Source organism: Massilia pseudoviolaceinigra, from assembly GCF_030846505.1.
GTDB lineage: Bacteria > Pseudomonadota > Gammaproteobacteria > Burkholderiales > Burkholderiaceae_D > Telluria_A > Telluria_A violaceinigra.
In genome coordinates, this window is record NZ_JAVCWL010000009.1 from 1 (window position 1) to 114,012 (window position 114,012).

The following is a 114,012-nucleotide window of genomic DNA, read 5'->3' on the forward strand; positions in this document are numbered from 1 at the left end:
CTTAAAGAGGCGCGCGTCATCGCTGGCACCTGCATTGGTTTAGCGGGAACGTTCGCTTTCCAGACGGAGAAATTCGATCTGTGTATTGTGGATGAAGCGTCAAAGGCGACAGCCACAGAAACCCTTGTCCCAATGTCCCGTAGTCGTTGTACGATCTTGGTCGGAGATCCTGAACAGCTACCGCCATTTATCGAAAGTGAAAGCGACGGCGCAGAAACGGCTTTCAGTGATGATTCTAAAAAAAGTCTGCTCTCTATTCTCTTAAATTCGCTCCCGAGGGAGAATGTAGAAGAACTTCTCGAGCAGCGACGAATGTGTGAATCCATCGGAAGCATGGTAAGCGAAATATTTTATGAGAGTAGGTTGAAAAACGTTCGTCCAGATTCTGAGAGGTTGAAAAATGTTGCCGCGCTGTACAAAATGCCGATAACTTGGATATCTACGGCAAACAGAAATTTTTCTGAACAAATAACGCCGGAAAAGTCATTTAAAAATGAGGGTGAAGCCGAAGCTATTGTGGACGAGCTGCGAAAAATTGCACGGCAAACTCGCGGGGCAAAGCATAAAACGCATGTGGCAGTAATTTCTGCGTACTCCGCTCAAGTGAGTTTGTTAAAACATTTGGTGGATCAGCATGTGGGTACACATGCGTCGTTCTCAATCGAGATAAATACCGTAGACGCGTTCCAAGGTAGAGAATCCGATATTTGCATATATAGTGTAACTAGGTCTAATGATAAACGTCAGATCGGCTTCCAAAAGGAGAAGCGGCGCCTGAATGTTGCCCTCTCAAGAGCGCGCGACGCTTTAGTGTTAGTAGGGGATGCCAAATTTTGCGGTGATCTTCAGAAACGTAGTTCTTTCGGTCGCGTTATCGAATATATTAAATCAAATCCGGATTTTTGCCAATTGGTGGAGCTATGAGCGCAATATACGAAATTGCACAACGTTTTGATAGTTATGAAAATCAGTCGCTTGTTGATTTTTTCGGCGTTCACATCCCGTGTCAAATTTTATTAGTAGATACTGTGGGTGTGGAACGTCGTCGCACCCCGGCAATGACGGAATTCATTTTAAAGTCGATTGACGCTGGGCTGACGAGTATCAAGGAAGTTTCTGGGCTATTGGGATTGCAGTTCGAATTTTGTGCGACCTTATTTCGTGAACTTCAGCTTGGTGAATATATCGGCATTGACGGGTTCGGTACCTATTTGGTCTGGAAGCGAGGAAAGGAAATTTTAGCGAACGGAAGTGAGGATTCGCCAATAGATCGCCGTCTCAACATTGTATGGGATCCGCTGTGCCGGAAATTTTTAGGGCGGGTGCCGATGTACACAAAGCGGCGTGCTGATTCGGATGGAGTCATTATTCCTCTGGCAGGTGCGTTCGCCCCCCCTGACTTAAACGAAGTCGGTGCGCCAGCATTAAAGGAGTCACAGTTGAGTGTAGCTGGAGAACGCGGCGGGCGGGCCTCATCATTTGAAGTCTTACGGGTAACAAAAATTGAAAAGTCAATCGCCCGATATCGTGAGGCTCTCGCGCTTGTATATAAAACCGACAAGGGCGATGTTTCACTGATGATGGTCACGAATGGAAATATCGATGCCGAGTTAACGACCGCATGCGCTCAAGCTTCTATCGCGAAATTAATCGGGGTTGATGGAGTATTTTCGTCACGCCACGGAGGAGCGGGTGTTCGTAAGCGGTTTAGTGAGATTGCTAAAATCCAAAAAAATAGCGTGAGTATTGAAAATTTGGTCCGTCGACGTAGCCTTCTTCGGTTTAAGGCCAATGCCTTGCGCATCAGATTGCTTGAGACCGAGCAGCCCGAGTTACTTGCGCGGAAACTGGCTGCAGAATCAGATCTTACAGTCGTTGAGGGCCAACTTAAAGATTTTTCGATTCTGCCCATCCGGTGTCACGAAGTGACGAACTATGTCATATCAGCTCTCCAGTCGGCACAAAAAAGTGTGCTCATCACCACTACGATGCCAACTGAGGCGAAGCTCGATTTTGCAATGTCGGGAGCGTTTGAGGAGTGCATAAACCGGGGGGTGCAAATCGATCTCTACATTGCCGATCGTCCCAATATTGACGGAGGAGCTGTGTTGATTCGGCTTGATAAGTTGAGCCGCTCGGGAAATTTCAATGTCTTTTTTCTGGCCTCCGAGGCTCGTTCGGTTTTTGAGATCGCCTTTGATGACGAAGATCTTTGTTTTTTTAATGAGCCTCCCCTTGGAGCGCGTCGCGGTCCGATCGTGCCGAGGGAGTTTAACGGTTATTCTGTCCGCGATCGCGATCTTGTTTCCAAATACAAAGCCGAGCACACGAATTTTGCGCCTGGCAATCTTATTTCACGTCTCAGAATTCCTCCCAAGAAGGTGTCGAAGTCGAAACCTAGCCAAAGCCAGAAAAATTCTCATGAACTGAGCAAAATCGACACTACAGGGTTGAAGCAAAGTTAGGTTTGCGGAATTGATCTCAGCGAGTTCGGGTATTTATTGAATCGCCGTCTTGCTCTCCGATTTGCGAGAGAGCTTTACTGTGGTGATGCGCAGTCAGCGCTTGAGCTTGTCGAGTAAAGGCCGCGAACTGCTTGACGCACTTGCAATCGCAAACCGGCGACTTTGCCCCGGATTCGGCTTCATTCCATCTCGTTATCAGGACGGCTTCACCAGCCATGCGGTCTAAGTAGTCGACCAATTTTTGCTGTCAAAGCCAAATAGGAAATCTACTTGGAATTGATATCATGAAATTGTTAGTGCTATCGAAGGAGGAGCGGCGGACGTTGCGGGAGATGGGCATTTTCCATAGTCACCCACGAACTCGAATGCGGGCGCAGGGAATTTTGCGGCTGAGTCAAGGATTGACGTTGCAGCAGACGGCAGATGAATTTATGGTGCATTTGAGCAGCGTTGAGCAGTGGAGACAGCGTTGGAACAGGTTGGGGCTAGCCGGGCTATATGAAGGCCGCCATACGGGACGCCCGCCGAAATGGACAGAGCAACAGAGACAGGCGCTACGCGAGTTGGCGCAGTCTGACGGTGGAACGGCAGCAGCCTTGCTGCGTCACATCGGGCAGCGCCAAGAGGCGGTAGCGATTAGCGAGAGCACCGTCAAACGCTATCTCAAGGAAATGAATTTCAGCTACAAACGTTATAGGTACGGTCTAAAATAATGCGCAGCGAGGACGCTTTCGAGCGTGCCCGACAGGTAATTGCATCGTTGGGCAAGCTGGACCAAAGCGGCCAGTGCGAACTGCTGTATTTGGACGAATCAGGCTTCAGCCCAAACCCGCCTGTGCAATACGGGTGGACACAGCTGGGCCAGTCGCGCGCCGTGGAACCTCAAGCACACCGACAGCGCGTCAATGTACTCGGAGCCTTGCGTCACGGGGGCAAACTGGTCTGGACCACTCAGCAGCGGCCAACTGTGCGCGACGATGTCATTGCCTGCTTTGACCAGATAACGGCCCAACCGCACTCGGTACCCCGCATTGTGGTACTGGATAATGCCGCGATTCACAAAGGCGATGTCATGGAAAGCAAACGCCGGAAGTGGGCAAGGCAAGGGCTTCACCTGTATTACCTGCCGCCCTACAGCCCGGAACTGAATCGCATCGAAATTCTGTGGAAACATGCCAAGTATTTTTGGCGCCGTTTCGTCAGCCTGAACGGAGCTGAGTTACTCGATGAAATTGAGTCACTGATGAAAGGTTTCAGAGCCGAATTTAGGATAAATTTTGCGTGACTACTTCGGTGTAGTAGCCCGTAGATTCCGCTCAGCTACCCTCAATCGAATAAATGATGCTCAATCGCAGAGTGGTAATTGCGTACTATTTCTCGCTTCCGTTGCCATGATACCGGTGCATGATCGAGGGCATGGATTGACAATCGAAGCGTACCGCCGAAGGGTTCGCGCATGAATGTCCGCGCTAAGCCCGCCACACATGCCACGATATTGCTATCTGCCCGATAAGCGCCACCCGAAGCCGCGTTCAAACCCACAGTCGATACATCCAGAACGATTCGTCCATGATGAACCTCAGCGCGAATTCGCCGGGAGAAAAACCGGTAATCCGCTTGGTCGCCCGGTTCATGTGCGCCTGGTCGGCAAAGCCCTGGGACTGCGCCAGGCCGGCCCAGTCCAGCGGCTGCCCGGCCTCGTAGCGATCGCGCGCGGCGAAGAACAGATCCTCGGTGCGGACCGGCGATTGCCACTCACGCAGGGAGCGCCCGCTAAATGACTTGATGCGCCGTTCCACATGACGCGTACTGTGCACGCCGCTCCATTGCTGGGCCTTCCACGCGAGGCGCTCGACCCAGTGCCTGCCCATCTGGCGCAGCGATGGCTGTGCGCCCGTCCTGCCCTGCAAAGCCTGCCACGGCACGGCAAGATGGTTCTCCAACACCGACAGCAGGGCGTCATCTTCGCTGGCCAGGAGTGCATCCCAGAGAGGAGCCCATTGCGCGCCCAGCAGCTCGGCTGCCGGAACAAAGCGATCCTGAATGGCGGCGAGGTCAAACCCGAACAGGGCTTGGGCCGCGTCCGCATTGAAGCAAGCCATGTAGCCCCGGCCCGTGCTCGGGGCCCAGCTCACTGTAGGGTGCGACTGGCTGCCCGAGATGACAACCGGCGACGCAAACGGGCGCCAGCATGGCCCGCTTGCGCTGTCCCCAATCAATCCCGCATCGAGGCCGCGATACCAGGAAATCGCTACCAAGGGTGACGCGGGAAAGTGGGACAGGCGCTGGGCACTCGTCAAGGCCAGCGAGCGAGTATCGCGGCCGACCAAGGCGACCAGCGCACCCTGCAATGCGGGAGGCGCCAGACGCAGACATGCATGCGGAGCGCCGTGGCCGTCGGCGCGCGGGCCGCGCTCCAGCGGCCCTGGCGGAAGCATTGACAGCGGTGGTTGAATGGAGCTCATCGCTTGCCAGTATAGCAAGCAGCTTCCCCAAGCGGTGATGTCGTTTCGGTTCAATACACAACGCCAGCCGAGGTCGACAATGCTGTCATGAATACTACCTCGCCTCCACAATGCCCATACGGGCACGGCAAAAACGCTGCCGCGCCTTCCCTCCATCCGCCGGGAGTGTGGCCCCCGGGACCACCGTCCGGACTGACCGGCTGGACCCTGCTACGCCGCATGTCCCGTGACCTGCTGGGCTCGGTAGCGGAATGGCGCCAGGCATACGGCGACGTGGTCCATTTGCGCATATGGCCTGAACACCAAATTGTGGTGACCGACCCGCAACTGGTGCGCGATCTGTTGGTCGGCCATCACCTGGAATTGCGCCGCTGGGAGCGAGGCATCAGCGTATTTTCGCAGCTGCACGGACACAGCGTTCTCACCGCCGAGGGAGAAGCGTGGCGCGCCAAGCGCTCCGCCTTACAGCCAAGTTTTTCGCCTAAGGCGGTGCAAGCCTTCGTTCCGGCTATAGCGGATGCCGCCGCGAAGACGTTTGCACTATGGCCCAGAGGCGAGGCAGACTGGCATATTGAAAGCGCTCTTACCTCCCTCACGATGGACGTCATCTTGCGCATGATGTTTTCCAGCGAGATTGACGAGGACGCGCGCGCCGCGGAAGGTGCGCTGAACGACACTGCCAAAGCCGCGAATGCCGAGATGTACTGGCCGGCAAGTTTGCCCGACTGGATGCCGTGGAAACGCGCCAAGCGGCGAGGCATCGCCTTGCTCAAGCGCCTGATCAGCGGACACGTCGAGAAAAGGCTGGCGCTAGCGCCTGATGCATGGCCGGAAGATCTGCTCAGCCGGCTGCTGGTTCTGCACCGCGACGATCCTGCGGCCTGGCCACTGAAGGCCGTGCACGACGAATGCATGACTGCTTTCCTGGCCGGCCACGAGACAACGGCGGCAACGCTGACCTGGTGGGCTTGGTGCATGGCGGCAAACCCGCAGGCGCAGGAGCTGGCGCGGCGTGAGGTGGAGACGGTATTGCAAGGCAGGCTGCCCACCGCGCAGGATCTTCCCTCGCTTGCCTACCTGGCCACTACGCTGCAAGAAACTCTGCGCCTGTATCCTGCCGCGCCGGTACTGTTGTCGCGCCGCTCCACGCTGGCGATTACGCTGGGCGGCTGGCAGCTTCCCGCTGGAACGATGTTCATGATGCCCCTACAGTTAATGCAGCACGATGCGCGCTGGTATCCGGACCCGAGTGCGTTTCGCCCCGAGCGCTTTGACTGTGGCGCGCCAGACTTGCCGCGTGGGTCCTTCATGCCATTTGGCACAGGTCCCCGAGTTTGCCTGGGCCAGCACCTGGCAACGACGGAGATGACGGTCATCGCGGCAATGCTGTTGCAGCGCTTCACGGTGAGCGTTCCCGAAGGGATGGCGGCGCCCCGGCCGGCCTTCAACATCACGCTGCGCCCGGAATGTCCGCTTCGTTTGCGCCTAAAGGAATACATACAAGGCGGATAACACGGAAGGCTCGCCCGACCAAAGCGCGCGGCCAAAAACAAGACTAACAAATCCGCTTAGCGTCGCCATTTTTGGGGGGGGCATGTTCATGGAATAGATCGGCTAAGTAAGCTACTCTCTGAACGACACCTCCACATTGAATGGTCTCAATTCCGAGCCCACCCGCTCAATCCCAAGTCAACGAAACATCACGAACGCTCGTGAAGACGACCTGGTTTGACGCTGAGCTCCGGTGTTTCACGCCGCCTATTCTGGGAATATATACGGCAATTGGCCCGCGCGGAATTTCTCAATGCATTTTTCAATCAGTGGCCAAGCAGTCATTGGCGTCATATATCCCGCCTGCGGCCATCTACCGTAATCTTCTTCAACGAGCCAACCGGACAGCACACCAACAAATGGCAGCTGCTCTGGATCAACGTCTTTATCATCGACTATTTCAAGCGACCAAGATGAATCACGCGCACGAAAATACCACGGAAAACCGTCAACCCGACCACTTCCTTGCAGCGGGCTCTGGCCTGCCAAATATCCACACCATCCCGCGCCTGTTCGTTCGTCCATTTTTACTCCATTTCCATCCCGAGGTACGGATTTCGTAAGTGTCGACGCAGCGCCGTCTTGAACCGGATGTCGAGTTGTCTGATGATAGCGATTTGCTGACATGCGCTGCGCTACTACCTACACTCGGCCCCCCGCGACTCATCGCAGACCAGTAGTTCGGCTTGCATGGACTCCATGGCTTCAGACTCAGGTAAATCAACGTCGGCGTTGTGGGTCAATCTGGCCCAGTCCCTAACAACGCCCAAGACGGCAAATGCGCACTGCCTGATTTACCTACGAAATTCGCCACATGCCATGTGACATGTGATCATGGAAACTCCAAGGTCGGAGCATAAAAAAAAGCCCATGTGGCCAAAAACTGGCATACATGGGCTGCTGCACCTGCCTATAGTCTGGGGGGCGCCTTGTGTCAGACTCTATGGTTTTGTGTCAGACTTTATTGTTCGTCCATATTTGATGTACACAAACAATAAAGTTTGACACAACCTCCTCAATAAAATCAATAGCTTACGAATTTCTCACTTTCCTTCCGCCAGAATAAAGTTTGACACAAACTGGGCAGTTTCGAGCGCCGTCGGCATTCTTGCAACAATAAAGTTTGACACAAGTTCGGCGTACGCTGTGCGCGCCCGCCACCGGAGCATGCAGCAGAAACGCATCATCCCTCCATGGCGCCAGCAAATTAACGATACAGCAAACATTCCGGATTGACTATGCTCAGACCGCACGGGCAGCTTATAATTCCCGGATTTTTCACTTTACATGTGGGCGCTTCTGCATGTCACCCACATGGCCGCCGTCCCTTTTTTCCCCCAGAGTTTGCCAGACGAGACATTCAGTTCCCGAGTAGCCAGGTACCAGCTCATGACAGGCAACGCGAGCACGACGGCGACGTTCAAGGAGCTGTTCGGGCAAGCCAACTTCGCGCTTGATCAGATCGTTCCGCCTCATATCGAAACGCTCGCCGCGCGCCTTCCGGGCGAGCCAGGCATCACGCTGCATAACTTCCTTAGAGAAAACACGCTGTTACCACTGTTCCAACCATTTTTGGGAAAACTGGAAAAAGGCGAGGAGCGCAATAACCTGATCAATCGCCTACCGCGCCGGGTCGTTGGCAAGCACGGCGATGCGCACCTGTGCATCCAGTGCGTGGTCGAAGCGGATGAGCGCTTCGGGTTTGGGTATTGGCACCGATCGCATCAGGCTCCAGGTGTCACTGCATGCTGGAAGCACGGTACTTTGCTGCTCAGCAGTTGCCCGGTGTGTAGTCTCCCGTTTCAACGGCGCCATCATCTGCTGGAAGTTCCGTGGCAGCCTTGTACGCACTGTGGGCATGAGCTTAATGGCGCCACCCCCGTCGTCCCAGCGTCTGCCATTGCTGTTAGCTATTCTGTCTTTGTACATGATCTCCTTCATGCAAATATGGCCCCGATCGTCCCCGATCTGCTCGCCCAGGTTTATCGTCAGCGCATTCAGCAAATCGGCTTTGTCTGGGGAAAACCGGTCAATGAAAAGCTAGCACCATCGGCGGCCAAGCCACCCAGGGCTACGTCGATGACTGCATTCACCGAAGCCTTCATCGAGTTCCTTGGAGCTGATTTCGTTGCACAGGTTGACCCAGCGTACGCAGCTGGTCGGACAACATTTTGGCTTCGTTTTTCAACCATTGACGGCGTCATGGATATGCCTGTACCCCGCCATCTTCTACTCGCCATGCGACTGTTCGGGACAGTCGCGCATTTCGTCGAGGCGATCAGGAGCGCTGGGCGTGAAGCACCGCCGAAGCGAGCCGCGAAGGGTCGCGTCGAGCCGCAAGCGAATGTCGAACTGCGCGATCAGTACCGCCAGCGCATCGCTCGTGAAATCAAAATCGAACCGGCGATCGTATTGGAAGGGCTCTGGCACAAGGCATACCGGCCGACAGCCTGGCTCGTCCAACACGACAAGCGCTGGCTTGACGCTGCTTTGTCCGGAACTCCCAGCGAAACGGCACCACGCGAGGTCACAGCCGATGAGCTGTTGCGCGACAAGCAATTCGCGGAGAAGGTCGAAGCGCAGGCAAGAGAATGGATCGCACAGAGCGGCAAGCCGCAACGCATCACGATCCAAAGATTGCTCGACTGCCTTCCGTTGAACTACAGCCTGTTGAAATCGCATCCTCAACGATTCCCCATGCTGTCCGAGAAAATCGGCCTCCTCAAGGAAACTTCCTGGTGCTTCAGTGCCAGACGCATTTTATGGGCGGTCGAAGAGGTTCAACGGCTCGGCCTCACGGTCGTGCCTGGGAACATATGCGCCAGGTCGTCAGTTTCCACCTATGCTATTCTGAAAATCTGTGAGTTTGCCCGATGGGATCTGGACGCGATGGCGCATCAACCGATCAATATACCCATTGAACTGGCGCGGGCCGGCATCGGTCTGACCTGGCAAGGTCCTCAAGCATCCGCATGGCGCGAGATCGGAGGACGAGCGTACGTCGCCATATCATCCCGGGCTGCCAATCAGCAAGCTAGCTTGCCCATCTACTCGGAGGGCATTCAGGCACGTCCAGAAGAATTGCCGGAGACGCCGGAAAATCTCACTCGATCGGAGAAGTCACATGCGCGCACGACGGTTTAAGACACAAGCCGATGTAGACCGGTACGTCGCTGACGGAAATGGGTTCGGAGAGGGCGACTCCTACAAGCCATGGCTGCGCGTGCAGGACGTTCCGTCGCGCGGCCGCTCGCGCAAGGTGCAAGGCATGAAGGTCAACCGTATTCATCAAGTCTTTTCGGACCTCGAATACCGCTACCTGACCGTGCTTGAGTTTTCCGAACGGGTCGTCGACATCCGCGAACAATATCCGCTGTTCCCGACGGAGGAGGCGCAGCAGATTGCGGCCCGGCTTGGCATCGCCTATCCGCGCTATCCAGCCACGACCGTCCCCTACGTGATGACAACCGATTTCCTTGTCACCTGCGTCGACGCGGCGGGCCAGAAGTACACGGCGGCGCGCACCTTGAAGTACAGCGATGAGCTGACAACCGACAAGAGCCTGCAACGCCGGCTGGAGAAGTTCGAGCTGGAACAGGCGCTATGGGCCAGCAAAGGCGTCACCGACTGGGGCATCGTCACGGAAGACATGCTCGGCCGGGCGCTGACGCGCAATCTCGAATGGCTTCGGCACGGCGGCATGCCGCAGCAAAGGCATCTGGCACAACCTGATGTCCAGCGGCTCTTCCTTGATCACCTGGCTTTCTTTGTCAGTGCCGACCGCACCTTGGCGTCGGTCATTCGAACGGTCGCCAACGCTATCCGTTTGCCCTACAGCGACGCGGTGATGCTGTTCAAGCATCTGGTATGGCAAAAAGCCATCGTATTCGACATCCAGGCTGTCGAGCTCCAGCTGTCCGGATCGTGCCTGTCCTTGACCTTCAGCGATCAATCCAGCAGCAGAAAGGCAGCGTGAAATGGACTTGAGCATTCGCATCAATAACGTCTTTCGACCGCATGAGGGAGCACCTTTTGATTCTCCCTGTAGGGTGATCTGGATCGACCCGGACACCGATGCAGTAGTGCTCATATCCATTGAAAAGACCCCTAAACAACCATGGATCTACGGACTGTCGTCATTGATCCAGCTGCTGCGCGAAGTACAGATTTCGCGCGTGGAGCTGACGGTGCCAGAATTCATGATGGCATTGGAAGAGGAAATTCCGCCGAAGTTCAAGGCGATGCGGGATGCAAGCTGGGAGCGTATCCGGCCTTTGCTGGAGCTGCGCCATGACGACAGCATCTTTCAGCCGCGCGCCATGGGTGCGCTGATTCAGGCGCACGCAGAGCGGATCAAGATCGAGCGCCGCACCATCTACAGGCTGCTTTACCGCTACTGGATGTTCGGCGCAATCCGCAACGCGCTCCTTCCGCAGTACAGCAACTCCGGCGCCAAGGGGAAGGACAGGACGTTTGACGGCCCCCACGGCAGGCCGCCGCGCGCCATCAGCACCGCTACAACGCACCGGGCAATAACGCTTTCCGAAGACGACAAGGCGCTCATTCGCATCGGCTACGCGCTTTACAGGGACAACAAGGTCAAAACGATCACGGACGCCTATACGCGCACCTTGCGGCGCTACTACTGCGAAGCGATCGCCACTCCTGACTTCCCTGAACCCGAACCCACGTTGAAGCCATTGCAAGAGCTGCCGACGCTGCGTCAGTTCGACTATTGGGGCAAGAAAGCGTTCGACGACATCACCGTCCTGCGCATGCGCAAGGGAGAGCGGAAATGGGCCAAGGACCACCGCGCGTTGCGCGGTCGTGCCGGCGATGGCATTTTTGGCCCCTGCCACCGGTTTGAAATCGATGCGACCATTGCCGATATCTACCTCGTAAGCCGATACAACCGCAATTGGATCATCGGACGGCCCGTTGTATATGTCGTGATCGATGTGTTCTCGCGCATGATTGCCGGCCTTTACGTCGGACTGGAAGGTCCCAGCTGGGAAGGCGCGCGCCAAGCCTTACTCAACGCATTCAGCGACAAGGCCGCTTTCTGTGCCGCCCATGGAATTTCGATAGAGCCTGACGATTGGCCTTGCGCACACCTACCGCAGGAGCTGTGTGCAGATCGGGGCGAAATGCTTGGCCTGGCCGCAGAGAGCATCGTCGCCGGTCTGGGCATTACCTTGGCGATCGCACCGCCTTACCGGCCAGACTGGAAGGCCATTGTGGAAAGCCGGTTCCGCCTGCTAAATCAGCTGTCCCAAGTTCATTGGACGCCAGGCGGCGTGGCCGAACGCATCAGGGAGCGCGGCGAACGCGACTACCGACTGGACGCCACCTTGGATTTGGGCGAGTTTACGCAAATTATGATCAAGAGCGTGCTTCATCACAATCACCACAGGGAACAACCTGAGCTGCTCAACCAGGACATGATCCGGACAGAAACTGCGCCAACGCCGCTGGCAATGTGGAACTGGGGCATCGACCATGGTTTCGGCACGCCGAACGAACAGGCGCGCGAGCTGGTCCACCTGCACCTGATGGCCAGATCGTCGGGGACGATTCAAGCTGGTGGCCTGTACTTCGAGGGCATGTACTACGTATGCGCAGCCGGCAGCGATGAAGCGCGATACAGCCGGGCCCGCGCCAAGGGCCGCGAAACAGTTGATGTCTGGTACCACCCCACAGACCCTGCGACAGTCTGGCTGCGTACTGCAGACAAAGCACTGACGCGCTATGTGTTGCGCGGTAGCGAAGAACGCTACATCGGCCATCGACTCGAAGAGATCCAGGACATGCTCGTCATGACAAAGCACACGCCGCCGGAACGCAAATACTCGGCCCTGGTGAGCAAGGTGCAGCTCGATGCGCACATACAAGCCACGATCGCCGGCGCCGCTGCGGATAAGCGGGACAGCGACATCCCGTCGACCAAGGCCGCCAAACTGGCTGACATACGGCTTAATCGAGCGGTGGAGCGTGTGAGCGAGCGCCTGCGGGCGGCCGGCGAGAGCACGCCTGACGATGCCTTGCCCTCATCGCCAGCGTCGACAAAACACATTGCCGAGAGCTTCGGTGAACGCAGCGGCGAGGTGATCAGCATCCTGAGCAGGCTCAGCAAAAAGAACAATGAATAATCTCGCCCACTACACGCAGTCTCCCATACCGGACTACGCCGGCAACCCCTTGATCGAAGCCTTGCCGCCAGTCCTGTCGGAAGCGGACGCCGCGCGCGCGATCGCCCACTTCCCGGCGGGCCCCGACAATGAGCGTTTCATTGGAAAGGAACTGCGCCTGCACTGCATCGACAGGCTCAAGACGCTGATACAGCCGCTACCGATCCATCTGGAACTGGAGAGCGCAGTATCATCCATTCTGCGCACCGGCTACGTCAGCAGGAATCCGGTCAATGCGACGACCTGGCGCCACTTGCATACGCTGTCGACCAATCGCCGCGATCTGGCGCTCTTCCACTCCTCGGCCTCCACCTTCAGCCTGGTGGGCCTGAGCGGCATCGGCAAGACGACGGCGCTCAACGCGGTGCTGAGCTTATACCCGCAGAAAATCGTCCATTGCCGCTATCACGGCAAGGAGTTCCTGCACACCCAGATCGTCTGGTTAAAGATCGAATGTCCTTTCGATGGCTCACTATCAGGCCTGTGCCATGCATTTTTCAAGGCGCTCGACAAGGCGCTGGATGATCCAGGCCGCCACTCGGCACGCTTCCGGAGCAAGGTTGGGATCATGGAAATGATTCACAGCATGGAACAGCTGGCCAGTACCTACTTCATTGGGGCACTGGTGATTGACGAGTTGCAGCACCTGAATGCCGCCAAGACCGGTGGCAAGGATAATATGCTCAATTTCTTCGTCAATCTGATCAACAGCATCGGCATACCCGTCGTGTTCGCCGGGACGAACTCCATGATTAATCTCTTTTCCGACGTGCTGCGCAATGCGCGGCGCGCCTGCGGGCAAGGGATGTATGACTTTCGCCAGCCAGCGCAATCGGATCCGGCTTGGAACATGCTGGTCGACGTCATCTGGGAATACCAGTGGGTCCAGAAGCCGGCGGCGCTGTCGCCAGCGCTGCGCGCGGTACTGTATGACCTCACTCAGGGCGTGACGGACTTCTTGGCGAAGTTGATGATCCTGGGCCAGCGCTATGCGATCCAGGCCAACATCGAAACATTGAACGAACAGGTATTCCGGCACATCGCCGATACGAAGCTGAAGCTGCTCAAGCCTGCGATCGCTGCGCTGCGAAGCGGTGACACGGCCGCGATGAAGAAATTCGAGGATCTTCTCCCGCCCGATGAGCAACTGGAGACGCTGATGAGGGACGAACCATCGATCTCGATCGGCCACCTCGCGGCGCTGCGCCTGAGCAAAACCACTCAAGTAGTTGCAGCTGTGCCGCCTGTGGTTCGCGCCGAAAAACAGACGCCGGCCGCCGCCAACCAGGTTTCCCGGCTTATCGCATCGAGCGACGATCCCGCCAAGGCTCTGGCTGAATATGGCTGGCTTGCCAGGGACATCTTCGAATTTTCGGATACCTACCGTACCGGCACCTAGCAAAGGCCGGGATATGGCTATTGCGAGGAGAAGCAATGTTCAGCGCGAAGCTTACACGCCGGCATGCGTTCTTTCCAGCGGCATTGCCTGATGAGACCTTGCACAGCCGGATATCCCGCTATCACAGGCTTTCAGGCAATCCGCAGGAGCGCCAGACCCTGGATGAGATATTCGGCACACATGTGCTGGTAGCGACCGCCAACCTTCCAAGTCACCTGAGCGCTCTTCTCGCAGCAATGCCCGAACATGCACAGCTGTCGATGGAGCAGCTGATTGATAGCGCGACTGTGCTCCCCTATTTCAGGCCATTTCTTCGCCCTGGGCAAGTGACACAATGCTGTCAAGCCATGGCCAGCCAGAACGCGTGCGGCATAAAAATTGGCATCGGCCTGGTTGCCAGCCGCATCGGGGCGCGTAACGCCTTTCGATACTGCCGCCGGTGTTGCGCCGAAGACGAGCAGCTGCATGGATCTGCGTACTGGCATCGCGCCCACAACCTTCCTGGGGTGCTGGTATGCCACCGGCACAAGGATTTGCTGATGGAACTCAGATCCAGCCTCGTTCATCTGCACAGGCATCGCCTGTTTCTACCGAACGACAGCTGGGTTGAGGAAGGAGCATCCGCAACCCGCGTGCCGGCGGCGTATCTGGAGGTGCTGTTTCGCCTGGCGGTGTCGAGCGCAAGCTTACTGGTGACGCCCATGCCGCCAATACCGGCGCCTTTGCTTCGATCCTTCTATCGCGAAAAGGCGGCCGGCCAAGGCTGGATCGATCACCGCGGCCGCATACAGAGCACTGCGGTCGTTCACGCTTCCGATCATTCCGCACTGGTCCGAGTCCCGGACGTCGATCTGAAATTCTGCGCACAACCTCATTGGATCTTCAAGCTGCTGCATAAGCATCGAACAGCCATGCACCCGCTGAAACACTTGGCCTTGCTGACGCTGCTCGGCATCGAAACGCGCGACCTTCACGCGTACTGGCAATCCAACAACGATCTTGCCGGCACCACTGCGGTAATGCCCAAGCGCTCGCCTGCAGGATACGTACCGACACCGTCGCAGCTCGATTGCAGGCGCGAGCGGTTTGTCGACCAGCTCAAGGAAATTGCACCGAGACGCACGCAGGATTACATGTGGCTCTACCGGCACGACTATCCATGGCTGAAGGGCGCGATCGCACAGCGCGCGCGCGCACCGAAACCAGCGATGCAAAAAGTGAAGTGGGGCGAGCGCGACCAGCTGCTTGCCGCCCAGATCCGCGATCATGCTGCTTTGCTTTATCAAACCGATGTCAGCACTCGGATCTCCGCAACGCTGTTGGCCAGGGCAACGGGCAAACAAGCGTTAATTGAGAAGTTTTTCGTGGAATTGCCACTCACGACCCGAACCATCCAGCTGTTGGAAGAAACCGTGGAGGCATTTCAGTGCCGTCGCATGGGTCGGATCGTGGACGAGAGCCACGCCAGAGGGGAAGTACTCCCCCGCTGGCGTATCCTGCGCATTGCCGGCTTGGCTCCGCCCCTGGCGCCTGCCGTGGAAGCGAAACTCACGGCACTTCTTAAATCTTCGCGATGTGGCGGTCGATCGCTCTAAGGGCCTGTTCGTTGCACTCGCTGTAGCGGTCGGTCAGATAGTCTGAACGCCCGCGCATCAACAGCGTCATCTTGAAAAGCTCCTCCATGACATCGACCACGCGGTCGTAGTAGCCCGATGGGCGCATGCGGCCTTCCTCATCGAATTCTTTGTAGGCCATCGGCACCAACGATTGATTCGGGATGGTGAACATGCACATCCAGCGCCCCAGCAAGCGCAGGGTGTTGACCACGTTGAACGACTGCGAGCCGCCGCACACTTGCATCACGGCCAAGGTGCGCCCCTGGCTCGGGCGCGTGGCGCCCTGTTCCAGGGGAATCCAGTCGATCTAGTTTTTCATCACTGCCGTCACCGTTCCATGACGCTCCGGGCTGCACCAGACCTGGCCCTCGGACCACAGCGACAGGGCGCGCAACTCGACCACCTTGGGATGGTCTTCGGGAAAATGATCGGGCGTGTGGATTCCCATTCAGCGCTATCGAGAAGGCCGGCGCGCGGATCGGCGTACCGCCAGCTTGGTGCCACGAAGACGTCTCGCCTGCGCAGCGCGAGACGCAATTTGGACAAAACGCAAAAGGTGTAAGCGTGAAAATCGATGGTATCGCTCTCGCGCAGCACATGACGCTGCTAAGGCTTGGTGATGATCTCACGCGGCGCGTCGTTGTCGGGCCTCTTCACCGTCATGTTGGCGCAAAGCCAGGCAAAGGCGGCGTTGAACGGCTCGCCAGCGGTATTCGCGCCAAAGTGAATGTGCTCGGCCAGCGCCGGCAGGAACCGGCGCACGGTCTTGTACTTAGCGTCCAGCTCCTGGTAGTCGAATCAGCTTGTTGACGTCGGCGAGGGCCAGCTCGAGCGCGTCCGGCGAAATCCGAGCGAACAACTGCTTGCGCAGCTCGGCATCCGGCACAGTGTCGTCCAGCAGCATTTGACACGCGCTGGCGAGGGTGGCCGCCGCCTCGACCAAGTCCTTGAGCGAGCGAAGGCGGGATTTCTTGTCCGCCTTCACGGCGTCACCGAAAAGCTCCCGAAGGATGACTTCGAGCACTTCCAAGGCGTCATCCTGTGCCGATGTTTCGAGGCAGAGCACAAACGCTACCAGGGTGGCCAGACGACGCAGCACCGGTAGGCGCAGGATCGCGCTGGCCTTGGTGGCGCCGGCAAACCGGGCAAGGGCCGCGACCCGCGTGGCTGGGATACGCGTGGTAGCCGGCAACCGGATGCCAAGCTCTCGAACGGCTTGAAGCCGCATCAGCGCCAAGCTCATTGATCGGCTGCTGGCCACCACCGGCCCGGTGCGCAGGCGGTCAAGCGAGAAATTGCGGCTGCAGCCAGAAGATACCAGGAGGCCTTCCAGGCACGTTTGCTGGTCGAAGTTGCCCCCCACTTCCAAGCGAGCGCCATAATCGCTCCTCGACCCGACTGCGTAGGCGCGCAACGTGCCGTTCGAGCGTCGTGCAGCCAGGCAGCAATACCTTGTGCGTCACGAGTCATGTTGTGGCGCGTTGGAAAAGCACACTCGGCTGGTCGGGACCGGTCCAGCACAAGGCATCGAGCCACCGCGTAAGACGGAAGGCGATCAGGGGTTCTGTGAACTCGACGTAACCATAGGACGCGCGAATTTCCGTTGCGTGCTGCCAGCGCTGCTCGCCGGCACTATAGGCACTTGCCTTGTCCGGCGCCTCGATGCCTAACTGCTTTGCCAGCGCCCACAGCACACGCTGGGGCACGTCAAGGGGTTTTTCCAGAAACGTGCCTAGGTAGCGCACCGTGCCGAGCTGAACGGCAAAACCAAACCGATTGTGCGCACCGCGCTTTTGTGCAATCAAAGCGTGGTCGGTGTCGTCCAAGTGAAAGTACCGGGCGAGATCATGAGGCGACGGTGGGCCGGCGTAGCGACCGTAGTTTTCGCACTGGTCGTTCGAAAGAAAGCTGACTGGCATAGGTCCGATCCACGCCCGTCTGGGGCAATGTTGAATTGCTAAATCTCCGCGACTTGTGCGTAAAAGATTCTCATCTGTCGCTGGTTAGGCTCGATGTCAGGGGAGCGGACTTGCAACATGCGGGCAGCTTACAACACTCCAATGGAGCTCGCAGATCACCCTTTGTCTGAGGTTTGCGTCAGATCGGAGGGACAAATGGAATCGTATATAATGGGGCCGGGTGCACACACTGCCGTGTGGAGCAGGAACAGCGTCGGTCGGGCCGCCACGCTGTCTGCTCATGCCCCTATGAAAACATCGAATACCGATCTGCTCATCGCTACTGCGCCCAATTGCTTGTTCCCCTTCGAAGATGGCCAAAGCCTTGTCGCGCCAGCGCATGCAGTCTGCCGGGCTACCAACCACACACATGTGTACTGTCGTCGAGACGGTGACCAAACCTCTGCGCAGCGACCAGTTACCCCTGTCCGGTAACCACTCTTCATCAGTTAATCGTTCAGATATGAAAGCAAAATGGCAGATATCAATCTAATCGCTGCAGTGCTGTTTGGACTAGCGCTCGCACACACCTTTGCAACCAAGACGTTTGAACGCCTGGCCGACCGTTTCCCGCAACATGCCGGACTGTTTCATTTTTTTGGTGAGGTAGAAGTCGTTTTCGGTCTGTGGGCACTCGTTCTGATCATTGCTATGGCATTCGTCGTCGGCGGTTCCGAAGCAATCAAGTACGCCGAATCGCGCACCTACACCGAACCGCTGTTCGTGTTCGTTATCATGGTCGTTGCCGCGTCCAAGCCAGTGCTAGAGACCATCAGAGCCCTCATATCGCTGCTGGCGCGACTGGTTCCGCTACGAACCGCAGTCGTTCGCGTTTGGCTTTGCCTGGCGCTAGTACCGCTCATCGGCTCCTTCATCACCGAACCTGCTGCAATGACACTGGCTGCGTTAATGCTGGGACCACTGATTTTCCGCCAGGACCAGGGCATGCCAGAGTGGCTAAAATATGGGGCCTTGGGCGTGTTGTTCGTTAACGTCTCGGTCGGCGGCACCCTTACCTCGTTTGCTGCCCCTCCCGTGCTCATGGTCGCGTCGACTTGGAACTGGGACAGCGCCTTCATGGCGACCAATTTCGGATGGAAGTCGGCCATTGCGGTCGTGATCAACGCGACGGTAGTGACCTTCATGCTTCGGCGGCACATCCGGGACGACAAGCCCGGTGCGCGGACCCCCGACCGAATTCCTTTTCTAGTGAGTGCCATACATCTCGCCTTTCTCGGGGCCGTCGTCGGCTTCGCCCATCATCCCGTTATTTTTATGGGACTGTTCATGTTCTTTATCGGCTTTACCAAGGCCTACGAGCAATACCAGAATCCCTTGATTCTGAAAGAGGGTTTGCTGGTTGGATTCTTCCTTGCTGGCCTTGTGGTCCTGGGCGGCATGCAACAGTGGTGGCTGCAACCGATCGTATCGAGCCTTGCGCCGACGGCCCTGTTCTTTGGTGCTACCGCACTTACTGCCATTACCGACAATGCCGCGCTCACCTATTTGGGATCGCTCATTTCTGGCATGAGCGATCAGGCCAAGTATATGCTGGTCGCCGGTGCCGTCGCCGGTGGTGGGCTTACAGTAATCGCCAATGCGCCAAATCCTGCCGGCGTATCCCTGTTGCGCGACGGTTTTAACGATGAGTCGATAGGTGTGGGTGGCCTGCTGCTGGGCGCTTTGGCTCCGACAGTGGTCGCCATGCTTGCGCTCTTTCTTCTTTAGGAGCGAGTTCGCGGCGGCCGTTACTTGGACCGGGCAGCGCTGTCCGTCTGCAGAAAAGTTTCAGCAGTGCCTTCATGGGCTTTTTGGGTTTCTCCATCACTGGGGAAACCAATTTTTTATCCGTTGGGGTAAATAGGGAAAAGGGGGAAATCGGTCGCTAAGCACATCGCTGCGATTGATATCACTCCAAATGTCAGATTGAGCTATACCCTAACCTGATGTCAGGTTGCGTTGGCTCTACAAGTCAGAATAGGGTCCGTAACGAAATATCTTGACACATGCACTGAACAGTCATAGAGTCTTTCCTGACACATTCTGTTAAGGAGACACGTTTTGCGAGGTCAGCGCATCGGTTATGTCCGGGTCAGCAGTTTCGACCAGAATTCAGAGCTTCAGCTCGATCAGGTCGAGGTGGATAAACTGTTTACTGACAAGGCATCTGGCAAAGACACACAGCGGCCAGCGCTGGATGCACTGTTATCATTCGCCCGCGAAGGCGATACCGTCGTAGTGCACAGCATGGACCGCCTGGCGCGCAACCTTGACGACCTGAGGCGACTAGTGCAAGCGCTGACCAAGCGTGGCATTCGTATTGAGTTTGTTAAAGAATCACTGAGCTTCACTGGTGACGATTCGCCGATGGCAAATCTACTGCTGTCGGTAATGGGAGCATTTGCAGAATTCGAGCGGGCGCTGATCCGAGAGCGGCAGAGAGAGGGGATCGCGCTGGCCAAGCAACGCGGCGCATATCGTGGCCGCAAAAAGGCGTTAGCTGACGACCAAGTTATCGAGCTGCGCCGCCGCGCTGGCTCCGGCGAACAAAAATCAACGCTCGCCCGTGAGTTCGGAATCAGCCGCGAGACCCTGTATCAATACCTCAGACTGTCGGCGCCGATCCTTGCTCCCGATTTTCGGGAAAGCGACAGTGATGGCTAAAATTATTCGCGGATTTATCAACCGGTTTAACTGTGCCCGTCAAGTTCACGCAGGCGCCAGTTTCTGCATGTATTGTGGCGTTGCACTACGGAAGAGCAGCTTCTTTCTTTACCGCTTAACCTCTAGTGATGAGACCCTGGATGTTTTGATCAGAGGACTAAACGATCATCATGTTAAGCAAGCGTATCTGCCTCGCTATCGACGGCAGGACTTGGTGGCCCAGCGGGTTCCTGACGATGCAGCATAACGATATTGCCACGAATCTTTTGCAGCGAATTTGTGCGCGACGCCGTCTCACCAAGAAAAAACGATGATACGACAAAGACTACTTCACCCAGCACGCATAGTCGCGCTCGCTTTTCTCACGGCGATCCTCATTGGAACTTTACTTCTGATGATGCCCTTTGCTCGACTCGCGCCTGGGTCAGCACCCTTCCTCACTGCACTCTTCACTTCAGTTTCAGCGGTATGTGTTACCGGACTTGCCGTCGTTGACACCGGTACATATTGGTCTTCTGCAGGTCAGGGCATCATTATGCTGCTCTTTCAAGTGGGCGGCTTTGGCATGATGACCGGCGCGACTCTGCTAGGTCTCATGGTGAATCGATCGCCTCGGCTGCGGCTGAAACTTATCACTCAAACAGAAACTCATTCGTTGGGACTAGGCGATGTGGCCAATGTCGCTAAGCTCGTGCTAACCGTGACAATTGCGTGTGAGCTGATTGTTGCGCTAGTTCTGACGTTACGGTTCCGTGTTGGTTACGGCCTCGAATGGCAACAGGCTGCATGGAGCGGACTGTTTCACTCAGTTTCGGCATTTAATAACGCCGGCTTCTCAATCCACGCCGACAGCGTCATGCGTTACGCCCCAGATGTGTTAGTACTCCTGCCGCTCATGTTGGCGATTTTTATCGGCGGCATAGGATTTCCAGTGCTGATGGACCTGCGCGACAAAACACGGTCGCCGCGCAGCTGGTCTCTGCATACAAAGCTGACGCTTGCAGTGACGGGCTTCCTCCTACTCGTGGGCTTCCTTGGCGTCCTATTTTTCGAATGGTCCAACGCAAGGACTCTTGGTTCAATGTCAGTACCTGATAAGGTTTTGTCGGCAGCGTTCACTTCGGTTGCGGCAAGGACTGCGGGATTCAATTCCATCGATTTCGCAGTGGCAAGTCGAGAAACATGGGCTCTACATTATCTGCTGATGTTCGTGGGAGCCGGCAGCGCCGGCACCGCCGGGGGCGTCAAGGTCGGCACGGTGGCGATTTTGTTTTTGCTGGTCATAGCAGAGATACGGGGTCAACCCGATAGCGAAGCGTTTGGTCGTCGAGTCGGCAGCCCAGCACAGCGTCAAGCGATTACTGTCCTGGTACTTGGTGGTGCAGTAGTAATCCTCGGAACTACTATATTGCTGTCTGTAAGCGATGCGTCGACCGACCGTATCATTTTTGAGGTGATTTCCGCTTTCGGTACGGTCGGCCTTTCGACAGGAATCACGGCCGATCTTCCTCCCGTGGGGCAATTTGTACTTGTTGTATTGATGTATTTAGGCCGCATAGGAACGATCACCTTAGCGACTTCACTCATACTTGGTGAACGGCGAATGCCGTATCGCTTTCCAGAGGAGCATCCAATTGTTGGGTAGAATTTTCACAGAGCAGTTTGCATTTTCCGCCAGCGACAGTGTTTTGGTTATAGGCTTAGGCCGGTTCGGCAGCGCTGTTGCCCAGTCGCTTGTCCGCCTAGGTCATGACGTCATGGGGGTCGACAACAATGGCGAGCGTGTACAAGTTTGGGCAGATAAGCTAACCCACGCAGTGCAGGCCGACTCAACCAAAGAAAGCGTCATGCTTCAGCTGGGCGCTGCTGACTTTTCACATGCTATCGTAGCAATTGGAGGCGACATTGCCGCTAGCCTCTTAACACTGATGGTACTGACTGAATTGGGGATCAAGGACATTTGGGTCAAGGCTCTCGACCACGACCACGGCCAGTTAGCAAAAAAGATGGGGGCCCACCATGTGGTGATGCCTGAGGCAGACATGGGCGAGCGAGTAGCCCATCTGGTTACAGGGCGGTTGATCGACTTTCTGGAATTCGATGACGGGTTTGCCATCGCGAAGATCCACGCCCCTGTCATGACTCACAACAAATCGCTCACCGAGTCACGAGTTCGTGAGCAGTTCGGGGTAACAATTGTCGGCGTTAAGCGAGCAAATACGGACTTTCAGCACGCTACCCCCGAGACATCCGTACAACCTGCTGATCTACTCATTGTTTCCGGTCCCACGCGCAAGATTGAGTTATTTGCTAGCGGCACCAAAGCAAAAAAATAGGCATGTAGTGATAAGCAGACCTGTTTCCTTGAGCGCAGTCTCATCTGGATGGACACTATCGAATGGTTAGCTCCCGTGGCGCAATCCAGTCGTTATAGGCTTAACCCGGTTTTCCGTTCCACTGCACCTTAAACCCCATTGCCGTCAGTGCGTCAGTGATGGTCATGGCAATGTCCAACGCATGCAAAGCTGGGGTGTCTTGCCCTCTGGTGCTCTGATCGAACTACAATCTTGTCCGTCTCTCACTCCGGCCAAGCTTGTTACTATGCTGAACTGCATACGCGAGAAGCACATCTTAGTCTGCATCGAATTCGATCCGATAGCGGCAGATCACGGCGGCATTGCGGGAATTTCCAGTTTGACTCGGTACTTATAGGAGAAGAAAGGCGTGGGAACAATTCGGCGGTTGGTACTCAAAAATTTCAAGCGTTTCAAGGCGCTGGAACTGGAATTCGATCCGGAGTTGAATATCCTAGTTGGCGGCAACGAAGCCGGAAAGAGTTCGGTGCTTCAGGCGATGGACATCGTGTTGAGCACCAGTCGCAGCAAGGTCGAGGTCATTGGGCTCGAAGCACTGTTCAACGCCGCCTGCATCGCCGAGTTCCTCGCTGGCGCCAGGAAAATCCTCGACCTGCCCGAACTGCTGATCGAGGTCTATTTCGATGACCTGCCGGGTCGCCACGACTTGGATGGCCGGAACAACAGCAAGGGCACCGACCACCTAGGCATCAAAATGGTTTGCAGGCCAGTCGACGAGTACACGAAGGAGATTCAGGCCATTCTGGCGGACCACAACGAGAACTTCCCTTTCGAGTACTACGGCGTACATTTCCTGACGTTCACGGACGAGGCTGTCTTTCCATACAAAAAGCCGCTGCGGCACCTGCTGATCGATAGCTCACTAATCAACAACGAGCACGCCACGCGCGAGTACACTCGCTCAATATATGCCGCGCATGCGAGCGTTGCCCAGCGCAACCTACACGGATTCGAGTACCGAAAAGCGAAGGCGAAGTTCAAAGACGACGTCTTCAAGACGATGAACGACGGGCTGGATGCCTACAAGTTCGGTGTCAGGACCAGCCCGAAGGCCAGCGTCGAGACCGACATTATCATCACCGAGGACGACATCCCAGTGGACAGCAAGGGCAAGGGCCGGCAGTGCTTTATCAAAACAGAGTTCGCTCTGCGCAACCGGGAACATGCGCTTCACGTGCTTCTGCTGGAGGAGCCGGAGAACCATCTCAGCCAGGTGCATATGCGCAAGCTGATTGAGCGAATCCGCGCCTCCGTCAAGAAGCAGCTCTTTGTTGCCACGCACAGCAGCTTCATTGCCACAAGGCTGAATCTCCGCAGAGTCCTGATTCTGAGCGAAGAGAACCCATCGCGACCGGCCAGCCTGAAGGATCTCAGTCCGGGAACCGCCGAGTTCTTCATGAAGGCACCGGACAACAACGTTCTGGAGCTAGCCTTGTGCAAAAAGGCGATCCTGGTCGAGGGCGACGCGGAATTCATCCTGATGGAGGCGCTCTACAAGATCAGCGCCCCTGGGTGCAGCCTGGATGCCGATGGTATTCATATGATCTCGGTCGATGGCACCAGCTTCAAGCGCTATCTCGAACTTGCCAAGCTGCTGGGCATCAAAGTAGCGGCGATCCGCGACAACGACAAGGACCATGCAACCATCTGCGTCGCGAACTACTCGGACCACGTGTCGGCATCCATCCAGGTCTTTGCTGACTCCGACAACGCCCGCCATACCTTCGAAGTCTGCATATACCAGGACAACCAAACCGCCTGCGAGGAGCTGTTCGCGGCGGGGCGCAAGACCCTGAGTGTTGAGGAATACATGCTGAAGAACAAGACCGACGCCGCGTTCGAGCTCCTGGAAAAGAAGGGCGCCGTGCTGGTAGCCCCTGGTTACATCCAGCAGGCGGTGGCATGGATAAGAACGTAATCTTTGCAGTCGCCGGGTCGGGCAAGACCACCCGCCTCGTCACTGCGATGGATGAGGCGCGGCGCTTCCTGCTGGTCACGTACACCGAAACCAACCACGACAACCTGCGCGCCAAGGTCATTGAGCGATTCGGCTACCTGCCGCCCAACATTTCGATCTACACCTACTTCAGGTTCCTGCACAGCTTCTGCTATCGGCCGTTCCTACGCTCTAAGAAGGACACACTCGGGATCACTTTTAGCGCTCCTGCCCGGTTTCCTGTCTACCCCTTGACCGATGACCGGCGCTACATGTCGCCCGGCCGCTGGCTCTATGCGAACCGTCTCGCCAAGTTCATCGAGCAGTCTGGCCTGATTGGTGCGGTGGTGGCCCGCATGGAAAAGTACTTCGACGTCTTCTTCGTCGACGAGGTACAGGATTTTGGCGGGCATGACTTCAACTTCCTGTTGGCCATCAGCGCGGCCCAGGTGAATATGAGCTTTGTCGGCGACTTTCACCAGCACACCTTCGACACGAGCCGTGACGGCAACGTCAATGTCAACCTGCATGAGAATTATTATGCCTACAAGAAGAAGTTCGAGCGGGCTCGGCTGAGGGTCGATACCGACAGCCTCAAGCGCAGCCGACGCTGCAGCAACAACGTCTGCGACTTCATCAGGGAGAAAATCGGCATCGACATTCAGGCGCATGACGAGCGGACCAGTATTGTGCGTTTCGAGGACGACCCGGCAGCAGTTGCGGCCCTCTACCGGGATCCGGGGACGGTCAAGCTGTTCTACAAGGAACACCAGAAGTACGGCTGCTTCTCCCAGAACTGGGGAGCGTCCAAGGGCATGGACAGCTATGATGACGTGTGCGTAGTGTTGAATCCTGGCAATGTGAAGGCTTGGAATGCCGGGAGCTTCCGGGACATCAACCCGGAGACGCGCAACAAACTATACGTCGCCTGTTCCCGCGCAAGAGGGAACTTGACATTCGTCCCCGAATCCCTGCTGAAGGGGTATAAGCAATACTGAGTACTGCCGCGCCGTAGATGAGGAGCCGACGTCTCGGGCGCAGCCGTCGTATTTATGGCATTGGCGCTCGCCGGCGAGGAATGTCCGACTACCCCGCCCGACTGGGCCTGCCGAATGGTGGATTTCAATGCACCTAGGACCGCCAGCGAGTAACGGCAGGTGGATAGGACCAGTTATTATTCGCAACATCGCCCCGGACGCCAGTTCATGGCCGAAAGCGGAAGTTCATTGCGGCGAGTGTAACTCAGCAAGAACTGGTGGGACGCGCTACTTCAGGCCCGGTAGTCGCAGTAATTTGCAAAACGTCGCATCTATTTACGAAACTCATAACATTGGTTCGAATTTGCATTTCATTAAGTGCCAGCGATACACCGCGTCTAGGCATAAAAAGCCCATGTGGCCAGGTCACGGCACACATGGACTTCGGCAAATGGCAAGCAGCCGAGGCCACTTGTGTCAAACTTTATTGTTTTGTGTCAGACTTTATTGTTTTGTGTCAGACTTTATTGTTTGTCCACATTTGAGTCAGCACGCCAGCTGCTTTTACTCCACCGTCACCGACTTAGCCAGATTACGCGGCTTGTCCACGTCCGTGCCTTTGGCCAGCGCGGTGTGATACGCCAGCAATTGCAGCGCCACAACGTGCAGGATCGGGGACAGCAGGCCGTAGTGTTCCGGCAAACGAATCACATGCAAGCCATCGCCCGAGGTGATGCGCGAATCGACGTCGGCGAACACATACAGCTGGCCGCCGCGGGCGCGCACTTCCTGCATGTTCGATTTCAGCTTTTCCAGCAGCGCATCGTTCGGTGCGATCGTGACGACCGGCATTTCATCGGTCACCAGCGCCAGCGGGCCGTGCTTGAGTTCGCCAGCTGGATACGCTTCGGCGTGGATGTATGAAATTTCCTTGAGCTTCAAGGCACCTTCCAGAGCGATCGGATAGTGCATGCCGCGGCCCAGGAACAGCGCATTGTCCTTGCGCGCAAAATCGTCGGCCCAGGCGATGATCTGCGGTTCCAGCGCCAGCACTGCGGAAATGGCGACCGGCAGGTGACGCATTTCTTTCAGGTAGGTCGCTTCTTCCTCGTCGCTCAAACGGCCATTGACTTGCGCCAGGGTCAGGGTCAACAGGAACAGCGCAGCCAGCTGGGTGGTGAAGGCCTTGGTCGATGCCACGCCCACTTCTACGCCGGCGCGGGTGATGTACGACAGGGCGCATTCACGCACCATGGCGCTGGTCGCCACGTTGCAGATGGTCAGGGTGTGCACCATGCCCAGGCTGCGCGCATGCTTGAGCGCGGCCAGGGTGTCGGCCGTTTCGCCGCTTTGCGAAATCGTCACCACCAGGGTGTTCGGATGCGGCACGCTGTCGCGGTAGCGGTATTCGCTGGCGATCTCGACCTGGACCGGGACCTTGGCCACCGATTCCATCCAGTACTTGGCGGTCAGGCCCGAGTAGTAGCTGGTGCCGCAGGCCAAAATCAGCACGCGGTCGATCTGCTTGAAGACCTTGAAGGCATTGTCGCCGAACAGTTCCGGCATGATGCCGGTGACGCCTTCGAGCGTGTCGCCGATGACGCGCGGCTGCTCGAAGATCTCTTTCTGCATGTAGTGGCGGTACGGGCCCAGCTCGGCTGCGCCGGTGTGCGCGTGCACGGTCTTGACTTCGCGCTCGACCGCTTTGCCGTCGACGTCGACGATCCAGACCTTGGACAGTTGCAGGTCGACCACGTCGCCTTCTTCCAGGTAGATGATCTGGTCGGTGGTACCGGCCAGCGCCATGGCGTCGGAGGCGACGAAGTTCTCGCCCTGGCCGATGCCGACGATCAGCGGCGAACCCTGGCGCGCGGCAACAACGCGGTGCGGTTCTTCGCGGCTGAACACGGCAATGGCGTAGGCGCCATGCAGGCGCTTGACGGCCAGCTGGACGGTCTCGAACAGGTCGCCGCTATACATGTGGTCGACCAGGTGGGCGATGACTTCGGTATCGGTCTGGCTCTGGAACACGTAGCCGAGCGCGGTCAGTTCGGCGCGCAGCTCGTCGTGGTTTTCGATGATGCCGTTGTGGACCAGCGCGATGCGGGCGTTCTCTTCGGTTGGCGAAAAGTGCGGGTGCGCATTGTGCGATGCCGGCGCGCCGTGCGTGGCCCAGCGGGTGTGGGCGATGCCGGTGAAGCCTTGCAGGCCGACGCCGGCGATCTGGGTTTCCAGATCGGCCACGCGCGAGGTGCTGCGCGAACGCACCAGCTTGCCGTCGACGTGCAGCGCGACGCCGCACGAGTCGTAGCCACGGTACTCAAGCCGCTTCAAGCCCTCGACCAGGATGGGGGTGATGTTGCGTTGTGCTACTGCTCCGACGATACCGCACATGATGACCTCGATCTGAAAATTAATGAATGCGCAGATCGTAGTTGAGCTACTATGAAATATGCTTTCTAATTTGATATTTTATCGCATGATTATTTCATCACTCACGCAGTATGAATTTATATTTCATTTATCGACAATATTCTTTTCTGATCGCTAAAACTCATGACCGCCAATGATCTAGACGACGTCGACCGTCGCATTTTGAATATCCTTCAGCTTGACGCATCGCATACCAATGCGGAGCTGGCCGAGCTGGTCCACGTGTCGCCGCCGACCTGCCTGCGCCGGGTGAAGTACATGACCGAGGGCGGCGTCATCGAGCGCCAGGTGGCGATCGTGGCGCCGGAAAAGGTGGGCGCACGCCTGACCGCCATCGTCGAGATCACGCTCGATGTGCAGGCCGCCGAGCGCATGGACGAGTTCGAGCAGCATGTGGCGGCCGAAGCGGCCGTGCTGCAATGCTACCGGGTCGCCCCGGGGCCCGATTTCGTGCTCATCGTCCAGGTGGCCGACATGCCCGCCTACCACGCGCTGGCGCACCGCCTGTTCGCCACGCGCACCAATGTGCGCAATGTGAAAGCCTATTTCTCTACCTTTCGCAGCAAGTTCGAGACCCGCATCGCCGTCTGATTATTGCATTTGAGCAATCTCAACGGCGGCCCGCCGGAAACAGGTTCTACTCGAAGCTGCTGCGCGTCCTGGTGGACGCCGGACGAGACGAGGCGGGAGGTGGAGCGATGAATGACATCCTGGAACATGCTGGGCCGGCGCCCCAGCCGCATGGCGACCTGGTGCGCCTGACGGGCGTGCACAAGTATTATGGCGGCGGGCTGGCCGCCGTGCATGCGCTCGATGGCGTCAACCTGCAGGTGGGCATGGCGGAAATGGTGGCCATTTGCGGTCCCGCGGGGAGCGGCAAGACTACCTTGCTGAACCTGATCGGCATGCTCGAATATGCCAACGAAGGCAGTGTCGTGATCGCCAACCTGCTGATCGCCCGCCTGCCGGAACAGGCGCGCGCCGACTTGCGCAACGAAATGATGGGCTTCGTGTTCCAGGCGTTCACGCTGATTCCGGTGCTGACCGCACGCGAAAACGTGCTCTTGCCGCTGATGTTGCGCGGCCGCCTGGAACACAAGGAATTGCAGGCAGCCCATGCCCGCGCGGACGAGCTTTTAGGCCAGCTTGGCCTGGCGACCCACGCCAACACCTACCCGCCGCGGCTCGACGCCAGCCAGAGCCAGCGCGTGGCGATTGCGCGGGCGCTGCTGGCCAAGCCGCGCCTGGTGCTGGCCGACGAGCCCACCTCGCGCCTGGACAGCGCCTGCATCCGCCTGGTGATGGATTTGTTCACCCAGCAGCAGCACGAATACGGCACCGCCTTCATCATCTCGACCCCCGACCAGCGCCAGTTCAGCCGCGTCACACGCACGCTGCAGCTGCACGACGGGCGGCTGCACGCCGTGCTGGCCGATGCCGGCCGCGAGCCTTTCCGGGTCAAGCTATGAGCCCGTACCGCCTGGCCCTGCGCACCCTGATGCTGGGACGCACCCGCAGCGTGCTGGCGATCGTGCTGATCGGGGCGAGCCTGTGCGTGCTCGACCTATTTGCGGGCAATATCGCAAGCACCCGCGCCGGCATCGAGTACCAGGCCGTGATCGGCGAACGGATGGGCCACCTGACCGTTATTCCGGCCCCTTCCGCGGGCGAGCCACGCCTGTTCGGTCCGGAGGAAGCGGAGCGCGCGCGAGCCGTGCTGGCGCGCGTGAAGGGCATCGCGCTGGTGGTGCCGGAAATCAGCGTGGCGGGGATTGCCGCCACGGCCGAGCGCTCGGCCACGTTTGGCGGGCAGGGCATGCGCGTGCCCGATGAATCGGTGGTGCCGGGCCTGCAAGGCTCGCCGGGCAAGCTGCAGCCCGGCGTGAGCAATGGCATTGCCATCAGCCAGGCCAAGGCCCGTGCGCTCGCCTTGCGCGTCGGCAGCCCGCTGACGCTGACCGCGGCAGTGGCTGACGCGGCGCCCAGGCACGTCATGGCCCAGGTGGTCGATGTGTACGCGCTGCCCGGCCGCGACGACAACGTCCGCTCGCTGCTGATGCCGCTGGAACTGGCGCAGGACTTGCTCAATACCGACCGCAGCGAGCGCTTCGTGGTGTTCCTGTCCGACCCGGACCAGCTGGAACAGCAGCGCACGGTGGTGATGGCGGCGCTGCGCAAGGCGGGGGTGGGCGCCGAGGTGCGCACCTGGCAGGAATTGTCGCAAGCCTACATGCGCGCGCGCAGTGCGTCCGACCTGGCGTTCGACAGCATTGCCGGCATGGTGTTCGCGGTCATTGCGGCGACCATTGCCGCCACCATGTCGATCAATGCGCTGGAGCGGCGCCGTGAAGTGGCGACCTTGCGCGCGCTGGGCATGCGCAGCCATTCGGTGTTCCTGATGCTGGTGACCGAAGCGCTGGGCATGGCGGTGGCGGGCGTGGCTGTCAGCCTGGTGGCGAGCGGGGTCATTGCGTGGATCATCAACAGGGTGACTGTCCAGGAGGATACGCAGCGCGCCTTTGCGCTGCCGATGCCGGTGGAGCTCGATGTGAACCGGATGATGATGGCGGTGGTGACGGTGCTGGCGGTGGCCCTGATGGCGGCGCTGGTGCCGGCGTTCAAGGCGGCACGCGGGAATATCGCGTCGGCGCTGGCGGCGTGAGCACGCAATGCCGCGCTCACACCGCATGACCGACATCATCGCCTGCCCCGATACCGCCTGCGCCGCGCCAGGGCGCCCGGCGCGGGGGTGACGTTGTTAAAGCCCAGGCCACAACCTTGCGTCATGCCTGAGCTGGTTCACCTTACTTCTTGACCTTCACCGGACGCGTCCAGTTCTCGATGGTCACCTGCCTGGTGCGCGAGATGGTCAGCTTGCCGGCTGGCGCATCCTTGGACAGCGTGGTACCGGCGCCCAGGGTCGCACCCTTGCCGACGGTAACCGGCGCGATCAGCTGGCTGTCGCTGCCGATAAATGCATCATCCTCGATCACGGTGCGGAACTTGTTGGCGCCGTCGTAATTGCAGGTGATCGTCCCCGCGCCGATATTGACGCGCGAACCGACCGTGGCATCGCCCACATAGGCCAGATGGTTGGCCTTGCTGTGCGCCGCGATCTGGCTGTTCTTGATTTCGACAAAGTTACCGATGTGGACATCTTCAGCCAGCTCGGTACCCGGACGCAAGCGCGCATACGGCCCAATGACCGACTTGGCACCCACCACCGCATCTTCAATATGACAGAACGGTTTGATATTGGTTCCCGCGGCGATGCGTGCGTTGACCAGCACATTGTGCGCGCCCACGCTCACGCCGTCGCCCAGTTCCACGCGGCCTTCGAACACGCAGCCGACGTCGATGGTCACATCGCGTCCGCAAATCAGTTCGCCACGCACATCGATGCGGGCCGGGTCGAGCAGGGTCACGCCTTTTTCCAGCAGCGCGTTGGCAATATTGAGCTGGTGACGGCGCTCCAGCTCCGCGAGCTGCACCTTGCTGTTGACACCGGCGACTTCCCATTCGGCCGACGGGTTGGCCGACACGACCGGCACGCCGTCCAGCACCGCCTGCGCCACGATATCGGTCAGGTAATACTCGCCCTGCGCGTTATTGTTCGACAGGGAACCTAACCACTTCTTCAGGTGACGGGTCGGCGCGACCATGATGCCGCTGTTAATTTCGCAGATGGCGCGTTCGGCTTCGCTGGCATCCTTTTCCTCGACGATGCGGGTAATCGTGCCGCCTTCGCGCACGATGCGGCCCAGGCCGAACGGATTGGCCTGCACCACGGTCAGGATACCGAGCTTGTCGGTGCCGGCGGCGTCGACCAGGCGCTTGAGCGAGGCCACGGCGGTGAGCGGCACGTCGCCGTACAGGATCAGGGTCGGGACATCTTCATCGAGCTGGGGCACGGCCTGGCTGACCGCATGACCGGTGCCGAGCTGCGGTTCTTGCAGGGCGGTATCGATGGCGGCATGGCCCGTGCTGTCCTGGCGTTTGAGCATCTCGGGCACCGCTGCGCCGCCGTGCCCGTAAATAACGCATAATTTGCTCGGTGCAAGTGCCCTTGCCGTATCGATCACATGCTGCAGGAGGGGTTTGCCCGCCAGCGGGTGCAGCACTTTCGGCAGCGCAGATTGCATACGCTTTCCCATTCCAGCGGCAAGTATCACTACGTTCATAAGCGTTCGTTCAAAAAGAGTTAATAAATGAAAAAGTTTAACACGCAGGAACCATTTTCCCAGCGCTTTCGCGTTCTTTGCCTCGTGGCCATGGTGGCCGTACTGACCGCCTGCAGCGGCATCAAACTGGCCTACAACCAGGGCGACACCTTGCTGTACTGGTGGCTGGACGCCTATGTCGACCTCGATTCGGAGCAGGCGCCGGAGGTCAAGCAGGATATCAAGGAGCTGTTCAAATGGCATCGCCAGACCCAGTTGAAGGACTATATTCACATCCTCACTAATGCCCAGCGCCAACTCGCAGGCAACCTGAGCAAGGCCGACCTGGATGCCGATTACCGCGACATCATTGCGCGCACCGAATTGCTGGCGCAAAAGGCCTTGCCGGAACTGACCGACCTGGCGCTGTCGATCAAGCCGGAGCAGCTCGCTCACATTGAAAAGAAGTTCGACAAGAACAACGAGACCTTCCGCAAAAAGTTCATCCGTGGCAGCGTCGAGGATATGCAGGAGAAGCGTTTCAAGAAATCGATGGAACAGTTCGACCTGTGGTTCGGCGACTTCAGCAGGGATCAGGAAGCCATTCTGCGCAAGGCATCGGACGCGCGTCCGCTGAACAACCAGATCTGGCTTGACGACCGTATCCGGCGCCAGCAAAGGATCCTGACGGTGCTGCGCAAGATCGACAAGGAAAATCTGGGCAAGGAAGCCGCGGCGCCGCTGGTGCAAGGCTTGATCAAGGATATGCTGGCGCGCGGGTCGGAGAACAAGCAATTTTTCGATACCTCCACCGACGGCACGATGCAGATGATCCTGACCGCGGTGAAAATTGCCACGCCGGAGCAGAAGGCCCATGCGCAGAAACGCATGCAGGGATGGATCAGCGACTTCAACACCCTGGCTGCCGAAACCAAGTAAGCCAACCCGCGTTACCCTGGCACCCGCCCAAGCCGACACGGCCCCCGGCGGGTGCCGGTTCCCCCGCCGCCGCCCTGCAACGCATCACACCCCCCGTGATATAGTGCGCCGGATCAGCAATTCCCCCTCGTCGCCATGCAAAAGAAACCCGCCAAAGTCCCGGTGCACCGTCCGCCGCCTCCGAAACAAGTCCGCATCATCGGCGGCGCCTGGAAGCGCTCGACGCTGCCCGTGCTCGACGCGCTCGGCCTGCGTCCCACCCCGGACCGGGTGCGCGAAACGGTGTTTAACTGGATTAACCACCTGTGGGATGCCAACTGGGCCGGGGCCGATGTGCTCGACCTGTTCGCCGGCAGCGGCGCCCTCGGTTTCGAGGCAGCCAGCCGCGGCGCCCGCTCGGTGACCATGATCGACAGCCACACGCCGGTGGTGCGCCAGCTCGGCGACGTGAAGATCAAGCTCAAGGCCGACAACGTCCAGGTTGCCCGCGGCGATGCCTTGGCCAGCGCGCAAAACATGGCGCTGCGCGGCCAGCGCTTCCAGCTGGTCTTCCTCGATCCGCCCTACCAGCAAAACCTGCTCGAGCGCAGCCTGCCGCTGACCGCGGGCCTGCTCGCCGGAGACGGCCTGGTGTATGCCGAATCCGGCGCGCCGCTGCCATTCGAACCGGAAGACGGCAGCGCCGTGCCCGACTGGCTCGCGCCATGGGAAGCGGTGCGTAACGACAAGGCCGGCATCGTGTTCTATTACCTGCTCAAGCTGCGCAAAACGGCTGTGTAAACACGATCGGCCAGCGGTTTGTTCGGTCGCGATCATCCCCGCCGTATGCCGCCGCGGGGACCGCGCATAAATTTCAGGCATAATGCGCGTTCTATATTGGTGCATCTCTAGGGAGCCGCAATGGTTGTAGCCGTTTATCCAGGAACCTTTGACCCGCTAACGCGTGGCCATGAGGATTTGGTGCGCCGTGCGTCCGGGCTGTTCGACAGCCTGATCGTGGGCGTAGCCGACAGCAAGAACAAACGCCCGTTTTTCTCGCTGGACGAACGCCTGGAAATTGCCAACGAGGTGCTGGGCCATTATCCGAACGTGCGGGTCGAGAGTTTTTCGGGCCTGCTCAAGGATTTCGTGCGCAAGCATGACGCCCGCGTCATCGTGCGCGGCTTGCGCGCCGTGTCGGACTTCGAATACGAGTTCCAGATGGCGGGCATGAACCGCTACCTGCTGCCGGACGTCGAAACGCTGTTCCTGACACCGTCCGACCAGTATCAGTTCATCTCGGGCACCATCGTGCGCGAAATCGCGATGCTGGGCGGCGATGTCTCCAAGTTCGTGTTTCCATCGGTCGACCGCTGGCTGCAGAAGAAGATCGCCACCATGGCGCCGCCTTCCGAATAAAAAGCTGAGCAATCATGGCCTTACTGATTACCGACGACTGCATCAACTGCGACGTGTGCGAGCCCGAGTGCCCGAACGACGCCATCTACATGGGCGCCGAGATCTACGAGATCGACCCCAACAAGTGCACGGAATGCGTCGGTCACTTCGATGAACCGCAATGCCAGCAGGTGTGCCCGGTCAGTTGCATTCCATTTAACCCGGCCTGGCGTGAAACGCCGGAACAGTTGCGCGCCAAGTACGAGCGCCTGACCGCAGGCAAGGATGCCCCGGCATCGCCACTCCCCTGAACAAAAGGGTCTGACGCAGCGGTGGGCAGCAGTCCCGCCAGGCTTACTGCAGTCATTTCAAGTTGTCTTATCAACTTATAAATTCATGTGCCTTTCGAGCCACAGATTTGTCTTGAAATCATCATAAAACCTGCATAAAATGCCTCTACGGCAATTTTTTTAAGAAATACAATGGTATATTTACCTAGTCCATTAGTTCGCCTACATTAAATTTTCCTCGCAGCGCACATTCCGGCAGCATCTCGACCGTACGTAAAGACTATAATACCCGCCGCGTAAATACGATGGCGCTATGGCCTTGTCCACCGTCGTGCCGGCTGCTGCGTTGAAGGAAGATGCTGGCGTGCCGGTCGACTTACTTGATGCCGGCAAGCCGCAGGCCGGCAGGAGCGTTTTTCATGCGGAACAAAAATAGATTAACCACTGGAGACACCATGATCGCAATGAACAGATTCACTTTCAAAGGCTTGCTGGCAGGTATTGTCCTCGCTTGCGCCTTCGGCCAGGGTGCCTCCGCGGCGGAGATCAGCGGCGTCAAGCTGGAAGACACCATCAAGATCGCCGGCAAGGATCTTAAGCTCAATGGCTACGGGATGCGCCAGAAATTCGTGGCCAAGGTGTATGTCACCGCGCTGTACCTGCCGGAAAAGAGCAAATCGTTCCCTGAGATCATGAAAATGGATGGCCCGCGCCGCGTCAGCCTCGTGCTGATGCGCGACTTGACGTCGGATGATTTCGGCGACGCGTTCATGAACGGCCTGAACAACAACCTCAATAACGATGAGAAATCCAAGATCGTTTCGCAGATCAGCAAATTCGGCGAAATGTTCGGCCTGCTGCAAGTATTGAAGAAGGGCGATGTCCTGCACCTGGACTGGATTCCCGGCACCGGTACCCAATGCGAGTTCAATGGCAAGAAGATCGGCGAAGTCGTACCCGACATGTTGTTCTACAACGCGATCTTGCGCATCTGGATGGGCGAGCGTCCGGTCGATGCCGGCTTGAAGACAGCCTTGCTCTCGGGGAAATAAAATCCCTGATCAATAAAAAGGCGGCGCCGGAATATTCCAGGCGCCGCTTTTTTTTTGTGCAGCCGCCTTCGCGACTGGCTGACGATCAGGAACGGGCGGCCATGGCGCGCAGTTCGGCGGTGAGGCTGGCGTTGCCGGAAGAAGAATTCGTCATCCGTTGCAGCAGTTTGGCGTTGCGCATGTTGCGGCGGGCGTCCACCTGGTCCTTGCTCAGGCGTGGATTCACCACCAGCACCAGCGCGCGGAAGATGCCAACCAGCAAAGGCTTGAAGAACAGGGCGACCGCGGCGATCGCCAGCACCAGGCCGACGCTGCGCAGCAGCGGCATCAGCGAGAAGGCGGTGTCGCCCGTGGTTTGCAGCAAAATAGACATGATGTTGAAATCGCAGTAGCAGTTGTTATGTATCAACTATAGTGCAACGCAACATATAAATCCAATTCCAAAATCCCATATCAATTATATTAATGGTGAATGGATTGCGGTATGATACCTAATCGCCAACTTTTCTGAATCGCCATGAGCTTTCTGACGCTGGACCTGAACCTGCTGCGTGTGTTCGACGCGGTGATGACCGAGCAAAACCTGACGCGCGCGGCCGGCCATCTGGCCATGACGCAACCGGCGGTATCGAACGCGATCAAGCGCTTGCGCGAGAGTCTGGGCGACGAATTGCTCATCCGCACAGCCTACGGCGTCAAGCCGACCCCGCGCGCCGAGTCGCTGTGGCCGGCCGTGCGCCAGGCCCTGGCCGGGCTGGAAGCGGCTGTTACCCCGGAAACCTTCGACGTATCCAAGGCGCACGCGACCTTCCGCATGGCGATGGCGGACGCCACGGCGGCGTTCTGGCTGCCTTCGCTGATGCGTTCGATCGAGAGCGAGGCCCCGGGCGTGAATGTGCGCATGGTGCCGCTGACGACGCGCGAACCGCGGCCGATGCTGCTGCGCGGCGACATCGACCTGGCGGTGGGTTTTTTCCCTGGCGTGGCCGCGCAGTTGTCGAGCGACACCAGTTCACCGATCCGCCATGAGCGGCTGTATTCGGGGCATTACGTGTGCGTGATGCGCAAGAATCACCCGCTGGCCAAGGTGGAACTGGGGATGGAAAATTACTGCGCGGCGAATCACCTGCTGGTCAGCTTTTCCGGGCGCGCGCATGGATTGGTCGACGAAGCGCTGGCGCAGCTGGGACGCGAGCGGCGCATTTTGCTGACGGTGAACCAGTTCTTCACGGCGGGGCGGGTGGTGGCCAATTCGGATTTGATAACCGTGCTGCCGAAGCACCTGATCGCCTCGACCGGGATGACCGATGCGCTGGTGTGGCGCGAGCTGCCGTTCAGTTTGCCGGCCGTACACCTCGATATGCTCTGGCACGAACGCGACGCCCGCAGCCCCGCGCATAAATGGCTGCGCAAGCATTTGGAGGGGATGAATACGACGAACTTGAGAGGGGTGGCGAATAGCGATTGAGTCGAGTCGGCGCGGGAACGACGGTAGCAGGTGTCAGGATCGATACCTACTTGGCCGCCGACCGATAACCAACCCGGAACCCGCCCCAGTGCTTCCCATCCACATAAATCGGCACCGACAAGTCGTGCATGACTTCCCCCGTATCGCGCTTGTACGTCTGCAGCAAAAACGGCTTGGTATTCGATCCGCAGCGCGATCCGGTGCGGTCGTCGAAAATCCGCTTGGTGCGGTTGTTCACGATATCCACATCGTAATCGCCCGTGAGCGGCTGCGAGAACTTCTTGTTGTGGGTCGGGAAGTAGCCATTATTATCCACCGCACCCGCATAGGCCAGCTGCGGCATGCTCGCCAATAACCCCTCCTGCAAGGCCGGCAGCACGCGGTCGGTAAACGCATCGAAGCGCGTATTGTGCTTGGGTGGATCGGTATTCGGAATGGCCTTGTAACGACGGTCGAACAGCGCCTCATGGGTGATCTGGCTCGCTTTGAGCGCCGCGCTGAACAACTGTCCTACCTCGGCCGCTGCCTGCTGCGCCGCCATACGGATCGCATCATGCGATGTCGCGAGCATGGACTCCCCCATGGCCCCGGCAATCGATTCCGCCTTTTCGGCCAGCGCCATCGCCGAGCCTGTCGCGCGCGGCAACTCCGCATTGGTCGACAGCATGCTGTCGCGGATCTGCGTCAGCGCGCCGGAAATGCCGCGCGTCGTTTCCACGTGCGTGCGCGCCGCCCCCGCAATCTGCCCGATTTCCGATTCCGATAAGCCTGAGGAGCGTTCGATATTGCCCAGGAAACCGTGAACCCGCTCCACATTGCCAGCCGCATCGTTCACCAACGTGGCCAGCGAGGCCATGCCCACGCTCGCCGTTGCCGCCTGTTCATTAATCGCCCGCACCATCATGCTGATTTCGCCGGCCGCCTCACGGGTGCGGTGCGCCAGTTGCCGCACTTCACCGGCCACGACCGCAAACCCGCGCCCGTGTTCGCCGGCGCGCGCCGCTTCGATCGCGGCATTGAGCGCCAGCAGGTTGGTGCGTGCGGAAATTTCGGTAATAACGTCGGTAAAACCGGTGATGGCTTTCGACTTTTCCTGCAGCGCGCTCATGGTGCTGGCCGCCTGCTGGGCGTCGACGCGGGCGCTGCTGATGCGCCTGAGCCCTTCAGCCACCTCGGCGCGTCCGGCCATGCTTTCGCTGCGCACTTCGGCCGCCACCTTGGCGGCGCGCTCGGCATTGATGGCGATTTGCTCGGTTGTGTGCGCCACGTCTTCGGCGCTGGCGACGATGCCGAGGGCGGTCTGCACGTCTTTCTCGATCTTTTTCTTGACCGAGTCGACAAAATACGAGGTTTCGGCGGCGCCGATCATGATGTCGTCGATCGAGTGACCGACAACGGCGATAAACTGCTGGCTATGGTGGCCATCGCCGTTCTTTTGCAGGAGGAGGAAGAGTCCAAGGCTGACCACGCCCGAGATGGCAGCCGCGGGCACGGGCCCCAGCGCCGGACCGGCGGCCAGGCCGAGCAGGAAAACAGCGAGGACGCCGCCGGCGGCAGCGCCGCAGCAGCCGAGCGCGAGCCGTCCCGACTTCGATTGAAGTAGCTTCATGTGTTCCTTTGGCCGCCGCTGGCGCCCCTAGTACAGCTGAGAATCCCGGTATTCGAGATTCATAACCTACAGCATAAGCAAAGGAAGCTCAACGCATTTGCAAGGCAATGTGTCCAAAGAAAAACATTTCCACCAAGTGCTTATTTGATCGGCAGTTTAGTGGTATTTTTCACTTCTTCCATGACGGCGTAGGTATGGGTTTCGCGCACACCTTTCTGGAGCAAGGTTTTGCCAAGGAATTCGCGGTACGCCGCCATATCCTTGACCCGCGCCTTGACCAGATAGTCGAAGCCGCCGGCCACCATGTGGCATTCGAGCACCTCAGGGATGATTTGTACGCTATTCTTGAAGGCATCGAAGACTTCGGGCGTCGTGCGGTCGAGCACGACTTCGATGAAAACGAGCAAGGAAACGTCGAGCAACTGGGGATTGAGCTGGGCCGTGTAGCCCATGATGTAGCCCGATTCGTGCAGTTTGCGCACCCGTTCCAGGCAAGCCGCCGGCGACAGGTTCACCCGCGCCGCGAGTTCCACGTTGCTGATCCGGCCGTCGCTTTGTAGTTCCGACAGAATTTTCTTGCTAATCTTGTCCAGCATTCGAGATCTCCGCAATAAATTTTATTTGGTGAAATTGTCTCACCAAAAACTATCTATTGCTAGTCTTCTGTAATACCAGAATTAATCCAGAAGATTTCACTCTACAATCGAATCATCTTTTCGCGCACTTCCAGCGTGGCTAGCCTTCACGGAAAAGCCGCGCCGGAGGTGCGCGGTGTCGTCTTTCCGATTCGTTCAATCCTAGTAAAAGAGTTCTCAATGCAAACTGCCGCTGCTTCGGCCACCCCCTTCGTTCCCTTCTCCGCGCTGCTGGCCGAAATCAAACCGGACCAGACGCCGCTGCGCGCCGCCATCACCGCCGCTTACCGGCGCGATGAAGCAGAGGCCGTTGCCTGGCTGCTGGGGCAGGGCAACAAAGCTCATCCGGATGCGCACACGCTGGCGCACCGCCTGGTCTCGGCCGTGCGCGAAAAACGCACGCGTTCGTCCGGCGTCGATGCGCTGATGCATGAATTCTCGCTGTCTTCCGAAGAAGGCGTCGCACTGATGTGTTTGGCTGAAGCGCTGCTGCGCATTCCCGACAGCCAGACCGCCGACCGCCTCATTGCCGACAAGATCAGCAAGGGCGACTGGCGCAAGCACCTGGGCGAATCGCCTTCGCTGTTTGTCAACGCCGCCACCTGGGGTTTGCTCATTACCGGCAAGCTGGTCGGCACCAGCAGCGAAACCGGACTCGGTTCCGCCCTGACCAAACTGATCGGCAAAGGCGGCGAGCCGCTGATCCGCAAGGGCGTGGATTTGGCGATGCGCATGCTGGGCAACCAGTTCGTGACCGGCCAGACCATCGGCGAAGCGATCAAGAACAGCCGCGAGAACGAGCAGCGCGGCTACCGCTATTCCTACGACATGCTGGGAGAAGCGGCCCTGACCGAAGTGGATGCGAAGAACTATTACGCCTCGTACGAAACGGCGATCCATGCAATCGGCAAGGCATCGAACGGGCGCGGCATCAAGGATGGTCCGGGCATTTCGGTCAAGCTGTCGGCCCTGCATCCGCGTTACAGCCGCGCGCAGCATATGCGCATGATGAGCGAATTGCTGCCGCGCGTGCGCAGCCTGGTATTGCTGGCCAAGCAGTACAACATCGGCATCAATATCGATGCAGAAGAAGCCGACCGCCTGGAAATTTCGCTCGACATGATGGAAGCGATGGCGTTCGATCCGGAACTGGCCGGTTTCGAGGGTATCGGCTTCGTGGTGCAGGCATATCAGAAGCGCTGCCCGTTCGTGATCGATTACCTGATCGACCTGGCACGCCGCAGCGGCCGCAAATTCATGGTGCGGCTGGTCAAAGGCGCATATTGGGATGCTGAAATCAAGCGCGCGCAAGTCGACGGCATGCCCGGTTATCCGGTCTATACGCGCAAGGTGTACACCGACGTGTCATACCTGACCTGCGCCAAAAAACTGCTCGGCGCAAGCAGCCTGTTGTACCCGCAATTTGCGACCCACAATGCGCACAGTCTGTCGGTGATCTACACCTGGGCGCAGCAGGACGGCATCACCGATTACGAATTCCAGTGCCTGCATGGCATGGGCGAAACGCTGTACGACCAGGTCGTCGGCAAAGCCAATCTGGATAAGCCGTGCCGCATTTATGCGCCGGTCGGTTCGCACGAAACGCTGCTCGCCTACCTGGTGCGCCGCTTGCTGGAAAACGGCGCCAATTCCTCGTTCGTGAACCAGATCGTCGATGAAAAAGTACAGATCGAATCGCTCATCGCCGATCCGTTCGAGGCATCGCGCGCGCAGGGCGGTGCGCCGCATCCGGGCATTGCCTTGCCGCTTGCCCTGTTCAATGCGGAACGCAAGAATTCGGCCGGCCTCGACCTGACCAACGAAGATGTGCTGCGCAATATCGGCACCGCACTGGCACAGCCGCGCAATTACCACGCCGCGCCATTGATCGACGGCCCCGTGGTTGCCGGCGCGCCCGCGTCGATTCGCAATCCGGCGCTGCATGCCGACGTGGTCGGGCAGGTCAGCGACGCCAGTAGCGCCGACGTGGAAACGGCGCTGCACAGCGCCAGCAATTACGCCATGGACTGGCAAACCACGGGGCCGACGGAGCGTGCAACGATGCTCTCGCGCGTGGCCGATCTGTTTGAAGAAAACTACCCGGAACTGATGGCGCTGGCCATTCGCGAAGCCGGCAAATCGCTGCCGAATGCGATTGCCGAAATCCGCGAAGCGGTCGATTTCCTGCGCTATTACGCGGCCCAGGTGCACGGTACGCAGCATGTGCTGGCACTCGGTCCGGTCACCTGTATCAGCCCGTGGAATTTCCCGCTCGCGATCTTTACCGGCCAGGTGGCGGCGGCGCTTGCCGCTGGCAACGTGGTGCTGGCAAAACCGGCGGAACAAACACCGCTGATCGCTTATCGCGCGGTGCAGCTGTTCCATGAAGCGGGGATTCCAAAAGCGGCCCTGCAATTCTTGCCGGGCCGCGGCGAAGTGGTCGGCGCCGGCCTGACCGCCGATTCACGCGTCAAGGGCGTGATTTTTACCGGCTCCACCGAAGTGGCGCAACTGATCAACCGCACCCTGGCGGCGCGCTCGGTCAAGGAATCCTGCGATATTCCGCTGATCGCCGAAACGGGCGGCCAGAATGCGCTGATCGTCGATTCGTCGGCCTTGCCGGAACAAGTGGTGCAGGATGTGATGACGTCGGCCTTCGATAGTGCCGGCCAGCGTTGCTCCGCCTTGCGCGTATTGTTCCTGCAACAGGAAATCGCCGATAAAACCATCAAGATGCTCAAGGGCGCGATGCAGGAATTGCGCGTGGGCGTGCCGGATCGCCTGGCGACCGATATCGGTCCCGTGATCGATGCGGAAGCACAGCAAAACCTGCTGCGCCATATCGAGCGCATGAAGCCGACAGCCAAAAACCATTTTGCGCTGGAATTACCGGCGGCAGTGGCGGCGCAAGGCACCTTCGTGGCTCCGACCGTGCTCGAAATCGGCTCCTTGTCCGAGCTCAAGCACGAGGTATTCGGCCCGGTCTTGCACATCATCCGTTATCGCCGCGCCGATTTGCCGAAGCTGATCGATTCGATCAACGCCACCGGTTTCGGCCTCACGCTCGGCGTGCATTCGCGCATCGATGAAACGATCGATTTCATTACCTCGCGCGCGCATGTCGGCAATATCTACGTGAACCGCAATATCGTCGGCGCCGTTGTCGGCGTGCAGCCGTTCGGCGGCGAAGGCCAGTCCGGAACCGGCCCGAAAGCGGGCGGTCCGCTGTACCTCAAGCGCCTGCAGCGCGCCGCGCCGGCGCTGCTGCAACATGAACGCCTGGCCACGCCGGGCCTGGATGCCTTGCTGGTGTGGGCCAAGGCCCACGGCCACGGCCACGTGGTCACCCTGGCCGAAGAATACATGCGCACCACGCTCGCCGGCACCAACCTGAGCCTGCCTGGTCCGACAGGCGAACGCAACGACTTGTCGTTTGTCCCGCGCGGCGCCATTCTGTGTGCGGCGGCAACGCCTGGCGTGTTGCTCAATCAATTGGCGGCTTGCCTGGCAACGGGGAATCAGGCGATTGTGCTGGCGCGGGCGAAGGAAGTCATTCCCGAAGGTTTGCCGCCGGAAGTGGCGGACCGCATCACCTTTGTGAGCGGGGCCGATACGGCGGAATGCCAGTTTCAGATTGCCTTGGTGGAAGCGTCGCTGGCGGCCGAATTGTGGCCGGTGCTGGCAAGCCGCCAGGGAGCGATTGTCGGCGTGATCGATACCTCGGAAGAAGGTGCGATTGCGCTGTGGCGCATGGTGGCCGAGCGCGCACTGTGCGTCAATACCACTGCGGCTGGCGGAAACGCAAGCCTGATGACCTTAGGTCTGTAATGATTCAAATATAAAACTACCCCTTGGAGGATGACATGATTGTAGGCGTTCCAAAAGAGATCAAGAATCACGAATACCGGGTAGGCCTGACACCGCCGAGCGTGCGCGAATTAAGCTCGCGCGGGCACCAGGTACTGGTTCAGAAAAATGCGGGCGCTGAAATCGGGTTATCCGATGAGCAGTACGTCGCCGCCGGTGCGAGCATTGTCGACGACGCGAAAGAGATTTTCGCGCGCGCCGACATGATCGTCAAAGTCAAGGAACCGCAGCCGGTCGAATGCGCGATGCTGCGCGACGGCCAGATTCTGTACACCTATCTGCACCTGGCGCCGGATCCGGATCAGACCACGGCACTGGTGAAATCGGGCGCCATCTGCATTGCATACGAAACCATCACCGGCGCCGGCGGCGGTTTGCCGCTGCTCGCTCCCATGAGCGAAGTGGCGGGGCGCATGGCCATCCAGGCCGGCGCCGCCCATCTCGAAAAATCCAAAGGCGGCATGGGATTGCTGCTCGGCGGCGTACCGGGCGTGGCAGCCGGCCATGTGGTGATTATCGGAGCGGGCGTGGTGGGTACCAATGCGCTGCAAATGGCGGTGGGTACCGGCGCGCGGGTGACGGTGCTCGACAAAAGCATCGACCGCCTGCGCCAGCTCGATCTGGTATTCGGCAACCGGATTTCGACCCAGTATTCGAATGCCCAGTCGATCGAGGAAGCGGTGCTGTCGGCCGACCTGGTGATCGGCGGCGTGCTGGTGCCAGGTGCCGCGGCGCCCAAGCTGGTCACACGCGCGATGATTTCGAAGATGAAGGCGGGCGCGGTGGTGGTCGATGTGGCGATCGACCAGGGCGGCTGTTTTGAAACTTCGCATGCGACCACGCACGCCGATCCGACCTATATCGTCGACGGCGTGGTGCATTACTGCGTGGCCAACATGCCGGGTGCGGTGGCGCGCACGTCGACCTTCGCATTGAATAACGCGACGATCGGCCATGCGGTGGCGCTGGCGGAAAAGGGCTGGAAAAAAGCCCTGGCCGACGACGCGCATCTGAAAAACGGCCTGAATGTCTGCAAAGGCAAAATCACCTACGCGGCGATTGCCCAGGCACTCGGTTACGACTACACCCCGGCCGACTCCCTGCTGGGTTGATTCGGCCGGCTTTTCAGGTCGGCGCAGAAACGCGTGACGATATGAAAAGCATAACGGGAGGCGACTGATTTCACGAAGCGCATGAAATCGGTCGCCGCCTCTTCATTCGCGTTATCCGAAATCGTCCGGATCACCGCAAACGGGATGCCCAGTTCGAAACACACCTGGGCCACTGCCGCTCCTTCCATTTCCACCGCCAGCAAGCCTGGCAGCGATCCGTTCAACTGCGCCAGGTGCGCGCGTTTGCTGATGAACTGATCGCCGCTGGCAATCAGGCCGCGGTGCACCCGTGGCCGTTCCAGGCCGAATTCGCTGCGTTCGGCGCCATCGATGACGGTTTCAAAATCCTTGTCGAGGAATTCGAGCGCGGCACTGGCGACGCGCTGGCTCATGTGCAAATCCGACTGAAAATGCGACAAGCCGGTCAGCGGCACCTCAAAGCGCGGAAACAGGGGACTGGCATCCATGTCGTACTGGACCAGCGATTCGGCCACCACGATATCGCCCACCTTCACGCCAGCATCTCCGGCGCCGGCAACGCCGGTGAACAGGATGTGGGTAACTCCGTACTTTTCCACAAGCGTTGTCGCGGTCATGGCAGCGGCAACCTTGCCAATCCGCGACAGGACGCACACAGCGTCGATGCCAGCGACTTGTCCTGATGCGTAGTTGCGCATGCCATGGATGAGCGTGGCGGGGCCTTGCATGGCTTCCACGAGCCCTTCCTGCTCTTCGTGCAAAGCGCTAATGATGCCTAAACGTATGTTTTTGCCTGAATTCATGCTTTGCAGAACCTTTTTGGTGAACGTGCATGTGGGTAAGTCGCGAGTTTTCCACAAGGATAAACAGTTCTACGTGCACTGCAAGCTTCGGAAGGCGCGCAGAAGGCCGCCAGCGTCGATTTCTGCAGACAGTCCCGCCTTGCGGTCCACTACCTCTTCCATGGCCTTGGCGGTGCCTTCAGGAGCTTCTCAGTGCATTGCCGGTTCTGGGTTTTTACCAGGATGTGCTCGTAAACGCTTGTTTTTCAGGGTTTTTGGGCTTTTGGAGGATTTTGCTGTGGATGACTACGAGGTTATGCACCGCTTTGCCGGGGTTTAGGGTTTTATATAAGTAGTATGTATACAAATTTAGTAGTGATAGTAAACGGCGGTTTTTATGTGGATAAGTCCGGTTTTATCAACAGGATCAGTAGTTTACGCATCGAAAAAGTCGCTGGAAAAGACCTGTATCTTCAACGGATGACTGTTGGACAAAAATTTGCCTGTGAACAAAGTCCACGGTTTTGCACATCTCATCCTGTGGATATCCATCGACTTATCCACATGTGCTGCCAGTCAGACGAGCCGTTTGCGGCTTTTTTTTCGTCTTCAGAAAAGTGACCGGCAGGTTTTTGTGGCCGATTCTTTTTTTTTGGAAACTTTCACTTTTTGTTAAGCAAAGAAAATTTTTTTGGATTTCAGGGGTCCCGGGTTTTTGGTTTTCGTTTTTCAAAGGTCTTGATGGTTTACCTAAAAAGGTTAAATATAGATTTAGTAGTAGTTGTTAACAGGTGCGTTTTTCTGTGGATAATGGCAAAAACCTGTACGAAATCATGAGCTTGCGAGAGGTATAAGTCGGTGATGAGCTCTGTATCCGGCTGGTACCAATCTGGGACAAATTTTGGCCTGTGAATAAAGTCGCGTTTATCCACAAACGGTGCCTGTGGATATCAATAGGCTTATCCACAGGTCCCTGCGAACGTTGAGGGAGGTGGTATGGAGCTGCACGCATTGTTTAAGTTTCCAATTTTGCAAGGGCCGATGGCTGGCGGCGCCAGTCGGGCCGAATTGGTGGCCGCGGTATCGAATTCAGGCGGCCTCGGTTGCATGGCGGGATCGTTGATGTCACCCGCAGCCTTGCGCGACGAGGTGGGCCGGATCAGAGCGATGACCGATCAGCCGTTTTTGCTGAATTTTTTTGTTCTCCAGACACCAACACCCAGTGCGGAAGAGGTGAACGCCGCCGTTGAACTGCTGCGCCCGGTCTGGGAAAGCCTCGGCTGGGATAAATTACCGATACCATCGCAGTGGTGCCAGGATTTCGATGCACAGTTCGATACCTTGATCGAACTGCGTCCTGCGGCAGCCAGTTTTACGTTCGGCATCCTGACGCCAATCCAGGTCGAGCGTCTGCACGATGCGGGGATCTACGTCATGGGCACGGTCACCACGGTGGATGAAGCATTGGCTTGGGAAAACGTCGGCGCTGACGCTGTGATTGCATCGGGAGTCGAGTCGGGCGGCCATCGTGGGACTTTCCTTGGTCCGCAAGAAGATGCCACCCTGGGTGGAAAAGCACTCTGGCCCCAGGTTGCGCAGGCCGTCAAGATTCCGATGATTGCCGCCGGCGGCATCATGGCCGGGGTCGATATCGCCGAAGCGCTGTCACTGGGCGCGCAGGCAGTGCAAATGGGCAGCGCGTTTCTTGTGACCGACGAATCCGGCATCCACCCCGCCTATAAACAGCGGCTGATCGCGGCGCGCGACACCCCCACCCGCCTGACCCGCGCCTTCAGCGGCCGCTACGCACGCGGTCTGGAAAACACCTTCATGCGCAAGATGGAAAGTGTCGAGAAGCAAGTTCCAGCGTATCCTGTCCAAAACGCATTGACCACGGGCATACGCGCAGCCGCTGCCGAACGGGGCGACACCGAACTGATGTCGCTCTGGGCGGGTGCCGAAATCCGCCGGGCGCGGCCGATGCCGGTAGCGAAACTGATGCAAATGCTGGTGGCCGAGATGCGTACAACATAAAAACGAGACGAGGAGCAGCATTTGGAATCGGCAGGAGAATACGACTACATCATTGTCGGCGGCGGCACCGCCGGCTGCGTACTGGCCAACCGCCTGACCCGGCGCCGCGAGACCAATGTGCTGCTGATCGAGGCGGGCGGGCGCGACGACTATGTCTGGATCCACATTCCGGTCGGCTATCTGCACTGCATCGGGAACCCGCGCACCGACTGGCTGTACAAGACGGAACCCGACGCCGGCCTGAACGGCCGCTCGCTGATTTACCCGCGCGGCAAAGTCCTTGGCGGCAGTTCCTCGATCAACGGCATGATCTACATGCGCGGCCAGTCGCAGGATTACGATCGTTGGGCCGAACTGACTGGCGATGCTGGCTGGAGCTGGGACAAGGTTTTGCCGCTGTTCAAAAAGAGCGAGGATTATCACGGCGGTGCCAGCGAACTGCATGGCGCCGGCGGCGAGTGGCGGGTCGAGAAGCAACGCCTGTCGTGGCAATTGCTCGACGCGTTTCGCGATGCCGCGGAACAAACCGGCATCCGTAAAATCGAGGATTTCAACGGGGGCGATAACGACGGTTGCAACTATTTCGATGTCAACCAGAAGCGCGGCATCCGCTGGAACACGGCCAAGGCTTTCCTCAAGCCGGCCGCCAAGCGCGCCAACCTGACCATCATGACGGGTTGTCACGTGGAACGATTGATCATCGAAGATACAGAACAGGGCAAAGTGTGCCGCGGCGTCGAATTTACCGGCGGCGGCACGGCGTTCACGGCGGCCGCGGTCCGTGAAACTGTGCTGACCGCCGGCGCGGTCGGTTCACCGCAGATTTTGCAACTGTCGGGCATCGGGCCGGCGGCGCTGCTGCGCGACGCGGGCGTGGCGGTGCATGTCGATGCACCCGGGGTTGGGGATAACTTGCAGGATCATTTGCAGCTGCGAATGATCTACAAAGTCAGCAATGCGCGCACCCTGAACACCACGGCCGCAAGCTGGTTCGGCAAGATGAAGATCGGCATCGAATACGCGATGTTCCAGAGCGGGCCGATGTCGATGGCGCCGTCGCAACTGGGCGCGTTTGCCAGGTCCGATCCGGGCCAGGCCACGCCCAACCTGCAATATCACGTGCAGCCTTTGTCGCTGGAAAAATTCGGCGATCCCTTGCACCCGTTTCCCGCGTTCACGGCAAGCGTGTGCAACCTGCGGCCGACATCGCGCGGGCATGTGCGCATCGCCTCCGGCGATTCCTACGCCGCGCCGAAAATCACGCCAAATTACCTGAGTACGGAGCAAGACCGCAAAACCGCGGCCGCCGCGCTGACATTGACGCGCAAAATCGTGTCCGCGCCGGCGCTGGCGCGCTATGCGCCACAGGAATTCAAACCGGGCATCACGTTTCGCACGGAAGAAGAACTGGCCGAAGCCGCCGGCCAGATCGGCACGACGATTTTCCATCCGGTCGGTACCTGCAAAATGGGCAGGGCAGGGGACCCGATGGCCGTCGTCGACAGTGAACTGCGCGTGAACGGCGTGCACAAATTGCGGGTGGTCGACGCGTCTGTCATGCCGCTGATCACCTCGGGCAATACCAACAGCCCGACCATCATGATTGCCGAACGCGCGGCCCTGCTCATCGCCCAAGCGGCCAAATAAGCGCTCCAGGCAGACCCCAAAACTGCCGCAAAGTTGCACTTCCATGTCGCTTGCCTGATAGGCATCAGAGCTGGCGGCATGGTAGTTATACTGTATTGTGAGCAAAATCCAATCTGTGTATAGTCGAACAAAAAAGTTTTCAAAGCGGTATGAAAATAAACCGGAGACACAATGACAGATGTCATATTGGAAACAATGAACCTGACCAAAGAGTTCAAGGGCTTTACCGCGGTCAATGATGTTAACCTTACCGTCCAGCGTGGCCACATCCACGCGCTGATCGGTCCCAACGGCGCCGGCAAGACCACCTGCTTCAATCTGCTGACCAAATTCCTGGTACCCACGTCGGGCCAGATCCTGTTCAACGGAAAAGATATCACCGCCGCTCACCCGGCCCAGATCGCGCGCATGGGAATCATCCGCTCGTTCCAGATTTCCGCCGTGTTTCCGCACCTGACCGTGCTGCAGAATGTGCGCATCGGCCTGCAGCGCGAGCTGGGTACCTCCTTCCATTTCTGGCGCAGCGAACGGTCGCTCTCGCTCCTGAACGAGCGCGCCATGGAGTTGCTGGCCGAAGTCGACCTGACCGAATTCGCCGATACGGTCACGGTCGACATGCCGTATGGACGCAAGCGCGCGCTTGAAATCGCCACCACCCTGGCGATGAAGCCCGAGCTGATGCTGCTCGACGAGCCGACCCAAGGCATGGGACATGAGGACGTGCATCGCGTCACCGAGCTGATCAAAAAGGTCTCGGCCGGCCGCACGATCCTGATGGTGGAACACAATATGAACGTGGTGTCCGGCATCTGCGACAAAATTACCGTGCTGCAGCGCGGCGCCCTGCTGGCCGAAGGCAGCTATGCCGAAGTGTCGACCAATGCGCAGGTGATGGAAGCCTACATGGGCACGACCAGCACCGAACTCGAAGGAGCGCACTGATGACCGCGGCGCTCGAAATTTCGCATCTGCAAGCCTGGTACGGCGAATCGCACATCCTCCACAACGTCAACTTGCTGGTCAACAAGGGTGAAGTCGTCACCCTGCTGGGCCGCAACGGCGCCGGGCGCACGACCACCTTGCGCGCGATCATGGGCTTGACCGGCGCGCGCACCGGGTCGATCAAGGTGAACGGGGTTGAGGCCATCGGCCTGCCGACGCACAAGATTGCCCACCTGGGCATCGGGTATTGCCCGGAAGAGCGCGGGATTTTTTCCTCGCTGTCGACCGAAGAAAACCTGATGCTGCCGCCGCAGCTCGCCGGCGGCGACGCCGGCATGTCGGTGGCCGAGATTTATGAGATGTTCCCGAATTTGCTGGAACGAAGAAACAGCCCGGGCACCCGCCTGTCCGGCGGCGAGCAACAGATGCTGGCCGTGGCGCGCATCTTGCGCACCGGTGCGCGCCTGTTGCTGCTCGATGAAATTTCCGAAGGCCTGGCGCCGGTGATCGTGCAAGGACTCGCGCGCATGATTACCACGCTCAAGGCCAAGGGCTACACCATCGTCATGGTGGAACAGAATTTCCGCTTCGCCGCACCGCTGGCGGACCGGTTTTACGTGGTGGAGCACGGTCAGATTGTCGAGACCTTTGCTTCCTCGGAACTGAGCGCCAAGATGCCGGTTCTCACCGAGCTGCTGGGCGTATAGCAGGATAGCGACAGCCCAATAGCAGGACCATACTTACATTCCCAATGGAGACAACATGAAACGTAACATCATTGCTTTAGCCGCAAGCGCAGCCTGCCTCGGATTCGCCTTGCCAGCCCAGGCGCAAGTGTCGAACGACACCATCAAGATCGGCATGCTGACCGATGTGTCCGGTGTGTACGCCGACGTTGACGGGGCCGGCGGCGCGGAAGCGGTCAAGATGGCGATTGCCGACCTGGGCGGCACTATCAACGGCAAGAAGATCGAATTCGTTTTCGCCGACCACCAGAACAAGGCCGATATCGCCGCCAGCAAGGCGCGCGAATGGTTTGACCAGCAGGGTGTCGACATGCTGATCGGCGGCACCAATTCGGGCGCCAATCTGGCCATGGCCAAGATCGCCGCCGAGAAGAAAAAAGTCTTCATTTCGATCGGCGCCGGCACGGCCCGCCTGACCAATGAAGAATGTTCGCCGTTCACCGTGCACTACGCCTACGACACGGTGGCCTTGGCACGTGGAACAGGTGGCGCGATTGTGAAGCAGGGCGGCAAGAACTGGTATTTCCTGACCGCCGATTATGCCTTCGGCCAATCGCTTGAAAAAGATACGACCGAGGTGATCAAGGCGGCCGGCGGCACGGTGGCGGGCACGTCAAAGCACCCGCTGTCGGCGTCGGATTTCTCGTCCTTCCTGATCAAGGCGCAGGGCTCGAAGGCGCAGATCCTGGGCCTGGCCAATGCCGGTGGCGACATGATCAATGCGGTCAAGGCGGCCAACGAGTTTGGTGTGGGCAAGTCGATGAAGCTGGCGGGTTTGCTGGTGTTTATCAATGACATCCACACCCTGGGATTGAACATGACCCAGGGCATGTATTTGACCGATGGCTGGTATTGGGATCAGAGCCCGGAAAGCCGGGCCTGGTCGAAGCGCTATTTCGCCAAGATGAAGAAGTCGCCGTCGATGCTGCAAGCGGCAGATTACTCGGCCGCGACCAACTATCTGAACGCGGTCAAGGCGATCGGAACCGACGACAGCGAGAAAGTCATGGCGCAGTTGAAGAAGACCAAGATCAACGATATGTTCACCAAGGGCGGCGAGATCCGTCCGGATGGCCGCATGGTGCACGATATGTACCTGATGGAAGTGAAGAAGCCGGCGGAGTCGAAATATCCGTGGGATTACTACAAGGTCGCCGCAACGATTCCGGGCGCGCAGGCCTATACGACCAAGGCGGAGACGAAGTGCGCGTTGTGGAAGTAAGTTAGGTCGCTTTCGAAAATTTCCCGTCGTTCCCGCCTGCGCGGGGAACGACGGCAACTTTTTGCGCATACTCATCTCCCCCGGCCCGCCGGTCCCATTTTATGAACTGAGATGCCATGGAAATATTCGGCGTTCCCCTGCAGGCAATGGTCAGCCAGCTTTTGCTCGGCCTGGTCAACGGCTCCTTCTACGCCATGCTGTCGCTTGGCCTGGCCGTCATCTTCGGCCTGCTTAATGTCATCAACTTCTCCCACGGCGCCCTCTACATGATGGGCGCCTTCGCCGCCTACATCGGCGTGACCACCTTCGGCCTGAGCTACTGGGCGATGCTGGCGCTGGCGCCCCTGCTGGTCGGCGTGTTCGGCATCATCGTCGAAAAATCGATGCTGCGCTGGCTCTACAAGCTTGACCACCTGTACGGCCTGCTGCTCACCTTCGGCATCACCTTGCTGCTCGAAGGCGTGTTCCGCTCCTTCTTCGGCAACTCCGGCCAGTCCGTCGAAGTTCCGGCGCTGCTGCAGGGGCGCACCGACCTGGGCTTCATGGAATTGCCCAACTACCGCCTGTGGGTCGTGTTCGCCTCCCTTACCGTGTGCCTGCTGACCTGGTTCGTCATCGAAAAGACCAAGCTCGGTGCTTACCTGCGCGCCGGAACCGAGAACCCGAAGCTGGTCGAAGCCTTCGGCATCAACGTGCCGCTGATGGTCACGCTGACCTACGGCTTCGGCGTCGCCCTGGCGGGCTTCGCCGGGGTGCTGGCGGCGCCGATCATCAACGTCACGCCACTGATGGGTTCCAACCTGATCATCGTCGTGTTCGCCGTTGTGGTGATCGGGGGCATGGGGTCGATCATGGGTTCCATCATTACCGGCCTCGGCCTTGGCGTGATCGAGGGGCTGACCCGCGTCTTCTATCCGGAAGGCTCGGAAGTGGTGGTGTTCGTGGTCATGGTCATCGTCCTGTTGCTCCGTCCCGCCGGTTTGTTCGGCAAAGAAAAGTAACCGAGAACTGGAGCCATTGATGAACAAGAACATCGCTTACGGCGTCGCGCTGGTCATTGCGCTGGCGGCGCCTTTTATCGGCTATCCCGTGTTCCTGATGAAGTTGCTGTGCTTCGGGCTGTTCGCCTGCGCCTTCAACTTGCTGATCGGTTACACGGGCCTGCTGTCCTTCGGTCATGCCGCTTTCTTCGGCTCGGCCGGCTACGTGACCGGGCACGCGCTGACGGCACTCGGCTTGCCGACCGAAGTCGGCATCCTGCTCGGCGTGGCTGCCAGCGCGCTGGTCGGCCTGGTGATGGGTGCGCTGGCGATTCGCCGACAAGGCATTTACTTTTCCATGATCACGCTGGCGCTGGCGCAGATGGTGTATTTCGCGGCACTGCGCGCGCCCTTCACGCATGGCGAGGATGGTTTGCAGGGAGTTCCACGTGGGAAGCTGTTCGGCGTAATCGATTTGAGCAACGACCTGACCTTGTACTTCGTGGTGCTGGCCATTGCGGTGGCGGGCTTTGCGCTGATCGTGCGTACGGTGCACTCGCCGTTCGGCCAGGTGCTCAAGGCGATCAAGGAAAACGAGCCGCGCGCCATTTCGCTCGGCTACGACGTCGACAAGTACAAGCTGGTGGCCTTCGTGCTGTCGGCCTCGCTGGCGGGCCTTGCTGGCGCCACCAAGACGCTGGTGCTGGGCTTCGAGACGCTCACCGACGTGCACTGGGCCATGTCCGGCCTGGTGATCCTGATGACGCTTGTGGGCGGCATGGGGACGCTGTCGGGGCCGATCATCGGCGCCTTCATCATCATCACGCTGGAAAACAAGCTGGGCGATATCGGCACCTTCCTGGCGACCCACACCGGCGTCGAGTGGTTCAATACGCTGGGCGAATCGGTCGGCATGGTGACCGGGCTGATTTTCATCCTCTGCGTGCTGCTGTTCCGGCGCGGTATTGTCGGTGAGATCGGCGCCGCGCTGGCGGCCTCCGGCATTCGTAAAAAATCCGTATGATTGCTTAAAATGCACGGTTGCGGGCCGCGCCGCGCCGCGTAGGCCGGGTCGCAGACCCGGCTTTTTTTTATCCATTTTTTTGCGGAGGAACGATGGAACAAACACTGACCGTGAACGGCATTGCGATGCACGTCGTGACCGATGGGGAAGGGCCAGCCGTGCTCTTGCTGCATGGCTTTCCGGATACGCATGCTGTCTGGCGCTTGCAGATCGACGCGCTGGCCGCCGCCGGCTATCGCGTCATCGCGCCGGACCTGCGCGGTTACGGCAAGACCGAAGCGCCCGCCAGCGAGGATGGGTACGCCATGGAGGTGCTGCGCGCCGACATGGTGGCCTTGCTCGATGCGCTGGGCGTCGAACGCGCGCTGCTGATCGGCCACGATTGGGGATCGGTCGTCGGCTGGAACCTCTGCATGTACGCGCCAGAGCGCGTGGAACGCTTCGTGGCGCTGTCGGTAGGGCATCCGGCTGCCTACACCGAGGGCGGACCGCTGCAACTGCTCAAAGGCTATTACGTGCTGGTGTTCCAGCTGCGCGGTATCGCCGAGTCGCTCATCAAGGCGTTCGACTGGCATGCATTGCGTGGCATGGCGAGCACGCCGCGTCAGTTCGAGGAATGGCGTGCGCATCTCGACCGTCCCGGCCGCCTGACCGCCGACCTGAACTATTACCGCGCCAATCTGAAAATGTTCAACGCGAGCACGTGGCCTACTGTGAACCTTCCTGTGCTGGGCATCTGGAGCGCGGGCGACGTCGCGCTCACTGAAGCACAAATGCGTGGGTCCGAGAAGTATGTTGGCGATAGCTTCCAGTACGAACGCATCGAAAAGGCCGGCCACTGGCTTCAGCTCGAAGCGGCTCCCCAGGTGAATGCGTCGATACTGAAGTTCCTGAAAGCAGAGCAGGCGGTGGCCCAAATTGCTTCACGTGAAACAATTCCATAAACTGGTTGCATAGCGAACTATCATCGGCTACAGTGGATGCATGTTTGATCACTGCCTCTATTTCAATACGACTGCGCTGGCCCGGGTTCTGGAGCGTGAGTGGACGCGCGCGTTCAAGCCGTTCGGCCTGACGCCATCGCAGGCGTTCATGCTGCGCGCGATCCTGGCACGCCCGGGCTTGCTGCAAAGTGAACTGGCCAGGGAACTGGTGATCAGCCGCCCGACCGCCACGCGCTCGCTCGACGGTTTGCAAAAGCTGCACCTGATCGACCGCCGCGCCACGGGCGGGGATGGCCGTGAATGCGCGGTGTTCCCGGAACCCGGCGCGCTGGCCATGCATGACGAGCTCAACGGGGCAAGCGGGGCTGTCACCGCCCGTCTGAAGCAGCTTCTCGAACCGGAACAGTTTGCCGCCATCGTCGGTTCGCTCAAGCAGGCGCGCGCGGCAGTGGTTTGATTTTTTTTACCCAAGTAGTTGCATAGCTAACCAATGGAGACGTAAATGCCTATTATCAATGTCAAAGTCAGTTCCGTGAAATCCCCCGACATGATCGGCCAGATTGCCGACCTGGTTCTCGACAAGACGATCGGCATCCTGCGGAAGAAGAGGGAGCTCATTTCCATTGCCATCGATTTGGTCGACCCGGATTGCTGGATCGTCGGCGGGCAGTCGCTGAGCGAACAACGCAAGCACAGCGTCTACGTCGACATCAAGGTCACCGACGAGACCAACACCAAGGATGAAAAGGCGGCCTACATCGCCGAGGTCTTCGCCGGCTTCGGCGCGCTGCTCGGCGAGCTGCACGAGGAGAGCTATATCTACGTCGACGACGTGCGCGCAAGCGCCTACGGCTATGGCGGCCGGACGCAGGAGTACCGCTACCAGCATCCGGCTGCGCAGTAGAACCGGACTTAGCCGGCGGAGTCGCCCGCCGCCACGGATGCACCCGTGCTGCCGGCACTGCCGGCACCAAAGCGCCCGCCGGCCTGGCGCCGGAACTCCTTCGGCGTCACGCCCTTGATCTGCAAGAAGCGCCGGTTGAAATTGGCCACATTCTGGAAACCGACGTCGTAACAGACGTTGGTGACGTACTGGTCGGTGTTCATCAGCAGCTGGCACGCCTTGTTCACGCGCAGCCGGGTGACGAAGTCGGTGAAACTGTTTCCCGTGGTCTTGCGGAAGAAGCGTGAGAATTTACTCAGCGACATACCGAGCTGATCCGCCACAGCCTCGGCCGAGATCGGGTCGCGGTAGTTGTCGGTGATGTAGCTCAGCACCGCGTTGACCTTCGCCAGAGTGCCCTCGTCGTCATACGAGCGCATGGTCGCGCTCGACAGCAGGCGGTATTTGTTGTTGCGCGCCAGGCGGCACATGAAGTTCACGAAGTGGCCGAAGCGCTCGGCGCCGCCGCTGCCGCGAATCCGCAGGAAGTCCTGTTCGGCCTCGGCGCCGATATCGAGAAATTCGATGCCGTAGATCGAACGCTCCAGCAGGGGCAGCAACTCGCGCAGTTCCGGGATCAGCCGGGCGGCCTGTTCCAGCGGCTCGTGGGCGAACTGCAGGATCATGTCGCGCAACAGGACGCCTTCTTCCGGCACGCTGCTCGATATCCAGTTATGCGGCAGGCGCGGCCCGGTCAGCACGAGATGGCCGGGCGAGAATTCGCCGATGTAGTCGCCGACGAACAGCTTGCCGCTGGTGGACACGATCAGATGCAGCTCGTACTCGTCGTGGCAGTGCCAGCGCACGCGTGGGCTGGGATAGCCGTGCTCGATGTAGTGGACGATGCCGTCGTAGTTTTCGCGTTCGAGCTCGGGTGGCTTGGGCTGGAACCGCTGCGGTTCCACGTGGCGCATCTGAGGCAAATTGGTCATCCTGTCGTCCCCGTCTTCTTATGGCTTACCCATGGTCGTTCACTTTGCCGTTGCCAGCAAGTGCAACAGCGCCGCGCGCGCGCCATCCCGGTACAGCCGCGCCAGCGCATCGGCGACAGCGGCGACGAAGCGCGGCGCGTCGCTTAACTCGCCGAACAGTTCGCGCAGCGACAGCAGCGCGCCCGGATTGGCGCCGCCACGCTGCGCCAGCTCGCGCAACTGCGCGGCCAGCGGGTCGATCAAGGTCAGCGGCCGGCCCTGTTCGTCGCTGCCGTCCAGGTAGCGGAACCAGCACGCCACGGTAAAGCTGAGGATGTCGATCGGACCGCCGCGTTCAAGCTGGTCGCGCACCGATGGCAGCACGAATTTGGGCATGCGCGCCGAACCGTCGGTACCGATGCGCAGAAGCTGGTCGCCGACGGCCGGATTGGCGAAGCGTTCGATCAGCGTGCGCTTGTAGTCGGTGAGGTCGATGCCGTCCACCGCCGGCAGCAGCGGCGTGACCTCGATGTCCATCATGTTCGAAAACAGCTGGCGGATATCGGCGTCCGCCATCGCTTCGTGCGCGTACTCGTAGCCGAGCAACATGCCGATGTAGCACAGCGACTGGTGGCCGGCATTGAGCAGGCGCAGCTTCATTTTTTCGTAGGGCAGCACGTCGTCCGTCATGTGCGCGCCGACCAGCTCCCAGGCCGGACGGCCGCCCGGAAAATGGTCCTCGATCACCCAGCTTTTGAATGGCTCCGCCATCACCGGCCAGGCGTCATCCAGCCCGAACTGCTCGCGCAGCAGCAGGCGGTGTTCGTCGGTCGTGGCCGGCGTGATGCGGTCGACCATGCTGTTGGGGAAGGCGCAGTGCTCGGCCAGCCACGCGCTCAAAGCGGGATCGCGCAGCTTGGTAAAGGCCAGCAGCATCTCGCGGGCGACGTCACCGTTGCTTTGCAGGTTATCGCAGGACATCACGGTGAACGGCGCCAGTCCGCGCGTGCGGCGCCGCGCCAGCGCCTCGGCCAGGTAGCCGAAGCAGCAGCGCGGCGTGTGGGGATGAGCCAGGTCGTGCACGATGTCGGGATGGCTGGCGTCGAAGCTGCCGTCGCCCTGGTTGACGTAGTAGCCGCCTTCGGTGATCGTGAGCGAGACGATGCGGGTGCCGGGATCGGCCAGCTTTTCCAGCACCGCCTGCGGATCGTCCGGCGCGTACAGAAATTGCAGCAGCGAGCCGACCACGCGCGCCGTGTCGCCCTGGGCGCTGCGCTCGACCAGGGTGTACAGGCAATCCTGGGCCAGCATGGCGTCGCGCATCGCGGCATCGTGCGCCAGCAGTCCGACGCCGCAGTATCCCCACTGCGCGTGGCCGGGAATGCGCAGCAGGTCGTCCAGATACAGCGCCTGATGCGAGCGGAAAAAACCGCCCACGCCGATGTGCACGATGCTGGACGCATGCATGCCGCGGTCGTAGCCGGGACCGGGTATGTGCGGCGGCAGGTGGTCGAGGGCGGCGCTGTTCAATGCGATCGCCATCATTGCGCTCTCTGCGCGGGCGTGCCGCACGTGGAACCAAGCTTGTCGAAGTGGTGCACGAAGCCGTGCTCGAACGCGAGGTGGGTGCGCGCGCCGGGCTGCAGTGCAATGCGCTCGCTGCCGCGCGCGACCACCTGCACGTTGTTCTCCAGGCGCGCGTAGACCAGTGTTTCGACACCGAGCGATTCGACCATGTCGACCGTGGCGGGCAGGCTGTCCGGCTGCGCCGCGTCCAGCACGTGCACATGCTCGGGACGGATGCCCACAAAGCCGTCGGAAGGCGCCGCACCGCCAGCCAGCGCGGACAGGCGCGGCAAGCCCGCCGCCGGCACCACGTTCATGCTCGGGGTACCGATGAACTGCGCCACGAAGCGGTTGGCCGGGCGGTCGTACAGCGCGAGCGGTGAGCCGTGCTGCTCGATCTGGCCGTCGCGCAGCACCACCACGCGGTCGGCCAGGGTCATGGCCTCGACCTGGTCGTGCGTCACGTAGATGGTGGTGGCGCCCAGCTCGCGGTGCAGCTTGGCGATTTCGATGCGGGTCTGCACGCGCAGGGCCGCATCCAGGTTCGACAGCGGTTCGTCGAACAGGAATACCTTCGGGTCGCGCACGATCGCGCGGCCGATGGCGACGCGCTGGCGCTGGCCGCCGGACAGCTCCTTGGGCTTGCGTTCGAGGTAATCGCCGAGATTGAGAATGGCCGCGGCCTTGTCGACCTTGGTGCGGATCGCGGCGGGCGGCACGCCGGCCAGTTTCAGCGCGAACGACATGTTCTGGAATACCGTCATGTGCGGATACAGCGCGTACGACTGGAACACCATTGCCAGGTCGCGTTTGGACGAGGGCAGGGCGGTGATGTCGCGCCCGTCCAGGTGCAGGCTGCCCTTGTCGATGGGTTCCAGGCCCGCGATCAGGCGCAGCAAGGTCGATTTGCCGCAGCCCGACGGGCCGACGAAGACGACGAACTCGCCCTTGTCGATCTCCAGGTCGATGCCCTTGATGGCATGGTGCTCGCCGAAGAATTTTTCGATGTTTTTCAGTTGCAGGTAAGCCATGATCTTGATGTCCTATGGTTGTCTTATTTGACCGCGCCGAATGTCATGCCTTGCACCAGCTGCTTCTGGCAGAACCAGCCCAGCGCCATGATCGGCGCGATCGCCATCAGGGAAGCGGCCGAGAGCTTGGCCCAGAACAGCCCCTCCGGGCTGGAGTAGGAGGCGATCAGCCAGGCCAGGGTGCCGGCATTCGAAGCGCCCAGGTTGAGCGACCAGAACGATTCGTTCCATGCCCACACCATGCACACCAGCGCGGTCGAGGCGATGCCGCCTACCGACAGCGGCAGTACGATGTAGCGGAACTCGTGGAAGACGGTAGCGCCATCCATGCGCGCCGCCTCCAGGATGTCGCGCGGCAGCTCGCGCAGGCTGGTGTAGAGCAGCCAGATCATGATCGGCAGGTTCATGAGCATGAACATGATGGTCAGGCCGACGCGGGTGTCGAGCAGGCCGGCATACTGGAAGCAGACGTAGATCGGCATCAGTGCGCCCACACCCGGCATGTAGCGCGAGCTGAGAATGAACTTGAGCAGGCCGACGGTGCCGCCGGTCGGAAAGAACGCCATCGAGTACGCCGCCGGGATCGCAATCGCCAGCCCGAACGCGGTCGAGAGCACGCTGGTGATGAGCGAATTGAACGCGTAGCCGGCGTAGTGGTCGCGCGCCATCACTTCCTGGAAGCTTTGCAGGGTCGGCTCGAAAAACATCAGCGGCGGCGTGGCGATGGCCTGGGCTTCGGTCTTGAAGGCCATCAGCCCGAGCCAGAAGATCGGGAAGAACAGCAGCAGCGCGAAGAACCAGGCGGCGGCCGTGCGGGTGTGCAGTGCGAGTTTGTTATTCATCGATGTCTCCCTATTTCGCCAGGTTCTTGCCGATGACGCGCATCAGGAAGAAGGCCGCGATGTTCGCCAGCAGTACCGCGAACAGGGCGCCGGCCGACGCCGCGCCGATATCGTAGGACTGCAAGGCTTGCTGATAGATCATGAAGGTGATGGTGGTCGTCTCGAAGCCGGGGCCACCGCCGGTGGTGGTGAAGATCTCGGCGAACACCGACAGCAGGAAAATCATTTCGATCATCAGCACCACCGATACCGCACGCCCCAGGTGCGGCAGGTACAGGTAGCGCAGCTGCTGCAGGTAGTTGGCGCCGTCCATGCCGGCCGCCTCCAGCTGTTCCTTGTCCATCGATTGCAGCGCCGTCATGAAGATCAGGCAGGCGAATGGGAGCCACTGCCAGGACACCATCATCACGATCGATAGCAGCGGGTATTCGGACAGCCAGTCGATGGGCGTCGCCCCGAAGAAGATGCTGACGTGCGCGAACAGGCCGTAGATCGGGTTGAGCAGCATGTTCTTCCACATCAGCGCGTTCACCGCCGGCATCACCAGAAACGGCGAAATGAGCAGCACGCGCACGATGGCGCGGCCGGGGAAGGCGTCGTTGATCAGCAGGCCCAGCGCAATGCCCAGCACGACCGTAATCGCCATGACGGAAAACATCAGGACGAAGGTGTTTTTCAACGCCGGCAAAAAGGCGCCGTCGGTGAAGAAAAAATGAAAGTTGGCCAGCCCGTGGAAGTCATGCTCGCCTGGAGCGAGCATGCTGTAGCGGACAAAAGAGTAGTACAGGGTGATCAACAGCGGGACGATGGAGATGATGGCGATGGCGAGCACCGCTGGGGTCAGCAAGGTCCGGGGCAGGAGTCGTGTCATAAAGTTCCCAGGTGCGACAAAGGAACGCCGCTTGCGCGCGGGCGCAGCGGCGACTGAAAACGCAAGCGTGGAATGAACTACTTGTAGTAGCCGCCCTTGCGCATCTCGCGCTCGGCCGCCTGCTGGGTGACCGCCAGCGCCTGGTCGACCGTGACCTTGCCCAGCAGGGCAGCGCTCATCTGCTGGCCGGCCGCCACGCCGATGGTCTGGAATTCCGGGATCGCGGCGTACTGCACGCCGACGTACGGCGACGGCGGCAAGGTGCTCTGGTTCGGACGGCTGGTGGCGATCGCCGTGCCCTCGGCGGCGGCGAATTTGGCGGCTTTCATGAACTCGGGCGACGCGTAGGTCGACTTGCGGGTGCCGGTCGGCACGCTGGCCCAGCCGGCCTCCCTGGCGACCAGTTTGATGTACTCCTTCGAGGTAGCCCAGTTGATGAACTTTTGCGCCGCCTCGGGCTGTTTCGAGCTTTTTGGGATGGCCAGCGACCAGGCCCATAGCCAGTTGGCGCCGCGCTCGGTGGTGGCGATGGGCGATTGCGCGAACGCGACCTTGTCGGCCACCTTGCTTTGCTTCGGATCGGTGACGAAGGAAGCGGCGATGGTGGCGTCGATCCAGATGCCGCACTTGCCTTCGTTATACAGCGCCAGGATTTCATTGAAGCTGTTCGAGGACGAGCCCGGCGGACCGAAGTTCTTGAGCAGGTCGACGTAGGTGGTGACGGCGTCCTTCCATGGTTTGCTGGTGAATTGCGGTTGCCACTTCATGTCGAACAATTGGCCGCCGAAGGAATTGGCCATGGTGGTGATCAGCGCCATATTGTCGCCCCAGCCCGGTTTTCCGCGCAGGCAGATGCCATACACGCCCTTGGCCGGGTCGTGGATCTTGGCGGCCACGGCGCGAATGTGGGCCCAGCTCGGGCGGTCCTCGATGCTCATGCCGGCTTTTTTGACGAGGTCGCTGCGGTACATGATCATCGAGCTTTCGCCGTAGAACGGGGCGGCGTACAGCTTGCCGCCCTGCGACAGGCCGTCGCGGATCGATGGCAGCAGGTCGTCGATATCGTACGTTGCATCCGGTTTGAGCGGCATCAGCCAATCTTTTTTGGCCCAGATCGGCGTTTCGTACATGCCGATGGTCATCACGTCGAACTGTCCGCCCTTGGTGGCGATGTCGGTGGTCATGCGCTGGCGCAACACCCCTTCCTCCAAGGTGACCCATTTCAGTTTGATATCGGGATTGGCCTGTTCGAAGAACTTGCCCATCTTTTGCATCTCGATCATGTGGCCGTTGTTGACGGTGGCGATCACCAGGTTGGTGGCTGCCAGGGATGCGCTGCTGACACAGAAGAGGGCCGTGCACAAGGCACTGCTTGCGATACGTTTCATGCTGTCGTCTCCAGATTTTTTAGTTTTATTCAATGCAAGGTTTGCACCGTGTACAGAATGTAGCACCGGGCTCCGATACTTTCTGATACTGCAACACCTAGTGTCGATACTATTTTGCACCCGGCTCCGGCACGCCTGCAGCTATATGGCCTGCCAATGCGGCTTGGATAAAAGTATCGACTATTGCGTACGCCGTATCAGGCCTGCTGCGTGATCGTTGCTAGACTTTTCAGCACGACCCACACCCAAGGAGATTGATGATGTCCAAGCAGCGCGCAAGCATGAACCGGCTCGCATCCAGGCACGCCCTGCTGACCGGAGCCGGCGGCGGCATCGGACTGGCGGTGGCGGAGGCTTACCTGGCGGAAGGAGCGCGCTGCAGCGTGGTCGACCTGGCCGACGCGCCACCGGCCGCGCTGGCGTCACTGATGGCGCGCTATCCGGAACAGCTGCACTACCTGGGCGCGGACGTGCGCAACGCCGGCGCGGTGGGCGCCATGCTGGCGGCGGCCGATGAACGCTTCGGCCCCGTCGACATCCTGTTCAACAATGCGGCCGTGTTCGACATGGCACCGTTGCTGGAGTCCGATCTGGCGATGTATGAGCGCATCTTCGACGTCAACGTCAAAGGCATGTTTCTCGTGATGCAGCAGGTGCTGCGGGCAATGGTGGATGCTGGCCGGACCGGCGCCATCATCAACCTGGCATCCCAGGCCGGACGGCGCGGCGAAGCGCTGGTGGCGCACTACTGCGCGAGCAAGGCGGCGGTGATCAGTTACACCCAGTCGGCCGCGCTGGCGATGGCGCCGCACGGCATCCGCGTCAATGCGATTTCGCCGGGGGTGGTCGATACGCCCATGTGGGACCACGTGGACGCCCTGTTCGCGCGTTACGAACAGTTGCAGCCGGGAGAGAAGAAGAGGGCAGTCGGGCTGGCGGTACCGCTCGGGCGCATGGGAACGCCGGGCGACCTGGCGGGCGCGGCGATTTTCCTGGCCAGCGACGAGTCGGCCTACATCACGGCGCAGACGCTCAACGTCGACGGCGGCGCCGTGATGAGCTAGCGTTAGTAGGCTGCGCTGTAGATGCTGTGGATATCTTCCCGCGTGAGCTCGCGCGGGTTGTTGCCCAGCAGGCGGGTTTGCAGCATCGCATCATCGGCCAGCTTGTCGATATCGGCTGCGCTTACGCCGACCTGGCGCAGCGTGGTTTGGATGCCGGTGTTGACCGCAATCTGTTCCATCGCATTGACCAGCGCATTGGCGCGCGCTTCTTCGCTGCCGCTCACGCCCGGATCGATGATGTCGGCCAGCTCGGCATAATGCGCGCTCGCGTGCGACAGGTTAAAGCGCAGCACATGCGGCAGCACCAGTGAGTTGGACAAACCATGTGGCACGTGAAATATGCCCCCAATCGGATAGGCGAGGGCGTGCACTGCCGCCACAGGCGCGTTGGAAAATGCCTGCCCGGCGAAGCAGGCGCCCAGCAGCATGGCCTGGCGCGCCTCCAGGTCGGCGCCGTGTTCGCAGGCACGGAGCAGGTTGCGCGACAGTAGCGACAGCGCCTGGCGCGCCAGGTTATCCGACAGCGGGTTCTTCTTGTGCTTGCTGGTGAAGGCTTCGATGGCGTGCACCATCGCATCGATTCCGGTCGCGGCCGTCACCATGGGCGGCAGGCCGAGCGTCAGTTGCGCGTCCAGGATTGCCAGGTCCGCATACAGCTGGGGCGCGACCACGCCCATCTTGGTGGTCGCGCCGGTGGTGACGATGGCGATGTTCGTCACTTCCGATCCGGTGCCGGCGGTGGTTGGAATCTGTACCAGCGGCAGGCGCGTGCCGCGTACATTGCCGATGCCGTAGATCTGGCCGAGAGGCTGGTCGCTGCCGGCCAGCACCGCGATCAGCTTCGCCACATCCATCGAACTGCCGCCACCCAGGCCAATGACGAGGTCGGCACCGTGCTGACGCGCCACGTCCACCGCCTGCAGTACCACCGACTCCAGAGGGTCGGCCACCACGTCCGACCAGACGTGAACGGCAAGGCCTGCTTGCTCGAGCGAGCGGCACGGCGCGTCCACCAGGCCGGTGGCAAGAAAGCCGGGATCGGTGACGATGAGCGCGCGGCGGGCGGCAGGGAAGTGACTGGCGACCAGCGTCCCCAGGCGACTGCTGGCGCCGCGGGCAGAAACAAGGTGGGGGACGGTACTGAAACTGAACTCGGCGGACTGGGTCATTGTGCACCTGCGGGTCGATGGGGATGTCAAAAGCTTACACCATCATCGTCACCGGCAGGAAAATGGCGGGGCGAAACGTCGATCAGATTTCTTCCGTACAATATCTGGCTGTGCTGTTCAGTCCATATTCCCTGGAAAATTCATGATCGATTTCGCCTTACTCGGATGCGCGGCCTTCCTCGCCGGCTTGGTAGATGCTGTTGTTGGCGGAGGCGGATTGATTCAGGTGCCGGTGCTCTTTTCGGTGTTTCCACGTGAAGTGCCGGCGACCCTGCTGGGAACGAGCAAGTTCGCGGGCATCTTCGGTACCGGCGCGGCGGCTGTCAATTACGCGCGCAAGGTGAGGGTGGCGTGGAGCGCGGCGGCGCCGGCGGCGGTATCGGCCTTGCTGCTGTCATTCGCCGGTGCTTACACGGTGACCAAGGTCCCGGCCGATTTCGTCCGCACACTGCTGCCGTTCGTGCTGGTCGCGGTGGCGGTCTACACCTTCCGCAAAAAAGATTTCGGCAGCATCCATGCGCCGCTGCACAGCGGCTCGACGGAGCGCTGGGTGGCGGTCGGCATCGGTGCGGCGATTGGTTTCTACGACGGCTTCTTCGGTCCCGGTACCGGCAGCTTCCTGCTGTTCCTGTATGTGCGTTTTTTCGGCTTTGATTTCCTTAGCGCTTCGGCTGCCGCCAAGGTGGTTAATGTGGCGTGCAACTTGTCTGCGCTGATGTGGTTCGGCTACAGCGGTCACATCCTTTGGCAGTTGGGCTTGCTGATGGCGGTGTGTCAGGTCGCAGGTTCCCTGGTCGGCACCAAGCTGGCGATCAAGCACGGTAGTGCGTTTGTCCGCAAGCTGTTCCTTGTCGTCGTGAGCTTGCTGATCGTGAAGACGAGCTACGACGCCATCGTGAAGTGGTAGATGTTCCACGTGGAACAGCCTTGAGGGGTTGACTGACGTTCCACGTGAAACAATGCGCGTTAGTCAAATTCGACGTTCCACGTGAAACATTCCGTTGTGTAAAAAACGGTGATTCTGGGCGCAAAAGAGTGGAGGGTCGGAAAAGACTCTATAATCGGGCCTCATATCCCTCGCTCTACACTCCATCATGCTATTTCCAACTGAATTCGACGTCATCGTCGTCGGCGGCGGCCATGCCGGCACCGAGGCGGCGCTCGCTTCTGCCCGCATGGGCCAGAAGACTTTGCTGCTCACCCATAACATCGAAACCCTCGGCCAGATGTCCTGCAACCCGTCCATCGGCGGCATTGGCAAGGGTCACCTGGTCAAGGAAGTCGACGCCATGGGCGGCGCCATGGCGATCGCCACGGACGAATCCGGTATCCAGTTTCGTATCCTTAACTCGTCCAAGGGCCCGGCTGTACGCGCTACCCGCGCTCAAGCCGACCGCATCTTGTATAAGCAGGCCATCCGTTCACGCCTGGAAAACCAGCCGAACCTGTGGCTGTTCCAGCAAGCGGTTGACGACCTGATGCTAGAAGGCGACCGCGTGGTCGGTGCCGTGACCCAGATCGGCATCAAGTTCCGCGCCCGCGCGGTGGTGCTGACGGCTGGCACTTTCCTCGATGGGAAGATTCACGTCGGCCTGCAAAACTACTCCGCCGGCCGCGCTGGCGATCCGCCGGCGATCTCGCTGTCGGCGCGCCTGAAGGAAATGAAGCTGCCGCAAGGGCGCCTGAAGACCGGCACACCGCCGCGCATCGATGGCCGCAGCATCGACTTTTCGCAAATGTCCGAGCAGCCGGGCGACCTCGATCCGGTGCCGGTGTTCTCGGTCATGGGTAACACCGCCATGCATCCGCGCCAGGTGCCGTGCTGGGTCACGCACACGAACGCGCAGACGCACGACATCATCCGCGCCGGCCTGGACCGCAGCCCGATGTACACCGGCGTCATCGAAGGCGTCGGCCCGCGCTACTGCCCGTCGATCGAAGACAAGATTCACCGCTTCTCCGGCAAGGAATCGCACCAGATTTTCCTCGAACCCGAAGGCTTGACGACCAACGAATTCTATCCAAACGGCATCTCGACCAGCCTGCCGTTCGACGTGCAAATCGCCCTGGTGCGCTCGATGAAGGGTATGGAAAACGCCTTCATCCTGCGTCCGGGCTATGCCATCGAATACGATTATTTCGACCCGCGCGGCCTGAAAACCTCGCTCGAAACCAAGGCCGTACAGGGCTTGTTCTTCGCCGGCCAGATCAACGGCACCACCGGCTATGAAGAAGCGGCGGCGCAGGGCATGCTGGCCGGTATCAACGCGGCGCTGCTGACCAAGGGCAGCGAGGCCTGGGTTCCGGGCCGTTCCGAAGCCTACCTTGGCGTGCTGGTCGACGACCTGACCACCCAGGGCGTGGCCGAGCCGTACCGCATGTTCACCAGCCGCGCGGAGTTCCGCCTGAGCCTGCGTGAGGACAATGCCGACATGCGCCTGACCGAAATCGGCCGCAAACTCGGCTGTGTGGGCGATGCCCAGTGGGAGGCATTCGAGCGCAAACGCGAAGCCGTCGCCGTCGAACTGGAGCGCCTGCGCACGACGTGGGTGAACCCGCGCATCCTCGCCAGCGCCGAATCGGAACGCGTGATCGGCCAGGCCATCGAGCGCGAATACTCGCTGGCCGACCTGCTGCGCCGTCCGGGAGTGGACTATGAGAAGCTGATGGGCCTGTCCGGCGTGGACGGCCAGGTGCTGGCCGGTCCGGGTGTGGAAGACCCTGCGGTCAAGGAACAGGTCGAAATCCAGCTCAAATACGCCGGCTATATCGACCGCCAGGCCAAGGAAGTGGAGCGTCACGACCACTACGAAAACCTCAAGCTGCCGGCCGGATTCGACTACCTCGACATCACTGCGCTGTCGATCGAGGTGCGCCAGAAGCTCGACAAGCAGCGTCCCGAGACGCTGGGGCAGGCGTCCCGCATCTCGGGCGTCACGCCGGCGGCGATCTCGCTGCTGCTGGTGCATCTGAAAAAACGTGGCGCCAAAGGCTTTGCCACCCTCAACGAGGAGCTGGCAGGATGAAGTTTTTCGACCGTAACGCCATTGCGCCAGTGCTGGCCAATGGCATTAAAGAACTCAAGCTGGACTTGAACGAACAGCAGCACGGGCAACTGCTCGACTACCTGGCGCTGCTGGCCAAGTGGAACTCGGTGTACAACCTGACCTCGGTGCGCGATCCCATGCAGATGGTGACGCACCATGCGCTCGATTCGCTGGCCGCGGTATCGGCCTTCGAGGGTGCCGTCAGCGTGCTCGACGTGGGGGCAGGGGGCGGCTTGCCCGGCATCGTGCTCGCCATCGCGCGGCCCGACATGAAAGTGGCCCTGATCGACACCGTGCACAAGAAAACCGCGTTCCTCACGCAAGTGAAGGCAGAACTGGGCCTGGCCAACGTCACCGTGCACACGGCGCGCGTGGAGCAGCTGCAGGTGCCGCACAAATTCGACGTGATTACCTCGCGCGCTTTCGCCGACCTGTCCGACTTCGTCAACTGGTCGGGACACCTGCTGGCCGAGGGCGGCAAATTCATCGCCTTGAAAGGCACGGCGCCGGCGGACGAGCAGGAACGGCTTCCGAGCGACTGGAAAGTGAGCGAATTGAGGGCTATCCAGGTTCCAGGGCTGCAGGCGGAGCGCCACCTCGTTTTCATCGAAAAGAACCAATAAACAGTATAAATCAAATAAACGATTTATATCGTTAAAACCATATAAATCGAATAAACGGTTTATACGATTAAAACAGTATAAATCGTTTGCATCAAATCTATCATAAGAGCATACATGGCGAAAATATTTTGCGTTGCAAATCAAAAGGGCGGCGTAGGCAAGACCACCACCAGCGTTAACCTGTCAGCGGGCCTGGCCAAACTGGATCAGCGCGTGCTGCTTGTCGACCTGGACCCGCAGGGCAACGCGACCATGGGGGCCGGCATCAACAAGGCGGGCCTGAAGGCATCGACCTATGAAGTGCTGCTGGGCGAGGCCGAGGTGAGCGCGGCGCGCACGCGCTCGGAAGCGGGGCGCTTCGACGTGCTGCCCTCGAACCGCGAGCTGGCCGGCGCCGAAGTCGAAATGGTCGAACTGGAAAACCGCGAGCGCCGCCTGAAGGATGCGCTGGCATCGGTCGACAAGGAATACGACTTCATCCTGATCGACTGCCCGCCGGCCCTGTCGATGCTGACCCTGAACGGCCTGTGCGCCGCGCACGGCGTCATCATCCCGATGCAGTGCGAGTACTACGCGCTGGAAGGCTTGTCGGATCTGGTCAACACCATCAAGAAGGTGCACGCCAACCTGAACACCGATCTGAAGATCATCGGCCTGCTGCGCGTGATGTTCGATCCGCGCATGACCTTGTCGCAGCAAGTGTCGGCCCAGCTGGAGCAGCACTTCGGCGACAAGGTCTTCAACACCATCATCCCGCGCAACGTGCGCCTGGCCGAAGCGCCGTCGTACGGCGTGCCGGGCGTGGTGTTCGATCCGTCCTCGAAAGGGGCGCAGGCCTACATCGCCTTTGGCGCCGAGATGGTCGAACGCATCAAAACAATGTAAACGAAGGCATTCACGAATTATGGCAACCAAAAAACTCAAAGGGCTCGGTCGCGGGCTCGACGCGCTGCTGGGCGGCGATGGCGAGGGCGCCAAGCCCGACACGCCGTCCATCCTGGCGGTGCACCAGATGCAGGCCGGTAAATACCAGCCGCGCACGCGCATGGACGAAGGCGCGCTCAACGAACTGGCCGCGTCGATCAAAACCCAGGGCATCATGCAGCCGGTGCTGGTGCGTCCGATCGGCCAGGATACCCTGACCGGCGCGGTGCGCTACGAGATCATCGCCGGCGAACGGCGCTTTCGCGCGGCGCAGTTGGCCGGGCTGAACGAGATTCCGGTGCTGGTGCGCGATGTGGACGACCAAGCCGCTGCGGCGATGGCGCTGATCGAAAACATCCAGCGCGAGGATCTCAATCCGTTGGAAGAGGCGCAGGGCATTCACCGCCTGATCTCCGATTTCAATTTCACGCATGAGCAGGCGGCCACGGCGGTAGGGCGCTCGCGCAGCGCGGTGTCGAACTTGCTGCGCCTGATGAATCTGGCGGCGCCCGTGCAAACCATGCTGATGGCGGGCGACGTGGACATGGGGCACGCGCGCGCGCTGCTGGCGGTGGACTCGGCCAGCCAGATCAGCCTGGCCAACCTGGTGGTGGCGAAACGCCTGTCGGTACGCGAGACGGAAAAACTGGTGGCCAGGGAGCTGGAAGAGCAGAGCAACCCGACCAGTGCACGCCAGAAGGAAAAATCGGGGGATATTACCCGGCTGGAAGAAGAGCTGTCCGACAAGCTGGCCACGCCGGTCTTGTTCAAGATGGGACCGAAGGGGCGCGGCCAAATGATCATCGATTTTGCCGATCTCGACATTTTGGACGGCGTACTGGCGCGTTTGCGCGCGTAAAGTCAGCCTCCGTCGTTCCCGCGCCAAGGCGGCACTCGGCGGGAACCCAAGTTTGTCGAGCCACGGGTTACGGTACGAAATTGGGTTCCCGCCTGCGCGGGAACGACGTGCTCATAACCTCCCAGGTAATTGCCCCCTCCCCACCACGCGCCTACGATATAACTGTACCGCGCGCCGGCAGCCAGAAATCAGCTCCACCGACCGCCCACGCGACCATTATCACGCAAGACGTTTCTTCTAGTTAACTTTTGGCAAGGAGGACCAGTTCGCCCCCGTTTAGTGCAAATTGCTTAAAAATGCGTGGCTTTTGAACACATTCGCGTTCATTCACAGTGCAGCAACGTTTGACGCATGCAAGCATAAGCACTTATAATCCCGCTGATTCACATAATTCAGACACCGAAACACGGCACTTATATGGCTGGCGCAAGGAATACAACATGTTGCGCTTAGTCTCCCTGCAATTGATGGTAACAGTCGCTGCTGGCCTCATCGCCGCGCTTCTGGGGGGATGGGCTGCGATGTTGTCGGCGGTGTTCGGCGGATTGTGTTGTGTCTTGCCCAATGCCGTGTTCGCGTTGCGCCTGTTCGCCAATACGAAGAAACCAGGTGGGGCCGACCCGATATCGTTTTTTATCTGGGAATTCATAAAGATTGCTTTGACGGTGGCGCTGATTGCCGCGACCTTCTCGCTGTACCGCGACTTGAATGTGTTCGCCATGATTGGCGGCTTCATCGTGGCGCTGAAAAGTTACATATTCTTAATATTTAGGCACTGACATGACGAGTCCAACACTTGAAGCCGGCGCAGCACACGCGCCGACCGCATCAGAATACATCAAGCACCACCTGGGTCACTTTTCGACCAAGCATCAGGAAAGTGTGGTCGATTTCTCCATTATCAATATGGACACCATGTTTTGGTCGATCGCCATGGGTATTCTTGGCTGCCTGATCATGTGGATGGCGGCCCGCAAGGCCACCTCCGGCGTGCCGACCCGCTTCCAGGCGGCTGTTGAAATGGTCTTCGAGATGGTCGACAACCAGGCCAAGGGCATCGTGCACGGCGACCGCAGCTTCATCGCGCCGCTGGCACTGACCGTGTTTGTCTGGGTTGCACTGATGAATTCGCTGGACTTCTTGCCAGTCGATCTGTTCTCCGGCTTGTTCAAACTGCTGGGTATCGAACATATCTTCCCGTATCACCGCGTGGTTCCGACCGCCGACCTGAACGGCTCGCTGGGCATCGCCCTGGGCGTGTTCGCACTGATGATCTACTACAGCATCAAGATCAAGGGTTTCGGCGGCTGGATTCACGAACTGTTTTCCGCGCCATTCGGCATTGCCATGGCGCCGTTCAACCTGCTGTTGAACATCATCGAGTACGCAGCAAAAACCGTGTCGCTCGGCATGCGACTGTTCGGCAACATGTTTGCTGGCGAACTGCTGTTCCTGTTGATCGCTTTGTTGGGTGCGATGGCTACGACGTTTGGCTTTGTCGGCCACGTCATCGCCGGTTCGGTCTGGGCTATTTTCCACATCCTGATCGTGTTCCTGCAGGCGTTCATTTTCATGATGCTGACCCTGGTATACCTGGGCCAGGCGCATGAAGGCCACTGATCGGCACAGCTCGAACAGAATCGAAACATAGTAGTAGTTGGCAAAGTTTGTAATTTTTAATCTAGTTTTTAATTTACTTTTTGAAGGAACTCTCATGACTGACCTTTCTTTTGTTGCTCTGGCTTGCGGTTTGATCATCGGTCTGGGCGCTATCGGCGCTTGTATCGGTATCGCTATCATGGGCGGCAAATACCTCGAAGCTTCGGCTCGTCAGCCTGAACTGATGAACACCCTGCAAACCAAAATGTTCCTGCTGGCTGGTCTGATCGATGCGGCGTTCCTGATCGGTGTTGGTATCGCAATGCTGTTCGCATTCGCCAACCCATTCGTTCCGAAGTAATTTTCGTTCGGCACTTCGCTGGTTATGAATTGCCGAACCTTCCGGGTTCGGCATCCGTTTTTGTAAGAAGGAAAACACCGTGAACTTAAACGCAACCCTGTTTGCCCAGTTCGTGGTCTTCTTCATCCTGGCTGGTTTCACGATGAAATTCGTGTGGCCCCCACTGATGAAAGCGCTCGACGAGCGCATCCAGAGGATCTCGAACGGCCTGGCCGCAGCTGACCGCGGCAAGGAAGAAATGCAGAAAGCCCACGAGCAAGTCCAGAAAGATCTGGCCGCTGCCCGTGACGAAGGTCAAAAGCGCATCAGCGACGCCGACAAGCGCGCCGCCATGATCCTCGACGATGCCAAGAAAGCAGCTGCTGAAGAAGCGGCCCGCATCATCGCATCCGCCAAGGCAGATGCCGAGCAACAGGTTAACCGTGCACGCGAAGAACTGCGTGGCCAGGTCGCTGCCCTCGCCGTCAAAGGCGCCGAGCAGATCCTCAAGCGCGAAGTGAACGCAGCGGCCCACGCCGACCTGCTGTCGCAGTTGTCGGTCGAGCTGTAATCATGGCCGAAATCGCAACCGTCGCCCGTCCTTACGCCGAAGCCCTGTACCGTGTTGCCCAGCAAGGCAACGTGGCGGCCTGGTCCGAAGTGTTGTCCGAACTGGCCCAGCTCGGCGCTCACCACGATGTGCTGGCCTTCGCGGCCAACCCGAACGTGGTCGCCGCCGACGTTGCCGCGACCGTGGTGTCGCTGCTCAAGTCGCCGGTCACCGCGGAAGTGAACAACTTCGTTGCCATGCTGGTCGAAAACCACCGCGTGTCGCTGCTGCCGGAAATTCATGCCCAGTTCCAGGTGCTCAAGAACACGAACGCCGGTGCCGCAGACGCCAACATCACCAGCGCCTTCGAGATTGCCCAGCCGCAGGTTGCGCAACTGGTCGCGACGCTGGAAAAGAAATTTGGCCGCAAGCTCAACCCAACGGTGACAGTGGATCCCTCGCTGATCGGTGGTGTGCGCGTGGTCGTCGGTGATGAAGTGCTCGATACCTCGGTACGCGCCAAGCTGCAACAGATGCATGTTGCGCTGGCTTCGTAACTACCGCGTCGTATAGACCCGCACAGCACGCCGGCGCAGACGCCCTTGCCTTACGCATCAAGAAACTATTAGGAGTTAGCATGCAACTTAATTCATCTGAAATCAGCGAACTGATCAAAAGCCGGATCCAAGGCCTCGAAGGTTCGGCTGATATTCGCAATCAGGGCACGGTAATCTCCGTAGCCGACGGTATCTGCCGTATCCATGGCCTGTCGGACGTGATGCAGGGCGAGATGCTGGAATTCCCGGGCAACACCTTCGGCCTGGCGATGAACCTCGAGCGCGACTCGGTCGGCGCCGTGATTCTGGGTGCTTACGAGCACATCTCCGAAGGCGACACGGTCAAGACCACCGGCCGCATCCTGGAAGTGCCGATCGGTCCTGAACTCAAGGGCCGCGTGGTTAACGCCCTGGGCCAGCCGATCGACGGCAAGGGTCCTGTCAACGCCAAGCTGACCGCACCAATCGAAAAAATCGCTCCGGGCGTGATCGCCCGTCAGTCGGTGTCGCAGCCTATGCAGACCGGCCTGAAGTCGATCGATTCGATGGTACCGATCGGCCGTGGCCAGCGCGAGCTGATCATTGGTGACCGCCAGACCGGTAAGTCGGCTGTCGCGATCGATGCGATCATCAACCAGAAGGGCCAGAACATGACGTGTATCTACGTCGCGATCGGCCAGAAGGCATCGACCATCAAGAACATCGTGCGCTCGCTCGAGACGCACGGCGCGATGGAATACACCATCGTCGTCGCAGCATCGGCTTCCGAGTCGGCTGCCATGCAATACATTTCCGCGTACTCCGGTTGCGCCATGGGCGAATACTTCCGTGACCGCGGCGAAGACGCACTGATCGTCTACGATGACCTGTCCAAGCAAGCTGTTGCTTACCGTCAGATCTCGCTGCTGCTGCGCCGTCCACCAGGCCGCGAAGCGTATCCTGGCGACGTGTTCTACCTGCACAGCCGCCTGCTCGAGCGCGCAGCACGCGTGAACCCCGACTACGTCGAGAAGTTCACCAACGGCGAAGTCAAGGGCAAGACCGGTTCCCTGACCGCGCTGCCGATCATTGAAACCCAGGCTGGCGACGTGTCGGCGTTCGTTCCGACCAACGTGATTTCGATTACCGACGGCCAGATCTTCCTGGACACCTCGCTGTTCAACTCGGGTATCCGTCCTGCGATTAACGCCGGTATTTCGGTGTCGCGCGTCGGTGGCGCCGCTCAGACCAAGGTCATCAAAAACCTGTCCGGCGGTATCCGTACCGACTTGGCCCAGTACCGTGAACTGGCTGCGTTCGCGCAGTTCGCTTCCGACCTGGACGAATCGACCCGCAAGCAGCTCGACCGTGGCGCGCGCGTCACCGAACTGCTCAAGCAGGCTCAGTATTCTCCACTGTCGATCTCGATGATGGCCGTGTCGCTGTTCGCAGTGAACAAAGGCTTCTTCGATGACGTCGAAGTGAAGAAAGTGCTGGCGTTCGAAGCCGGTCTGCACGGCTACATGAAGACCAAGCAAGCTGCTCTCCTGGCCAAGATCGAAGAAACCAAGCAACTGGACAAGGATGGCGAAGCCGCCATGTCCGCCGCTGTTGCTGACTTCAAGAAATCCGGCGCGTATTAACGCTTGTGGGACGGACCTGCGCGTAGCGTAGGTCGGTCCTCAACATTCTAGACGGCTGGAATCAAAAGGAGTAAGGACTCATGGCAGTAGGCAAAGAGATACGTAACAAGATCAAGAGCGTAGAGAATACGAAGAAGATCACGAAGGCGATGGAAATGGTCGCCGCGTCCAAAATGCGCAAGGCGCAGGACCGGATGCGGTCCGCCCGCCCTTACAGTGACAAGATTCGTAACATCACCTCGCATCTGGCTACGGCGAATCCGGAATACACGCATCCGTTCATGGCGCAAGGCAAGGACGTGAAAGCGAAGGCGGTTGGTTTCATCGTCATCACGACCGACAAAGGTCTGTGCGGCGGCATGAACACCAACATCCTGCGTCTGTTGACGCAGAAAACCCGCGAGCTGGAAACGGCTGGCAACAAGATTGAAGCGGTTGCCATTGGCAACAAGGGTTTGGGTTTTATGAACCGCGTTGGCGTGAAGGTCGTGTCGCATGCGATCCAGATCGGTGACACCGTTCACCTCGACAAGCTGATCGGGCCGATCAAGGTCATGCTCGATCGCTACGAGGAAGGTGAGCTCGACGCAGTCTATATCTGCTACACCAAGTTCGTAAACACGATGAAGCAAATTCCGATGGTCGAGCAGCTGCTGCCGCTGACCGCCGACAAGCTGGAAGGCGACAAGAGCAGTCACGCATGGGACTACATCTACGAGCCGGAAGCGCAGACCGTGATCGACGAACTGCTGGTGCGGTATGTGGAAGCGCTGGTGTATCAGTCAGTAGCCGAAAACCTCGCGTCCGAGCAATCGGCGCGGATGGTGGCGATGAAAGCGGCAAGCGACAACGCCGGCAGCGTCATCGGCGACCTGAAGCTGATCTATAACAAGACCCGCCAGGCTGCGATTACCAAAGAACTCTCCGAGATCGTCGCCGGTGCGGCCGCGGTCTAAACCCGAATTTAAATACTATTGAAGGAACGAACATGGCTGATGGCAAAATCGTTCAGTGTATCGGCGCTGTGGTGGACGTTGAGTTCCCACGCAATGCAATGCCGAAGGTTTTCGACGCACTGAAAATGGCAGGCTCCGAGCTGACCCTGGAAGTACAACAGCAGCTGGGCGACGGCATTGTCCGTACCATTGCACTGGGTACCTCCGACGGTCTGCGTCGCGGCATGGCAATCCAGAACACCGGCAAGCCAATCATGGTACCGGTCGGTAAAGCGACCCTGGGCCGTATTATGGACGTGCTGGGCAACCCGATCGACGAGTGCGGTCCTGTCTCGCACGAGCAAACCGCATCGATCCACCGCGTGGCTCCTGCGTACGACGAACTGTCGCCATCGCAAGACCTGCTGGAAACCGGCATCAAGGTGATCGACCTGGTGTGCCCGTTCGCCAAAGGCGGTAAAGTCGGTCTGTTCGGCGGTGCGGGTGTGGGCAAGACCGTGAACATGATGGAACTGATCAACAACATCGCAAAAGCACACTCGGGCGTGTCCGTGTTTGCCGGCGTGGGTGAGCGTACTCGCGAGGGTAACGACTTCTACCACGAGATGGCCGATGCCAAAGTGGTCGATCTGGAAAATCCAGAGAATTCCAAAGTGGCGATGGTCTACGGTCAGATGAATGAACCGCCAGGTAACCGTCTGCGCGTTGCGCTGACCGGCCTGACGATCGCTGAATCGTTCCGTGACGAAGGCAAAGACGTTCTGTTCTTCGTGGACAACATCTACCGCTTCACCCTGGCCGGTACCGAAGTATCGGCACTGCTGGGCCGTATGCCTTCCGCGGTGGGTTACCAGCCGACGCTGGCCGAAGAGATGGGCCGTCTGCAAGAGCGCATCACCTCGACCAAGACCGGTTCGATCACCTCGATCCAGGCCGTGTACGTCCCTGCGGATGATTACACCGATCCATCGCCAGCAACCACCTTTGCTCACCTGGATTCGACCGTTGCTCTGTCGCGTGACATCGCTTCGCTGGGTATCTACCCTGCGGTCGACCCACTCGACTCGACCTCGCGCCAGCTGGACCCGCTCGTCGTCGGTCAGGAACACTACGACACCGCGCGCGCTGTTCAGGGCACCCTGCAGCGCTACAAGGAATTGCGCGACATTATCGCGATTCTGGGTATGGACGAGCTGGCACCGGAAGACAAACTGCTGGTGGCGCGCGCACGTAAGATGCAGCGTTTCCTGTCGCAGCCATTCCACGTTGCTGAAGTGTTTACCGGTTCGCCAGGCAAATACGTTTCGCTGAAAGACACGATCAAAGGCTTCAAGATGATCGCATCGGGCGAACTGGATCACCTGCCTGAGCAAGCGTTCTACATGGTTGGCACGATCGAAGAAGCAATCGAAAAAGCCAAGAAGCTCAACTAAGACAGGCCAGGGCGCCGCGCTGAACCAGCGTGGCGCCGGAACCCGATAGGACACACATGGCAAACACATTTCACGTTGACGTGGTATCGGCCGAAGCCAGCATTTTTTCGGGCGAAGCCGAGTTCGTCGCGTTGCCGGGTGAAGCAGGCGAGCTGGGGATTTATCCCAAGCACACCCCGCTGATCACGCGCATCAAGCCGGGTGCGGTACGGATCAAGGTGGCTGGCCAGGCCGAAGAAGAGTTCGTCTTCGTCGCTGGCGGCATCCTGGAAGTGCAGCCGAACGGCGTGACCGTGCTGGCAGACACCGCGATTCGCGGTGGCGACCTGGACGAAGCAAAAGCACTGGCCGCCAAAAAAGCGGCCGAAGAAGCAATGGTCAACAAGGTATCGAAGATCGACTACGCCAAGGCGCAAGCCGAGATGGCGGCGGCGATTGCCCAGTTGCAGGCAATCCAGCGCTTCCGCAACAAGCGCTAAGACGCCGGGGTCACACCCGCATCAGCAAAAAAGGCAGCTTCGGCTGCCTTTTTTACGTCTGGTGCCATGGTCTGTCGTTCGCGCACCGATCACTATCGTTCTTCGGCTGGCAATGGCGTGTCGTCGCACGCATGAACATGCCCTGAAAATGTGCTTGGCCGATGGTGACAAAGGTTGTGATGCACTGCGGGCGCCGGTGCGGATCGGCACCGGGCACCCGCGGCGTCCCGGCCGCTTGGCGACACCGGGCAGCAAAAAAGGCAGCCGAAGCTGCCTTTTTTGCGTCCGGAGCTACTGCCCCGGCAGGTTTGTCATCAGTCGTACGTGGCGCTGATGGTCACGCCGCTATAGCTCTGCTTAGCCTTGAGCATGATGTAATACCACTGCCCGGTGACCGGCGCGCTGAAGGCGACGCTCTCGCGGTTGCCTGGCGTGGCCGATGCCGCGTCATACCAGGTGGTGGTCGGATAATGCGCACGGCCCACATACAGGTCGACGTCGCCGCTCCCGCCGCTGGTAAACAGGCGCAGGTTCTTGGCGCCGGCCGGCAGCGAGATGTAGGCATAGCGCTCGCCCGAGGAAGCGAAACCGCCGATCGAGCAGTTCTTGCCCAGCTGGGTGCTGTTAGGGCACGGCGGCAGGGTCACGTTTGGCAGCGGCGGCTCGCCCGCCGTGGTGGCGGTCTTGGCCCAGGCGGCAAACTCGGCGTCGTAGCGGGTGCCGATATACGCCATGTAGTTCTGGTAGCCATCGTAATCGCCGGACCGGAACTTGCCCAGCACCGTATCGATGTCGTTACGGTGCTTTTCCATCATGAAGCGTGTTGCCATGTAGCCCCAGCGGTACGCGCGGTCGGTGTAATCGCCCATCGCGTAGGTATTGCCGAAAATCTGGCTCAGCTTGTAGGTGCCGGTGCGCGCCTTGTCGATCGATGGCTGGTTATTGTTGCGCAGCGATAGGTATTCGCCGATGCCTTCCACCCACCACACGGTCGGCTTGGCCACGGAGGCGGTGAAGTCGCCCTTCATGTTGAAGCGGCCATCGAGGTAGTGCACGTATTCGTGTTCCAGGTTCCACACCGCGAACGTCGGCAGCAGCCACGATGCTTCGTGCGCGATGAAGCGCGCCTGGTTGGTGCTCGACTCCGGGTTGCCTTCCAGGTACATGCCGCCGTTATTGGTCGGGATATCGTAGATAACCGACGCATACTTACCGTAATTGGCGTAATCGTTGAAGATCACCAGTTCCAGCGAGGTATTCTTGTCGTTGGCCACCGGCGTGCGATTGGTGAGCAGCATTTCATGGAAGTAGCCTTCCTCTTTCTGCAAAATGGCGCAGGAAGACTGTAGTTGGGCCGTCGTCATTTCCTGGGCACGGATGCGCAGGGTCGGGCTGCAGGTGTGGCTGATCTTGAGCACGGTGTCGGCCAGCTTTTGCTCGTAGCCGCAGGTGCCGTACTGGGTGCAGTTGGCATTGTCATAGTATTTGACGGCCGAGGCAGCCGCCAGCCACAGCGCGCTGTCGGCGCCGGTCATGCTGCTGCTCGCCAAGGTGGTTTGCACCATCGGCTTCACCGTGGCCTTTTGCGCCGGGTACTGCATGAAGCGGAACGCTTCGTTGGCGGCATCGGTCAGCATGTAAGCCGTCGGCGTGCCCATCAGCGCGGCCTTGTTCTGCACCACGAAATTGTTCAGCGCGATCGGATAGCTGGTGTCGCTTTGCAGCAGCGGCAGCGCATCCGGGCGCGAATGGGCGTAGAACAGCACCGTCAACGCCGAGGTCATGCCGCCGGCGGCATCGTATTGCTTGAGAGCGTCAACGGCGTTCGGATTGCTCGGCGTATTGGTGAAACGCACCACCAGCTTTTTCATCGACGGCACGAAATACGCTTCGTCATGCGTGTTGGTGATCAGCTTGATGATTTCCGACGCCGTGCTGCCACCCACCGGATTGCTCTTGTAGAGCACGGTGCCTTCGACCAGGTTCTTGATCGGGGCCCGCAGCGACGCGGTAAATGCCGCCGATGGCGTTGCAATGACGCCGCTGCCGCCCAGGTAGTAGCCGGCGCGCAGGTACAGCGCCAGGTTGACCAGCGCGCGGCTGCTGGCGTTGTAGGTACTCGCTTCGCGCGCGAAGCGGGTCGCGACCGCATTCAGGTTGGCGGCCGAATAGGCCTTGGCCGCTTGCGCCGGGGTCAGCGAAAACAGCGGATAGGTGCACTCGTAATCGGGCATGGCGACCAGGTAATCGGCCAGCGCGGCGCCGTTGTACGTGGTCAGGGTATCCATGTTCTTGCACTCGGGCGTGGCCGCGAGCAGATTCATGTTCATGCTCATGCGGCCGTTCTCGCTCGCTTTCGGCATCAGGTCGGTGCGCGGCTTGACGGTTGGTGCCACGTTGAAGCGCTGCTGTTCCACCGTCGGTGGCAGCGTCTGGCGCGCATGCGGCATTTGCGCCTGGTTCAAGCGCTGGTGCGTATGGCCTTCATCGGCCTGTTTTGCATAGGTGACATTGCTGAAACAGGCGCTGACCAGCCCGGCCAGTAATACGATTTTGCGTTCTACAAACATTGTCTCGCTCCTTGGAATTATCATTGTTGATTACGCTGCGCCGGTCAGGTTGTGTGCCGGCGCAGTCGTTCATGGCGCGGGAAAGGGGTGGTTCCCGCTATGCTGCAAAGCCATCAGGCGTGCTGATACTATCCCGGATGCATATAGGTAAATACTGCTGAAATGCTTTCAAAAACGGGTTTGTTCAATTTCCCCGACGGGACCGGCAATTCCGGCACAGCGGGCAGGGAGACGATGACGAAAAAGCCACACTTTTGACCGGCGAAAGTTGCCGCACCGGTCAGAGTGGGCGCTCGCTTACTTGGTAACGGTCAGTTTGTAGTTGCCCGCGCCGCTGTAGGACGAGACGATGATGCGGTAGTAGCCCGCCGCGGCGGCATAACTGATCGTTTCCTGCGATGCATCGCCGCTCGACTCGGCCACCTTGACCCACGCATTGTTTTGCCACTTCTCGATGCGCAGGTCGAAGTCGGTGCCGGCCGGGCCGCTCAGTACCGCGCCCAGGGTGCCGCCCTTGTACTCGAACCATGGCGATGGATGGATCGCTTCGGCCTTGTCGGCCAGGGTGGCGTTGTAGACGTCCGCGGCCGGTCCGGTGGTGGTGACGCCGACATCGAACGACACGGTCTTGGCCGGGGCGCTGATATTGGACAGCGCAAAGCCCGACGCAAAGCCGTTCCACCAGAGCGAATTAGTGCCCTTGGCCGCCACCGCGTTCGGCACGCTGGCGTTGAAGGCGCGCGTGGCCACGCCGTCGAACAGGTCGCCGCCGTCGCCCTGGTTCAGATTGTTTTCCGGATCGCGCTTGCCGTCCGCGTGTTCCATCTGGATGTACGGATGCCATTCGTCATTGTTGGAGCCGGCCGGGTCGATGTGGAACACCGCCAGTCCCTGGTCGGGCTGGTACAGGTTCTGGTCGCTCTTGTGGATCGCTTCCACATAAAACGCTTCGGCCGCGTTGGCCGGGTTGCTCCAGCGGTACAGCGAATGGCCGCCGGAAGTCTGGCTCAGGCGCCCGGTTGGCGCGCTGCGGTTGATCGCTGGATTGAGTTCGATCGCCGTATCCCAGCCGGCCAGGTGGCGCAGGAAGCCGACCGGCTGGGTCGGACGGAACTGGCTCTCGTGGCCCACGCCGCCGAAGCCCATCACGCAAAAGTTGGCCACCGAGCCTTGCGAGCTGCCGTCGTAGTCGTACAGGTCGGGCCAGCCCATGATCAGGTGACCCGATTCATGCACGAAGGTGCCGATCGCCAGCTGCTTGCCCATGTCGCTGATCTGGTAGCTGCCGGTACAGGCGCCGTTGCTGCAGAACTGTTCGCCCAGCCAGCCCATGTGCGGCCACAAGCCTTTCGACCATGGGCTGTCCGCTTCGCCCGCATAGAAGAAGTTCAGGCCCAGGATGTGGCCCGTGCTGTCACGGCTGAGCGTGGAGAAATCGAAGCCTTCGCTGTTCTTGACCCAGTTCAGCGCTTCCAGGATCAGCTCCTGCGCGCGCGGGCCGACGTCCAGGCTGTTGTCGGTGTAGTAGGACTTGGGACGCGTGGCACGGTAGTAGCGCGTGACGCTATTGCTGTAGTCGAGCTTGTTGCCTGAGACGGACAGGAAGTAGCCGCGCACCGATTGCGCATTGCCGAAGCCGGTGTATGCGGCATCGTTGAGGAACGATTCGACCTGCGGCTTGGTGATGGTGCCGGGCGCGTCGGAAAAGTCGATGATCACGGTCAGGCCGCGCATCTGGCCGGTGACGGCGGCGCTGGCCGCGGCGCTTGGTGACATCATCGCGGCGGTGCTGCGCTGCGCCGATTCCAGCGTGCGTCCGTGCATTTTCTGGTAGCGCTGCTGCGCCAGGCGCGCCTTGGCCGCCGTGCTCAGGCCCGGCTCGCGCTTATCCAGCGCGGTGCTGAACGTGCGCAGCCTGGCATTGGTGGCCAGCACGCCGCTCGACACCAGCTTGTCGCCCGTGGCGTTCACGTGTGCGTAGCAAAAACCTCGTTTGGCATTATCATAAATGATCAGCGAACCATCTTCGGTGCGCTGCTCGGCGTAGTAATCGTTGCCGTCGAGGCGGATTTTCAGCTTTTCGCCGCCCGGTTGGCGGAATTCGTAGGTATGGCCCTTGTACGGAATGGCCGCGTGGGATGTTAACGCCGCCAGCGACAGCACCATGCCGGCAGCTGCCGTAAGACTTGCACGCATCAAACTCATCTACTTCTCCGGTGTTGTAAAAAATGCAAGTATGCATGTGCAAAAAGCGCCCGTCTTGGCATATTTCGGCGTAATCTCGGTCGAAAGCGGCGTACACACGGCCTGGACAAACCCCAATGACGTAGCCCGCCAACTACGATATTTCCGCGTGGACAGGTTATATTTTCGGTTTGACCGCCTTTCTTCTTGTGCATTAGGATTATTAAATACACACTACTGACTTGAACCACGACCAGGGCCGTTGTCGCCATGTTGAACCGCCTGTTAAAGAAACCTCCCGAGGCTGTCCCTTCGTTTACGAAGCGGCGCTTTTTCGGCACTGAGCAAAAAGCGTTTTACGGCCGCCTGCGCCGCGCCTTGCCCAAGTGCTACATCTTCCCCGATATCCCGCTGAGCAAATTGATGATCCCGAGCAATCCGGATCCCAAGATCAAGAGCAGCCACCAGCAACACCTGAGTGGACGCCGCGTCGACTACGCCGTTTTCGACGCCCGCCTGCATTTGCTGTTCGTGATCGAGCTGACCGTGCCGCCGGTGCCCGGCGCCAATCCGGATATCATTCCCATCGCGGCCCTGATGGCCAGCGCCGGCATCCGCCGCTTCAGCTGGCCCAAGGACAACCTGCCCTCGACCGACCAGACCCTGCGCGCGCTGGCCGACTATTCGGCCGAGAACATGGCCAAGGAAGAGGGCGGCAACGGTCCTTCCTCGCAGTTGGGCGAGCACGAGCACACCGATGCGATTCCGGTCGTCGACACCATCATCCAGCCGCGCGCGGCCACCACCTTGACGCTCGAAGCGCTGGCCGGCATGGCGCCGCAGGGTGCGCTGAAAAGCCTGTATCCGCACGTGTGGGAACGCATCTGCCTGTTCTGTACCGAACCGCGCCACCTGCACCAGTACCTGCACTCGCTGTCGATGCAGGACCGCGGCGTCAAGCGGGCCGGTTTTTCGGAAGAAGCGCTCAACGAAATCGCCCGCATCCAGGTCGCCAACGTCGGCTATCTGCAGACCCAGACGGCGCCCGAACGGGCCAGCTGGAACGACGTGTTCACCGACCGTTAAGGCAAGCACCGGCGGCGTGCCGCAAATTCTCCGGCCGTCGCGCGAATTGACCGTTTGACATTGTCAATCCGCATTTCATCGCAGCGGGGGCCCGACGCGGGGGCGCCGCCCCTATAGTCTGGTCTGCAATTGCCGATCAACCAGACTATAGGAACCCCTCGCATGTTCAAGCTTTCCGCCCTTTGTTTTGCCTCCCTTGTTGCGCTGCACGCGCCCGCCGCCTTTGCGCAGGACGCCGCGCGTCCCGCCAGCGAACAGGCACTCGCCAGCAGCATCGACGCCGTCATCGCCCCGTACTACAAAGCCGACGCGCCGGGCGCGACCGTCATCGTCACCCAGGATGGCAAGACCGTGCTGCGCAAGGCCTACGGCATGGCCGACGTATCGAAGGGCAAGGCCATGACGCCCGACACGGCCCTGCGGCTCGGTTCCATCACCAAGCAGTTCACCGCGGTTGCCATCCTGATGCTGGCCGATGAAGGCAAACTCGCGCTCGACGACGACATCACCAAATTCCTGCCGGATTACCCCACGCGCGGCAAGCGCATCACCATCGAGCACTTGCTCACGCACACCTCGGGCATCGTCAGCTATACCAGCAAGGCTGGTTTCGACAGCAATGCCACGAAGGACATGAGCGTGTCCGGCATGATCGATACCTTCAAGAACGACGCGCTCAGTTTCGAGCCCGGCACGCGCTGGGCCTACAACAATTCCGGCTATTTCCTGCTCGGCGCGGTGATCGAAAAAATCGTGGGCCAGAGTTACGCCACGTTTATCGCCGAGCGCATCTTCACGCCGCTCGGCATGCAGCACACTGCGTACGAAGGCCACGAACGCACGCCGGGTCCGCGCGCGGTCGGGCACACCAAGGGCTGGTTCGGCGTCACCGCGTCCAAGCCGCTGAGCATGTCGCAGCCGTACGCGGCCGGCGCACTGGTCTCGACCGTGGACGACCTGGCGCGCTGGGATGCGGCCATCAGCGAAGGCAAGCTGCTCCAGCCGGCCACCTGGCAAAAGGCGCACACCAGCTACGCACTGGCCGACGGCAAACCGAGCAACTATGGCTACGGCTGGCAGGTCGGCAAGCTGCGCGGCGTGCCGATGGTGGCGCATGACGGCGGCATCAACGGCTTTTCCACTTCCGCCTTGCGGCTGCCGCAGCAAAAAGTGTATGTCGCGGTGCTGAGCAATACCGATGCACCCACGGTCCAGCCCGACATGGTGGCAAGCAAGGCTGCCGCCATCGCCATCGGCAATCCCTTCCCCGAATTGAAGGCCGTGAAAATCGACAACGCCTTGCTGGACGCCTATGCCGGCACCTACCGTATCGACGCGACCGCCACCCGCAGCTTCAAGCGCGACGGTGACAAGCTGGTCATGCAGCGCACCAACCGCGACCCGGTCATCCTGACGCCTTACGCGAACGACGGCTTCTTCATGCCCGCTTCGCTGACCACCTTCGTGTTCGCGCGCAACGACAAGGGCGAGGTGAGCCATGTGATGGTCCACAGCCAGGGTTCGGAGATGATCAACCAGCGCGTCGGCGCGCCCTAACGTACGCGGCGGGGCTTGGTAAATCTGCTACGCTGGCCTGACACATAACCTGGCGAGCGCAATGAGATCCATCCCCGACATCCTGAAAGACAGCAAGACAATCGCCGTGGTCGGCCTGTCGAACCGGCCCGAGCGTGCCAGTCACGCCGTGGCCGCTTACCTGCAACAGCAGGGCTACCGCATCCTCGGCGTCAATCCCGCCTATGCCGGCCAGCAGATCCTGGGCCAGCCGGTCTACGCCACCCTGGCCCAGGCCGCCGCTGCCCTCGATGGCCCGATCGATATCGTCGACTGCTTCCGCAGCGCCGACGCCATGGTCCCGCTCGCGCGCGAAGCCATCGACGTCGGCGCGCGCTGCCTGTGGATGCAGCTCGGCGTGGTCAACCAGGAAGCGGCCGACCTGGCCGCCGCGGCCGGGCTCGACGTGGTCATGGACCGCTGCATGAAAATCGAACACGCGCACAGCGGCGGCAAGGCATGAAGGCGCGCACCCGTTTCCGCGCGCCGGCGGACCTGACGCTGCGCGATGAGGATGCCGGCGCCACGCCGCTGCGCGATGAGGATGCCGGCGCCACGCCGCTGCGCGAGAACGGCGGCAAGCATCCCACATCGAAGGACCAGATCAAGGCGCACGAGCGCAAACTGACCGGTGCGCTGACCGCGAAGATTGCGTTGCACCAGCAGATGCTGTTCTCGCAGCGCAAGCAAAAAGTGCTCTTGGTACTGCAGGGCATGGATACCTCGGGCAAGGATGGCACGGTGCGCGCGCTGTTCAGCAGCATCAACCCCATGGGTTTGAATGCAACCCAGTTCAAGGCGCCCAGCCTGGACGAAGCGGCGCACGATTTTTTGTGGCGCATTCATCCGCACGTGCCGGGCGCCGGCGAAATCGCCATCTTCAACCGCAGCCATTACGAAGACGTGCTGGTCACCCGTGTGCAAAAGCTGATCGACGAAAAGGAATGCAAGCGCCGCTACGCCCACATCGCCGACTTCGAACGCATGCTGGCCGAAACCGGCACGGTGATCGTCAAGGTGTTCCTGCATATCTCGAAGGATGAGCAGCGCGAGCGCTTGCAGGCGCGCCTGGACGACCCGGAAAAGCAATGGAAGTTCGACGAAAACGACATCGTCCAGCGCAAGCGCTGGGATGACTATCGCGATGCCTACGAAAGGGCGATCGGCGCCACCGATGCCGACCACGCTCCCTGGTACATCATCCCCGCCAATTCCAAGACCCACCGCAACCTGCTGATCGCCAACCTGCTGCTGGAAGTGATGGAGGACCTGAACCTCGCCTTTCCCAAACCCGATCCGCGCCTGTCGAAGCTGAAGATCGAGTAGCCTGGCGCCGGGCGGCAAAGCTCAGGCCGCCCGCGCTTGCGCTTGCTGTTGCGGCAGTTGCTGCGACAGCGGCTGAGACAGCGGGATGGCCGCGTCGGGCAGGCCGCCGTCGAGCAAGCCGATCAAGCCGGCGAGCATGTCGCGGTCGGTCGCCACGTCGGCCGTGTTCAGCGCCAGGTCGCGCGCGATGTCGCGCAGGCGCCAGGTGATTTCGCGCGTGGCCACGGCTTTTTCGAACTGCAGGGTACCGTCGTCGTGGTCGTGCAAGCCATGATTGTTTTTCAGATACGCATCGAGCCCGGTGCTGATGAAGGCGCGCTCGATGTTCCTGATGCGTGCCAGCGCACGTTCGATCAAGGCCCATACGCGCGGCGAGCGCAAGGTCTCTTCGCCCAGCATCTGTTGACCGGCCTGCAGGGAATCGGCAATGCGGCTCAACAGCCGCGCGATGGCCTCGTCATCGTTCTCGTCGGGCCGGGATGGGGCGATCGGCCGGTTGGCCGGCTGGTTGCGCAAGGCGCCCGAAATGGCCGACAGAAAATGGTGCGGATGCTCGCCCGGAATGATTTTCAAGGCCAGTTCGGCACGCTCGAGCGGATAATCCTTGTGCAGCACGCCGGCGAGCATTTCCGCCACCGACACGGCCAGCCCCGGCCCGCTGATCATCCCGCCGGCCGACTGGCGCGGATAGCCGGTGCCGTCGAGCCGTTCGTGGTGTTCCGACACCGCCCGCGCCACCGAGACCGGATAGGACTCCAGTTCCGTGATCAGCACCTGGCCGATGCGCGGATGGATCACCAGGTGCGCCCACTCGTGCGGCAGCAGGCGTTTGCCCGGCTTCAGGTACGCCGGGTCGATGTACAGTTCCCCAACATCGTGCAACAGGCCGGCCAGCGCCGCCGCCATCTGGTCGTCGTTCGAAAGTTGCAACTTTTTCGCCATGCCGATCGACAGCAGGCTGACGGTGACGCTGTGTTCGAGCGCGCGCGGATTCTCGCGGTCGGTGAGGGTGATCATCATGCGCATGGCGTGGCCGAAGTGCATGTTCGCCAGCAGCGTCTGCGGCGAAATACCGCGCCCGGCGTTGGGCCCCAGGATACGGTTGATCGGCACGCTGGTGTCGAGAATGCGCTTGGCCGTCTCGAGGATCAGGTGGTTGTCGGCGCCGCCTTCAGCGCTCAGCGACGATTCCAGGGTCTTTTTGAGCTTATGCCCGCCCAAGGTGTCCTGCTGGGCGCGCGTCAGCTTCGTGCCTTTGGCTACCAGCTTCATGCCGCGTACATCGACAATGTCTTCGCTGGCCGCGACATCCATGACTTCGGTCAGCTTCATCAATTTGTTCAGGTAGTGCTGGTTGACGCTGGTGCTCAGGCTGGCGCGGCTCATGGGATTCTCCGTAACGGTGCACATATGATAGCAAGTATTGCCGCACAGCATTACATTGAGTATCAAATATTTGCTGCTGTATTTAGCAAACTGGCAGCTTTGGCCATGCTTGCGTCCCTGCCGATGCTCCCGGCTGCGCGGATGGGCGGTGTTGAATTGGCATAGAATGAGTTCCCATTCCCACTGCACGGAAACGACAATGTTCAAGATTTCGGCACTTCTCCTGTCCAGCCTGTCCGCTGTTGTATTGATGAGCGATCCGGCGCAGGCCCAGACGCCCGCGGCCACCCCTGCGGCAGCGCCGGCGCCGGCCGCGAGTTGCCCGGCCTTGCTCAAGCATAGCTTCAAGCGCCTGCAGGACGAGGCTCCGCAGGACCTGTGCCAGTACGCCGGCAAGGTCGTACTCGTCGTCAACACCGCCAGCTACTGCGGCTACACCACCCAGTACGAGGGGCTGGAAAAGCTGTACGCCAAATACGGCAGCAAGGGCCTGGTGGTGCTGGGCTTCCCGTCGAACGACTTCGGCAAGCAGGAGCCGGGCAACGCCAAGGAAATCGCCGATTTCTGCTACAACACCTACGGGGTCAAGTTCCCCATGTTCGCCAAGACCTCGGTTACGGGCGCGGCCGCCAATCCCCTGCACGCGGGCTTGATCAAGGCCACCGGCAAGGAGCCGAAATGGAACTTCACCAAGTACCTGATCGACCGCAACGGCAAGGTCATCGAACACTATCCGAGCAAGGTCACGCCGCAAGACAAGCAGCTCGTCAGCAAGATCGAGCAGGCTCTGGGCAGCTGATCGGCTCACTGCGGGGGGCGGCGTACTGTCTGACCGTCAGGCGCTCAGGGCGAAACCTTCGTCGAGCCAGCCCGCGATCCCGCCCGTCATGATCTTGACCGGGCGCCCCAGCCGCGCGAGGCGGATCGCCGCCCGCGCGGCGCCGTTGCAATGCGGTCCGGCGCAGTAGACGACAAAGACCGTTCCGTCGGGATACCGGGCGATGGTCGATCCGATGATCTTGCGATGCGCCAGATCGAGCGCGCCCGGTACGTGGCCGCTGCCGTATTTGTCGTTGCCGCGCACATCGAGCAGCACGAAATCGGCTCTGCCGGCGGCCAGCGCCTCGTGTACATCCCAGCAATCGGTTTCGAACGCGAACTGCGCTTCGAAGTGCGCCAGCGCGGCGGGGGAAGAGGCGGGGGCGACAGCGGTAACGGCGGACATGAGCGTACTCCTTGTTGTGAAAGAGCGTCCATTATCGGCGCCCGTTCGCGCCCTGCTAAGTGGCGCAAAAGCCATTCTGCATTAAGATTGCGCCATGAAAAAACATCTCGTCGTCGCCCTTGCCTATGACGGCCTGTGCACCTTCGAATTCGGCTGCACGGTCGAAGTGTTCGCGCTCGAACGTCCGGAACTGGAGGTGGACTGGTACGAATTCGCTGTATGCGCGGCCGAACCGGGGCCGATCCGCGCCGCCGGCGGCATCGTCATCAGCGCGCCCTACGCGCCGCAGCTGCTGGAGCGGGCCGATACCATCGTCATCCCCGGCTGGCGCGATCCCGACGAGGCGCCGCCGCCCGCCTTGCTGGCGCTGCTGCGCGCCGCCCATGCGCGCGGTGCGCGTTTGTGTTCGATCTGTTCGGGCGTGTTCGTGCTGGCCGCGGCCGGCCTGCTCGACGGCTTGCGCGCCACCACGCACTGGCGCTATGCCGACCGGCTGGCACGCCGCTATCCGGCGATCGAGGTGCTGCCGGACGACCTGTATGCCGATGCCGGCCAGATCATCACCTCGGCCGGATCGGCGGCCGGCATCGACATGCTGCTCTATCTGGTGCGGCGCGATCATGGCGCCCGGGTCGGCAATCTGGTGGCGCAGCGGCTGGTGGTCGCCCCGCACCGCGAAGGCGGGCAGGCGCAGTATCTGCCGCGGCCCATGGCGCACGACGAAAAAGGACGCCTGACGCGCCTGATGGATTGGGTGCGCGTGCATCCGGCCGAGCCGCATACGGTGGCCAGCATGGCGCTGCGCGCGGCCATGAGCGAGCGCACCTTGCAGCGCCAGTTCCATGACGCCACCGGTTTCGGCGCGCACGAGTGGCTCATCCGCGAGCGCATCGCGATCGTCAAGGACTTGCTCGAAAACCCCGAATTGCCGCTGGCGCAGGTGGCCGAGCGGGCCGGTTTTGCTTCGGAAGCATCGCTGCGGCATCACTTCCGCCGCCTTGCCGCCACCACGCCGGGCGCGTACCGGCGCCAGTTCGCGCGTGTCGCTGCCTGAAAGGCCGGGCTATTGATGGCGGATGCGGAACCAACATCGCCGACCGTGATCTAAAAGGTTAGACTAGACGGCTGGCAGCCGTTTGCGGGAATCTTTGAGGAGAATGCAATGAGTGCGAGAGACCTTTTTATTGAAGAACAAGGCATGCGGGCAGACGATATTGATGTTTCCTGGCTCGGGAAAGGCGGCGAGCCACCGGCTGCGTTCGCTACGCAGGAAACCGGGGAACCGGCATTTGCGGACCAGTTCGGCAAAGCCGACACCATGCGCCAGTTCTTTCTCGGCCACCTCCCGCGCATCCTCGTCATCGGCATGGTTCTGGTAGCGACGGCGGCCGCAATGGCGTCCGGCGACAGCGGCATTCCCGCGCCTTGCCGGCTCTGATCGATATCATCGGCGGCCGCGCCGCGCCTGCCGCGCCGTTTATCACTGATCGCTTATAACTGGTAATTCTTGCGCACCTCGTCAATCAGCAAATGCCGCGAGCTGCGCTCTTTTTCATGGGGCGCGAACTGGCCGCTGGCGGTGTCGAGCAGGTCGACCGCCAGGGTCAGGCAGATCCGGTCGCGTGTCGACAGCGCCTGCTCAACGGGCTTGCCGATGATGTCGCGGATGATCATCGTCGCCAGTTCCTTCGAGGCGATTTCCTCCGGCAAGCCGGTTTTGGTGCATATCCCATAGGTGCCCTCGAGGAAGTGGCGCCACTCTTCGCGCAGGTGCTCGTCCAGGCCCGCGCCGAGCTTGGGGTTCTCGGTGCACAGGCCGGCCGCCTTCAACTGGGTCAGCCGGGCGCGGTAACGCTCGGCGAACACGCGGAAGGCGTCGGCGTCGCCGTGCAGCGACTGCAGCAGCCCGATCCACGAAGCGTAGCCCCTGGCATAGTAGGCCATCGCCTTGTGTTCCTCGTGCTGGCCAAAAAAGGAGTCGCAGCTCACGTCCAGGCGCAGGCGGTAGGATGCGCGCGGCATCATCGAGCGCCGCTGCAGCACCGCCAGCTCTTCCGCATCGATGCCGGACACCGCCAGCAGCTGTTGCTCCGTGAAGAAGCAATCGCTCAGGTATCGGATCAGTTCCATGGCCCCCTCTTTCGTTAGTCGATACGGCTTACTATACAAGCTTGTGCGGCCTGCACGGTTCGGCTACCATCGAACCATGAAAGACGGCCCCAACATTATCGGCATTGCCGCCCTGATCGGCGATCACGCGCGCGCGGAAGTATTGACCGCCCTCATGTCGGGCATGGCCCTCACCGCCACCGAACTGGCCGACATCGCCGGCGTCACCAAGCAGACCATCAGCGCCCACCTCGCCAAGCTGGTCGACGCCGGCCTGCTTGCGGTGGAAGCGCAGGGCCGCCACCGCTACTTCCGCCTGGCCGACGACGACGTGGCGCAGCTGCTCGAATCGCTGATGAACGTCGCCTTTCGCACCGGCGCGGTGCGGCTGCGTTCGAGCCCGCGCGAGCCGGCCTTGCGCAAGGCGCGCGTGTGCTATGACCATCTGGCCGGCGAACTTGGTGTGCTGGTGTACGAGCGTCTGCTGGCGCATGGCGCTTTCATTCCCGATGCCGACGGACTGCGCCTGACCGGCGCCGGCAGCGCCATCGTCAACGTGATCGGCGTCGACACGGCAGCGGCGGCCGGCACGCGGCGCGCCTTTTGCCGCACCTGTCTCGACTGGAGCGAGCGCCGCCACCACCTGGCCGGCGCGCTGGGCGACGCACTGCTGGCACGCTTCGAGGAAATCGGCTGGGCCAAACGCTCGCTCGATTCGCGCGTGGTTGCGTTCAGCGACGCCGGCGAACAGGATTTGCGCGTCTGGCTGGCTTAGGCCAGCACCGCCATCATCGGTCCGCGCAGCGCATTGCAAACCATCAGGCCGGTGGCGCGCTCGAGCATCGGGCGCGTGACGATGGCTTCTTCCGCATCCCACCGGGCATCGGCCAGCACCAGCGCGCGCATGATCCCGGGCAGCAGGCCGCACGCCAGGGCAGGAGTGCGCCAGCGCCCGTCGACCTGCACGAACACATTGCTGCGGCCTCCCTCGGTCAGTTCGCCGCGCTCGTTGAAGAACAGCATATCGAAAGCGCCTTGCGCCTCGGCCGCGCGCCAGGCGGCGTCGTAGCGCGTGCGCACGCTGGTTTTGTGGCGCAGGAACAGATCGTCGGCGCGCATCGCGTCCTCCGCCAGCAGCACGCGCGCCGGCTGCGCCAGCGCGGCCAGCGCGCCGCTTTGCACGCTGAACGCGCCGGACGGGCCGAGCGCGAGCCGCATGCGCGATGCCACCCCGGGCGCCAGCGCGGCGCAGGCGGCATCCAGCGCTGCGTGGGCGCCGGCTTGGTCGAACGGGAAGCCGAAGTAGCGCGCCGACCGCGCCATGCGCGCCAGGTGCAGCGCGCGGTGGCGGCAGCCATCGTCGCGCGTGGCGTGCAGGGTTTCGAAGACCTCGATCTCATTTTGCAGGCCGGTCAGGAAGCGCGCCTTGAGCTGGCACTCGGCATATTCGTCGGCGGCGTCGCTGTCGTACACGATGCCGGCGCCCACGCCCATCTCGCCGCGCCGCGTGCCGCCGTGCTGCGCCTGCAGCGTCAGGGTGCGGATCGGCACCGACAGGCAGAAGTCGCCGATCGCGTCAGGCATGGAAGCTGGATCGAACCAGCCGATGGCGCCGGTGTAGACGCCGCGCGCGGCCGGTTCGAGCTCGCGGATGATTTCCATCGCGCGCCGCTTGGGTGCGCCGGTGATCGAGCCGCACGGGTACAGCGCGGCGACGATGTCGGCCAGGGTAGCGTGCGGGCGCAGGCGGGCGCGCACGGTGGACGTCATCTGCAGCACGCTGGCAAAGCGCTGCACGTCGAACAGCGCCGGCACCTCGACGCTGCCGGTGACGGCGATGCGTCCCAGGTCGTTGCGCAGCAGGTCGACGATCATCAGGTTTTCGGCGCGGTTCTTGGCGTCGGCCGCCAGGGCGCTGGCGCGGCGCGCATTCCCGGCCTCGTCGTCGCTGGCGGGGGCGGTGCCTTTCATCGGACGCGCCATCAGCTCGCCGCCTTGGTGGCGCACGAACAGTTCGGGCGAGAGCGACAGCACGGCGCCGCCGTCGGGCAGGGCGATCAGGGCGCCGTAGGGCACCGGCTGGCGTTCGCGCAGGCGGGCATACAGCGCGTGGGGCGAACCGAAGGCGTCGAAGTGCAGGCGGTAGGTGTAGTTGACCTGGTAGGTGTCGCCGGCGGCGATGTAGTCGTGGATGCGCTTCAAGGCGTCGCTGAACGCGGCTTGGTCGACGTTGGCGCGCACGTTGCCGATGCCGGCCGGGCCGTCCTGTGCTGGCGCGTGCGCGGCCAGCCAGGCCGTCACCTCGTCGAATGACAAGCGGGTGCAGGTGTCGAACAGCAGCAGTTGCGCCAGCGGACCGGTGGCGCGATGCGTGCCGATGCCGAGCAGCTGCCCGCCCAGTTCATAACTGAGTACCGCCACCGCATGCAGCCCGCGTCCGAGCGCCGCCTGCAACTGCGCCAGCAGGTCCGGCCATGTGCTCGCGTCGTCGCAGCGCAAGGCCCCCGCATGGCCCGTGTACAGGCGCGAACCGCCGCCGGTGGCGTCGTCGAGCAGGGCAAAGCAGTCCACGGGGTTCATCGGTGTACGCGCGCTCAGGCCGCCAGCAGCAGGGAAATCTGCAGGGCCGTGCCCTCGGTCGGGTTGTGGCGGAAGCCGCTCTTGGCGTAGCGGTGCCAGCGTCCGACCACGTAGCTCACCAGCAGGCTGGCGCGGGCGGCGACGTCGGCTTCCTGGCCGTGTCCCTGGGTGACGGCCAGGCGCAGCGACTGCTTGCACGCCAGTTCGATCTTGTCGTAGAACTGGTTCATGCGCAGCTGCAGGCGCTCGTCTTCGTTGACCAGGGCGTCGCCGATCAGCACGCGCGTCATGCCGGGATTGTTGGCCGCGAAGCCAAGCAGCATCTGCAGCACGGCGTGCGCCTGGTCGACGCCGCCCTGTTCGTTTTCGGCGATCTGGTTAATCAGGCCGAAGACGCTCGATTCGATGAAGTCGATCAAACCTTCGAACATTTGCGCCTTGCTGGCGAAGTGGCGGTACAGCGCCGCTTCGGATACGTCCAGCCGTGCTGCCAGTGCCGCCGTGGTGATTTTCTCGCCTTTGGGCTGCTCCAGCATGGTGGCCAGAGCCTGGAGGATTTGCAGCTTGCGCTGGCCCGGCTTGGTGCTTGCCATGTGTTCTCGATGAGGTGGGTTGACGATGTCAGCGCAGTCGATTCATGCATCTCGGCAACTGAAGCACGGATTTTACTTTGACATCGACATAAGCGGGGCGTTTTAACTTTTTTGGCAACGGCGCAACACCGATCGGGTCCATCATGCGCAGGTACTGGGTGACCCAGGCTGTGCGCATGCCCACCTGTTTGGCGGTGCGCAGGTTGGCCAGGGTGTCTTCGACCAGGATGCAGCGCTGCGCGGCAACGCCGTGCTTGCGCAGCAGGCGGCGCAGCATCAGCTTGGACGGCTTGGGCCGCAGCTGGCCGTGCACGTGCATGTTTTCGATGGCGATGTGGTGGCTGAAGTGGCGCCGCAATCCCAGATGGCGCATCACGTCGGTCGAGTAGCGGGTCGGCGCGTTGGTCAGCAGGATTTTTTGCCCCGGCAGGCGCTTGAGCAGGCGCGCCAGCCCGCGTTCGTAGCGGATCATGTCTTCCAGCCGCTCGATGTGGTGGGTTTCGTGAAGGAAGTCGGCGGCGCTGACCTGGTGGTGCTTGATCATCCCGAGCAGGGTGGCGCCGTAGCGTTTCCAGTAGTCGAGGCGGGCGGCGTTGACCGCGTCCGCGCTGGCGGGCGTGACGCCGTCGCCCAGCACGCGCGCGATGAACACGTTCATGTTGGCGGTAATGGTGGGGAAAATCGCGTGCGAGGCGTTATGCAGGGTATTGTCGAGATCAAACAACCAGAGCGGGGCGGAGCGGGTAAGATTGGACACAGGGGACCTGATTAAAAACGCAATAACGAACCAACAAGGAAATAAGGCATGAGACGTCCGATTATAGTGGTGTTCCTCAGTTTGCTGATGCTGGCCCTGCCGGCGGCCTGGGGCGCCGAGCGCGGCGCGCTGTTCAAGATCAGCGGCAGTGGCCATACGATGCATTTGTTCGGCACCATGCATGTGGGCTTGCCGGAGTTCTATCCGCTCGAGCCGCGCATCGCCACGGCCGTGAAGGATGCCTCGGCGCTGGCGCTGGAAGTGGACCTGCTGCAGGATCCGGCCAAGCTGGGTGCGGCGATGCAGGCGCATGCCTTGCTCGCGCCCGGCAAGCCGGGCTTCCAGGATCGCTCGCCGGCTTTTCGCAAGCGCGTGGAACAGGCCTTGAAAAAGGCGAAGATCGATCCGGCCGCGGTGGCGCGCTTCAAGCCGTGGCTGGTGGCGACCACCCTGACGCTGGCCGAGTACGCGGCCGAGGGTTACCAGGCCGAGCTGGCGGTCGACATCAAACTGGCGCAGATGGCGCGCGCGAGCAAGGTGCCGGTGATCGAGCTCGAATCGATCAGCGCCCAGTTCGCGATGTTCGACCGCTTGGGCGCGGAGGAGCAGTGGAAGTTCCTGGAAGAGAGCGTGGACATGATGGAGTCCGGCAAGCAGCGCGCCGAAATGCGCCAGATTGTCGACGCCTGGGGCTCGGCGGACAAGGCCGGGCTCGATGCGGTGGCAGCCAAGGTCGAGAACGACACCAGCGTATCCGGCAAATTCATGCAGAAAATTCTGTTGGACGAACGCAACGGCCCGTTGGCGGACAAGCTGGCCGCCTTGCTGGTCAAACAGGACAAGAGCGTGGCGGCGATCGGGGTATTGCATCTGATCGGCAAGAACAGCGTACCGGCCTTGCTGCGCGCGCGCGGACTGACGGTCGAGCGGGTGTACTGATCTGGATAGTGCAGAGCTTGGGGGGAGGGTGCCGCGGGAGGAATGGTGCCCTTTACGTGGATTGAACACGTGGCCTCTCCCTTACCAAGGGAGTGCTCTACCACTGAGCTAAAAGGGCGGTACTGTTGGCGGCTGATGCCGCCATAAAAATTTTAGTGCGACCGGATCATAGTGCCAAAAGCCTGTTCGGTCAAGACTTCGAGCAGCAAAGAGTGCTCAATTCGTCCGTCGATGATGTGAACCGTGTTCACGCCCGACTTGGCCGCATCGAGTGCCGATGAAATTTTAGGCAGCATGCCACCCGAAATGGTGCCGTCGGCGAACATTTCGTCGATCTCGCGCGCCGACAGATCGGTCACGAGGTTGCCTTTTTTATCTTGCACGCCAGCGATGTTGGTCATCATGATCAGCTTTTCGGCTTTCAGGATTTCCGCGATCTTGCCTGCGACGACGTCGGCATTGATGTTGTAGGCCTGGCCATCCTGGCCGAAGCCGATTGGCGAAATGATCGGAATGAAGGCATCGTCTTGCAGCGCCTTGACCACGGCCGGGTTGATGGCGTCGATTTCGCCGACAAAACCGATGTCGAGGAACTCGCCCGGGTTTTCCTTGTCGGGCATGGCCATCTTGCGCGCACGGATCAGGCCGCCATCTTTGCCGGTCAGGCCGACAGCCTGGCCGCCGTAGTGGTTAATCAGCATCACGATATCTTGCTGGACTTCGCCGCCGAGCACCCATTCAACCACTTCCATGGTTTCTTCGTCGGTAATGCGCATGCCTTGCACGAAGCTGCCTTGCTTGCCGATTTTTTTCAGGGCGTTGTCGATTTGCGGACCGCCGCCGTGCACCACGACCGGGTTCATGCCGACCAGCTTGAGCAGGATGACGTCGCGCGCGAAGCCGTGCTTGAGGCGTTCGTCGGTCATCGCATTGCCGCCGTATTTGATGACAATGGTCTTGCCATGGAAATTGCGGATATACGGGAGTGCCTCGGCCAGGATCTGCGCCTTGATCTGCGGGGAAACCGCGGTCAGGTCGTCTTGATGGTCGGTCTTCAGTTTGGGCAAAGGAGCGGTCATGGCGGGTCCGAAAATGAAATTTTGCGAGATTTTACAGGCAACAGGGAGAAGCTTGTGGGCATTATAGGGCTATCTTGTTGTATTTTCATTTTTGATCCGTTAGGCTGGGCTTAAATGAATCTCCTCCGCGCTCCAGCTCCGTTTCGCGGCCCCCGGCGCAGTGCACCAATCGATCAGGAAACATGCCCATGAATGGCATCGCCCGCACGTGTCTTTTCCCATTGTGGCTGACCTCGCCTGAAAGCGGCGCGCCATGAGTACCTGCAGCCGCTGTGGGGCGCAGTTCGGCTGCGCCATGGCCGACGGCACTGCGGGGCCGTGCTGGTGCACGGAGTTGCCGCCGGTGGTGGCGGTGCCGGTCGAGGGCGGGGCGGCTGCTTGCTGGTGTCCGGCGTGCCTGGAGGCGCATATCGAGGCGCACAAAGACTCCGCGGACCAGCCTGCGCGCGAATGAGTGCGGGTAGCCAGGCGCGGATCAGCCTGGGAGCGCTGGAGCGCGCGCACCATCGGTGCCGATGTTCGAGGGTTGGGCGAGCGGACTAATCCCCTTCCTGAGGTGTGGACGGCGTCGATACGGGCTTTCCGAATGCCGGTTTATGTGCAGGGTTGGCGCCGATGCCCACCGCCTTCTCGGTGGTAGCCGTCAGTTTGGCCAGTCCAACATAGCCCGTCAGAATCGATCCGACAATATGCAGCATTTGCTTCTCGCAACGATCTTCATGGCAGCGACGATTCCCGCTTGTTTCGCCTCGTGGGAGGTAAAACGCACCGATCTGAGGATTTCCTGGCTGCGTGGAGAGAGCGGTGATTTGGTCTCTACATTGCTGGACAATTTTTTCACAACATGTCGTAGGTCTTCTTCCGAAATAGTTCTCAGGAATGCGAACATGGGAGCCTCCTCTCGGTCGAATTGAATCACTCCAGTTATAGACCTCACGGGTGTGTTCAAGTTCCCTGATCGCGCCGGCGCACGATTGAGGCGTGTCGAAGTCCGGTAGGTATGCATGCTTAATATGAGGGCAGTCACAAGGAGTTGATGATGGCTGGTCTGTACGACATGGACGTGCTTGCCTGGTCGATCGAACAGGCGGCGCTGTTGCGCGAACGCCGGTGGTCCGCGCTCGATATGGAGAACCTTGCCGAGGAGATCGAGGACGTGGGCAATAGCATGCGGCGCGAGCTCGGCAGTCGGATGGCCGTGCTGATTGCCCACCTGCTCAAGTGGCAGTTTCAGCCTCAGCTGCGCAGCAAAAGCTGGCTCGCATCGATCAATGTGCAGCGCGCCACGATCAACCGCAGGCTTGGCAAGATGCCAAGTCTAAAGAGCGCCCTTACCGACGATGACTGGCGGCAAGAGGTCTGGGACGACGCGCTGGTACTTGCCATCAAGGAGACCGGGCTGCATGAGTTTCCGGACATGCCAATATGGACCAGCGCGCAGTTACTGGACCCGGCGTTTCTTCCTCGGTAGTCGCTGGCTCATGCCGGCCCTTCAACCGGGCTCACCGTCGATATATGCCGTCGCCGCTGGCGTTTTGCCGGCACATCATCGTCATTCGCGCCACGATCTTGCCGCCGCGCAGGCATTTTCAGTCGTGCCGGGCTCGCTTGGGCTTACCATACGGAGACTGGGTTGGCTTTGAACAGGAGCGGTCAATGGCAGATTTGTACGACACCGACGTGGTGGCCTGGGCATACCAACAGGCTGCTTTATTGCGCGCGCGGCAGTGGTCGGCGCTCGACTTTGACAATATCGCCGAAGAGATCGAAGGCGTGGCTAAGGCTGAAAAGCGCGAGCTGGGGCGGCGCATGTCGGCCTTGTTTGCGCAATTGCTGGAATGGAAGCTGCATCCTGCGCGGCGTGACAGTGGATTGCTAAGGAGTATCGGCGACCAGCGCGTGAGTATCGGGCGCGTCTTGCGCAAGATGCCTAGTTTGCAGTCGGCCTTGATCGACATTGAATGGCTCGACGATGCTTGGAAGGATGCTCTGGGCATTGCCGGCGGAAGCATGGAACTGGACGGATTTCCGCGAAGGTGCCCGTGGACGCTTGTTCAAGTGCTCGCTGAGCATTTTTTGCCGGATTAGCGCTTCCAGATTGAATTTGCCTCATCAATCAAGCGCGGCCCTGCACCGTCGTTGGGGCCAGGAGCGCCGTCGACGGGAATGTCACCCCGTCGACGCTAGCCTTAGCGCTTGGTCTGAAAAAAGCGCATCATTTCCCGGCTGGCATCCGGACCCTTGCCATCGGTATAGCTGCCGCGCGCGCTGCCGCCGGACCAGGCATGGCCAGCGCCGTGGATCAGCCACTGTTCCGCCTGCGGCGTCCCATCGGCGCGCTGGTGCACGGTGCGCGTGTAGGCGTGCCCGTCCGGAACGCGGCCCGGCTCGGTGACGAAACCCTTCGACTCGTGATGCGCGCCGCGCTTGATCAGCTCGTCGCCATTGACCGGATGCACGGTCGTATCCTTGTCGCCATGGAACACGATGATGGGAATCGATTTGCCGCTCGCCTTTTGCGGCCCGAAATTGCCCTTCATCGCCGCCAGCGCCGACGGCAAATCGTGGGCCGAGGCGAACGGCAGCCCCGAATGCACGCCCACGGCCGCGTACAGCTCCGGATACAAGGTGCCCATGATGGTCGCCATCGCTCCGCCGGCCGACAGCCCGGCCACATACACCTGGGTCCTGTCGACGGCATGGTTGTGCATCACCGCCTCGGTAATGCCGGCAATAATCGAAGGTTCACCCTGGCCGCGTTGCTGGTCGACCGCATTGAACCAGTTCCAGCAGCGCGAGGAATTGGCTTGCATCGATTGCGCCGGATATACGACCAGGCACTGCATTTCCTCGGCCAGCGCGTTCATCTGCGTGCCCGTGGCGAAGTCGTCCGGGTCTTGAGTGCACCCGTGCAACATGACCACCAGCGGCATCGGCTGCCCGTTGTAGCTGCTCGGCTCGTACAACTTGTAAGTCCGGGTGCCTGCCGCATTCGTGAAGCTGCCGTCCGTAAATTTGCCCGGAAGCGCCTCGGCCGGGGTCGACGACATGCCACCGTGCATGCCTGGCAGGTCGAAATGCGGCATCTTGAATGCGGTATGACCGCTCGCTCCCGAACGGTCGAGCTTGGCCAGCAGCTCGGGCATCAGGTTGTTGAATGCCGCCGTTGCTTCCTGCACCGCATTCTTGACATATTGCTCCTGCGTGGGCGCGGCTGCATCTTGCGACCCCGCTTGCGGCTGCGACCCTGCATGCGACGCCGCCTCTGCCTGCGCCCCCGCTTGCGCGTGGGTTGGCGCGATCGGCGGCACCACGCTGTCGCGCCCGGCCGCTCTGGCGTGCGCCGGCGGCGTGTTCAGGTCGCGCATGGTGGCGGCGCCTTCGCGCGCTGCCGCTGCCTGCTGGGCAGCCGCGGCTTTGTGGGGCGTCAGGACCTTGAGGGCCTCATGAATGGCGCTGGTAGCGGCCTTCGGTCCCTGGCCCATCAGGGTCTTGGTTGCGGCCCGCATATTCGCGAACAGTTTCTCATTGAGTTTCATTGGCTTTCCTTATATAAGCGCATCAAAGGATGCGGCCCGCCAGTGCTGTCTTGATCACGCTGCTCGCATGCAGGGCGCCAAGTACAAAGATGGATTCGATGGTTGCCAGCGCCAGTTCCACCGACACGTCGCTGGCAATGCTGGCCATGCCCAGTACCTGGATCTGCAACCGTTCGCCCGCTTCCAGCGCCGCTTCGAGGTCGGCGCGGGAATAGTGATGCATTCCCAACACCAGGCTCTTGCGCGCCACCGTTTGCCGCACTACCTCGGCATGGGTGTTCAACTGGTTCCGGATCGCTGTGCGTATCAGGTCCGTCCGGTTCGAATAAAAGCCTTCACTGACCAGCAGGTCGATCTGGCCCAGATCGATCAAGCCCAGATTGATGGTGATTTTTTCCGATTCAGCGGGTTTGAGTTTCAGGTCCCGGGCATTCATACGTCTCCATATCATCTGTGTGGCATCCGTATGCCATCTGTATGGATGGTAGTCTACCCCTCTGGGGTCCTCCGTCAAGCGCGATTCGTCTGAATGCGATAATGGCGTCTTTATGTATCAATCCCGTCACAGCGGAGGAACGATGGCAAGCATCACAGGAATCGACCATGTGCAGGTGGCCATGCCGGTCGGCGGCGAAGCGCAGGCGCGCGCGTTTTACAGTGGCGTGCTGGGCCTGGCCGAAGTGCCCAAGCCGGCCCACCTGGCCGTGCGCGGCGGAGCGTGGTTCCAGTGCGGCGCCGCCCAGCTCCACGTGGGTGCCGACAGCGCGTTCCAGAGCGCCAGAAAAGCGCATCCAGCCCTCATCGTCGACGGTTTCGCCGAGTTCGTCGGTGCGTTGGCTGACGTTGGCGTTCAGGTTGAGCTGGAAGAGATGGTCGCCGGCCTGCGGCGCGCCACCGTGAACGATCCCTTCGGGAACAAGGTCGAGCTCATCGAGCAACGTTAAAAGAAGGCATAATCCGAGCATGAGTCCCGACCTGCAACCCGGCTACCGCTTCGAGTGGAGCTACACCGTCCCAGCGCGCGCCACCGTGCCGCAGCTGTACCACGACACCGATTTCTGCCGCGACATGCCCCACGTGCTCGCCACCGGCTACATGGTCGGCATGATGGAACTGGCCTGCGTGCACGGCCTCATGCCGTTCACGGACTGGCCGCGCGAGCAAAGCGTGGGCACCATGGTGCATTTTTCGCATTTCGCGCCCACCCCGCCCGGCATGACGCTGGTAATTAAAGGCGAAGTGCTCGAAGTGGCGGGCCGGCGCGTGCTGTTCCGCGTCGAGGCCTGGGACGGGGTCGACCGCATCTGCGAAGGCAGCCACGAGCGTCACGTGATCGATCCTGCCCGCTTCAATGCCAGGGTGGCCGCCAAGGTTGCCACCGGCGCCGGGAGCGGGGGCGGGGCCGCATGAATCCCGAACTGCAGACGCCGGTGCCGTCCCCCTGCATCAGCCTGTGCGAAATGGCGCCCGATACCGCGTCCGGTAAGGGCCTGTGCCGCGGCTGCCTGCGTACCCTCGATGAAATCGTCGCCTGGGGCAACGCCCCGGACGAGTACAAACGCGCGGTCTGGGCCGAAATCCGCCGCCGCGAAGCCGAACTGGACTTCGACTAAATGAACTTCTATACGCCGCAGCAAGCGGTCACCGGCCCCGCCTACGGGACCGGCTTCAAGGCCTTCGCCACCGTCGTCACCCTGGTGCTGCTGCTGTACGGCGCCAGCGTGGCGTGGCGCTTTCCGGTGATGTCGTTCGGCCTGGGCGTCAAGGCGCTGCTGCTGGGCGCCGGCCTGATGCTGGGCGTGAGCTATTACTGGTTCCTGCGCGCCACCACCACCATCGACGCCACCGGCATCCGCCAGACCTGGCTGTACGACAAGCAGGTCGAATGGCGCGATGTGCGCGGCGCCAAGATGATCGGCATTCCCTACGCTTCCTGGCTGTTTCCGCCGCGCATGGTTGTGCGAACCGGCAATTCCTTCACCACCTTCAATGGCGGCTCGCAAGCCGTCCTGATCGAGTTCGCCAAGATCTCGCTCGCGTTCCAGATGAAAAAATGAGTTCCCCATGAATGCAATGTTAAATCCCGACCCGGCGCGGCTGCCGGCGTCGATGCAGGTGTTCGAGCGCGGCTGGTTGTCTTCCAATAATGTGCTGTTTACCGGTTCCGCCGAAACCACCCTGATCGACAGCGGCTACAAAACCCACGTGCCGCAGACGCTGGCGCTGGTCGGCCACGCGCTCGGCGAACGGCCCCTGGGGCGCGTCATCAATACCCACCTGCATTCGGACCACTGCGGCGGCAATGCGGCGCTGAAGGCACGCTACGGCTGCCGCATCGGCGTTCCGGTGGCCGAGGCCGCCAACGTTGCCGCCTGGGACGAGGACGCGCTCAGCTACAAAGCCACCGGCCAGCAGTGCGACCGGTTCGGGGTCGACTTCACCGTCTCGCCCGGCGACGAGCTGGAACTGGGCGGCAAACTGTGGCAAGCGCTGGGCGCGCCCGGCCACCATCCGCATTCGCTGATCTTCTTTTGCCCCAGCGAAGGCATCGTGATTTCGGCCGACGCCCTGTGGCGCAACGGTTTCGGCGTGATTTTTCCCGAGCTCGACGGCGAATCGGGCTTCCTCGAAGCGCGCGCCACGCTCGACCTGATCGGCAGCCTCGACGCCCGCCTGGTCATCCCCGGGCACGGCGCCATGTTCACCGACGTCCAGCCGGCACTGAAAAGGGCATTTACCCGCCTGAACTTCCTCGAAGCCGATCCGCTGCGCAATTCTGAAAACGCGGTCAAGGTCATCCTCAAGTTCTTGCTGCTCGAACGCCAGCGCATCAGCCTCGCTGACGTGACGGCCATGTTCGCCACCATTCCCGTGCTCGAAGGCGCGCGCGGGCGGCATCTGCAGCGTTTCGAGACATCCTCGCAGATGGCCGACTGGGCCGTGCAATCGCTGGTGCGGGCTGGCGCAGCCAAGCGCGACGGCGAGGATCTGGTCAACAGCGACTTGTAAACACGCTGCAGCTGATTTTCAAGCACGATCGTTCTTTTTTCGCACTATAATGCTTGGGAATTGCTTCCATCCACTTTTTTCGATTGCGAGACCGACATGGCATTGCCCGCCGCGCTGCAAAACCTCACCCTTCCCGTCATTGGATCGCCGATGTTCATCGCCAGCGGGCCCGCGCTGGTGGCGGCGCAGTGCAAGGCGGGGATCGTCGGTTCCTTCCCCGCGCTCAATGCCCGTCCGGCCGAGCTGCTCGATACCTGGCTGACCGACCTCAAGAAAGAGTTGTCCGATTACCAGGCCGCCAATCCGGGCGCCAAGGTCGGGCCGATCGCCGTCAACCAGATCGTGCACCAGTCCAACGACCGTCTGGAACACGACGTGGCGATGTGCGTCAAGCATCAGGTACCGATCATCATCTCCTCGCTGCGCGCGCCGCCGAAGGAAATGCTGGACGCGATCCACAGCTACGGCGGCATCGTGATGCACGATGTGGTGTCGATCCGGCATGCCGAAAAGGCGCTGGAAGCCGGTGTCGACGGGCTCATTCTGGTGGCTGCCGGCGCTGGCGGGCATGCAGGTCCCTTGTCGCCGTTCGCGCTGGTGGGCGAGGTGCGTAAATTCTTCCATGGCCCGGTGGCCTTGTCGGGATCGATTGCCACGGGCGACGCGATTCTGGCGGCGCAGGCGATGGGCGCCGATTTTGCGTATATCGGCTCGCGCTGGCTGGCGACGAAGGAATCGAACGTGACCGATGAGTACCGCGACGCGATCGTGGAATCGGCGGCGGCGGATATTGTTTACACCAACTTGTTCACCGGCGTGCACGGCAACTACCTGAAGAAGTCGATTATCAATGCCGGCCTCGATCCGGATGCCTTGCCGGAGTCGGACAAATCGAAGATGAGTTTCGGTTCGGGCAGCGCCAAGGCGTGGCGCGATATCTGGGGCGCGGGGCAGGGCGTGGGGATGATGAATGATGTGCCGACGGTGGCCGAGATGGTGGCGCGGTTGAAGCAGGAATATGATGCCGCGCGCGCGCGGCTGGCGCTGTAAGGAGCAAAGCCGGTAGTCTGCGAACGACAACTAGCTTGAGCTCCGTCGTCCCCGCTTTCGCGGGGACGACGGTCTTGAGGATAGCAGTCGCCTAGTGTTTATTACTGCAGCTTGACCTTCCAGTTATCCTGCACGCACTTGACATAGTTATCCGCAATGAGCGCGCTGTACGGCGTCTGGTAATTCACCAGCTGACACTGGTTCTGCCCACCCTCATTCCAGTTCTTCTCCCAGTAAATGCTGTACGACGCCGAACTCGACGGCCCGAAGCGCTGCATCGTGGCGCACGATAACTGCTCCGCACCCACATTCCAGCCCAACTCGCCCGCAAACTGCTTGTAGTAGTTAATGCGGTTCTGCGCCGCCGCTTTTTCCGTCCCCTGGCCACACTCGGCGTTGATGATCATGATCGTCGTGGCGAAGTTGTTGCCAGCCCCCGCCGCGCGGTCGGCCGCATTCGGCACCCACGTCCCGTCGATCACATGCAGCATCGATGGCTTGGGCGGCTGCGGATAGACGAAGAAAAACGTCGCCGATGCCAGGTTGAGCCACGTCGACGCCACCCGGTCCGGATCGCGCAGCAGCACCGATTGGTCGCCCTTGAACATGATCTGCGAGAACGGCCCGTAGTTGTAGTTGTACGACAGCTGCTTGGCGCCGCGTCCGAAATACTTCTTGAAGCTGCCGTCCGCATTCTTCCCGCAAGTCCAGACCGAATTGAACACGGGATCGGCGCACTCGGCGTTGTAGCCGCAGCCGGCGCCGGTTTCGTCGCAGCCCAGCTCGCGCAGGTACGTCAAACCCTGGCGCCACTCGGGAATCGTGCTGCTCGCGTTGTGCTCGCCCGTTTCTTGCGCGAAGTGCGCGAACATGGTGGACAGCACATGTCGGCAGATGCCATCGGCATTGCGTCCGTCGCTATAGTCGTCGCACAAGGCCGGAAACTTGGCCACCGCCTGCAGGAAACGCTGGTAGGTATAGCTCGGCTCGCGCACCGCGAAGAAATGATCCCACTTGGTTGCCGGCAGCAGGCGTTCGACACGCTTCACGTTGATCGGATTGGCGCTGCGTCCCGGCACCACCTGCTCGACGCCGGCGTTGTCCAGTGTACGGATCGATGCTTTGATGCTGCGGAAGAACGCATTGTCGGTCAGCTGCGCTTCGCGCGCCTCGGCCTGTGCCTTCGTCGGAACGCCACCCGGTGTCGGGGTAGGAGTTGGCGTAGGAGTCGGCGTCGGTGTTGGAGTAGGCGTCGGTGTCGGTGTCGGAGTAGGCGTAGGCGTCGGCGTCGGTGTGGGCGTTTCTGCACTCAATTCCCACGGCCCCCACTGTTCCGCTCCCGGCACATTACCTTGTGTCCACCATTTGGCCTTGTACACCTTGCCCTGATGACTCGCACACGTTCCCGCGGTGAACACCGCGCTGGCGCTCCACACCGGACAGGTGGCACTCGTCTTGACCATCGAACGCGTCGCGCTCTCCGATCCCGTGGATTCGCCGCCACCGCTGCTGCCGCCGCAGCCGGCCAACATGCCCGCCAGCAGTCCTGCTGCCAGCATCGATAATTGTTGTTTCATATTTATGTTCCGGAAAATAGGATAAGAGGCAGATAAAACCCGGCAACGCACGCTGGCGTTCCCGGGTCTTTTGTCCTGAAGGATCAGACGATGCTTACGGCAGCGCGACCGGCAGTTCCGGATACTCGTCCGCCAGCGCATAGCGCTTGCCGCCGACCGTGATCACGTACGCCGATGGCCCCGAAATCGGCAGCTGGTAGTTGAGCGTCAGCGACACCGATGCGCCCGGCGCCAGCGCTTGCCATGCCGGAATCGTGAACTGCGCGCGGTTGAAGTTCGCCTTGAAGCCGCCGATGTTGTTCGGCCCGTTGTATCCCGCCGCAATCACTTTCAGTCCATACCCCGACTGGTCGCTCATGTTGGCCGGCGCCGCCACCGGATACGAGAACTCCACCACGCTGCCGCCCGCAATGGTGGTGGCCGACTTGTTGGTCACCGTCATCACCGGGTTGATCGGGAAGTTGCTGTCGCCCATCTTCCAGCCACCCAGCTCGATGCTCACCTTGGCGCTGCTGGCAGGCATGGCGGTTTCGGCGCGTTTGTTGCCGTACGGCCCCGCCGCCTTGAAGGTGTTGAAGGTGTTGGTGGTCAGGGTATTGCCCATGACGTACTGGCCCTTGCCGCCGTTCTTGCTGGCATCCCACGCGTAATCACCCGCCATCTCCCAGATCATGATGCCGCCGACGTTGTTGTCGACGATGTAGCGCGCCTTGGCATCCATCGATTGCGCCGTCTCGGTCGAGAGGAACACTTTCGTGGTCGGATTCCACAGCCATGGCGCCGCCATGGTCGCGCTGTAGTTCGGCTGGTAGGTGCCGCGCAGGGTCTTGTCGGTCACCTTGTAGGCGTCCAGGTAGTCCGGCAGGATCGCTTTTTCCAGGTTCAGCGCGTGCCACAGCGGATTGCCGCCGCCAGGGATCGGCTGGCCGTTGACATCGAGGTCGTGCCACAGGTTGTCGATGCCGACCGCGCCTTCGCCGCAGGTTTTGACGCCGGCGCAGGTCACGGTCGAGCTGACCAGGGCGGTGGTGCCCCACAGGCCGTTGGTGCCGCCGTTCACGTTCTTCCAGCCGCGCGTGTAGTACGGCACGCCCAGGTTGATGCGCCCGGCCTGCAGCGCGCCGCGGTAGTAGCGGTAGGACCAGTCGACGTTCAGGTAGCCGATATTGGCGAGCTGGTAGGCGTTGCCGGCGCGCAGTTCGGCGTCGTTGCCGTCATCAAACAGCGGCGCGTTGGGGCCGACGTACTGGTTCCAGCCGCCATGCAGGTCGTAGCTCATCAGACTTGCATAGTCGAGATACTTCAGGCCCGACAGGTTTTCTTCGCCGCGCAGAACCCAGGCCGAAGCGGAACCGGCGATGGTCAGCAGGTAGTACTTCTTGTCGGCCACCGCTGCCGTGTCGAGCTTGGTACGCACGCGTTCCAGCAGCACGTTGTAGCTCTTCATCAGCCCGGCGAGGCGTGGTTTCGACATGCCGAAATCGAGCGGGTTGCCGGCCTCGTTGTTGGTGGTCGGGTGCTCGTAGTCGATGTCGATGCCGTCGAAGAAGCGGTACTGGCGCAGGAACGCCACCATCGAGTCGGCCAGAGTGTCGATGCCGGCGCTGTTGAGCGAGCCGTCGGCGTTGGTGGTGGCCGTGTAGAAGCCGCCGCTGCCTGCCCAGCCGCCAACCGACAGCATGATCTTCACGCCGGGATGCTTGCGCTTGTATTGCGCCAGCAGGTTGAAGTGGCCTTTGTACGGCAGGCTCGGGTCCATCGCGGCGGCCGGGTTGTCGGGCCAGGTCAGGCCGGTGTCCGGATTGGTCGGCCCGCTGCCGAGCAGCAGTTTGGACGTGGCGGGGTCGACCGCGGCGAAGGCGTAGTTCACGTGGGTGATCTTGTCCCACGGGATGTTGTTGACGAGGTAGGAAGGCGTGCCATCCTTGCCCGTACGCCAGCTGGTGAAGTAGCCGACGATGCGGCGGTTCAGCCCGTGCGCGAGCACTTCGCGGCCATTGGCGTCGTACACGCCGCAGTACGGCACGTTCGTGACCTTGGAGGTCAGGCCGTCAGGGCGGCAGGCGACCGTGGTTGGCGTCGGTGTCGGTGTCGGCGTTGGCGTTGGCGTCGGCGTCGGCGTTGGCGTTGGCGTTGGCGTCGGCGTCGGAGTCGGAGTCGGCGTCGGAGTCGGAGTCGGAGTCGGCGTCGGAGTCGGAGTCGGCGTCGGTGTCGGGGTAGGCGTCGGTGTCGTCGACAGCGCCCACGGTCCCCATTCCTCGGCGCCGGGCACGTTGTTCTGTGTCCACCACTTCGCCGTGTAGGTTTTACCCAGGTGGCTGACGCAGGCGCCAGCCGTGTACACCTGGGTGGCGGACCATGCGCTGCACACCACCACTTGGGCCAGCTGGCGCTTCGATTCGCCGCCCTGGCCTTGAGCGGCGTCAGGACCGCTGCTGCCTCCGCAGGCTACCAGGGCGCTGCCGAGAAGGGCGCCCATCAAACGATTGATAGTCATTCTTATTATCTCCGTTATTCATTGTGTTCCCCCTCAGAAATCGTGATTGGGGGGATAGTTACTGTAGAAGTCGTTCGGCCATCGGAAATTGGTCGCCGACAGCGTCACCGAAATATCGAGCCCTTCCACGTAGTGCCACCAGCCGACCGGCAGGAACAGGATCTCGCCCGGTTCCAGCACGCATTCGAGGACCTGCACCTCGGCCATGGCGGGAAAGCGCGCCAGGTCGATATTGCGGGCGTCCACCTCGGTGAAGCAGTGCCGGTGGTTGTAGACCCTTGGCGTATCGCACGGCGCCATCAGCTTGATCTTCTTGCGTCCGATGATCTGGGCCATGAAGTTATTGGTCAGGTCATGGTGGAACGGGGTGACCGTGCCAGCCGGGCCGAACCAGAAGAAGCCGCGCCGCGCAGGATCGTCGGTCAGGTACTCGGGCAGGGTGCCTACGTCGTCGAACAATTCCTTCAACGCTTCGCGGTTGAGCGAGTCGTTGTTGGCGGTCATGTAGAAGTCATTGGTGCGCCCGCTGGTGCGGACCATCTCCACATACTCGCCGAAAGGCATCTTGCGCTTGTGGGCAATGCTGTTGAGCTCATATTGCGGATCGGCTTCGCGTCCGAACTGCACCTCGACCACGCGTTCGCCGAAGCGCTGCGCAAAATAGTCGAGATTCCATTTCTGGCGTGCCGGAAAATGCTCCAGCATGCCGGTGATGATCACTGGCCTGTTGGTGCGGTAATACTCTTGCACGAAGTCCTCGCCGGAGAGCCGCTCTCGTCGTTCAATCCCCGCGTCGTACAGCTGGTTCAATTGCGACTGGATGGCCAGCACCCAGTCGCGCTTGTTGACCCGATTGGCCAGCCTGCGCGCAGCCTGCAGATACGGGCTGCGCAGTGCCGCGTCGATTTCGGTCCGGGCATGCGCCGGGGACACGTTCGATTTGACCAGGATGGAGGCAATCGCCTCGGGCGAGGTGCCCAGCATCAGGTTTTCGCCGATCCAGCGGCGCCAGTCGTCGTTGACCTGCATGGTCGGCTGTACGTTCGATTGAATTTTCAAGAGGTTTCTCCAGGAGGTTGCGGGCATGGAGATACCGGCCGCCTTTGGTGATGGCAGCCGGCACCTCCGCTTAGCCGCTTAGCGGCCCTTCCATACTGCGCTGGTCAGGGCACCGTTGGCATCGCCGTCGAGTTCCCAGGAGAACGCGCCACGCAGGCCCTGATCGCGCACATATTGCATCTTCACGCCGATGGTAGCCGGATCGTCATAGCTCCACCATTCGCTGTTGGTCGTCAGCAGGTACAACTGCTTGGTCACAGGATGAGTCCAGCGGGTGCCGGCCTTGTTCACGAGAACCTTGTAGTCGTCGATGCCGGCTTCGTACTGGCCGGCTGCCGGACCGGTCGCTGCCTGGTACAAACCGTCGCCGCGCGGGCCGGGGCTCACGCCTTTCCAGCCACGGCCGTAGAACGGCACGCCCAGCAGGATTTTGTTTTTCGGCATGCCGGCTGCGATCAGCGTCTTGATCGCGTCGTCGGTGTTGTACTTGATCAGATTGCCGGTCGCCGGGTCAGCGGGATCGCGGTACAGCGGCGCGTGGAAATTGGTGGTGTTTTCCCATCCGCCGTGGAAGTCGTACGTCATCACGTTGACCCAGTCCATGTATTGACTATACAGCGCAGGTTCAGTCTGGGCAATCTTCTCGCCGCCGGCGCCGATGGCCGCCGTCAGTGGATAGCGTTTGCCGTCGATCTTGCCTTGCGCGTCGAGCTGGGCCCGGAACTCGGCCATCAGCAAGGTAAAGTTGCGCTTGTCGTTGACCGTGTCGACCGTGTTGTACGACTGGCCGCCACCGCCCGGGTATTCCCAGTCGATATCGATGCCGTCGAACACGCCCTTGGCCGCGCCAGGACCGCCGCGTCCATCCTGCACCGGCAAGTCACCCGCGATGAATTGCTTGATGCACGACCTGGCCAGCTGCTTGCGCAGGGCGTCGGTCTTGGCAGCGGCCGAGAAGTAGCGCGACCAGCTCCAGCCGCCCAGCGAAATGAATACTTTCAGATTCGGGTGGGCCTGCTTCAGCAGTTTGAGCTGGGCGAAGTTGCCGGTCAGCTTGGCATCCCATGGGATGACCTTGCCGTCGACGGTGCGCGCAGGGGAGCGCTGGTAATCGGCATAGGCGTCGCCACCGGTGCCGGCGTCGGGTGGCGGCGGCGTGGTGTTGCCGGTTTCGGCCTTGGTCACCATGTCGCACTCGTAGCCGCCGTTTTTGGCGTACACGTTGCCGAAGGCATAGTTGATGAAGGTGAGCTGGTCGGCCACGCTGGTCGGCACGCCGTTCACTGGTGTCTTGGTGGTATGGATGTCGGCCACTTCGTAGCTGCGGCCGTACACGCCCCACTGCGCGAAGTAGGAACCAATTTCACGTCCGCCGACCGGGGTGGGTGTTGGCGTCGGTGGTGTTGGTGTCGGCGGCGTTGGCGTTGGCGGGGTCGGCGTCGGGGTCGGCGGGGTTGGCGTCGGCGTTGGGGTATCGGTCGTCAGTTCCCATGGGCCCCACTGTTCGGTGCCCGGGATATTGTTTTGCGTCCACCACTTGGCTTTGTACACTTTGCCTTGGTAGACCGCGCAATTGCCGGCGGTGTAGATCGTGGTGGCATTCCAGTCGGCGCAGGCGACGACGGCGGCCGCCGTTTTGGTCATGCTGCCCTGAATATCGGATTTATCGCCGCCGCTACCGCCGCATGCGGCGAGCATGCCGCCCATGAGGGCGATCAGCAGGCCGCTTTTTGTGTTGTATTCCATGTTGTCTCCTTGGTCGATGTGGTGTCCGTTTTACGATCAGTTGCAATCGGAACTACGCCGATCAATCGGAAAAACGGTGAGCCAGAGTGAGCCTCGGAGAATTGGTAGTCAAGTGGTTTTATGCGGTTAACTAAAATGAAATACCAGTTATATTTGCGAAATAATGTCTCATCTAAGCAAGGTATGCCTTTATCGAGCATGCATATACGGGAAACGAATTGTTAAATGGTGAGGCGGAGAAAGGCGGGATATCAGAGAGATATCAAATTGTACACGGTGTTAGTAGTACCGCTTTAGTACCCGTTTGGATTGGTATTAACGGCGCCGCGAGCGGTCGCGGCGCTTTTCTGGTGCGCGTCACGGTTTTGTGGAAGATCAGCGCGGCTTGAGGTCTTCCGGACGTATTGCCCACAGCCCAGGCAAGTTGCGCCAGTAGCCATACACATCCATGCCAAAACCGACCACGAACTTGTCGGGGATGGAGAGGCCGACGATATCGGCTTTGATGGGTTTGCTGCGTTTCAGGGCCTTGTCGGCGAACACGGTGATGACGACCTCGGCCGCGCCCATGTCGAGCAGGCGCTGCTTGACATGGGCCAGGGTTTCGCCCTCGTCGAGAATATCGTCGAGCACGATGATGATGCGTCCGGCAACGCTCGGTCGCGGGATAACTTTCCACACGACATTGCCGCCCTGGTCGTCGTCGCCGTAGCGGCTGACGTGGATGTAGTCGAATTCGAGGGGGAAGCGCAGTTGCGGGAGCAGGCTGCCGGTAAACACCACCGCGCCGCCCATCACGCCGAGCACGAGGGGGAAGGCGGCGTTGTCGGGCTGGTCGAAGCGGCTGTTGAGCTTGTCGGCGACCTGGCGCACGGCGCACTGTACGGCGGCGGCGTAGAGGATTTCCTCCGCATTGTCGAGAAGGGCGCGGGCACGGGCGGTATGAAATTCTTGCATGGCGATAGGCTCAAAAAGGACACCAGGCAATTATCCTGCAAAGTGCACTGCACAATGAGTCTAGTTGGATTTGTGCCACAGGAGGGGCCCCGTATGCGTGCCCTAATCGTTGTTCCCCCGTTACCTCGTCGTTCCTGGCACTGCCAGAAACGACTTCCCGCCGAGTGCCGCCTTGGCGCGGGAACGACGAATGTGGCGGCGGCGCGAACGACGAGGATGAAGGCGAGCGCCACAGCCCCTTAGCTGTAATCCCGCAAATCCTCAATCACCTTCCCATCATCAGCCAGGGTCCCCGGCGACTCGAACCTGACTTCCCCGCGCAGCTTGGTCACCTCGCGAATCGACTCCACAATCGCCGCCGCCTGCTGCGCGTCCGGCGCCGTGGCCACCTCGCAGTGCAAGGTCATCACATCATTGGCCATCCTGCCGGTCACCACCATCCGCGCCTTCAAGATCCCCGGGTGGCGCCGCACGATATTGTTCACCTGCGACGGATGCACGAACATCGCGCGCACCTTGGTGGTCTGGTCGGCCCGTCCCAGCCAGCCGCGAATCCGGTTGTTGGTGCGCCCGCAGCGCGACGGCTCCGCGTCCACCAGCAGCGCCGACATATCCCCGGTCGCAAAGCGGATCAGCGGATAGTCCGTATTAAACAAGGTCACCACGATTTCGCCGATATCACCAGGCGCCACCGGCTCGCCGCTCCCTGGCCGCACGATCTCGAGCACCACATCCTCATCGAGCACCATGCCCGGATTGAGCACGCCGCCGGTGGCCGTCTCGTACGCCATGCTGCCGATATCGGCCGACGCATACGTCTGGAACACGTGCGGCACGCCATTGTCGCGAAACCACGTGCGCAAGGACTCCGGCAGCGCCTCCGCGCCCATCAGCGCGCGCTGCATGCTGCTGATATCGGCCCCCATCTCGCGCGCTTTTTCGATGATGATGCGCAGGAACGAGGGCGTGCCCACGTACGTATCCGGACGCAGGTCGGCAATCGCCTGCACCTGCATCTCGGTCTGGCCGGCGCCGGCCGGAATCACCGCGCAGCCGATGCGTGCCGCGCCGCCTTCCACCATGAAGGCGGCGGGCGTGAAATGATACGAAAAGCAGTTCTGCAGCAGCCCGCCCGCGCGCACGCCGGCCGCGTACATCGGCCGCGCAAAGCGCCACCAGTCCTGGCCGCGCCCTTCCGGGTCGAAGATCGGGCCTGGCGACACGTACACCCGCGACAGCCCGCCCACCGGCGTTACCGCCAGCCCGCCGAACGGCATCGACGCCTTCTGCAGCGCCTTCAGGTCGGCCTTGCGCGTGATCGGCAGCGATGCCAGCGCGGCGCGGCTGTTGATGGCCGCACCGTCCACGCCCTCCAGGATGCGCGCCCAGCCCGGCGCGCTGCGGGCGCGCTCGATCAGCTGCGGCAGGCGCGCCATCAGGTCGCGCTCGCGCTCCTGCGGGTCGCGCGTCTCCAATGCGTCGAGCGTGTCGAGGATATTGGCGGTGTCCACCTTCATGCTTGTTCTCCGATCTGGCGTTGCAGCTTGCGGGTCAGTTTG

Annotated in this window: 108 protein-coding genes, 1 tRNA gene and 1 pseudogene (1 of these 110 only partly in view); 71 read left to right on the top strand and 39 right to left on the bottom strand. The window is 60.6% G+C overall.

Annotated elements, in window-relative coordinates; translation table 11 throughout:
- The 4 genes from RBA40_RS10415 to RBA40_RS10430 form a co-directional block, all read left to right on the top strand.
- The coding region (locus tag RBA40_RS10415) for a DEAD/DEAH box helicase (RefSeq protein WP_306647832.1) at window positions 1–924 on the top strand (924 nt) is incomplete at its 5' end.
- Entirely contained in the window at window positions 921–2,465 is a 1,545-nt protein-coding gene (locus RBA40_RS10420; protein WP_306647833.1) for a hypothetical protein, read from the top strand. The genes RBA40_RS10415 and RBA40_RS10420, both read left to right, overlap by 4 nt.
- A gap of 284 nt (window positions 2,466–2,749) precedes the next feature.
- On the top strand, window positions 2,750–3,178 hold the full coding sequence (locus RBA40_RS10425; RefSeq protein WP_306647834.1) for a helix-turn-helix domain-containing protein: 429 nt from the start codon (window positions 2,750–2,752) through the stop codon (window positions 3,176–3,178).
- On the top strand, window positions 3,178–3,750 hold the full coding sequence (locus tag RBA40_RS10430; protein WP_306647835.1) for an IS630 family transposase: 573 nt from the start codon (window positions 3,178–3,180) through the stop codon (window positions 3,748–3,750). Before RBA40_RS10425 ends, RBA40_RS10430 begins: the two co-directional genes overlap by 1 nt.
- A gap of 247 nt (window positions 3,751–3,997) precedes the next feature.
- Here RBA40_RS10430 and RBA40_RS10435 read toward each other — a convergent pair whose 3' ends face one another.
- Window positions 3,998–4,984: an AraC family transcriptional regulator gene (locus RBA40_RS10435; protein ID WP_306647836.1), complete on the bottom strand. Its 987-nt coding sequence runs from the start codon at window positions 4,982–4,984 to the stop codon at window positions 3,998–4,000.
- Window positions 4,985–5,017: 33 nt separating this feature from the next.
- On the opposite strand from RBA40_RS10435, the gene RBA40_RS10440 reads away from it, so the two are divergent.
- The gene (locus RBA40_RS10440) at window positions 5,018–6,442 is read left to right on the top strand and encodes a cytochrome P450 (protein ID WP_306647838.1); all 1,425 of its coding nucleotides are present in this window, start codon (window positions 5,018–5,020) and stop codon (window positions 6,440–6,442) included.
- A 246-nt stretch (window positions 6,443–6,688) separates the two neighbouring features.
- On the opposite strand, the gene RBA40_RS10445 is transcribed toward RBA40_RS10440, so the two are convergent.
- The gene (locus RBA40_RS10445) at window positions 6,689–7,006 is read right to left on the bottom strand and encodes a hypothetical protein (RefSeq protein WP_306647839.1); all 318 of its coding nucleotides are present in this window, start codon (window positions 7,004–7,006) and stop codon (window positions 6,689–6,691) included.
- A 789-nt stretch (window positions 7,007–7,795) separates the two neighbouring features.
- Here RBA40_RS10445 and RBA40_RS10450 point away from each other — a divergent pair.
- Genes RBA40_RS10450 through RBA40_RS10470 form a run of 5 tightly spaced genes read left to right on the top strand, consistent with a single transcriptional unit; the run spans window position 7,796 to window position 15,663 of the window.
- Window positions 7,796–9,625, top strand: coding sequence for a TnsD family Tn7-like transposition protein (locus RBA40_RS10450; protein ID WP_306647983.1), 1,830 nt, complete (start codon window positions 7,796–7,798; stop codon window positions 9,623–9,625).
- A complete protein-coding gene (locus RBA40_RS10455) occupies window positions 9,606–10,457 on the top strand; it encodes a TnsA endonuclease N-terminal domain-containing protein (RefSeq protein WP_306647840.1) in 852 nt (283 codons plus the stop codon). The genes RBA40_RS10450 and RBA40_RS10455 overlap by 20 nt, the downstream gene beginning before the upstream one ends.
- A gap of 1 nt (window position 10,458) precedes the next feature.
- Entirely contained in the window at window positions 10,459–12,630 is a 2,172-nt protein-coding gene (locus tag RBA40_RS10460) for a TnsB C-terminal domain-containing protein (protein WP_374710477.1), read from the top strand.
- Window positions 12,623–14,068 (top strand): ATP-binding protein, encoded by a 1,446-nt coding sequence (locus RBA40_RS10465; protein ID WP_306647842.1) that lies wholly within the window; start codon window positions 12,623–12,625, stop codon window positions 14,066–14,068. Before RBA40_RS10460 ends, RBA40_RS10465 begins: the two co-directional genes overlap by 8 nt.
- A gap of 35 nt (window positions 14,069–14,103) precedes the next feature.
- The gene (locus tag RBA40_RS10470; protein ID WP_306647843.1) at window positions 14,104–15,663 is read left to right on the top strand and encodes a TnsD family Tn7-like transposition protein; all 1,560 of its coding nucleotides are present in this window, start codon (window positions 14,104–14,106) and stop codon (window positions 15,661–15,663) included.
- Here the strand turns inward: RBA40_RS10470 and RBA40_RS10475 are convergent.
- From RBA40_RS10475 to RBA40_RS10490, 4 genes and pseudogenes are all read right to left on the bottom strand, one after another.
- Window positions 15,629–16,108: pseudogene (locus tag RBA40_RS10475) on the bottom strand (NAD(P)H-dependent oxidoreductase); the annotation flags it as partial. The gene RBA40_RS10470 and the pseudogene RBA40_RS10475 sit on opposite strands and share 35 nt — an antisense overlap.
- A gap of 182 nt (window positions 16,109–16,290) precedes the next feature.
- Entirely contained in the window at window positions 16,291–16,446 is a 156-nt protein-coding gene (locus RBA40_RS10480) for a hypothetical protein (protein WP_306647844.1), read from the bottom strand.
- Between the two features lie 10 nt (window positions 16,447–16,456).
- Window positions 16,457–17,053 (bottom strand): hypothetical protein, encoded by a 597-nt coding sequence (locus tag RBA40_RS10485; protein WP_306647845.1) that lies wholly within the window; start codon window positions 17,051–17,053, stop codon window positions 16,457–16,459.
- A gap of 97 nt (window positions 17,054–17,150) precedes the next feature.
- On the bottom strand, window positions 17,151–17,603 hold the full coding sequence (locus RBA40_RS10490; protein WP_306647846.1) for a DUF4158 domain-containing protein: 453 nt from the start codon (window positions 17,601–17,603) through the stop codon (window positions 17,151–17,153).
- A gap of 513 nt (window positions 17,604–18,116) precedes the next feature.
- Between RBA40_RS10490 and RBA40_RS10495 the strand changes: the two genes are divergently transcribed.
- The 6 genes from RBA40_RS10495 to RBA40_RS10520 all read left to right on the top strand — a co-directional run bounded on the left by RBA40_RS10495 (window position 18,117) and on the right by RBA40_RS10520 (window position 25,615).
- Window positions 18,117–19,370 (top strand): putative Na+/H+ antiporter, encoded by a 1,254-nt coding sequence (locus RBA40_RS10495; RefSeq protein ID WP_306647847.1) that lies wholly within the window; start codon window positions 18,117–18,119, stop codon window positions 19,368–19,370.
- A 333-nt stretch (window positions 19,371–19,703) separates the two neighbouring features.
- Entirely contained in the window at window positions 19,704–20,306 is a 603-nt protein-coding gene (locus tag RBA40_RS10500; RefSeq protein ID WP_306647848.1) for a recombinase family protein, read from the top strand.
- A gap of 310 nt (window positions 20,307–20,616) precedes the next feature.
- Window positions 20,617–21,951 carry a TrkH family potassium uptake protein gene (locus RBA40_RS10505; protein WP_306647849.1) on the top strand — a complete coding sequence of 445 codons (1,335 nt, stop codon included), beginning with the start codon at window positions 20,617–20,619 and terminating at the stop codon, window positions 21,949–21,951.
- On the top strand, window positions 21,941–22,642 hold the full coding sequence (locus tag RBA40_RS10510) for a potassium channel family protein (RefSeq protein WP_229509600.1): 702 nt from the start codon (window positions 21,941–21,943) through the stop codon (window positions 22,640–22,642). The genes RBA40_RS10505 and RBA40_RS10510 overlap by 11 nt, the downstream gene beginning before the upstream one ends.
- A gap of 388 nt (window positions 22,643–23,030) precedes the next feature.
- Window positions 23,031–24,599, top strand: a complete 1,569-nt coding sequence (locus RBA40_RS10515; protein ID WP_306647850.1) for an ATP-dependent nuclease — start codon at window positions 23,031–23,033, stop codon at window positions 24,597–24,599.
- The gene (locus tag RBA40_RS10520) at window positions 24,584–25,615 is read left to right on the top strand and encodes a DEAD/DEAH box helicase family protein (RefSeq protein WP_306647852.1); all 1,032 of its coding nucleotides are present in this window, start codon (window positions 24,584–24,586) and stop codon (window positions 25,613–25,615) included. The genes RBA40_RS10515 and RBA40_RS10520 overlap by 16 nt, the downstream gene beginning before the upstream one ends.
- A 543-nt stretch (window positions 25,616–26,158) precedes the next feature.
- Here RBA40_RS10520 and glmS read toward each other — a convergent pair.
- Complete coding sequence (gene glmS / locus RBA40_RS10525; RefSeq protein ID WP_306647853.1) at window positions 26,159–27,988, bottom strand: glutamine--fructose-6-phosphate transaminase (isomerizing); 1,830 nt, start codon at window positions 27,986–27,988, stop codon at window positions 26,159–26,161.
- Window positions 27,989–28,150: 162 nt separating this feature from the next.
- Between glmS and RBA40_RS10530 the strand changes: the two genes are divergently transcribed.
- The 3 genes from RBA40_RS10530 (at window position 28,151) to RBA40_RS10540 (ending at window position 30,689) form a co-directional block, all read left to right on the top strand.
- A complete protein-coding gene (locus RBA40_RS10530; protein WP_167091177.1) occupies window positions 28,151–28,618 on the top strand; it encodes an Lrp/AsnC family transcriptional regulator in 468 nt (155 codons plus the stop codon).
- 107 nt (window positions 28,619–28,725) lie between these two features.
- Entirely contained in the window at window positions 28,726–29,496 is a 771-nt protein-coding gene (locus RBA40_RS10535) for an ABC transporter ATP-binding protein (RefSeq protein WP_306647854.1), read from the top strand.
- The gene (locus RBA40_RS10540) at window positions 29,493–30,689 is read left to right on the top strand and encodes an ABC transporter permease (RefSeq protein ID WP_306647855.1); all 1,197 of its coding nucleotides are present in this window, start codon (window positions 29,493–29,495) and stop codon (window positions 30,687–30,689) included. Before RBA40_RS10535 ends, RBA40_RS10540 begins: the two co-directional genes overlap by 4 nt.
- 142 nt (window positions 30,690–30,831) lie before the next feature.
- On the opposite strand, the gene glmU is transcribed toward RBA40_RS10540, so the two are convergent.
- Window positions 30,832–32,208 carry a bifunctional UDP-N-acetylglucosamine diphosphorylase/glucosamine-1-phosphate N-acetyltransferase GlmU gene (glmU, locus tag RBA40_RS10545; RefSeq protein ID WP_306647856.1) on the bottom strand — a complete coding sequence of 459 codons (1,377 nt, stop codon included), beginning with the start codon at window positions 32,206–32,208 and terminating at the stop codon, window positions 30,832–30,834.
- A gap of 27 nt (window positions 32,209–32,235) precedes the next feature.
- On the opposite strand from glmU, the gene RBA40_RS10550 reads away from it, so the two are divergent.
- The 6 genes from RBA40_RS10550 (at window position 32,236) to RBA40_RS10575 (ending at window position 35,845) form a co-directional block, all read left to right on the top strand.
- Window positions 32,236–33,126: a DUF6279 family lipoprotein gene (locus RBA40_RS10550; protein ID WP_306647857.1), complete on the top strand. Its 891-nt coding sequence runs from the start codon at window positions 32,236–32,238 to the stop codon at window positions 33,124–33,126.
- Window positions 33,127–33,261: 135 nt separating this feature from the next.
- Window positions 33,262–33,906, top strand: coding sequence for a 16S rRNA (guanine(966)-N(2))-methyltransferase RsmD (gene rsmD / locus RBA40_RS10555; protein ID WP_306647858.1), 645 nt, complete (start codon window positions 33,262–33,264; stop codon window positions 33,904–33,906).
- A gap of 120 nt (window positions 33,907–34,026) precedes the next feature.
- Window positions 34,027–34,524, top strand: a complete 498-nt coding sequence (gene coaD / locus RBA40_RS10560; protein WP_054265447.1) for a pantetheine-phosphate adenylyltransferase — start codon at window positions 34,027–34,029, stop codon at window positions 34,522–34,524.
- Between the two features lie 14 nt (window positions 34,525–34,538).
- Window positions 34,539–34,814: a YfhL family 4Fe-4S dicluster ferredoxin gene (locus tag RBA40_RS10565; protein WP_054265448.1), complete on the top strand. Its 276-nt coding sequence runs from the start codon at window positions 34,539–34,541 to the stop codon at window positions 34,812–34,814.
- A gap of 292 nt (window positions 34,815–35,106) precedes the next feature.
- Entirely contained in the window at window positions 35,107–35,229 is a 123-nt protein-coding gene (locus RBA40_RS10570) for a hypothetical protein (RefSeq protein WP_306647859.1), read from the top strand.
- 28 nt (window positions 35,230–35,257) lie between these two features.
- Window positions 35,258–35,845 (top strand): chalcone isomerase family protein, encoded by a 588-nt coding sequence (locus RBA40_RS10575; RefSeq protein ID WP_306647860.1) that lies wholly within the window; start codon window positions 35,258–35,260, stop codon window positions 35,843–35,845.
- 85 nt (window positions 35,846–35,930) lie between these two features.
- Here RBA40_RS10575 and RBA40_RS10580 read toward each other — a convergent pair whose 3' ends face one another.
- Window positions 35,931–36,218: a hypothetical protein gene (locus RBA40_RS10580; protein ID WP_306647861.1), complete on the bottom strand. Its 288-nt coding sequence runs from the start codon at window positions 36,216–36,218 to the stop codon at window positions 35,931–35,933.
- Window positions 36,219–36,362: 144 nt separating this feature from the next.
- Here RBA40_RS10580 and RBA40_RS10585 point away from each other — a divergent pair, with 144 nt between their 5' ends.
- Window positions 36,363–37,313 (top strand): LysR family transcriptional regulator, encoded by a 951-nt coding sequence (locus RBA40_RS10585; protein ID WP_306627414.1) that lies wholly within the window; start codon window positions 36,363–36,365, stop codon window positions 37,311–37,313.
- Between the two features lie 46 nt (window positions 37,314–37,359).
- Here the strand turns inward: RBA40_RS10585 and RBA40_RS10590 are convergent, their stop codons facing one another.
- Complete coding sequence (locus tag RBA40_RS10590) at window positions 37,360–38,922, bottom strand: methyl-accepting chemotaxis protein (RefSeq protein ID WP_306647862.1); 1,563 nt, start codon at window positions 38,920–38,922, stop codon at window positions 37,360–37,362.
- Window positions 38,923–39,062: 140 nt separating this feature from the next.
- On the bottom strand, window positions 39,063–39,518 hold the full coding sequence (locus tag RBA40_RS10595; protein WP_054265452.1) for an Lrp/AsnC ligand binding domain-containing protein: 456 nt from the start codon (window positions 39,516–39,518) through the stop codon (window positions 39,063–39,065).
- Window positions 39,519–39,737: 219 nt separating this feature from the next.
- Between RBA40_RS10595 and putA the strand changes: the two genes are divergently transcribed.
- Entirely contained in the window at window positions 39,738–43,385 is a 3,648-nt protein-coding gene (gene putA / locus RBA40_RS10600; RefSeq protein ID WP_306647863.1) for a trifunctional transcriptional regulator/proline dehydrogenase/L-glutamate gamma-semialdehyde dehydrogenase, read from the top strand.
- Window positions 43,386–43,420: 35 nt separating this feature from the next.
- Window positions 43,421–44,536 carry an alanine dehydrogenase gene (gene ald, locus RBA40_RS10605; protein WP_306647864.1) on the top strand — a complete coding sequence of 372 codons (1,116 nt, stop codon included), beginning with the start codon at window positions 43,421–43,423 and terminating at the stop codon, window positions 44,534–44,536.
- Here the strand turns inward: ald and RBA40_RS10610 are convergent.
- Window positions 44,506–45,375 carry a 5'-methylthioadenosine/adenosylhomocysteine nucleosidase gene (locus tag RBA40_RS10610; RefSeq protein WP_445352050.1) on the bottom strand — a complete coding sequence of 290 codons (870 nt, stop codon included), beginning with the start codon at window positions 45,373–45,375 and terminating at the stop codon, window positions 44,506–44,508. The genes ald and RBA40_RS10610 overlap by 31 nt on opposite strands.
- A gap of 918 nt (window positions 45,376–46,293) precedes the next feature.
- Here RBA40_RS10610 and RBA40_RS10615 point away from each other — a divergent pair.
- From RBA40_RS10615 to RBA40_RS10660, 10 genes are all read left to right on the top strand, one after another.
- Window positions 46,294–47,331, top strand: a complete 1,038-nt coding sequence (locus RBA40_RS10615) for an NAD(P)H-dependent flavin oxidoreductase (RefSeq protein ID WP_306647865.1) — start codon at window positions 46,294–46,296, stop codon at window positions 47,329–47,331.
- Between the two features lie 21 nt (window positions 47,332–47,352).
- On the top strand, window positions 47,353–48,978 hold the full coding sequence (locus tag RBA40_RS10620) for a GMC family oxidoreductase (protein ID WP_306647866.1): 1,626 nt from the start codon (window positions 47,353–47,355) through the stop codon (window positions 48,976–48,978).
- 171 nt (window positions 48,979–49,149) lie between these two features.
- Complete coding sequence (locus RBA40_RS10625) at window positions 49,150–49,920, top strand: ABC transporter ATP-binding protein (protein ID WP_306647867.1); 771 nt, start codon at window positions 49,150–49,152, stop codon at window positions 49,918–49,920.
- Window positions 49,920–50,627, top strand: coding sequence for an ABC transporter ATP-binding protein (locus RBA40_RS10630; RefSeq protein ID WP_306647868.1), 708 nt, complete (start codon window positions 49,920–49,922; stop codon window positions 50,625–50,627). Before RBA40_RS10625 ends, RBA40_RS10630 begins: the two co-directional genes overlap by 1 nt.
- Window positions 50,628–50,682: 55 nt before the next feature.
- Window positions 50,683–51,888: an ABC transporter substrate-binding protein gene (locus tag RBA40_RS10635; protein ID WP_306647869.1), complete on the top strand. Its 1,206-nt coding sequence runs from the start codon at window positions 50,683–50,685 to the stop codon at window positions 51,886–51,888.
- A gap of 116 nt (window positions 51,889–52,004) precedes the next feature.
- The gene (locus RBA40_RS10640; protein ID WP_306647870.1) at window positions 52,005–52,889 is read left to right on the top strand and encodes a branched-chain amino acid ABC transporter permease; all 885 of its coding nucleotides are present in this window, start codon (window positions 52,005–52,007) and stop codon (window positions 52,887–52,889) included.
- Window positions 52,890–52,908: 19 nt separating this feature from the next.
- Complete coding sequence (locus RBA40_RS10645; RefSeq protein WP_306647871.1) at window positions 52,909–53,892, top strand: branched-chain amino acid ABC transporter permease; 984 nt, start codon at window positions 52,909–52,911, stop codon at window positions 53,890–53,892.
- Between the two features lie 92 nt (window positions 53,893–53,984).
- Window positions 53,985–54,836: an alpha/beta fold hydrolase gene (locus RBA40_RS10650; RefSeq protein ID WP_306647872.1), complete on the top strand. Its 852-nt coding sequence runs from the start codon at window positions 53,985–53,987 to the stop codon at window positions 54,834–54,836.
- A 40-nt stretch (window positions 54,837–54,876) separates the two neighbouring features.
- Complete coding sequence (locus RBA40_RS10655) at window positions 54,877–55,293, top strand: MarR family winged helix-turn-helix transcriptional regulator (protein ID WP_306647873.1); 417 nt, start codon at window positions 54,877–54,879, stop codon at window positions 55,291–55,293.
- A 45-nt stretch (window positions 55,294–55,338) separates the two neighbouring features.
- Window positions 55,339–55,740: a tautomerase family protein gene (locus RBA40_RS10660; RefSeq protein ID WP_306647874.1), complete on the top strand. Its 402-nt coding sequence runs from the start codon at window positions 55,339–55,341 to the stop codon at window positions 55,738–55,740.
- 8 nt (window positions 55,741–55,748) lie between these two features.
- On the opposite strand, the gene RBA40_RS10665 is transcribed toward RBA40_RS10660, so the two are convergent.
- From RBA40_RS10665 to RBA40_RS10690, 6 genes are all read right to left on the bottom strand, one after another.
- Window positions 55,749–56,711 carry a helix-turn-helix domain-containing protein gene (locus RBA40_RS10665; RefSeq protein WP_306647875.1) on the bottom strand — a complete coding sequence of 321 codons (963 nt, stop codon included), beginning with the start codon at window positions 56,709–56,711 and terminating at the stop codon, window positions 55,749–55,751.
- A 39-nt stretch (window positions 56,712–56,750) separates the two neighbouring features.
- The gene (locus tag RBA40_RS10670) at window positions 56,751–58,235 is read right to left on the bottom strand and encodes a mannitol dehydrogenase family protein (RefSeq protein WP_306647876.1); all 1,485 of its coding nucleotides are present in this window, start codon (window positions 58,233–58,235) and stop codon (window positions 56,751–56,753) included.
- Window positions 58,232–59,287: an ABC transporter ATP-binding protein gene (locus RBA40_RS10675; RefSeq protein ID WP_306647877.1), complete on the bottom strand. Its 1,056-nt coding sequence runs from the start codon at window positions 59,285–59,287 to the stop codon at window positions 58,232–58,234. Before RBA40_RS10675 ends, RBA40_RS10670 begins: the two co-directional genes overlap by 4 nt.
- A 23-nt stretch (window positions 59,288–59,310) precedes the next feature.
- Entirely contained in the window at window positions 59,311–60,129 is an 819-nt protein-coding gene (locus tag RBA40_RS10680) for a carbohydrate ABC transporter permease (protein ID WP_306647878.1), read from the bottom strand.
- A 10-nt stretch (window positions 60,130–60,139) separates the two neighbouring features.
- Window positions 60,140–61,000, bottom strand: coding sequence for a carbohydrate ABC transporter permease (locus RBA40_RS10685; RefSeq protein ID WP_099873342.1), 861 nt, complete (start codon window positions 60,998–61,000; stop codon window positions 60,140–60,142).
- 77 nt (window positions 61,001–61,077) lie between these two features.
- Window positions 61,078–62,388 carry an ABC transporter substrate-binding protein gene (locus RBA40_RS10690; protein ID WP_306647879.1) on the bottom strand — a complete coding sequence of 437 codons (1,311 nt, stop codon included), beginning with the start codon at window positions 62,386–62,388 and terminating at the stop codon, window positions 61,078–61,080.
- A gap of 260 nt (window positions 62,389–62,648) precedes the next feature.
- On the opposite strand from RBA40_RS10690, the gene RBA40_RS10695 reads away from it, so the two are divergent.
- A complete protein-coding gene (locus RBA40_RS10695; protein ID WP_306647985.1) occupies window positions 62,649–63,452 on the top strand; it encodes an L-iditol 2-dehydrogenase in 804 nt (267 codons plus the stop codon).
- A gap of 2 nt (window positions 63,453–63,454) precedes the next feature.
- Here the strand turns inward: RBA40_RS10695 and RBA40_RS10700 are convergent, their stop codons facing one another.
- Complete coding sequence (locus RBA40_RS10700) at window positions 63,455–64,621, bottom strand: iron-containing alcohol dehydrogenase (RefSeq protein WP_306647880.1); 1,167 nt, start codon at window positions 64,619–64,621, stop codon at window positions 63,455–63,457.
- A gap of 142 nt (window positions 64,622–64,763) precedes the next feature.
- On the opposite strand from RBA40_RS10700, the gene RBA40_RS10705 reads away from it, so the two are divergent.
- From RBA40_RS10705 to RBA40_RS10770, 14 genes are all read left to right on the top strand, one after another.
- On the top strand, window positions 64,764–65,528 hold the full coding sequence (locus tag RBA40_RS10705) for a sulfite exporter TauE/SafE family protein (RefSeq protein ID WP_306647881.1): 765 nt from the start codon (window positions 64,764–64,766) through the stop codon (window positions 65,526–65,528).
- Between the two features lie 187 nt (window positions 65,529–65,715).
- Window positions 65,716–67,647, top strand: a complete 1,932-nt coding sequence (mnmG, locus tag RBA40_RS10710; RefSeq protein ID WP_099873351.1) for a tRNA uridine-5-carboxymethylaminomethyl(34) synthesis enzyme MnmG — start codon at window positions 65,716–65,718, stop codon at window positions 67,645–67,647.
- A complete protein-coding gene (gene rsmG, locus RBA40_RS10715; RefSeq protein ID WP_099873353.1) occupies window positions 67,644–68,291 on the top strand; it encodes a 16S rRNA (guanine(527)-N(7))-methyltransferase RsmG in 648 nt (215 codons plus the stop codon). The genes mnmG and rsmG overlap by 4 nt, the downstream gene beginning before the upstream one ends.
- A gap of 114 nt (window positions 68,292–68,405) precedes the next feature.
- Window positions 68,406–69,176 carry a ParA family protein gene (locus RBA40_RS10720; protein ID WP_306647882.1) on the top strand — a complete coding sequence of 257 codons (771 nt, stop codon included), beginning with the start codon at window positions 68,406–68,408 and terminating at the stop codon, window positions 69,174–69,176.
- Window positions 69,177–69,195: 19 nt separating this feature from the next.
- Complete coding sequence (locus RBA40_RS10725) at window positions 69,196–70,074, top strand: ParB/RepB/Spo0J family partition protein (RefSeq protein WP_306647883.1); 879 nt, start codon at window positions 69,196–69,198, stop codon at window positions 70,072–70,074.
- Window positions 70,075–70,514: 440 nt separating this feature from the next.
- Complete coding sequence (locus tag RBA40_RS10730; RefSeq protein ID WP_099873359.1) at window positions 70,515–70,853, top strand: ATP synthase subunit I; 339 nt, start codon at window positions 70,515–70,517, stop codon at window positions 70,851–70,853.
- 1 nt (window position 70,854) lies between these two features.
- The gene (gene atpB, locus RBA40_RS10735; protein ID WP_306647884.1) at window positions 70,855–71,694 is read left to right on the top strand and encodes a F0F1 ATP synthase subunit A; all 840 of its coding nucleotides are present in this window, start codon (window positions 70,855–70,857) and stop codon (window positions 71,692–71,694) included.
- A 94-nt stretch (window positions 71,695–71,788) separates the two neighbouring features.
- Window positions 71,789–72,034: a F0F1 ATP synthase subunit C gene (atpE, locus tag RBA40_RS10740; RefSeq protein WP_038494309.1), complete on the top strand. Its 246-nt coding sequence runs from the start codon at window positions 71,789–71,791 to the stop codon at window positions 72,032–72,034.
- Between the two features lie 79 nt (window positions 72,035–72,113).
- The gene (locus tag RBA40_RS10745; protein WP_306627372.1) at window positions 72,114–72,584 is read left to right on the top strand and encodes a F0F1 ATP synthase subunit B; all 471 of its coding nucleotides are present in this window, start codon (window positions 72,114–72,116) and stop codon (window positions 72,582–72,584) included.
- Between the two features lie 2 nt (window positions 72,585–72,586).
- On the top strand, window positions 72,587–73,120 hold the full coding sequence (locus tag RBA40_RS10750; protein ID WP_306647885.1) for a F0F1 ATP synthase subunit delta: 534 nt from the start codon (window positions 72,587–72,589) through the stop codon (window positions 73,118–73,120).
- An 80-nt stretch (window positions 73,121–73,200) separates the two neighbouring features.
- A complete protein-coding gene (gene atpA, locus RBA40_RS10755; protein ID WP_099873367.1) occupies window positions 73,201–74,742 on the top strand; it encodes a F0F1 ATP synthase subunit alpha in 1,542 nt (513 codons plus the stop codon).
- Window positions 74,743–74,822: 80 nt separating this feature from the next.
- Entirely contained in the window at window positions 74,823–75,698 is an 876-nt protein-coding gene (gene atpG, locus RBA40_RS10760) for a F0F1 ATP synthase subunit gamma (RefSeq protein ID WP_099873369.1), read from the top strand.
- A 32-nt stretch (window positions 75,699–75,730) separates the two neighbouring features.
- The gene (atpD, locus tag RBA40_RS10765) at window positions 75,731–77,131 is read left to right on the top strand and encodes a F0F1 ATP synthase subunit beta (protein ID WP_099873371.1); all 1,401 of its coding nucleotides are present in this window, start codon (window positions 75,731–75,733) and stop codon (window positions 77,129–77,131) included.
- A gap of 56 nt (window positions 77,132–77,187) precedes the next feature.
- Window positions 77,188–77,610, top strand: coding sequence for a F0F1 ATP synthase subunit epsilon (locus RBA40_RS10770; protein WP_099873373.1), 423 nt, complete (start codon window positions 77,188–77,190; stop codon window positions 77,608–77,610).
- A gap of 314 nt (window positions 77,611–77,924) precedes the next feature.
- On the opposite strand, the gene RBA40_RS10775 is transcribed toward RBA40_RS10770, so the two are convergent.
- Together RBA40_RS10775 and RBA40_RS10780 are read right to left on the bottom strand one after the other, a co-directional pair.
- Window positions 77,925–80,180, bottom strand: coding sequence for a M9 family metallopeptidase (locus RBA40_RS10775; protein ID WP_306647886.1), 2,256 nt, complete (start codon window positions 80,178–80,180; stop codon window positions 77,925–77,927).
- Window positions 80,181–80,477: 297 nt separating this feature from the next.
- Window positions 80,478–82,385, bottom strand: a complete 1,908-nt coding sequence (locus RBA40_RS10780; protein ID WP_306647887.1) for a M6 family metalloprotease domain-containing protein — start codon at window positions 82,383–82,385, stop codon at window positions 80,478–80,480.
- A gap of 249 nt (window positions 82,386–82,634) precedes the next feature.
- Between RBA40_RS10780 and RBA40_RS10785 the strand changes: the two genes are divergently transcribed.
- The 4 genes from RBA40_RS10785 to RBA40_RS10800 all read left to right on the top strand — a co-directional run bounded on the left by RBA40_RS10785 (window position 82,635) and on the right by RBA40_RS10800 (window position 86,351).
- Window positions 82,635–83,450, top strand: coding sequence for a hypothetical protein (locus RBA40_RS10785; protein WP_306647888.1), 816 nt, complete (start codon window positions 82,635–82,637; stop codon window positions 83,448–83,450).
- A 162-nt stretch (window positions 83,451–83,612) separates the two neighbouring features.
- On the top strand, window positions 83,613–85,007 hold the full coding sequence (locus RBA40_RS10790) for a serine hydrolase (protein WP_306647889.1): 1,395 nt from the start codon (window positions 83,613–83,615) through the stop codon (window positions 85,005–85,007).
- A 61-nt stretch (window positions 85,008–85,068) separates the two neighbouring features.
- Window positions 85,069–85,488, top strand: coding sequence for a CoA-binding protein (locus RBA40_RS10795; protein WP_306647890.1), 420 nt, complete (start codon window positions 85,069–85,071; stop codon window positions 85,486–85,488).
- Window positions 85,485–86,351 (top strand): PPK2 family polyphosphate kinase, encoded by an 867-nt coding sequence (locus tag RBA40_RS10800; RefSeq protein ID WP_306647891.1) that lies wholly within the window; start codon window positions 85,485–85,487, stop codon window positions 86,349–86,351. Before RBA40_RS10795 ends, RBA40_RS10800 begins: the two co-directional genes overlap by 4 nt.
- 21 nt (window positions 86,352–86,372) lie before the next feature.
- Here the strand turns inward: RBA40_RS10800 and RBA40_RS10805 are convergent, their stop codons facing one another.
- A complete protein-coding gene (locus RBA40_RS10805; protein ID WP_306647892.1) occupies window positions 86,373–87,737 on the bottom strand; it encodes an HD-GYP domain-containing protein in 1,365 nt (454 codons plus the stop codon).
- A gap of 199 nt (window positions 87,738–87,936) precedes the next feature.
- Here RBA40_RS10805 and RBA40_RS10810 point away from each other — a divergent pair, with 199 nt between their 5' ends.
- Window positions 87,937–88,536: a glutathione peroxidase gene (locus RBA40_RS10810; RefSeq protein WP_306647893.1), complete on the top strand. Its 600-nt coding sequence runs from the start codon at window positions 87,937–87,939 to the stop codon at window positions 88,534–88,536.
- Window positions 88,537–88,572: 36 nt separating this feature from the next.
- Here the strand turns inward: RBA40_RS10810 and RBA40_RS10815 are convergent, their stop codons facing one another.
- Window positions 88,573–88,962, bottom strand: a complete 390-nt coding sequence (locus RBA40_RS10815) for a rhodanese-like domain-containing protein (protein ID WP_306647894.1) — start codon at window positions 88,960–88,962, stop codon at window positions 88,573–88,575.
- A gap of 94 nt (window positions 88,963–89,056) precedes the next feature.
- Between RBA40_RS10815 and ftrA the strand changes: the two genes are divergently transcribed.
- Both ftrA and RBA40_RS10825 read left to right on the top strand, forming a co-directional pair.
- Window positions 89,057–90,016 (top strand): transcriptional regulator FtrA, encoded by a 960-nt coding sequence (gene ftrA / locus RBA40_RS10820; protein WP_306647895.1) that lies wholly within the window; start codon window positions 89,057–89,059, stop codon window positions 90,014–90,016.
- Between the two features lie 108 nt (window positions 90,017–90,124).
- The gene (locus RBA40_RS10825; RefSeq protein WP_306647896.1) at window positions 90,125–90,400 is read left to right on the top strand and encodes a hypothetical protein; all 276 of its coding nucleotides are present in this window, start codon (window positions 90,125–90,127) and stop codon (window positions 90,398–90,400) included.
- Between the two features lie 53 nt (window positions 90,401–90,453).
- Here the strand turns inward: RBA40_RS10825 and RBA40_RS10830 are convergent, their stop codons facing one another.
- On the bottom strand, window positions 90,454–91,092 hold the full coding sequence (locus RBA40_RS10830) for a DUF6058 family natural product biosynthesis protein (RefSeq protein ID WP_306647897.1): 639 nt from the start codon (window positions 91,090–91,092) through the stop codon (window positions 90,454–90,456).
- Between the two features lie 76 nt (window positions 91,093–91,168).
- On the opposite strand from RBA40_RS10830, the gene RBA40_RS10835 reads away from it, so the two are divergent.
- Window positions 91,169–91,846, top strand: a complete 678-nt coding sequence (locus RBA40_RS10835; RefSeq protein WP_306647898.1) for an ArsR/SmtB family transcription factor — start codon at window positions 91,169–91,171, stop codon at window positions 91,844–91,846.
- Here RBA40_RS10835 and pabB read toward each other — a convergent pair.
- The 3 genes from pabB to RBA40_RS10850 are packed head-to-tail and all read right to left on the bottom strand — an operon-like array spanning window position 91,843 to window position 95,001.
- The gene (gene pabB, locus RBA40_RS10840) at window positions 91,843–93,651 is read right to left on the bottom strand and encodes an aminodeoxychorismate synthase component I (RefSeq protein ID WP_306647899.1); all 1,809 of its coding nucleotides are present in this window, start codon (window positions 93,649–93,651) and stop codon (window positions 91,843–91,845) included. The two genes, RBA40_RS10835 and pabB, sit on opposite strands and share 4 nt — an antisense overlap.
- Window positions 93,652–93,665: 14 nt before the next feature.
- A complete protein-coding gene (slmA, locus tag RBA40_RS10845) occupies window positions 93,666–94,244 on the bottom strand; it encodes a nucleoid occlusion factor SlmA (protein ID WP_306647900.1) in 579 nt (192 codons plus the stop codon).
- A 28-nt stretch (window positions 94,245–94,272) separates the two neighbouring features.
- Window positions 94,273–95,001: a pyrimidine 5'-nucleotidase gene (locus tag RBA40_RS10850; protein WP_306647901.1), complete on the bottom strand. Its 729-nt coding sequence runs from the start codon at window positions 94,999–95,001 to the stop codon at window positions 94,273–94,275.
- Window positions 95,002–95,049: 48 nt separating this feature from the next.
- Here RBA40_RS10850 and RBA40_RS10855 point away from each other — a divergent pair, with 48 nt between their 5' ends.
- Complete coding sequence (locus RBA40_RS10855; RefSeq protein ID WP_306647902.1) at window positions 95,050–95,940, top strand: TraB/GumN family protein; 891 nt, start codon at window positions 95,050–95,052, stop codon at window positions 95,938–95,940.
- 43 nt (window positions 95,941–95,983) lie between these two features.
- On the opposite strand, the gene RBA40_RS10860 is transcribed toward RBA40_RS10855, so the two are convergent.
- Window positions 95,984–96,058 (bottom strand) — tRNA-Thr (locus RBA40_RS10860).
- A 34-nt stretch (window positions 96,059–96,092) separates the two neighbouring features.
- Complete coding sequence (gene argB / locus RBA40_RS10865; protein WP_054265500.1) at window positions 96,093–97,019, bottom strand: acetylglutamate kinase; 927 nt, start codon at window positions 97,017–97,019, stop codon at window positions 96,093–96,095.
- Window positions 97,020–97,272: 253 nt separating this feature from the next.
- Between argB and RBA40_RS10870 the strand changes: the two genes are divergently transcribed.
- Window positions 97,273–97,473, top strand: a complete 201-nt coding sequence (locus RBA40_RS10870) for a cysteine-rich CWC family protein (RefSeq protein ID WP_306647903.1) — start codon at window positions 97,273–97,275, stop codon at window positions 97,471–97,473.
- A gap of 85 nt (window positions 97,474–97,558) precedes the next feature.
- On the opposite strand, the gene RBA40_RS10875 is transcribed toward RBA40_RS10870, so the two are convergent.
- Complete coding sequence (locus RBA40_RS10875; RefSeq protein WP_306647904.1) at window positions 97,559–97,717, bottom strand: hypothetical protein; 159 nt, start codon at window positions 97,715–97,717, stop codon at window positions 97,559–97,561.
- 338 nt (window positions 97,718–98,055) lie between these two features.
- On the opposite strand from RBA40_RS10875, the gene RBA40_RS10880 reads away from it, so the two are divergent.
- Window positions 98,056–98,490, top strand: coding sequence for a DUF29 domain-containing protein (locus tag RBA40_RS10880; RefSeq protein ID WP_306647905.1), 435 nt, complete (start codon window positions 98,056–98,058; stop codon window positions 98,488–98,490).
- Between the two features lie 185 nt (window positions 98,491–98,675).
- A complete protein-coding gene (locus tag RBA40_RS10885; protein WP_306647906.1) occupies window positions 98,676–99,107 on the top strand; it encodes a DUF29 domain-containing protein in 432 nt (143 codons plus the stop codon).
- A 101-nt stretch (window positions 99,108–99,208) separates the two neighbouring features.
- Here RBA40_RS10885 and RBA40_RS10890 read toward each other — a convergent pair whose 3' ends face one another.
- Together RBA40_RS10890 and RBA40_RS10895 are read right to left on the bottom strand one after the other, a co-directional pair.
- Window positions 99,209–100,558 carry an extracellular catalytic domain type 1 short-chain-length polyhydroxyalkanoate depolymerase gene (locus RBA40_RS10890; RefSeq protein WP_306647907.1) on the bottom strand — a complete coding sequence of 450 codons (1,350 nt, stop codon included), beginning with the start codon at window positions 100,556–100,558 and terminating at the stop codon, window positions 99,209–99,211.
- Window positions 100,559–100,580: 22 nt separating this feature from the next.
- Window positions 100,581–100,994, bottom strand: a complete 414-nt coding sequence (locus RBA40_RS10895; RefSeq protein ID WP_099873421.1) for a ribbon-helix-helix domain-containing protein — start codon at window positions 100,992–100,994, stop codon at window positions 100,581–100,583.
- A gap of 142 nt (window positions 100,995–101,136) precedes the next feature.
- Here RBA40_RS10895 and RBA40_RS10900 point away from each other — a divergent pair, with 142 nt between their 5' ends.
- From RBA40_RS10900 to RBA40_RS10925, 6 genes are all read left to right on the top strand, one after another.
- On the top strand, window positions 101,137–101,502 hold the full coding sequence (locus RBA40_RS10900) for a VOC family protein (protein WP_306647908.1): 366 nt from the start codon (window positions 101,137–101,139) through the stop codon (window positions 101,500–101,502).
- A 19-nt stretch (window positions 101,503–101,521) separates the two neighbouring features.
- A complete protein-coding gene (locus RBA40_RS10905) occupies window positions 101,522–101,968 on the top strand; it encodes a thioesterase family protein (protein ID WP_306647909.1) in 447 nt (148 codons plus the stop codon).
- Complete coding sequence (locus RBA40_RS10910) at window positions 101,965–102,171, top strand: DUF1289 domain-containing protein (RefSeq protein ID WP_099873426.1); 207 nt, start codon at window positions 101,965–101,967, stop codon at window positions 102,169–102,171. The genes RBA40_RS10905 and RBA40_RS10910 overlap by 4 nt, the downstream gene beginning before the upstream one ends.
- Window positions 102,172–102,615, top strand: a complete 444-nt coding sequence (locus RBA40_RS10915; RefSeq protein ID WP_099873428.1) for a hypothetical protein — start codon at window positions 102,172–102,174, stop codon at window positions 102,613–102,615.
- A 7-nt stretch (window positions 102,616–102,622) separates the two neighbouring features.
- Window positions 102,623–103,567 carry an MBL fold metallo-hydrolase gene (locus RBA40_RS10920; protein ID WP_306647910.1) on the top strand — a complete coding sequence of 315 codons (945 nt, stop codon included), beginning with the start codon at window positions 102,623–102,625 and terminating at the stop codon, window positions 103,565–103,567.
- A 96-nt stretch (window positions 103,568–103,663) separates the two neighbouring features.
- Complete coding sequence (locus tag RBA40_RS10925) at window positions 103,664–104,617, top strand: NAD(P)H-dependent flavin oxidoreductase (RefSeq protein WP_306647911.1); 954 nt, start codon at window positions 103,664–103,666, stop codon at window positions 104,615–104,617.
- 101 nt (window positions 104,618–104,718) lie between these two features.
- On the opposite strand, the gene RBA40_RS10930 is transcribed toward RBA40_RS10925, so the two are convergent.
- The 7 genes from RBA40_RS10930 to RBA40_RS10960 all read right to left on the bottom strand — a co-directional run.
- On the bottom strand, window positions 104,719–106,194 hold the full coding sequence (locus RBA40_RS10930) for a glycoside hydrolase family 19 protein (RefSeq protein WP_306647912.1): 1,476 nt from the start codon (window positions 106,192–106,194) through the stop codon (window positions 104,719–104,721).
- Window positions 106,195–106,288: 94 nt separating this feature from the next.
- Window positions 106,289–108,691, bottom strand: a complete 2,403-nt coding sequence (locus tag RBA40_RS10935) for a glycosyl hydrolase family 18 protein (protein WP_306647913.1) — start codon at window positions 108,689–108,691, stop codon at window positions 106,289–106,291.
- 33 nt (window positions 108,692–108,724) lie between these two features.
- Window positions 108,725–109,750 (bottom strand): cupin-like domain-containing protein, encoded by a 1,026-nt coding sequence (locus RBA40_RS10940; protein WP_306647914.1) that lies wholly within the window; start codon window positions 109,748–109,750, stop codon window positions 108,725–108,727.
- 78 nt (window positions 109,751–109,828) lie between these two features.
- Entirely contained in the window at window positions 109,829–111,496 is a 1,668-nt protein-coding gene (locus tag RBA40_RS10945) for a glycosyl hydrolase family 18 protein (protein WP_306647915.1), read from the bottom strand.
- Between the two features lie 375 nt (window positions 111,497–111,871).
- Window positions 111,872–112,453 carry a hypoxanthine-guanine phosphoribosyltransferase gene (locus RBA40_RS10950; protein ID WP_306647916.1) on the bottom strand — a complete coding sequence of 194 codons (582 nt, stop codon included), beginning with the start codon at window positions 112,451–112,453 and terminating at the stop codon, window positions 111,872–111,874.
- A 239-nt stretch (window positions 112,454–112,692) separates the two neighbouring features.
- Entirely contained in the window at window positions 112,693–113,970 is a 1,278-nt protein-coding gene (locus RBA40_RS10955; RefSeq protein ID WP_306647917.1) for a phenylacetate--CoA ligase family protein, read from the bottom strand.
- Window positions 113,967–114,012: the end of an MmcQ/YjbR family DNA-binding protein gene (locus RBA40_RS10960; RefSeq protein WP_099873443.1), read on the bottom strand. It continues 308 nt past the right edge of the window; the window shows 46 of its 354 coding nt (coding positions 309–354); its start codon lies off the right edge, out of view; its stop codon occupies window positions 113,967–113,969. Before RBA40_RS10960 ends, RBA40_RS10955 begins: the two co-directional genes overlap by 4 nt.

Coding starts and splice junctions, on each gene's coding strand:
- RBA40_RS10595 (WP_054265452.1), bottom strand. CDS start 39,518: ATGCTGGACAAGATTAGCAAGAAAATTCTGTCGGAACTACAAAGCGAC.
- RBA40_RS10855 (WP_306647902.1), top strand. CDS start 95,050: ATGAGACGTCCGATTATAGTGGTGTTCCTCAGTTTGCTGATGCTGGCC.
- mnmG (WP_099873351.1), top strand. CDS start 65,716: ATGCTATTTCCAACTGAATTCGACGTCATCGTCGTCGGCGGCGGCCAT.
- RBA40_RS10630 (WP_306647868.1), top strand. CDS start 49,920: ATGACCGCGGCGCTCGAAATTTCGCATCTGCAAGCCTGGTACGGCGAA.
- RBA40_RS10625 (WP_306647867.1), top strand. CDS start 49,150: ATGACAGATGTCATATTGGAAACAATGAACCTGACCAAAGAGTTCAAG.
- RBA40_RS10520 (WP_306647852.1), top strand. CDS start 24,584: ATGGATAAGAACGTAATCTTTGCAGTCGCCGGGTCGGGCAAGACCACC.
- glmU (WP_306647856.1), bottom strand. CDS start 32,208: ATGAACGTAGTGATACTTGCCGCTGGAATGGGAAAGCGTATGCAATCT.
- RBA40_RS10430 (WP_306647835.1), top strand. CDS start 3,178: ATGCGCAGCGAGGACGCTTTCGAGCGTGCCCGACAGGTAATTGCATCG.
- RBA40_RS10425 (WP_306647834.1), top strand. CDS start 2,750: ATGAAATTGTTAGTGCTATCGAAGGAGGAGCGGCGGACGTTGCGGGAG.
- RBA40_RS10880 (WP_306647905.1), top strand. CDS start 98,056: ATGATGGCTGGTCTGTACGACATGGACGTGCTTGCCTGGTCGATCGAA.
- RBA40_RS10420 (WP_306647833.1), top strand. CDS start 921: ATGAGCGCAATATACGAAATTGCACAACGTTTTGATAGTTATGAAAAT.
- RBA40_RS10770 (WP_099873373.1), top strand. CDS start 77,188: ATGGCAAACACATTTCACGTTGACGTGGTATCGGCCGAAGCCAGCATT.
- RBA40_RS10780 (WP_306647887.1), bottom strand. CDS start 82,385: ATGAGTTTGATGCGTGCAAGTCTTACGGCAGCTGCCGGCATGGTGCTG.
- RBA40_RS10590 (WP_306647862.1), bottom strand. CDS start 38,922: ATGAAGCTACTTCAATCGAAGTCGGGACGGCTCGCGCTCGGCTGCTGC.
- RBA40_RS10535 (WP_306647854.1), top strand. CDS start 28,726: ATGAATGACATCCTGGAACATGCTGGGCCGGCGCCCCAGCCGCATGGC.
- RBA40_RS10835 (WP_306647898.1), top strand. CDS start 91,169: ATGAAAGACGGCCCCAACATTATCGGCATTGCCGCCCTGATCGGCGAT.
- RBA40_RS10905 (WP_306647909.1), top strand. CDS start 101,522: ATGAGTCCCGACCTGCAACCCGGCTACCGCTTCGAGTGGAGCTACACC.
- RBA40_RS10945 (WP_306647915.1), bottom strand. CDS start 111,496: ATGGAATACAACACAAAAAGCGGCCTGCTGATCGCCCTCATGGGCGGC.
- ftrA (WP_306647895.1), top strand. CDS start 89,057: ATGAAAAAACATCTCGTCGTCGCCCTTGCCTATGACGGCCTGTGCACC.
- RBA40_RS10805 (WP_306647892.1), bottom strand. CDS start 87,737: ATGAGCCGCGCCAGCCTGAGCACCAGCGTCAACCAGCACTACCTGAAC.
- RBA40_RS10670 (WP_306647876.1), bottom strand. CDS start 58,235: ATGATGGCGATCGCATTGAACAGCGCCGCCCTCGACCACCTGCCGCCG.
- RBA40_RS10875 (WP_306647904.1), bottom strand. CDS start 97,717: ATGCTGCATATTGTCGGATCGATTCTGACGGGCTATGTTGGACTGGCC.
- RBA40_RS10790 (WP_306647889.1), top strand. CDS start 83,613: ATGTTCAAGCTTTCCGCCCTTTGTTTTGCCTCCCTTGTTGCGCTGCAC.
- glmS (WP_306647853.1), bottom strand. CDS start 27,988: ATGTGCGGTATCGTCGGAGCAGTAGCACAACGCAACATCACCCCCATC.
- RBA40_RS10465 (WP_306647842.1), top strand. CDS start 12,623: ATGAATAATCTCGCCCACTACACGCAGTCTCCCATACCGGACTACGCC.
- ald (WP_306647864.1), top strand. CDS start 43,421: ATGATTGTAGGCGTTCCAAAAGAGATCAAGAATCACGAATACCGGGTA.
- RBA40_RS10505 (WP_306647849.1), top strand. CDS start 20,617: ATGATACGACAAAGACTACTTCACCCAGCACGCATAGTCGCGCTCGCT.
- putA (WP_306647863.1), top strand. CDS start 39,738: ATGCAAACTGCCGCTGCTTCGGCCACCCCCTTCGTTCCCTTCTCCGCG.
- RBA40_RS10615 (WP_306647865.1), top strand. CDS start 46,294: ATGGAGCTGCACGCATTGTTTAAGTTTCCAATTTTGCAAGGGCCGATG.
- RBA40_RS10920 (WP_306647910.1), top strand. CDS start 102,623: ATGAATGCAATGTTAAATCCCGACCCGGCGCGGCTGCCGGCGTCGATG.
- RBA40_RS10900 (WP_306647908.1), top strand. CDS start 101,137: ATGGCAAGCATCACAGGAATCGACCATGTGCAGGTGGCCATGCCGGTC.
- RBA40_RS10750 (WP_306647885.1), top strand. CDS start 72,587: ATGGCCGAAATCGCAACCGTCGCCCGTCCTTACGCCGAAGCCCTGTAC.
- RBA40_RS10870 (WP_306647903.1), top strand. CDS start 97,273: ATGAGTACCTGCAGCCGCTGTGGGGCGCAGTTCGGCTGCGCCATGGCC.
- atpE (WP_038494309.1), top strand. CDS start 71,789: ATGACTGACCTTTCTTTTGTTGCTCTGGCTTGCGGTTTGATCATCGGT.
- RBA40_RS10490 (WP_306647846.1), bottom strand. CDS start 17,603: ATGCCAGTCAGCTTTCTTTCGAACGACCAGTGCGAAAACTACGGTCGC.
- RBA40_RS10570 (WP_306647859.1), top strand. CDS start 35,107: ATGGCCTTGTCCACCGTCGTGCCGGCTGCTGCGTTGAAGGAAGATGCT.
- RBA40_RS10495 (WP_306647847.1), top strand. CDS start 18,117: ATGGCAGATATCAATCTAATCGCTGCAGTGCTGTTTGGACTAGCGCTC.
- RBA40_RS10930 (WP_306647912.1), bottom strand. CDS start 106,194: ATGAAACAACAATTATCGATGCTGGCAGCAGGACTGCTGGCGGGCATG.
- RBA40_RS10895 (WP_099873421.1), bottom strand. CDS start 100,994: ATGAATGCCCGGGACCTGAAACTCAAACCCGCTGAATCGGAAAAAATC.
- RBA40_RS10445 (WP_306647839.1), bottom strand. CDS start 7,006: ATGGACGAACGAACAGGCGCGGGATGGTGTGGATATTTGGCAGGCCAG.
- RBA40_RS10460 (WP_374710477.1), top strand. CDS start 10,459: ATGGACTTGAGCATTCGCATCAATAACGTCTTTCGACCGCATGAGGGA.
- RBA40_RS10695 (WP_306647985.1), top strand. CDS start 62,649: ATGTCCAAGCAGCGCGCAAGCATGAACCGGCTCGCATCCAGGCACGCC.
- RBA40_RS10650 (WP_306647872.1), top strand. CDS start 53,985: ATGGAACAAACACTGACCGTGAACGGCATTGCGATGCACGTCGTGACC.
- RBA40_RS10685 (WP_099873342.1), bottom strand. CDS start 61,000: ATGACACGACTCCTGCCCCGGACCTTGCTGACCCCAGCGGTGCTCGCC.
- RBA40_RS10700 (WP_306647880.1), bottom strand. CDS start 64,621: ATGACCCAGTCCGCCGAGTTCAGTTTCAGTACCGTCCCCCACCTTGTT.
- RBA40_RS10690 (WP_306647879.1), bottom strand. CDS start 62,388: ATGAAACGTATCGCAAGCAGTGCCTTGTGCACGGCCCTCTTCTGTGTC.
- argB (WP_054265500.1), bottom strand. CDS start 97,019: ATGACCGCTCCTTTGCCCAAACTGAAGACCGACCATCAAGACGACCTG.
- RBA40_RS10540 (WP_306647855.1), top strand. CDS start 29,493: ATGAGCCCGTACCGCCTGGCCCTGCGCACCCTGATGCTGGGACGCACC.
- RBA40_RS10680 (WP_306647878.1), bottom strand. CDS start 60,129: ATGAATAACAAACTCGCACTGCACACCCGCACGGCCGCCGCCTGGTTC.
- RBA40_RS10455 (WP_306647840.1), top strand. CDS start 9,606: ATGCGCGCACGACGGTTTAAGACACAAGCCGATGTAGACCGGTACGTC.
- RBA40_RS10925 (WP_306647911.1), top strand. CDS start 103,664: ATGGCATTGCCCGCCGCGCTGCAAAACCTCACCCTTCCCGTCATTGGA.
- RBA40_RS10890 (WP_306647907.1), bottom strand. CDS start 100,558: ATGAAACTCAATGAGAAACTGTTCGCGAATATGCGGGCCGCAACCAAG.
- RBA40_RS10910 (WP_099873426.1), top strand. CDS start 101,965: ATGAATCCCGAACTGCAGACGCCGGTGCCGTCCCCCTGCATCAGCCTG.
- RBA40_RS10915 (WP_099873428.1), top strand. CDS start 102,172: ATGAACTTCTATACGCCGCAGCAAGCGGTCACCGGCCCCGCCTACGGG.
- RBA40_RS10950 (WP_306647916.1), bottom strand. CDS start 112,453: ATGCAAGAATTTCATACCGCCCGTGCCCGCGCCCTTCTCGACAATGCG.
- RBA40_RS10640 (WP_306647870.1), top strand. CDS start 52,005: ATGGAAATATTCGGCGTTCCCCTGCAGGCAATGGTCAGCCAGCTTTTG.
- RBA40_RS10955 (WP_306647917.1), bottom strand. CDS start 113,970: ATGAAGGTGGACACCGCCAATATCCTCGACACGCTCGACGCATTGGAG.
- RBA40_RS10580 (WP_306647861.1), bottom strand. CDS start 36,218: ATGTCTATTTTGCTGCAAACCACGGGCGACACCGCCTTCTCGCTGATG.
- RBA40_RS10720 (WP_306647882.1), top strand. CDS start 68,406: ATGGCGAAAATATTTTGCGTTGCAAATCAAAAGGGCGGCGTAGGCAAG.
- RBA40_RS10815 (WP_306647894.1), bottom strand. CDS start 88,962: ATGTCCGCCGTTACCGCTGTCGCCCCCGCCTCTTCCCCCGCCGCGCTG.
- rsmG (WP_099873353.1), top strand. CDS start 67,644: ATGAAGTTTTTCGACCGTAACGCCATTGCGCCAGTGCTGGCCAATGGC.
- coaD (WP_054265447.1), top strand. CDS start 34,027: ATGGTTGTAGCCGTTTATCCAGGAACCTTTGACCCGCTAACGCGTGGC.
- RBA40_RS10775 (WP_306647886.1), bottom strand. CDS start 80,180: ATGTTTGTAGAACGCAAAATCGTATTACTGGCCGGGCTGGTCAGCGCC.
- RBA40_RS10730 (WP_099873359.1), top strand. CDS start 70,515: ATGTTGCGCTTAGTCTCCCTGCAATTGATGGTAACAGTCGCTGCTGGC.
- rsmD (WP_306647858.1), top strand. CDS start 33,262: ATGCAAAAGAAACCCGCCAAAGTCCCGGTGCACCGTCCGCCGCCTCCG.
- RBA40_RS10725 (WP_306647883.1), top strand. CDS start 69,196: ATGGCAACCAAAAAACTCAAAGGGCTCGGTCGCGGGCTCGACGCGCTG.
- RBA40_RS10530 (WP_167091177.1), top strand. CDS start 28,151: ATGACCGCCAATGATCTAGACGACGTCGACCGTCGCATTTTGAATATC.
- RBA40_RS10675 (WP_306647877.1), bottom strand. CDS start 59,287: ATGGCTTACCTGCAACTGAAAAACATCGAAAAATTCTTCGGCGAGCAC.
- atpB (WP_306647884.1), top strand. CDS start 70,855: ATGACGAGTCCAACACTTGAAGCCGGCGCAGCACACGCGCCGACCGCA.
- RBA40_RS10635 (WP_306647869.1), top strand. CDS start 50,683: ATGAAACGTAACATCATTGCTTTAGCCGCAAGCGCAGCCTGCCTCGGA.
- RBA40_RS10705 (WP_306647881.1), top strand. CDS start 64,764: ATGATCGATTTCGCCTTACTCGGATGCGCGGCCTTCCTCGCCGGCTTG.
- RBA40_RS10585 (WP_306627414.1), top strand. CDS start 36,363: ATGAGCTTTCTGACGCTGGACCTGAACCTGCTGCGTGTGTTCGACGCG.
- RBA40_RS10785 (WP_306647888.1), top strand. CDS start 82,635: ATGTTGAACCGCCTGTTAAAGAAACCTCCCGAGGCTGTCCCTTCGTTT.
- RBA40_RS10830 (WP_306647897.1), bottom strand. CDS start 91,092: ATGGAACTGATCCGATACCTGAGCGATTGCTTCTTCACGGAGCAACAG.
- atpD (WP_099873371.1), top strand. CDS start 75,731: ATGGCTGATGGCAAAATCGTTCAGTGTATCGGCGCTGTGGTGGACGTT.
- RBA40_RS10660 (WP_306647874.1), top strand. CDS start 55,339: ATGCCTATTATCAATGTCAAAGTCAGTTCCGTGAAATCCCCCGACATG.
- RBA40_RS10575 (WP_306647860.1), top strand. CDS start 35,258: ATGAACAGATTCACTTTCAAAGGCTTGCTGGCAGGTATTGTCCTCGCT.
- RBA40_RS10450 (WP_306647983.1), top strand. CDS start 7,796: ATGGCCGCCGTCCCTTTTTTCCCCCAGAGTTTGCCAGACGAGACATTC.
- RBA40_RS10935 (WP_306647913.1), bottom strand. CDS start 108,691: ATGACTATCAATCGTTTGATGGGCGCCCTTCTCGGCAGCGCCCTGGTA.
- RBA40_RS10565 (WP_054265448.1), top strand. CDS start 34,539: ATGGCCTTACTGATTACCGACGACTGCATCAACTGCGACGTGTGCGAG.
- RBA40_RS10470 (WP_306647843.1), top strand. CDS start 14,104: ATGTTCAGCGCGAAGCTTACACGCCGGCATGCGTTCTTTCCAGCGGCA.
- atpA (WP_099873367.1), top strand. CDS start 73,201: ATGCAACTTAATTCATCTGAAATCAGCGAACTGATCAAAAGCCGGATC.
- RBA40_RS10645 (WP_306647871.1), top strand. CDS start 52,909: ATGAACAAGAACATCGCTTACGGCGTCGCGCTGGTCATTGCGCTGGCG.
- atpG (WP_099873369.1), top strand. CDS start 74,823: ATGGCAGTAGGCAAAGAGATACGTAACAAGATCAAGAGCGTAGAGAAT.
- RBA40_RS10655 (WP_306647873.1), top strand. CDS start 54,877: ATGTTTGATCACTGCCTCTATTTCAATACGACTGCGCTGGCCCGGGTT.
- RBA40_RS10885 (WP_306647906.1), top strand. CDS start 98,676: ATGGCAGATTTGTACGACACCGACGTGGTGGCCTGGGCATACCAACAG.
- RBA40_RS10825 (WP_306647896.1), top strand. CDS start 90,125: ATGAGTGCGAGAGACCTTTTTATTGAAGAACAAGGCATGCGGGCAGAC.
- RBA40_RS10795 (WP_306647890.1), top strand. CDS start 85,069: ATGAGATCCATCCCCGACATCCTGAAAGACAGCAAGACAATCGCCGTG.
- RBA40_RS10800 (WP_306647891.1), top strand. CDS start 85,485: ATGAAGGCGCGCACCCGTTTCCGCGCGCCGGCGGACCTGACGCTGCGC.
- RBA40_RS10550 (WP_306647857.1), top strand. CDS start 32,236: ATGAAAAAGTTTAACACGCAGGAACCATTTTCCCAGCGCTTTCGCGTT.
- slmA (WP_306647900.1), bottom strand. CDS start 94,244: ATGGCAAGCACCAAGCCGGGCCAGCGCAAGCTGCAAATCCTCCAGGCT.
- pabB (WP_306647899.1), bottom strand. CDS start 93,651: ATGAACCCCGTGGACTGCTTTGCCCTGCTCGACGACGCCACCGGCGGC.
- RBA40_RS10440 (WP_306647838.1), top strand. CDS start 5,018: ATGAATACTACCTCGCCTCCACAATGCCCATACGGGCACGGCAAAAAC.
- RBA40_RS10810 (WP_306647893.1), top strand. CDS start 87,937: ATGTTCAAGATTTCGGCACTTCTCCTGTCCAGCCTGTCCGCTGTTGTA.
- RBA40_RS10665 (WP_306647875.1), bottom strand. CDS start 56,711: ATGACCAATTTGCCTCAGATGCGCCACGTGGAACCGCAGCGGTTCCAG.